Annotated in this window: 89 protein-coding genes (1 of these 89 running past the window's edge); 43 read left to right on the top strand and 46 right to left on the bottom strand. The window is 42.3% G+C overall.

Going from position 1 to position 115,343, the window contains the following annotated elements; all coding sequences use genetic code 11:
• The 5 genes from rsmE to AB4160_RS08355 all read right to left on the bottom strand — a co-directional run.
• Positions 1 to 486, bottom strand: the 5' portion of a protein-coding gene (rsmE, locus tag AB4160_RS08375) for a 16S rRNA (uracil(1498)-N(3))-methyltransferase (RefSeq protein ID WP_102475341.1). 261 nt of this gene lie to the left of the window's left edge; the window shows 486 of its 747 coding nt (coding positions 1-486); it begins with the start codon at positions 484 to 486; its stop codon lies off the left edge, out of view.
• A 12-nt stretch (positions 487 to 498) separates the two neighbouring features.
• Positions 499 to 1,215 carry an endonuclease gene (locus tag AB4160_RS08370; RefSeq protein ID WP_198589380.1) on the bottom strand — a complete coding sequence of 239 codons (717 nt, stop codon included), beginning with the start codon at positions 1,213 to 1,215 and terminating at the stop codon, positions 499 to 501.
• Positions 1,216 to 1,429: 214 nt separating this feature from the next.
• Positions 1,430 to 2,005 carry a SprT family zinc-dependent metalloprotease gene (locus AB4160_RS08365; RefSeq protein WP_102436731.1) on the bottom strand — a complete coding sequence of 192 codons (576 nt, stop codon included), beginning with the start codon at positions 2,003 to 2,005 and terminating at the stop codon, positions 1,430 to 1,432.
• 94 nt (positions 2,006 to 2,099) lie between these two features.
• Complete coding sequence (locus tag AB4160_RS08360; protein ID WP_372004196.1) at positions 2,100 to 3,293, bottom strand: hypothetical protein; 1,194 nt, start codon at positions 3,291 to 3,293, stop codon at positions 2,100 to 2,102.
• Between the two features lie 56 nt (positions 3,294 to 3,349).
• On the bottom strand, positions 3,350 to 4,261 hold the full coding sequence (locus tag AB4160_RS08355; protein WP_102436735.1) for a LysR family transcriptional regulator: 912 nt from the start codon (positions 4,259 to 4,261) through the stop codon (positions 3,350 to 3,352).
• 124 nt (positions 4,262 to 4,385) lie between these two features.
• On the opposite strand from AB4160_RS08355, the gene AB4160_RS08350 reads away from it, so the two are divergent.
• The 3 genes from AB4160_RS08350 to AB4160_RS08340 all read left to right on the top strand — a co-directional run bounded on the left by AB4160_RS08350 (position 4,386) and on the right by AB4160_RS08340 (position 13,618).
• Positions 4,386 to 8,942 carry a biotin carboxylase N-terminal domain-containing protein gene (locus AB4160_RS08350; RefSeq protein ID WP_372004194.1) on the top strand — a complete coding sequence of 1,519 codons (4,557 nt, stop codon included), beginning with the start codon at positions 4,386 to 4,388 and terminating at the stop codon, positions 8,940 to 8,942.
• Between the two features lie 422 nt (positions 8,943 to 9,364).
• The gene (fusA, locus tag AB4160_RS08345) at positions 9,365 to 11,455 is read left to right on the top strand and encodes an elongation factor G (RefSeq protein WP_102436739.1); all 2,091 of its coding nucleotides are present in this window, start codon (positions 9,365 to 9,367) and stop codon (positions 11,453 to 11,455) included.
• 198 nt (positions 11,456 to 11,653) lie between these two features.
• Positions 11,654 to 13,618 (top strand): alkyl/aryl-sulfatase, encoded by a 1,965-nt coding sequence (locus AB4160_RS08340; protein WP_102475339.1) that lies wholly within the window; start codon positions 11,654 to 11,656, stop codon positions 13,616 to 13,618.
• A gap of 113 nt (positions 13,619 to 13,731) precedes the next feature.
• On the opposite strand, the gene AB4160_RS08335 is transcribed toward AB4160_RS08340, so the two are convergent.
• The 7 genes from AB4160_RS08335 to serA all read right to left on the bottom strand — a co-directional run bounded on the left by AB4160_RS08335 (position 13,732) and on the right by serA (position 24,058).
• Positions 13,732 to 14,157: a nitrate reductase cytochrome c-type subunit gene (locus AB4160_RS08335; RefSeq protein WP_102436743.1), complete on the bottom strand. Its 426-nt coding sequence runs from the start codon at positions 14,155 to 14,157 to the stop codon at positions 13,732 to 13,734.
• Positions 14,158 to 14,258: 101 nt separating this feature from the next.
• Positions 14,259 to 16,742, bottom strand: coding sequence for a nitrate reductase catalytic subunit NapA (gene napA, locus AB4160_RS08330; RefSeq protein ID WP_102436745.1), 2,484 nt, complete (start codon positions 16,740 to 16,742; stop codon positions 14,259 to 14,261).
• 373 nt (positions 16,743 to 17,115) lie between these two features.
• Positions 17,116 to 18,297: a lipocalin-like domain-containing protein gene (locus AB4160_RS08325; RefSeq protein ID WP_372004192.1), complete on the bottom strand. Its 1,182-nt coding sequence runs from the start codon at positions 18,295 to 18,297 to the stop codon at positions 17,116 to 17,118.
• Positions 18,297 to 20,840, bottom strand: a complete 2,544-nt coding sequence (locus AB4160_RS08320; protein ID WP_102436747.1) for an ABC transporter permease — start codon at positions 20,838 to 20,840, stop codon at positions 18,297 to 18,299. The genes AB4160_RS08325 and AB4160_RS08320 overlap by 1 nt, the downstream gene beginning before the upstream one ends.
• The gene (locus tag AB4160_RS08315; protein ID WP_372004190.1) at positions 20,833 to 21,501 is read right to left on the bottom strand and encodes an ABC transporter ATP-binding protein; all 669 of its coding nucleotides are present in this window, start codon (positions 21,499 to 21,501) and stop codon (positions 20,833 to 20,835) included. The genes AB4160_RS08320 and AB4160_RS08315 overlap by 8 nt, the downstream gene beginning before the upstream one ends.
• Positions 21,502 to 21,706: 205 nt before the next feature.
• Entirely contained in the window at positions 21,707 to 22,666 is a 960-nt protein-coding gene (ygfZ, locus tag AB4160_RS08310) for a tRNA-modifying protein YgfZ (RefSeq protein ID WP_102475336.1), read from the bottom strand.
• A gap of 162 nt (positions 22,667 to 22,828) precedes the next feature.
• Positions 22,829 to 24,058, bottom strand: coding sequence for a phosphoglycerate dehydrogenase (gene serA / locus AB4160_RS08305; RefSeq protein WP_372004188.1), 1,230 nt, complete (start codon positions 24,056 to 24,058; stop codon positions 22,829 to 22,831).
• A gap of 151 nt (positions 24,059 to 24,209) precedes the next feature.
• Here serA and AB4160_RS08300 point away from each other — a divergent pair, with 151 nt between their 5' ends.
• Both AB4160_RS08300 and AB4160_RS08295 read left to right on the top strand, forming a co-directional pair.
• A complete protein-coding gene (locus AB4160_RS08300) occupies positions 24,210 to 24,806 on the top strand; it encodes a DUF2238 domain-containing protein (protein WP_102436755.1) in 597 nt (198 codons plus the stop codon).
• Positions 24,807 to 25,062: 256 nt separating this feature from the next.
• Positions 25,063 to 25,728, top strand: a complete 666-nt coding sequence (locus tag AB4160_RS08295; RefSeq protein ID WP_102436757.1) for a response regulator transcription factor — start codon at positions 25,063 to 25,065, stop codon at positions 25,726 to 25,728.
• A gap of 250 nt (positions 25,729 to 25,978) precedes the next feature.
• On the opposite strand, the gene AB4160_RS08290 is transcribed toward AB4160_RS08295, so the two are convergent.
• Positions 25,979 to 27,442 carry a curlin gene (locus AB4160_RS08290; protein WP_372004186.1) on the bottom strand — a complete coding sequence of 488 codons (1,464 nt, stop codon included), beginning with the start codon at positions 27,440 to 27,442 and terminating at the stop codon, positions 25,979 to 25,981.
• Between the two features lie 680 nt (positions 27,443 to 28,122).
• On the opposite strand from AB4160_RS08290, the gene AB4160_RS08285 reads away from it, so the two are divergent.
• The 6 genes from AB4160_RS08285 to AB4160_RS08260 all read left to right on the top strand — a co-directional run bounded on the left by AB4160_RS08285 (position 28,123) and on the right by AB4160_RS08260 (position 37,298).
• Positions 28,123 to 30,624 (top strand): S8 family serine peptidase, encoded by a 2,502-nt coding sequence (locus tag AB4160_RS08285; RefSeq protein ID WP_303446511.1) that lies wholly within the window; start codon positions 28,123 to 28,125, stop codon positions 30,622 to 30,624.
• A gap of 133 nt (positions 30,625 to 30,757) precedes the next feature.
• Complete coding sequence (locus AB4160_RS08280; protein ID WP_102436759.1) at positions 30,758 to 31,207, top strand: PaaI family thioesterase; 450 nt, start codon at positions 30,758 to 30,760, stop codon at positions 31,205 to 31,207.
• A 54-nt stretch (positions 31,208 to 31,261) separates the two neighbouring features.
• On the top strand, positions 31,262 to 31,504 hold the full coding sequence (locus tag AB4160_RS08275; protein ID WP_303410267.1) for a YgjV family protein: 243 nt from the start codon (positions 31,262 to 31,264) through the stop codon (positions 31,502 to 31,504).
• Between the two features lie 339 nt (positions 31,505 to 31,843).
• The gene (katB, locus tag AB4160_RS08270; RefSeq protein ID WP_372004183.1) at positions 31,844 to 33,307 is read left to right on the top strand and encodes a catalase KatB; all 1,464 of its coding nucleotides are present in this window, start codon (positions 31,844 to 31,846) and stop codon (positions 33,305 to 33,307) included.
• A gap of 421 nt (positions 33,308 to 33,728) precedes the next feature.
• Positions 33,729 to 34,934 carry an amino acid permease gene (locus tag AB4160_RS08265; protein WP_303410271.1) on the top strand — a complete coding sequence of 402 codons (1,206 nt, stop codon included), beginning with the start codon at positions 33,729 to 33,731 and terminating at the stop codon, positions 34,932 to 34,934.
• Between the two features lie 207 nt (positions 34,935 to 35,141).
• A complete protein-coding gene (locus AB4160_RS08260) occupies positions 35,142 to 37,298 on the top strand; it encodes a S46 family peptidase (protein ID WP_372004181.1) in 2,157 nt (718 codons plus the stop codon).
• Positions 37,299 to 37,309: 11 nt separating this feature from the next.
• Here AB4160_RS08260 and AB4160_RS08255 read toward each other — a convergent pair whose 3' ends face one another.
• The 3 genes from AB4160_RS08255 to AB4160_RS08245 all read right to left on the bottom strand — a co-directional run bounded on the left by AB4160_RS08255 (position 37,310) and on the right by AB4160_RS08245 (position 40,209).
• On the bottom strand, positions 37,310 to 38,023 hold the full coding sequence (locus AB4160_RS08255; RefSeq protein WP_347230779.1) for a pseudouridine synthase: 714 nt from the start codon (positions 38,021 to 38,023) through the stop codon (positions 37,310 to 37,312).
• A 2-nt stretch (positions 38,024 to 38,025) separates the two neighbouring features.
• Complete coding sequence (locus AB4160_RS08250; protein ID WP_133149374.1) at positions 38,026 to 38,670, bottom strand: hypothetical protein; 645 nt, start codon at positions 38,668 to 38,670, stop codon at positions 38,026 to 38,028.
• A 189-nt stretch (positions 38,671 to 38,859) separates the two neighbouring features.
• Entirely contained in the window at positions 38,860 to 40,209 is a 1,350-nt protein-coding gene (locus tag AB4160_RS08245; RefSeq protein WP_372004245.1) for a Na+/H+ antiporter NhaC family protein, read from the bottom strand.
• Between the two features lie 319 nt (positions 40,210 to 40,528).
• Here AB4160_RS08245 and AB4160_RS08240 point away from each other — a divergent pair, with 319 nt between their 5' ends.
• From AB4160_RS08240 to AB4160_RS08225, 4 genes are all read left to right on the top strand, one after another.
• Positions 40,529 to 40,810, top strand: coding sequence for a hypothetical protein (locus AB4160_RS08240; RefSeq protein WP_372004179.1), 282 nt, complete (start codon positions 40,529 to 40,531; stop codon positions 40,808 to 40,810).
• A 249-nt stretch (positions 40,811 to 41,059) separates the two neighbouring features.
• Entirely contained in the window at positions 41,060 to 41,944 is an 885-nt protein-coding gene (locus tag AB4160_RS08235) for a LysR family transcriptional regulator (protein ID WP_198589270.1), read from the top strand.
• Positions 41,945 to 42,252: 308 nt separating this feature from the next.
• Complete coding sequence (locus AB4160_RS08230; RefSeq protein ID WP_372004177.1) at positions 42,253 to 43,143, top strand: cation diffusion facilitator family transporter; 891 nt, start codon at positions 42,253 to 42,255, stop codon at positions 43,141 to 43,143.
• Positions 43,144 to 43,462: 319 nt separating this feature from the next.
• On the top strand, positions 43,463 to 44,299 hold the full coding sequence (locus AB4160_RS08225; protein WP_076540465.1) for a formate/nitrite transporter family protein: 837 nt from the start codon (positions 43,463 to 43,465) through the stop codon (positions 44,297 to 44,299).
• A gap of 197 nt (positions 44,300 to 44,496) precedes the next feature.
• Here AB4160_RS08225 and putA read toward each other — a convergent pair whose 3' ends face one another.
• From putA to AB4160_RS08205, 4 genes are all read right to left on the bottom strand, one after another.
• Complete coding sequence (gene putA, locus AB4160_RS08220) at positions 44,497 to 47,676, bottom strand: bifunctional proline dehydrogenase/L-glutamate gamma-semialdehyde dehydrogenase PutA (protein WP_102531064.1); 3,180 nt, start codon at positions 47,674 to 47,676, stop codon at positions 44,497 to 44,499.
• A 318-nt stretch (positions 47,677 to 47,994) separates the two neighbouring features.
• A complete protein-coding gene (locus tag AB4160_RS08215) occupies positions 47,995 to 48,564 on the bottom strand; it encodes a TIGR04211 family SH3 domain-containing protein (protein ID WP_241903522.1) in 570 nt (189 codons plus the stop codon).
• Positions 48,565 to 48,830: 266 nt separating this feature from the next.
• Positions 48,831 to 50,099 (bottom strand): inorganic phosphate transporter, encoded by a 1,269-nt coding sequence (locus tag AB4160_RS08210; protein WP_102438565.1) that lies wholly within the window; start codon positions 50,097 to 50,099, stop codon positions 48,831 to 48,833.
• Between the two features lie 25 nt (positions 50,100 to 50,124).
• Positions 50,125 to 50,808 (bottom strand): TIGR00153 family protein, encoded by a 684-nt coding sequence (locus AB4160_RS08205; protein ID WP_102438563.1) that lies wholly within the window; start codon positions 50,806 to 50,808, stop codon positions 50,125 to 50,127.
• Between the two features lie 224 nt (positions 50,809 to 51,032).
• Between AB4160_RS08205 and AB4160_RS08200 the strand changes: the two genes are divergently transcribed.
• Positions 51,033 to 52,514 (top strand): inorganic triphosphatase, encoded by a 1,482-nt coding sequence (locus tag AB4160_RS08200; RefSeq protein WP_102438561.1) that lies wholly within the window; start codon positions 51,033 to 51,035, stop codon positions 52,512 to 52,514.
• A gap of 82 nt (positions 52,515 to 52,596) precedes the next feature.
• Here the strand turns inward: AB4160_RS08200 and AB4160_RS08195 are convergent, their stop codons facing one another.
• From AB4160_RS08195 to AB4160_RS08160, 8 genes are all read right to left on the bottom strand, one after another.
• Positions 52,597 to 53,418 (bottom strand): ion transporter, encoded by an 822-nt coding sequence (locus AB4160_RS08195; RefSeq protein ID WP_102438590.1) that lies wholly within the window; start codon positions 53,416 to 53,418, stop codon positions 52,597 to 52,599.
• A gap of 127 nt (positions 53,419 to 53,545) precedes the next feature.
• Positions 53,546 to 53,869, bottom strand: a complete 324-nt coding sequence (locus AB4160_RS08190) for a hypothetical protein (protein ID WP_102438559.1) — start codon at positions 53,867 to 53,869, stop codon at positions 53,546 to 53,548.
• A 31-nt stretch (positions 53,870 to 53,900) separates the two neighbouring features.
• The gene (locus AB4160_RS08185) at positions 53,901 to 54,557 is read right to left on the bottom strand and encodes a hypothetical protein (protein WP_102438557.1); all 657 of its coding nucleotides are present in this window, start codon (positions 54,555 to 54,557) and stop codon (positions 53,901 to 53,903) included.
• 6 nt (positions 54,558 to 54,563) lie between these two features.
• Positions 54,564 to 55,253 (bottom strand): PspA/IM30 family protein, encoded by a 690-nt coding sequence (locus AB4160_RS08180; protein WP_076539734.1) that lies wholly within the window; start codon positions 55,251 to 55,253, stop codon positions 54,564 to 54,566.
• 11 nt (positions 55,254 to 55,264) lie between these two features.
• Positions 55,265 to 55,678 (bottom strand): YjfI family protein, encoded by a 414-nt coding sequence (locus tag AB4160_RS08175; RefSeq protein ID WP_076539733.1) that lies wholly within the window; start codon positions 55,676 to 55,678, stop codon positions 55,265 to 55,267.
• 81 nt (positions 55,679 to 55,759) lie between these two features.
• Positions 55,760 to 57,535 (bottom strand): polyamine aminopropyltransferase, encoded by a 1,776-nt coding sequence (locus AB4160_RS08170; protein WP_102438555.1) that lies wholly within the window; start codon positions 57,533 to 57,535, stop codon positions 55,760 to 55,762.
• Positions 57,536 to 57,539: 4 nt separating this feature from the next.
• A complete protein-coding gene (locus AB4160_RS08165; RefSeq protein WP_102438553.1) occupies positions 57,540 to 58,439 on the bottom strand; it encodes a DUF350 domain-containing protein in 900 nt (299 codons plus the stop codon).
• Positions 58,440 to 58,448: 9 nt separating this feature from the next.
• On the bottom strand, positions 58,449 to 59,420 hold the full coding sequence (locus tag AB4160_RS08160) for a hypothetical protein (RefSeq protein WP_102438551.1): 972 nt from the start codon (positions 59,418 to 59,420) through the stop codon (positions 58,449 to 58,451).
• 243 nt (positions 59,421 to 59,663) lie between these two features.
• Here AB4160_RS08160 and glnE point away from each other — a divergent pair, with 243 nt between their 5' ends.
• Complete coding sequence (gene glnE, locus AB4160_RS08155; RefSeq protein WP_372004243.1) at positions 59,664 to 62,525, top strand: bifunctional [glutamate--ammonia ligase]-adenylyl-L-tyrosine phosphorylase/[glutamate--ammonia-ligase] adenylyltransferase; 2,862 nt, start codon at positions 59,664 to 59,666, stop codon at positions 62,523 to 62,525.
• A gap of 289 nt (positions 62,526 to 62,814) precedes the next feature.
• Complete coding sequence (locus tag AB4160_RS08150) at positions 62,815 to 63,093, top strand: DUF3081 family protein (RefSeq protein ID WP_102438547.1); 279 nt, start codon at positions 62,815 to 62,817, stop codon at positions 63,091 to 63,093.
• Between the two features lie 176 nt (positions 63,094 to 63,269).
• Here the strand turns inward: AB4160_RS08150 and AB4160_RS08145 are convergent, their stop codons facing one another.
• Complete coding sequence (locus AB4160_RS08145; protein WP_372004174.1) at positions 63,270 to 63,890, bottom strand: response regulator transcription factor; 621 nt, start codon at positions 63,888 to 63,890, stop codon at positions 63,270 to 63,272.
• A gap of 232 nt (positions 63,891 to 64,122) precedes the next feature.
• Between AB4160_RS08145 and AB4160_RS08140 the strand changes: the two genes are divergently transcribed.
• From AB4160_RS08140 to aroG, 6 genes are all read left to right on the top strand, one after another.
• Positions 64,123 to 65,463, top strand: a complete 1,341-nt coding sequence (locus AB4160_RS08140; protein ID WP_102475322.1) for a polymer-forming cytoskeletal protein — start codon at positions 64,123 to 64,125, stop codon at positions 65,461 to 65,463.
• A 362-nt stretch (positions 65,464 to 65,825) separates the two neighbouring features.
• Entirely contained in the window at positions 65,826 to 66,164 is a 339-nt protein-coding gene (locus AB4160_RS08135; protein WP_076539720.1) for a P-II family nitrogen regulator, read from the top strand.
• Positions 66,165 to 66,174: 10 nt separating this feature from the next.
• The gene (locus AB4160_RS08130; protein WP_102438541.1) at positions 66,175 to 67,425 is read left to right on the top strand and encodes an ammonium transporter; all 1,251 of its coding nucleotides are present in this window, start codon (positions 66,175 to 66,177) and stop codon (positions 67,423 to 67,425) included.
• A gap of 119 nt (positions 67,426 to 67,544) precedes the next feature.
• The gene (locus AB4160_RS08125; protein ID WP_241900972.1) at positions 67,545 to 67,865 is read left to right on the top strand and encodes a hypothetical protein; all 321 of its coding nucleotides are present in this window, start codon (positions 67,545 to 67,547) and stop codon (positions 67,863 to 67,865) included.
• Between the two features lie 110 nt (positions 67,866 to 67,975).
• Entirely contained in the window at positions 67,976 to 69,214 is a 1,239-nt protein-coding gene (locus AB4160_RS08120) for a tetratricopeptide repeat protein (protein ID WP_372004172.1), read from the top strand.
• A 346-nt stretch (positions 69,215 to 69,560) separates the two neighbouring features.
• Entirely contained in the window at positions 69,561 to 70,613 is a 1,053-nt protein-coding gene (gene aroG, locus AB4160_RS08115) for a 3-deoxy-7-phosphoheptulonate synthase AroG (RefSeq protein WP_102438539.1), read from the top strand.
• A 42-nt stretch (positions 70,614 to 70,655) separates the two neighbouring features.
• Here the strand turns inward: aroG and AB4160_RS08110 are convergent, their stop codons facing one another.
• On the bottom strand, positions 70,656 to 70,829 hold the full coding sequence (locus AB4160_RS08110; RefSeq protein WP_102438537.1) for a hypothetical protein: 174 nt from the start codon (positions 70,827 to 70,829) through the stop codon (positions 70,656 to 70,658).
• Positions 70,830 to 71,198: 369 nt separating this feature from the next.
• Between AB4160_RS08110 and AB4160_RS08105 the strand changes: the two genes are divergently transcribed.
• The gene (locus tag AB4160_RS08105; protein WP_102475321.1) at positions 71,199 to 72,986 is read left to right on the top strand and encodes an ABC transporter ATP-binding protein/permease; all 1,788 of its coding nucleotides are present in this window, start codon (positions 71,199 to 71,201) and stop codon (positions 72,984 to 72,986) included.
• 138 nt (positions 72,987 to 73,124) lie between these two features.
• Entirely contained in the window at positions 73,125 to 73,373 is a 249-nt protein-coding gene (locus tag AB4160_RS08100; RefSeq protein ID WP_102438533.1) for a hypothetical protein, read from the top strand.
• Between the two features lie 219 nt (positions 73,374 to 73,592).
• Here the strand turns inward: AB4160_RS08100 and AB4160_RS08095 are convergent, their stop codons facing one another.
• Together AB4160_RS08095 and AB4160_RS08090 are read right to left on the bottom strand one after the other, a co-directional pair.
• Positions 73,593 to 73,793, bottom strand: coding sequence for a hypothetical protein (locus tag AB4160_RS08095; protein WP_241900970.1), 201 nt, complete (start codon positions 73,791 to 73,793; stop codon positions 73,593 to 73,595).
• A gap of 154 nt (positions 73,794 to 73,947) precedes the next feature.
• The gene (locus AB4160_RS08090; RefSeq protein WP_102438529.1) at positions 73,948 to 75,429 is read right to left on the bottom strand and encodes an FMN-binding glutamate synthase family protein; all 1,482 of its coding nucleotides are present in this window, start codon (positions 75,427 to 75,429) and stop codon (positions 73,948 to 73,950) included.
• Positions 75,430 to 75,746: 317 nt separating this feature from the next.
• On the opposite strand from AB4160_RS08090, the gene AB4160_RS08085 reads away from it, so the two are divergent.
• The 5 genes from AB4160_RS08085 (at position 75,747) to AB4160_RS08065 (ending at position 81,631) form a co-directional block, all read left to right on the top strand.
• On the top strand, positions 75,747 to 76,496 hold the full coding sequence (locus AB4160_RS08085; RefSeq protein WP_102438527.1) for a ferredoxin--NADP reductase: 750 nt from the start codon (positions 75,747 to 75,749) through the stop codon (positions 76,494 to 76,496).
• Positions 76,497 to 76,846: 350 nt separating this feature from the next.
• Positions 76,847 to 77,866 (top strand): Fe(3+) ABC transporter substrate-binding protein, encoded by a 1,020-nt coding sequence (locus tag AB4160_RS08080; protein WP_102438525.1) that lies wholly within the window; start codon positions 76,847 to 76,849, stop codon positions 77,864 to 77,866.
• Between the two features lie 55 nt (positions 77,867 to 77,921).
• A complete protein-coding gene (locus tag AB4160_RS08075; protein ID WP_102438523.1) occupies positions 77,922 to 79,553 on the top strand; it encodes an iron ABC transporter permease in 1,632 nt (543 codons plus the stop codon).
• Between the two features lies 1 nt (position 79,554).
• Positions 79,555 to 80,583 carry an ABC transporter ATP-binding protein gene (locus AB4160_RS08070; protein ID WP_372004170.1) on the top strand — a complete coding sequence of 343 codons (1,029 nt, stop codon included), beginning with the start codon at positions 79,555 to 79,557 and terminating at the stop codon, positions 80,581 to 80,583.
• A 109-nt stretch (positions 80,584 to 80,692) separates the two neighbouring features.
• Positions 80,693 to 81,631 (top strand): Dyp-type peroxidase, encoded by a 939-nt coding sequence (locus AB4160_RS08065; RefSeq protein WP_102438520.1) that lies wholly within the window; start codon positions 80,693 to 80,695, stop codon positions 81,629 to 81,631.
• Positions 81,632 to 81,720: 89 nt separating this feature from the next.
• Here AB4160_RS08065 and AB4160_RS08060 read toward each other — a convergent pair whose 3' ends face one another.
• A complete protein-coding gene (locus AB4160_RS08060; RefSeq protein WP_102438518.1) occupies positions 81,721 to 83,409 on the bottom strand; it encodes an NAD-dependent malic enzyme in 1,689 nt (562 codons plus the stop codon).
• A 364-nt stretch (positions 83,410 to 83,773) separates the two neighbouring features.
• On the opposite strand from AB4160_RS08060, the gene AB4160_RS08055 reads away from it, so the two are divergent.
• A complete protein-coding gene (locus AB4160_RS08055; RefSeq protein WP_102438516.1) occupies positions 83,774 to 84,367 on the top strand; it encodes a hypothetical protein in 594 nt (197 codons plus the stop codon).
• A 65-nt stretch (positions 84,368 to 84,432) separates the two neighbouring features.
• On the opposite strand, the gene AB4160_RS08050 is transcribed toward AB4160_RS08055, so the two are convergent.
• Complete coding sequence (locus tag AB4160_RS08050) at positions 84,433 to 84,897, bottom strand: DUF1456 family protein (protein WP_076539695.1); 465 nt, start codon at positions 84,895 to 84,897, stop codon at positions 84,433 to 84,435.
• Between the two features lie 257 nt (positions 84,898 to 85,154).
• Positions 85,155 to 86,414 carry an NRAMP family divalent metal transporter gene (locus tag AB4160_RS08045; RefSeq protein WP_102475318.1) on the bottom strand — a complete coding sequence of 420 codons (1,260 nt, stop codon included), beginning with the start codon at positions 86,412 to 86,414 and terminating at the stop codon, positions 85,155 to 85,157.
• 319 nt (positions 86,415 to 86,733) lie between these two features.
• Here AB4160_RS08045 and AB4160_RS08040 point away from each other — a divergent pair, with 319 nt between their 5' ends.
• Together AB4160_RS08040 and AB4160_RS08035 are read left to right on the top strand one after the other, a co-directional pair.
• Entirely contained in the window at positions 86,734 to 89,340 is a 2,607-nt protein-coding gene (locus AB4160_RS08040) for a TonB-dependent receptor plug domain-containing protein (protein ID WP_372004168.1), read from the top strand.
• Between the two features lie 95 nt (positions 89,341 to 89,435).
• Positions 89,436 to 90,074 (top strand): glutathione S-transferase family protein, encoded by a 639-nt coding sequence (locus AB4160_RS08035; protein ID WP_102438506.1) that lies wholly within the window; start codon positions 89,436 to 89,438, stop codon positions 90,072 to 90,074.
• A gap of 132 nt (positions 90,075 to 90,206) precedes the next feature.
• Here AB4160_RS08035 and AB4160_RS08030 read toward each other — a convergent pair whose 3' ends face one another.
• The 4 genes from AB4160_RS08030 to AB4160_RS08015 all read right to left on the bottom strand — a co-directional run bounded on the left by AB4160_RS08030 (position 90,207) and on the right by AB4160_RS08015 (position 94,497).
• The gene (locus tag AB4160_RS08030; RefSeq protein WP_102438504.1) at positions 90,207 to 90,707 is read right to left on the bottom strand and encodes a DUF4447 family protein; all 501 of its coding nucleotides are present in this window, start codon (positions 90,705 to 90,707) and stop codon (positions 90,207 to 90,209) included.
• Positions 90,708 to 90,785: 78 nt separating this feature from the next.
• Positions 90,786 to 91,190, bottom strand: a complete 405-nt coding sequence (locus AB4160_RS08025) for an SMI1/KNR4 family protein (RefSeq protein ID WP_076539686.1) — start codon at positions 91,188 to 91,190, stop codon at positions 90,786 to 90,788.
• A gap of 175 nt (positions 91,191 to 91,365) precedes the next feature.
• Positions 91,366 to 92,133: a RelA/SpoT domain-containing protein gene (locus AB4160_RS08020; protein ID WP_372004166.1), complete on the bottom strand. Its 768-nt coding sequence runs from the start codon at positions 92,131 to 92,133 to the stop codon at positions 91,366 to 91,368.
• A gap of 273 nt (positions 92,134 to 92,406) precedes the next feature.
• Positions 92,407 to 94,497, bottom strand: a complete 2,091-nt coding sequence (locus AB4160_RS08015; RefSeq protein ID WP_372004164.1) for a M13 family metallopeptidase — start codon at positions 94,495 to 94,497, stop codon at positions 92,407 to 92,409.
• Positions 94,498 to 94,781: 284 nt separating this feature from the next.
• Between AB4160_RS08015 and rsuA the strand changes: the two genes are divergently transcribed.
• A complete protein-coding gene (gene rsuA / locus AB4160_RS08010; protein ID WP_102438498.1) occupies positions 94,782 to 95,471 on the top strand; it encodes a 16S rRNA pseudouridine(516) synthase RsuA in 690 nt (229 codons plus the stop codon).
• 89 nt (positions 95,472 to 95,560) lie between these two features.
• Here the strand turns inward: rsuA and argR are convergent, their stop codons facing one another.
• Positions 95,561 to 96,031 carry a transcriptional regulator ArgR gene (argR, locus tag AB4160_RS08005; RefSeq protein WP_076539676.1) on the bottom strand — a complete coding sequence of 157 codons (471 nt, stop codon included), beginning with the start codon at positions 96,029 to 96,031 and terminating at the stop codon, positions 95,561 to 95,563.
• Positions 96,032 to 96,336: 305 nt separating this feature from the next.
• Between argR and mdh the strand changes: the two genes are divergently transcribed.
• Positions 96,337 to 97,272, top strand: a complete 936-nt coding sequence (gene mdh / locus AB4160_RS08000) for a malate dehydrogenase (protein ID WP_102438496.1) — start codon at positions 96,337 to 96,339, stop codon at positions 97,270 to 97,272.
• 117 nt (positions 97,273 to 97,389) lie between these two features.
• Here the strand turns inward: mdh and AB4160_RS07995 are convergent, their stop codons facing one another.
• Positions 97,390 to 98,289 (bottom strand): SDR family NAD(P)-dependent oxidoreductase, encoded by a 900-nt coding sequence (locus AB4160_RS07995; RefSeq protein ID WP_303502804.1) that lies wholly within the window; start codon positions 98,287 to 98,289, stop codon positions 97,390 to 97,392.
• A gap of 56 nt (positions 98,290 to 98,345) precedes the next feature.
• Positions 98,346 to 98,735 carry a thiol-disulfide oxidoreductase DCC family protein gene (locus AB4160_RS07990; RefSeq protein WP_102438492.1) on the bottom strand — a complete coding sequence of 130 codons (390 nt, stop codon included), beginning with the start codon at positions 98,733 to 98,735 and terminating at the stop codon, positions 98,346 to 98,348.
• 170 nt (positions 98,736 to 98,905) lie between these two features.
• Between AB4160_RS07990 and AB4160_RS07985 the strand changes: the two genes are divergently transcribed.
• From AB4160_RS07985 to AB4160_RS07955, 7 genes are all read left to right on the top strand, one after another.
• Complete coding sequence (locus AB4160_RS07985) at positions 98,906 to 99,991, top strand: efflux RND transporter periplasmic adaptor subunit (protein ID WP_102531729.1); 1,086 nt, start codon at positions 98,906 to 98,908, stop codon at positions 99,989 to 99,991.
• 2 nt (positions 99,992 to 99,993) lie between these two features.
• Positions 99,994 to 101,094, top strand: a complete 1,101-nt coding sequence (locus tag AB4160_RS07980; RefSeq protein WP_241903521.1) for an efflux RND transporter periplasmic adaptor subunit — start codon at positions 99,994 to 99,996, stop codon at positions 101,092 to 101,094.
• 69 nt (positions 101,095 to 101,163) lie between these two features.
• Positions 101,164 to 104,232: an efflux RND transporter permease subunit gene (locus AB4160_RS07975; RefSeq protein ID WP_372004162.1), complete on the top strand. Its 3,069-nt coding sequence runs from the start codon at positions 101,164 to 101,166 to the stop codon at positions 104,230 to 104,232.
• Positions 104,233 to 104,484: 252 nt separating this feature from the next.
• Entirely contained in the window at positions 104,485 to 104,841 is a 357-nt protein-coding gene (gene folX / locus AB4160_RS07970) for a dihydroneopterin triphosphate 2'-epimerase (RefSeq protein ID WP_076539769.1), read from the top strand.
• 41 nt (positions 104,842 to 104,882) lie between these two features.
• Positions 104,883 to 105,527: a GTP cyclohydrolase I FolE gene (gene folE / locus AB4160_RS07965; RefSeq protein WP_102438485.1), complete on the top strand. Its 645-nt coding sequence runs from the start codon at positions 104,883 to 104,885 to the stop codon at positions 105,525 to 105,527.
• A 156-nt stretch (positions 105,528 to 105,683) separates the two neighbouring features.
• Complete coding sequence (gene folM, locus AB4160_RS07960) at positions 105,684 to 106,409, top strand: dihydromonapterin reductase (protein ID WP_372004160.1); 726 nt, start codon at positions 105,684 to 105,686, stop codon at positions 106,407 to 106,409.
• Between the two features lie 226 nt (positions 106,410 to 106,635).
• Complete coding sequence (locus tag AB4160_RS07955; protein ID WP_102438582.1) at positions 106,636 to 107,928, top strand: O-acetylhomoserine aminocarboxypropyltransferase/cysteine synthase family protein; 1,293 nt, start codon at positions 106,636 to 106,638, stop codon at positions 107,926 to 107,928.
• A 98-nt stretch (positions 107,929 to 108,026) separates the two neighbouring features.
• Here AB4160_RS07955 and AB4160_RS07950 read toward each other — a convergent pair whose 3' ends face one another.
• From AB4160_RS07950 to AB4160_RS07935, 4 genes are all read right to left on the bottom strand, one after another.
• Complete coding sequence (locus tag AB4160_RS07950; protein ID WP_241900968.1) at positions 108,027 to 108,869, bottom strand: 5-formyltetrahydrofolate cyclo-ligase; 843 nt, start codon at positions 108,867 to 108,869, stop codon at positions 108,027 to 108,029.
• Between the two features lie 113 nt (positions 108,870 to 108,982).
• On the bottom strand, positions 108,983 to 110,875 hold the full coding sequence (locus tag AB4160_RS07945; protein ID WP_372004158.1) for a hypothetical protein: 1,893 nt from the start codon (positions 110,873 to 110,875) through the stop codon (positions 108,983 to 108,985).
• 69 nt (positions 110,876 to 110,944) lie between these two features.
• Positions 110,945 to 113,410, bottom strand: coding sequence for a hypothetical protein (locus tag AB4160_RS07940; protein WP_372004156.1), 2,466 nt, complete (start codon positions 113,408 to 113,410; stop codon positions 110,945 to 110,947).
• Positions 113,411 to 113,482: 72 nt separating this feature from the next.
• Positions 113,483 to 114,937, bottom strand: coding sequence for a glycerophosphodiester phosphodiesterase family protein (locus AB4160_RS07935; RefSeq protein ID WP_102438477.1), 1,455 nt, complete (start codon positions 114,935 to 114,937; stop codon positions 113,483 to 113,485).
• Positions 114,938 to 115,343: the final 406 nt, after the last annotated feature.

Raw genomic sequence — 115,343 nt, 5'->3', positions numbered from 1 at the left:
AGCGCACCACTGACTTAAGGTCATGGCTGGGCGCACAACAGGGACCACACTTCGCCCTGATTGCTCGCAAGCACTAATGACAATTTTTTGCCATTGAGCGATTTTTTTATCGAGCCGTTCGCCATTAAGTTTGACTCCACAGCGATCTGAAAATAGCGGGGTTATGGTGCTGACACCCAATTCAACAGACTTTTGAATAGTAAAGTCCATGCGGTCACCACGAGAAATAACCTGGCCTAAATGTAAATCTAACGGTGACTCTGAATCATTTGCCGTTTTTGTAATGATTTCCACAGTGACATTCTTTTTATTGGCGCTGATGATATTGGCTAAATAGTCATAACCATCACCGCTGAATAAACTGATTTGCTCACCTTGTGTCATACGCAGCACTCGGCCAATGTGGGCTGCACCGTCTTCATCAAGCTTTACTTGTTGGTTGAGCGCTAGCTCATTGACGGGCTGATAAATTCTTGGAACTCGCATAAATAACAATCCTTAATCAATGAGGCTGAGGGTTTGGCATTGTTTTAAGACAATTTTATTATGGTTACCCTGTTTTTCTGCAATTAAACGATCCCGCAGGCATTCTGTTTCGTTGACAGGGTAATAGCTGTTCCAAACTTCAAACAAGCGTTGTTGGCTAGATGAAATCGACAACCCATAAGTGTCTTGCATGTAAAAATAGGTTCTGGCAATAGCGCCGCGGCTTTGCTCAGGTGGTTGCACCTTTCGGCCCTTAAAGTCGACTACCATATCACATTGGCCATATAGGGTAGACTTTGCATTCCACTGACTAAAACGGTAATTGCTTCTGTCGCCGTTGACTTCACCCACGGTTGGAGTGAGGTTGTGTAAGTCGGCTTCCATTTTCTTAAATTCTGGGCTAACTCTGCCGCAATTTTTTCTGCCACCATCTTGCCAGCATTGTTCCTGATGGCCAAACTCCCAAGCAGAAACTACATGTTCCCATTCAATTCTGTTAGCTCTAGGGATTTGTTTCCTAACCTGATAACCACAGCTTTCTAAATCGGGTTTCCACTGCTTACCGACCACCTTAATGTCGCAGCCACAATAAAAACTGCTCATGGGGAGCGAGCTACTATAAATCTGCTGAGCAATTTTTTTAGCACTTCGAAAACTTTTCGGGTGTTCAGCTGCGTGTAAATTTGATGACGTTAAAATGATAGCGGTGAAAAGCACTAACAGCCACAGAGGCTGTAAAATATGTTTTAAATACTGTTGCACAAAAGACCCTGATTTTTATATACGGCACAGGCGTTATACGGGTGGTATAGCCTGATATTTGCGAAGGATGGTAAGGGATTGAAACTGGGGATGCAATCAATTGTGTTATTTCAATGCTAACAATGGCAAATATCACTATAAGTGAATGATAAATATTAGGATAAAGTAAAATTATTTACGGCTATGTTTTGGCTGTTAGTACCTGTGAACAGCGGATACAACGGTATTGAGTTTGATTGCGAGTGACTTTGTTGTGGCGGCGAATACTGAGCATGACCGGGCCGCACTGACAATGATACTGAAACTGTTTACCTGCAACGGATTTAGTGTCCAATTGATGGGTGGTGTCTGCAGGTATTTGATAAATGCCGTTCATTAACTGTTGCCACTCTTTACCGTGGGGCTTCACTTTGCCAAACAGTTGAAAGCACAATAAATGACTAACTTCATGGGGCACCACTTGGGTTACAAATGCATCGACATTCTCTTCTAGTAACACTGGGTTAAAGCGCAGTTTATTCAATTGTAGATGCGCAGTGCCAGCGCTTTTGCCTCTTAAGCTAAATAGAATGCTCGGACGGGGAAATTTTCGCTGCAGTTGCTGCTCGGCCAATTGATAGTCGGATTCTATTTTCAATAATACTTGCTGTTGGGCTTCGGTTTTCGGTAATGGAATACGAGCCTCTGAAGCAAGATGTTTAGTACAGGTATTTGCTATGGGGGTTGATGTTCGGCGTGCGAAAATAGATTTGAACATAATAAGCTAATCGTAAAGAGTTGTAAGTTGCTGTAGGCGAAATCGCCTGCTGATAAGGCTATAATAGCATTATCAGCAGGGCATAAAACTAATGCTAAAGCGAACCCGCAGCAAGTTTTACCATTTCGCGGATTTGCTGCACCATTTTCCATTCCATTTCTGCATCAAAACCTGCGACTCTGGGAGTATGAATATGGCCAACCGGTAAAGTACGGTTAAATTGTTGCTTTAATAAAATGCTGCGATATGAAATCTCATTAGATAAATAACCGCCGCCAGAGCCTTCTACCGATTGCTCGTTAGCCAGTTCGTAAATGGACTTAGCATCAAATTGACCTCTGCTAATGCTGGTCACTTGATGATTGTCATTGATGCTCCAGTCACCTTGGGCTTGCTTCATGGCAGAGACAGGCAGTGAAAACTCCACAAACTCGGGACCGTTTAAGTTACCGCCATTAAAAAGTGGAGCCATTGGGGTGGTTTTATTTGCACCAGTATAAACGTTCAAATTGTCAGGTGCTGCTGCGCTGCGACCTCTTGCGGGGAAGCGCTCTAAATCAAAATTATCACGCCCCATACTGACAGTAAAAATCATATCAACACTATTATCACGATACATAGGCGTTAATAGTGATTCGATCATGCCGTTATCAAAGTCGGCAAAACGCACCGGGATCATCACCGTTTCGATTTGAGCTTGTTTGCCATTAACATTAAAAGTGACGCCATCTAAAGCCAAGGCTGTTAATCCTGATGGGTTACTTTGATCAATATGCTTATCTAAAAAGAATGGGTCAAAACCTGTGACGAGAATTTTAATTTGGCTTTCGGGTAAAAACTGAATGTCGCTTAAGCCTCTTGAAGACTTCTCAAACGCTTTAATCAAGATGTCACGCTGCCAAGGGACAATATTATAACCCGCATGGGCGGTTTTTAAGGTCTCTCGCATAGCAAGGCGACTCCAATATAGGCCGCGATCATCGTGTTTGCCTGACTGAACATCGGCTACCGCTTGCTGCCATAGTTGGGTGCCTTGGGCTGCGACCATTTGGGTAATGACTAGCTCATCAGTTGAGTTAACCAGCTTGTTACCTAAGCTGCTATTAAAGTGTTCATATTGATTAACCACGGCAGGCATTGAGCTCAGCGCTATGGGTAAACGTAACTCTTCAACGTCTCGTTGTATGCTGAAGCCTTGGGCAACAGTAGGGGCTGAAGTTAGCAATAAGGCAGTAAAAGCTGCCAAAGCAGTACGGTTAAATAAGGGGGCAAACAAGGGCTTGAACATGACTATTCCTTTAGGATGTTTTATTTTTATGAGTTTAATTTAACACGGCTTTAGCACTAATTCATTATTGATTGTAATGACTCTTGGCTACCATATCGTTTCGCGAAAAAATCTAAAAAGGCGCTAATATTACTGGCTAATTGCCGTCTACTTGAATACACCCCGTACACTTTGAAGGGTTCCATAGGCCACTCTTGCAGTAATGGCACTAAACTGCCTGCTGCCAGTTCTTGCTTACAGCTATTATTGGATAGCATGGCGATACCAAAATCATCTTGAGCGAGGCGTTTGACCATACTGGCACTATTGACCCTGACCTTGCGTTTAAAGGTGGCCATGGTTTTGCGATTGCCTTTACCTACCGGCCAAATAGGCGCCGACATGCTGGTGCCTAATAATATGCCACTGTGCTGGGCCAGCTCTTGAGGGGTTGCTGGTGTGCCTGATTTTTTGAGATATCCAGGGCTTGCAACTAATATAGGTTGGCGTTCAAACAATAACCGCGCCACTAAGTCAGAAGATTCTAATGGGCCATATTTTATGGCAATATCATAACCTTCGCCGACTAAGCCAACATTACTGTCGGTGAATTGAACGTCGAGCTCGATGTTGGGATAAAGGCGCATGAAGCTACTGCAAAGGGTGGCAATGACGTCTTGAGAGAATGACACCGGAATGGCAATCCGCAATGAACCGGAGATATCGCTATGGGTATTTTCGATAATGGCTTTGGCGGCTTCAATTTCTTGGCGGATAGAATCACAATGTTGATAAAACAAAGCACCAATTTGAGTCAGACTTAAATTACGGGTATCACGTTGCAGCAAGCGTACACCAAGTTGCTCTTCTAGCTGAGCGACTTTACGACTTATGGTTGATTTTGGCTGGCCAATATCTCTGGCCGCCTGGGAGAAACCTTTTGCTCTAACTACTGCTGCAAACAGCATCATACCGTTTAAATCAGGCACCTTAGCCTCACTGTCTCAAAAATGGAACAAAGCGTCCCCAATAGTTTAATGGTAATTGTACAGGGAACAAAGTTATATTTACCGACTAAAAATTTTAGAGGCTATATAAGCAGAGGATCTAAGGATGACTAGCAAAAAGCAGCCCGTACACAAGACATCGGCACAATCGGCTGACCCGCTCTTTCTTAAAGCGGAGCATTTAGCTAAAGATTTTTCATTATTTCCAGCTCACAGTAAGCAAACTTTAGCTGAAGAAATCAAAGGATTGTTATCTGAAGATGCGATCCAAGCAAATTTAAAAGAACTGTCGACCTTAGATGTCGATAGTTATGTGGCTAAAGTTATTCAACCGACTTTAGATAAAAACCGCCCAAGTGCAAAACGTGTTATCGCTGATCTAAAAGGTAAGTTGATCACTGAGTTTCACTTAGGTTCTTTTTACAGTGCTGAAATTGAATTAAATTTCGGTTCACGTACTCGCCGCATTGGTTTTATCGCCCAAGAAAGAACCTCGGCAAACGGTGCGTGGATGCCTGAGCATCATTTAGCTGCATGTAAAGCGATCCGTCACTTTGCTGAGTTATCAATGCCAATCGTTTACTTAATTGATACTCCTGGCGCCGATGCGGGGGAAGTGGCTAACAGCCAAAACCAAGCCCATACCATTTCAAAAGCCATTGCAGAAAGTGCCAATGTTGACGTCCCAACTGTCGGTATCGTGATCGGCGCAGGTTACTCTGGTGGCGCGATTCCATTAGCGGCGGCAAACATCTTATTGTCATTACGTGACGGTATTTTTAACACTATTCAACCGCAAGGCTTACAAAGCATTGCCCGCAAGTACAACTTGTCATGGCAAGAATGTGCTAAGTCTGTGGGGGTATCACCAGAAGAGTTGCTTTCTGCTGGTTGTATTGACGGTATAGTTGATTTTTCTCCTTATGATAAAGACGAGCGTCAGCATAACCTGCGCCGCGCGATTATCAGTGGTATTGAAGCGGTAGAAAATGCAGCCATCACTTTTGTACGTGAATCTGACGATTTACGAGAGCATTATGATCGTAGTTTAGCGCGCTATTTAGACCCCTCTAAAAACCTTTCAGCCTTAGAAAATAACCAAGGCTTAGCTGTGGCGAACAGTCCAACCATGCACCACAATGTGTTTGGTAGTGCCTATCGTTATTTGCGTTATCTCACTGTGCGCAGTCGTATTCATTCAATTTCGGTTGAACAGTATGGCCGTTTGTCGAAAGTGAGTGTACCTGAAGGTGATTTACTGGCGCGTATTCAGCAAGAGCAAGACAGTGTATTTCAATCTTGGTTAGCGACGCCTGATAAATTAGTTTACGACGAAGAGTTGAATAAGCTTTGGGGCACTTTTGATGCCAAACGTAGCGAGATTTCAGCTGAACGTAACGTGATCACTCGTTTCATCTTAGGTGAGCCGAAAGAGAACTATAAGAAAGCCCGTAAGGCATTGCTCTTTAACATCGGCTGGTCTTTGTATCATCGCTGGAAAGGTAACTCAGCTAACAACTTCAAAGGCTTAATTAAGCACCTTGAATCATTGCCATCATCTACTACTCAAGCGCCTTGGCCTGAGCTGAATCAACTGACTGTACTTGATATTGTGGTCAATGATGAGTTGCGTGAAGACTTCATTTGGCAATGTCATAACGTATTAATCTTTAATGCACTATATGACAATGTGGTGGTTAACTTAGCGTCGATTTCCAAAGAAGCGATGATGTCTAAGAGCTTGTCACGTGAATCAGTTGATAAGTTATTGCATAACGCCATCGATACTGCGTTATCAAATAATGATGAAGCCAACGATAAGAGCAAGTTCTATAAATGGCTTAAATTCTTCATGGCGCAATCTAACCGTGCAGAACTGTTAACCCGTGTAGAACAATGGAAAAGTGTCGGTTTCCCACAATTAAACGACAGTTTATTTGTAATCTTAACCTACTTCTTTGAGCGTTTATTGCCAGAGTATTTTGACAGTGAAGAAGACCAGTCTAAGTACACAGGTGCCATCAACCCAGTGCGCATTGGACGTCGTAAAGATTTCTGGAACCGCCTCACCATGGGCTACCAAGATCTACTGATCCAAAAAGTCCTTCGTGATGAAAAACGCCAAGGGAAAATGGGTTGGGAAAATATTATTGGTAAGTTCTTCACTGAGTTTGAAGAGCTTAATGGCGATAAGATGTCTGCCAACTTGCTTAACTTCCCTGGGTTCCGTTTATCCATTGAAGATGCTTTAGACAAAGGTATTCGCCCTTGTGGTTTAATTACCGGTTTAGCTGACTTTGATAATGACGGCCAAAAACTGCGTGTCGGTGTTGCGGTATCAAACATTGCCTTCCAAGCAGGTGCTTTTGATATGGCAAGTGCTGAGAAATTCAGTGCACTACTGATTGAATGTGCCAAACGTAAGTTACCGGTTGTTTGTTTTATCAGTTCTGGCGGTATGCAAACGAAAGAAGGTGCAGCTGCACTATTCTCAATGGCTGTAGTGAATGACCGTATTACGCGCTTTGTTCGTGATAATGAATTACCAGTACTGATGTTTGGTTTTGGTGATTGTACTGGTGGCGCACAGGCAAGCTTTGTGACCCATCCGTTAGTGCAAACTTATTATCTATCAGGTACTAACATGCCATTTGCTGGTCAAATGGTGGTGCCTGCATACTTGCCATCAACAGCAACGCTATCTAACTACTTGTCTAAAGTACCGGGTGCGATGACAGGCTTAGTGCATAACCCATTCACTGATACTTTAGATAGCCAATTATCAAGTATTGATCCGTTAATGCCACTGCCAACATTGCATGCTCAAGAGATCATTGCTAAAGCTGTATCAACCTTAGTGCCTGAAGTTAAAGCCATTGAAGAGAAGATTGTTCAAGACGATCCTCGTGCGTTAATGAAGCCGATTGATAAAGTGCTTATCCATGCACGTGGTTGTACTGCGGTTAAGTTGATCCGTAAAGCCCATGACAACAAAATTAATGTTGTTTTGGTGGCATCAGATCCTGATATGACCTCAGTGCCTGCAGACATGCTTAAAGTGAACGATAAGCTGGTTTGTATTGGTGGTAACACCTCTGATGAGAGTTACTTAAATGCCTACTCTGTCCTGAAAGTGGCAGATTACGAAAACGTTGATGCGCTTCACCCTGGTATTGGCTTCTTGTCAGAAAGCCCGCAATTTGCTGCTTTATGTGTTAACAATGGCGTAAACTTTGTTGGCCCAAGCGTGCATTCGATGACGACTATGGGTAACAAATCAAACGCGATTAAAACCTCACAAGGCCAAAACGTGCCTGTTGTGCCGGGTAGCCACGGTATTTTGACCAACGCCGAGCAAGCGGTAAACGTAGCGCTTGAAATTGGTTACCCTGTATTGCTTAAAGCGGTACAAGGTGGTGGTGGTAAAGGCATCCAAGTGGTAACTAAAGCTGAGGACATGATTGGTTTGTTCCAAAAGACTTCAACTGAAGCGGCTGCAGCATTTGGTAACGGTGACCTTTACCTTGAGAAATACGTCACCTCATTGCGTCATATCGAAGTGCAGTTACTGCGTGATAAGTTTGGTAACACCAAAGTGTTGGGTATTCGTGACTGTTCAGTGCAACGTAATAACCAAAAAGTGATTGAAGAATCGGGTTCAACCATGTTGCCTGAAGAGCTTAAGCAACGGGTACTTGAATACACTCGTGCATTAGGTGACGCCACTGATTACATGGGTGCGGGTACGGTTGAGTTTATCTACAACCTTGATGCTAACGAAGTGTACTTCATGGAAATGAATACCCGTCTGCAAGTTGAGCATCCAGTGACTGAAGCAACCTCAGGAATCGATATTGTTAGTGCCCAGTTTGATATTGCTGCGGGTCGCTCAATTGAAGATCTAGAGCCAGTTGAACAAGGTTACGCCATGGAAGTGCGTATTACTGCTGAAAAAGCAGCCCTTGATAGTGATGGTGTGCTGCAGTTGTTGCCAAACCCTGGCAAGATCAGTGAGTGCTTCATGCCTGAAAGAGACGATGTTGAAATCATCTCAATTGCTGAAACGGGTAAAGAAGTATCGCCATATTACGACAGCTTAATCGCGCAAATTATTATTCGCGGTGAGTCTCGTGAAGATGTGATCACTAAGATGTCTGCTTACTTAGATGAAGCTTACATCAAAGGTATTGCCACTAACATTCCATTATTGAAGCTTATCCTTAAGGATGCGACCTTCAATCAAGGTGTTTACGATACTAACTATCTACCACGCTTGATGGCTGAGTTAGATGTACCTGCCTTGATTGCTGAAATGGAAGCGGCGGCCGAAACTGTTGGTTTAGATACCGAGTCTTTACGGGTTGCTGAAAGTAACGAGCTTAAAGTGTTAGCCCAAGGCGCTGGTATTTTCTATACCTCACCAGCACCGGGTGAGCCTGACTTTGTTAAAGAAGGTGACATAGTCACAGTAGAGCAAACATTAGCGCTAACTGAAGCGATGAAGATGTTCTCTCAAGTAAGCTTAGCCGGCTTTAACCGTCAAAATGCAGTGCTGTACCCTGAAGATAAAAAGTATCGCATTGAGCGCATTCTAAACGGTAATGGTCAGCAAGTTTCTCAAGGTGACTTACTGTTTGTGATTTTGCCCCTTGATGGCGAATAAGCTTAACGCTTGATTGCTTGATGACACAAAAATCCCTAAAGCTTTTTTAGGGATTTTTTTATGTCCGACAGCGAATTAAATACTTTTGCATCAGTCGACGAAGAACAACTTAAATTCACCTAAATGAAGGCTATTAAGTCAATATTAACCTTGTTGTAGTAACCTAAGGTCAATTTAAACAGCTTAGAAGTAAAAAAACACTATTGTTCGAAAAATAAACGATAAGTTTTATTTCTCTGTTTTATATAAGAAATGTGTATTTTTATCGAATTTATTTACGTAAAATGCGATAAAAATTGCAAGTCCTATTTGCGCTATTGCAGGTTCCAACTTACAATATGCGCCTTAAATAACCTGATGTGCGGTGTGTCTAAGTTTTTACACGCTCCGTCTACCTCTTAACTAATCATTAAAGTTGAATCATGACCGAATTATCCAAATACAGAAACATTGGTATCTTCGCTCACGTTGACGCGGGTAAAACCACGACCACCGAGCGTATCCTAAAGCTAACCGGTAAGATCCATAAGATCGGTGAAGTTCATGATGGTGAATCTACTACTGACTTCATGGAACAGGAAGCTGAGCGCGGTATTACTATTCAGTCAGCAGCAGTAAGCTGTTTCTGGAATGACCACCGTTTTAACGTTATTGACACTCCTGGTCACGTTGACTTCACTGTTGAAGTTTATCGTTCACTAAAAGTGCTTGATGGCGGTGTTGGTGTATTCTGTGGATCTGGTGGTGTTGAGCCTCAGTCAGAAACTAACTGGCGTTATGCTAACGAATCAGAAGTTGCTCGTATCATCTTCGTAAACAAATTAGACCGTATGGGTGCTGATTTCTTACGTGTTGTTAAGCAAACTAAAGATGTTCTAGCTGCTAACCCACTAGTTATGGTTCTTCCTATTGGTATCGAAGATGAGTTTAGTGGTGTTGTTGACCTACTAACTCGTAAAGCTTGGGTATGGGACGAAACTGGCGAAGCTGAGAACTACAAAATCGAAGACGTTCCAGCTGACATGGTAGACATGGTAGAAGAATACCGTGAAATGCTAATCGAAACTGCTGTAGAGCAAGACGATGACCTAATGGAAGCTTACATGGAAGGCGAAGAGCCATCTATGGAAGAAATCAAGCGTTGTATCCGTCAGGGTACCCGTGATATGTCATTCTTCCCTACATACTGTGGTTCTGCGTTCAAGAACAAAGGTATGCAGCTTCTTCTTGATGCTGTTGTTGACTACCTACCTAACCCAGTTGAAGTTGACCCACAACCTCTTACTGATGAAGAAGGTAACGAAACTGGCGAACACGCTTTAGTTTCAGTTGACGAGCCATTCAAAGCGTTAGCATTCAAAATCATGGATGACCGTTTTGGTGCACTAACCTTCGTACGTATCTACTCTGGTAAGATCAACAAAGGTGACACCATCCTTAACTCGTTTACAGGTAAAACTGAGCGTGTTGGTCGTATGGTTGAAATGCAAGCTGATGAGCGTAACGAATTAGATTCAGCGCAAGCTGGTGACATTATCGCTATCGTTGGTATGAAGAATGTTCAAACTGGTCACACTTTATGTGATGTTAAACATCCTTGTACTCTTGAAGCAATGGTATTCCCAGAGCCAGTTATCTCTATCGCTGTAGCGCCAAAAGATAAAGGCGGCAGTGAGAAAATGGGTATCGCTATCGGTAAAATGATTGCAGAAGATCCATCTTTCCGCGTAGAAACTGACGAAGACTCAGGCGAAACCATCCTTAAAGGTATGGGTGAGCTTCACTTAGACATTAAAGTAGACATCCTTAAGCGTACTTACGGTGTTGACTTAATCGTTGGTGAACCTCAAGTTGCTTACCGTGAAACTATCACTAAGGTTACAGAAGATAGCTACACGCATAAGAAACAGTCTGGTGGTTCTGGTCAGTTTGGTAAAATTGACTATGTTATCCGTCCTGGCGAGCAAAATACTGGCTTTACTTTCAAGTCTTCAGTTGTTGGTGGTAACGTTCCTAAGGAATTCTGGCCTGCAGTTGAGAAGGGCTTTGCTAGCATGATGAATACCGGTACTGTTGCTGGTTTCCCTGTGTTAGACGTTGAACTAGAACTTACAGATGGTGCTTTCCACGCAGTTGATTCGTCAGCTATCGCGTTCGAAATCGCTGCTAAAGGCGCATTCCGTCAATCTATGCCTAAAGCTGGCGCACAACTTCTTGAGCCTATCATGAACGTTGACGTATTCAGCCCAGATGACAACGTTGGTGATGTTATTGGTGACCTTAACCGTCGTCGTGGCATGATTAAAGACCAAATGGCTGGTGTTACTGGCGTTCGTATTAAAGCTGACGTACCGTTATCAGAAATGTTCGGTTACATCGGTTCACTACGTACTATGACATCAGGTCGTGGCCAATTCTCTATGGAATTCGCTCACTACAACCCATGTCCTAACAGTGTTGCTGAAAAAGTAATTGCTGACGTTAAAGAACGTGAAGCTGCTGCTAAGAAGTAATTCTAGCGTTTAAGCTTTAATAAAAACCGCTGCAAGCTAATGCTTACAGCGGTTTTTTTATGCTTTAAATTTGAGGATAAAAAATAAAAATTATTAATAAATATAAAACTAATAGCGCTAGCGCTTGGTTAAATAAGCAGCTAACTTTACTCCTAGGATAACGAATTAAGTATTTAATCGTGTTTAAAAGGAGCTTATATGAAACCGCTTTATCTGCTTGCCGCGGCTTTTTCTGTCGCGGTGTGTTTTAATAGTGTCGCCGCTACTCAATCTAAACCTGCTACTGAACATACTCAAAAAGCCAATGCCGCAGTGCTAAAGGCGCTTCCCTTTAACGACAAGCAAGATTTTGACAATGCTAAACGGGGTTTTATTGCTAAGCCTGATGTGGTGACCATTAAAGATGCCAATGGCAATGTGGTATGGGATTTAGAGCAATACAAAACTTATATTAGTGATGACAAAGCCTCCCCAGATACGGTCAACCCCAGTTTATGGCGTAATAGCCAATTGGTACTTCATCATGGTTTATTTGAAGTGACTGATAATATTTACCAAGTACGTGGATTTGACTTAAGTAACATCACTTTCATTAAAGGCGACAAGGGCTGGATTGTATTTGACCCATTAATCTCCCCTGAAACAGCTAAAGCCTCATTAGACTTAATTAATAAGCATATTGGAGAGCGTCCAGTGGTGGCGATTGTTTATAGTCATAGCCATATTGACCATTATGGCGGTGCAACCGGCTTAGCCACAGCTGAAGATGTCGCCAGCGGTAAAGTGCAGGTGATAGCGCCGGAGCATTTCACTGAGCATGCGGTGTCAGAAAATGTCATTGCCGGTAATGCCATGGGTCGCCGTGCGGTATTTATGTACGGCGCATTACTGCCTAGAAATGCCCAGGGCGGTGTAAATGGCGGTCTAGGTATGACAGTATCGACCGGGCTTGCGGGTTTATTAGTGCCTAATAAGGAAATCAAACAGACGGGGACTAAATTAACTATTGATGGTGTTGAAATGGAGTTTCAGTTAACCCCCGGCACTGAAGCACCAGCTGAGATGAACACTTGGTTTCCACAATATAAAGCCTTGTGGATGGCGGAAAACACGACTAATACCATGCATAACATCTTAACCCTTCGTGGGGCGCAAGTGCGAGATGCGCTGATTTGGGCCAGTTTCCTTGACGAGACTATTAGCCTGTGGGGCCAAGAAGCAAAAGTTAAGTTCCAAAGTCATCATTGGCCTTTATGGGGCAGTGACAACATTATTCCTTATTTCAAAAAGCAGCGTGATATCTACAAATTCACCCATGACCAATCAGTAAGACTGATGAACCAAGGTTACACAGGCGAAGAGATTTCTGAAATGATCACACTGCCACCTGAATTAGAGCAGAACTGGGCTACCAGAGGCTATTACGGTACGCTGAAACATAATAGCCGCGCAGTGTACCAACGTTATATGGGCTGGTATAACGGTAATCCATCTAACCTTGATAATCTGCCGCCAGAAGTGGTTGCTAAAAAGTATATGCAGTACATGGGTGGCGAAGCTGAAGTGGTTAAAAAAGCCAAAAACTCTTTCGCTGATGGTGAATATCGCTGGGTTGCTGAGGTGATGAAACATGCTGTTTTTGCTAACCCTCAATCTACTGAGGCTAAAGAGTTATTGGCCGATGCCTTTGAGCAATTAGGTTATCAAGCTGAGTCAGGGCCTTGGCGTTCAGTATATTTACAAGGTGCTTATGAGCTGCGAAATGGTATTCCGTCGGCAGGGGGAACTCAAACCGCAACACCTGATACTATTCGCGCGATGACACCTGAATTGCTGTTTGATTATTTAGCGGTAAGATTGGATTCTGCCAAAGCGGCGGGTAAACAGTTTGATATCAATATTGATTTCACTGATCTTAAAAAGGGTTACAGCTTAACAGTTGAGAATGCGGTATTACACCACAGCTCAAATCAAGTTGAAGACCCGGATGTCGGCTTAGTTATGAGCATGGAAACCATGAATAGCATCCAGCTAAAAGAGATAACCTTTGATGAGGCCATTAAAAAAGGCGATGTAAAAATTAGTGGCGATGAAAGCTTATTCACTGCGTTTTTAGGCATGCTTGATGAATATAACTTCTGGTTTAATATTGTGACGCCGTAAAGGCTTTAGACTTTGAGCCTTAGCTAATGTTGTCATGTTAGCGACAAACTAAAATGCCACTGAGATCCAGTGGCATTTTTATTTTACATCGATATCAAGCTGGATGTAGAAGCTTAGTTTGTGTGGTAATTCTCAACTAATGCTTCTTTATTATCTGCTTGTGCAACATGGCACTGAACACAAAAATAATATTTATCGTCAAATTTTCCATCGGCTTTTACGTGTGACTTGTCGATTGGCGTGGCTTTCATGCGCGCTGCCTTTTCAGTACTGTGACACGTTAAACAACCATTCTTTTTCATAGTGATAGGATAACTATCTCTATGGGGGATCATAGGTGGTTGATGCACAAATGTTCTTTCAATCGCAGTTCCGCGGCTTGGGTAAGTCGCTTTTGCATCTGCAGGAATGGTGTCAGTAATCTGTACATCACCAGCTAGTGATTTTACATTTACTGGTGCAGCAGTTTCTGCTGCTTGTTGACCTGAGCATGCGCTAAGACTGAGCACTATCGCAGCAAGGCTAAGTAATTTCTTCATGGTTTACACTCCTTCATATCCATTATTTTTTGATTAAATGGATAGAGATAAATAGTGATTCAGTGATGCTAAATTTGTTTTCAGCATCACTGTAAGTCAAATTAGGCTTTAACAATCTTCACTGGACACTTCTTGAAATCTGTTTCTTTCGATAACGGATCAGTAGCATCAAGTAATAATTTGTTGACCAGCTGTCTAGCATCAAAGAATGGCATAAACACCACGCCGACAGGTGGCTTGTTACGGCCTTTAGTTTCAACACGCGTTTTCACTTCACCACGTGGAGAAATCACTTTCACTTCATCACCATTTTTCAGGCCACGACTACTCGCGTCTTTAGGGTGCATGAATACCTGTGCATCAGGGTAAGACTTATGCAGCTCTGGTACACGAGCTGTCATACTAGCTGTATGCCAATGCTCAAGTACGCGACCTGTAGACATCCATAGGTCAAACTCTTCATTTGGCTCTTCAGCAGCGGGCTCAAATGGCAGTGCAAAAATAACCGCGCGTCCATCAGGCTTACCGTAGAAGTTATAACCTTCACCAGCTTTAACGTATGGATCGCTTCCTTCAACGAAACGACGAACCGTTTCGGTACCATTGACTACAGGCCAGCGTTTACCGCGGTTTTCATGATAGTTGTCAAATGCATCTAAATCATGACCGTGTCCACGACCAAATTGAGCATACTCTTCAAATAACCCTTTTTGCAGGTAGAAGCCGAATGCATCGTTTTCATCGTTGTAGTCACCTTTACACTCTGATGACGGGAATTTATCAACGACACCGTTAGCAAATAAGATGTCATATAAGGTTTTTTCTGCATACTCAGGCTTTTTAGCAATTAACTCTGCAGGCCAAACTTCAGAAACTTTGAAGCGCTTAGAGAACTCAACAAGCTGCCATAAGTCAGACTTAGCGCCTTCAGGGGCTTTAACTTGTTGATGCCACATATGAGTACGGCGCTCAGCGTTACCGTAAGCACCTTCTTTTTCTACCCACATCGCAGTAGGAAGAATCAAGTCAGCAGCTGTTGCTGTCACTGTTGGGTATGGGTCTGATACCACAATGAAGTTTTCTGGGTTGCGGAAACCTGGGTAAATTTCATCGTTAATGTTTGGACCTGCTTGCATGTTATTGGTGCACATAGTCCAGTAACAGTTTAGTTTGCCATCTTTCAGCATACGGCTTTGAAGTACAGCATGGTAGCCAGGTTTTGGCGGAATCGTGCCTTCAGGTAGCTGCCATAACTTTTCAGTGATTGCGCGATGTTTAGGGTTTGCTACAACCATGTCTGCAGGCAAACGATGCGAGAAAGTACCCACTTCACGTGCTGTACCACAAGCTGAAGGTTGACCTGTTAATGAGAACGGGCTGTTACCTGGCGTGGCAATTTTACCTGTTAACAAGTGAATGTTATAAAGCATGTTGTTTGCCCACACACCACGAGTATGTTGGTTAATACCCATAGTCCATAAGCTCATGATCTTGATGTTAGGATCAGCATACGCTTTTGCCATTTCGATAAGGTTTTCAACTGGTACGCCACTCATTTCAGATGCGTATTCAGCAGTATAAGTACTGACAAATTTTGCGTATTCTTCAAAAGAGATAGGCTTAGATTTGCCGTTACCTGGGTTTTTCGCTTTCTGCTCTAGAGGATGCTCAGGGCGAAGACCGTAACCGATATCAGTCACACCTTCTGCGAAGTTAGTATGCTTGCTGACGAAGTCTTTATTAACCGCATCGTTTTGGATGATATAATTGGCAATGAAGTTCAAGATAACTAAGTCAGATTGCGGCTTAAATACCATAGGGTTGTCGGCAAGTTCGAAGCTGCGGTTTTCAAATGTCGATAACACATGGACTTTACTGCCTTCATGGCTTAAACGACGGTCAGTTAAGCGTGACCATAGAATAGGGTGCATTTCTGCCATATTGGCGCCCCAAAGCACGAAGTGATCTGCAGCTTCGAAGTCATCATAGCTACCCATTGGCTCATCAATACCAAAGGTACGCATGAATCCACCTACCGCAGATGCCATACAGTGACGGGCATTAGGATCGATGTTGTTGGTAAGGAAGCCCGCTTTGTGTAATTTAGATGCCGCGTAGCCTTCCCAGATAGTCCATTGGCCCGAGCCAAACATACCTACCGATGTAGGGCCTTTTTTGGCAATACTGGCTTTCCACTTGTCAGCCATGGTATCAAGGGCAACATCCCAGCTTACTGGGGTAAATTCACCTTCTTTGTCATACTTGCCATCTTTCATTCTTAATAATGGCGACGTAAGGCGGTCTTTGCCGTACATAATTTTAGAGAGGAAGTAGCCCTTAACACAGTTAAGACCTTTGTTGACTGGGCTTTCTGGGTCGCCCTGAGTCGCAACAACTTTGCCACCTTTGGTACCCACTAAAACACTACAACCCACACCACAGAAACGACAAGGGGCTTTGTCCCATTTTATTTCTGCAGACTGCTCTTCTGCTTGAACCATTTTTATTGGTAAAGCAAGTCCAACTGCCGAAGCGGCTGCGGTAGCTGCATTGGCTTTTAGAAACTCGCGACGGCTTATGCTCATGGTGTTTCCTCACTCTTAAATGTATGTAGACAGTATTTTTAAAACTATCTTTGTTTTTATTTACCAAGGTTTTTATTAACAAAAAACTTAACTATCATTGAGTCTAAACCGCGCATTTTTCATGGGTATACCCCAGACTGAGTATACGGGCTGTTTATTGCTGTAGATCACACTAGTAAGTGTGATCTAAAGCACATTTTTCAATTTGCTCAATTACTTAATTAGCAAATGTAAATTTAATTCTTACGGATTATTGATAGTTAATGGTAAAAGTATAGGACAGATATAGATAAATCCGTCCTATAGAAGTAGAAGCTTCTATAGGCTTTAAAAAGCGAGGAAGAGGCAAAATTAACTTTGAACATCAATGGTGCTAATAGCCCGTTAGCTCCATATATCCATTACCAGAATGACTGCCTGATACGCTGATCGGGCCTTCCCAATAAGAGATTGTCAGTGGCATATCACTGTTGGGGTTAAGTGCTTTAACGGTGACATCAATATCTTCGCTAGTAATGCTAACCTGCCAACTAATTGGATAGCGACCACTGTCAGTTTGTTGCCAGCTAAGCGGGGTAACTTTTATGTCGTTTGGGTGTGACTTACTATTAATATTTCTGCCGTTACCGTCGAAAAACATTCTGCGGGCACTAAAAAAGGCCTCACTATTACTGTTTCTTAGTTGAAAAAGCATTAGCGCAGAGCCATCATCTAAGCGAATAGAAAACCAGTCCCAGCCTTGCTGGCTTTTAGTAAGGAATTGCGAGCTCCACTCCCTATCAAGCCAAGCCTTTCCTGTGACTATTTCAGTTTTACCATCACGGTTAATAGAACCTGTTAAATCAATAAAAGGCTGGCTGTAATAGTAAGAAGCAACTTCGCCGTTAGGGCTTTTAATACTGTAGCCGTTATCGCCTTGTAGGTTCATTGGCGCGTTACTGGTTAATGATAATTGGTAGCCAAATGTTTCAGTGTTAACCGTTAAATTTGCCGGAAATAACGCATTTGTTTCACTGCGCCACTGCCAGTCATCTAACACGATGGTGAGAGGGTTAGAGCTAACATGAGCCAGTTGTGGATGGGCGCGAGACCATTTCTCTTTGGCTTGATGCTTGGATGCTGAGGTTAATGCAGCGTGTGACATAAACATTTGATTAGTAGCCCAGTTGTTTGGCGCGGCAGTATCAGCAGCAGACAACGCAATTCTGAATTGAGTCCATTGAAGCCCTAGCTCTTCACCCGCCTCAGTGGTCATATTGGCCGTTAAATACCACCACTCTTGCCTAAATTTATCATGGCTTAAATGATCTTGCGGGAAATTGAGTTGATGATCTGGCAGTACTTTGGCGTATTGCTCAAGGCTGTCAGCGTCTTGCGTTAATAGGCTGCCCATACTGGCTTTGTTATCTGACTCTGCTGTTGAATTAGGCTGACAACCCATTTGGCTCAGACAAGCTAACAGTAACCATATTGCGATAAAAGCTGACTGTCGTAGCTTTAGCACTGGGTCAATCTGTCGCTTTTTGATGGCGCTGGTTATCGGGGCGTTATACATTATAAAGCCTCTTGCTGAAGGTTATGAATCAGTGATTTACGGGTTTGCCAGTAAAGTGGGATCGCGATGGCAACGGCGCTGGTAGACAGCGCAATTAACACCACTCGGGCATAAGCTTGCCAATCCCATAGCATGGCAATACTCCAACCAAAGGCTTGTAAAGTGACTTTGTTGATCAGTAAGTAACCCAGTACAGCACCTGTTGGCAGCGCCACTAAACAGGTGAGTAATACAATAAACTGCATTTGAATGAACATCATAAAGCGCAAGCGTGCTTTGCTCACCCCAAGGGCATATAGTTTGGCTAGTGGTGCTTGTCTGGCTTGGGTTAGCATTAAGCATGCACTGAATAATCCAATGGCAGCCACCATTAAGGTGAGGCTATTGAGCACCATGGTGATAGAAAAGGTTTGCTTAAACATGGCTATGGCTTGCTGCTTAATTTTGGCTTGGTTATACATTTGCGCTGTTGAAATTAGCTTGCTATTAACGAGTGATTGTTCAAGCTCGTTTATATCGCCATCATAGCTGGCAGCGATACTTTTAGCTTGCTTGGGCAATTGTAATTGTTGCCATAGTGTATTACCAATTACGACCTGACCCTTAGGGTTACCATAATCAAAGAAGATAGCGCCAATGGTCACGGGGTGTTGATTCGTTTTTGCTGACATGATTGGCAATGTAAAGCTATCGCCAATTTGTAACTTGTATTTAATCGCAATGGGCTCACTTATCATCAACTGATTACCCTGAGTAAATTCAGCCCAGAAGTCATCTGATTGCTGTTTTAGCGAACTGACAATCTTAGTTGAATACAAATCGCGACTCACAAGTTCAACGGGCATATTTTGATAACTGCTATTTACTGTCCACTGTGAATATATACCAGTGACCTTAGGCTGCTTCTCTAAGAAAGACGCAATATCAGTGATGTTTTCGCTTGACGGGCGCATGTATAAATCTGCATGAAGGCGGCTTTCAAGCCAGGTTTTTAAGGTGACTTCAAAACTGCCCACTAGGGTATTCATCGAAATGTTCGCGGTTAGCGCCAATAGCATCGCCATCATGGCTAACGATAACGGCCCGATTAACTCTTTGGTTTCTGCCATCATGTATTGCCATAATCCTGCCGGAAAATACTTAGCCAAACTACTACTGACATAATGCAGTGTTAATGGCAGCAATAGTGGGATAGCGACAATAACAATCCCCATCAGTGCGAGGCTAAATTGATATTGCTCAGTAAACGGAAACAGTGCAGCGCAAATGGTTAATGCCACTATCGCGATGGCAAACAACCAGCGTTGGGTGACCAGCAAACTGCTTGCTTGATTATGTTTGGTGCCAGCTCGGGCGAGGGGTTGTTGCGTTAATTGTCGATACAGTGGCAGGCAGGCGAGTAAACCGGCAAACAAGGTTAACACTATGGCTTGGGCAAACCACTGCCATTGCCAGTTGCCGGGCATTAGCCGAGCGCCATAAAGCTGCTCTAGTGTCATGGCGACCATAGGTTGTAGCCAGACGCTGAGTTGCAGCCCCAGAATAAAGCCTAAGCTTGCACCAATGATCACCAGCACAATGAGCTCAGCGACCAGTGCTAGCATCACATTATGCTTATTAATCCCTAATTGCAGTAATTGTACTAATAATTTTTGCCGCTTCATCAAACTGTAGCGCACGCCGTTATAAGCGATAAATAGCCCTACCACAAAAGCCAGCATACTCATGGCGTTAAGGTTTAAGTGAAAACTACGGGTAAGCTCTTGTAGCGCCTGGCCTTGATCTTGTTCTGTAATACTCGCCTGTTGCTGTAATAGATTTTGACTATTGATTTGCTCAATCAGTGGCTCAGCAGGATCAAACAAAGCAATATAAGACAGCTTATTGGGTTGGTCTAATAGGATTTGCGCTAAAGAGATATCAGCGACAATGGCATTACCTAAGCCATAATCATCATCGACACTGATCACTTCGAGCTTGATAGTGTTAGCGGCTTTATCTTGTGGGTTTTGTAAATAAAACCACCCGTCTTTTGCTATGTTATCCGCTAGGGATTGGCTCATTAACAACACATTGCTGCCTGCTAATAGCTTATCCAGTGGAATATTAATGGGCGTTTTGCTGTTGGTATTCGTTTGAGCTTCAGATGAATGGTTTTGTAAGTTAACTGCAGCAAATAAATCGCTGCCTTGAATTTGCCAGCGCCGCCCTTTATCGTCGACTGCAAGGCCATTAATCACAGCTAAAGCATTACTGATCCCGCTTTGACGCAATCGGAAATAGACCTGCTCATTAATGAGTTGTTGCCCTGCGGCTGGGGTGATCAACAAGCTTGCCCGTTGACTTAATAGTTCGGTGGCTTCGCTGTAACTTCTTACTGCATTTTCATTGGTAGACTTGACGCCTATTAGCAAGGTGACTGCGAGGAGGATACCGAGAAGAATGGCACCAGCTTGTAATGGCGAATGGCGGTAGTGGGCAAAGAAGATTTTTAGTGACAACAGCCATTGTTTGACAGTGATGTCTTGAGCCTGATTACTCATGAATATGGCCTTTTTCTAAATGCCATCTGCGTTTCATATAGCCCGCACAGGTTTCACTGTGGGTTACCATCAACACCGTGGTATTTGCAGCCATGGTAAGCTGGCACATTAGCTCCATTACTTGCTGACCTGCAGCTTCATCTAAATTACCGGTTGGCTCGTCTGCTAGTAATAATGCCGGTTTGTGGATTAACGCTCTGGCAATGGCAACGCGTTGCTGCTGACCACCCGATAAGGTTTCAACAGGTCTTGTTAAAATGTCACTAATCCCAAGCTGCGTAATAAGCTCATCGCCCCAATCACTCCACTTTTGATTATTAAGCTGTAATACAAAACGGATATTATCGATAACATTAAGCGGGGTGAGTAAGTTGAATTGTTGGAAGACAATACCAAGTTGGGCGCGCCTAAACTGGCTCCATTGACTATCTTGCCACTGCGCTGCTTGTTGGTTCATGAGTTGTAACAGACCAGAATCAATTTTCTCAAAACCGGCAATGATATTAAGTAGGGTGCTTTTGCCCGTGCCGCTGGGGCCGGTTAGCGCAATGGTATCACCACGATGCAGGGATAAATCGACACAGTTAAGCACCTGATGGAGTCTATCGCCATCGTTAAAGCCTTTGGATACTTGCGATAGTTGGGTGATCACTGCTGTCATTAGCGTCTCTGGTATTACTTGTAATTACATCATCATACGACAAATAAAATTACTTAGATCGACTTTTCATTGAAATAACCCGTTTATATGTTGATTTTGAAATAATAAAAAAGGCTGAAGAATGAGAAGTAACCTCATCCATCAGCCTTTATTTAATGTTACGGTTAGCAGCCTTTGTTGGCTTTAACCCATATAACCGTTTAAGTTAATCTTCTAACGAATAAGGTAGCGGCTTCACCACTAGCTCACTTTGGTTGTCATTTTTTACTCTTAGTTTTGCATCATTTGGCGTATCGTTAGCCAATACTGCGGTTAATAGCACTTGGCCATTAAATTCAACCGCTTCGATAACTTTACCCGCTCGAAGAAAGCCATCTTCTGAGGCAATTTCAATTTGAGTTTCACTGCTGACAGTTTCAGAGGCACTACCGGATAGAATATACAGGGCGCGTTTATTACCACCGCGGTACTTCATTCTGGCAATGGTTTCTTGGCCCATGTAGCAGCCTTTTTCAAAACTAATACCGTTTACCGCCTGTATATTACACATTTGTGGTACAAACTCACTGCTGTGGTTGTCGTCAATATTGGCGTAACCGGCTTGAATTTCTAATGCTTGCCAAGCTTGGTGGCTAGATAGTGGTTGATTTGAAGCTGTGACTAATTGCTGCGCTTTTTCAGCTGATGTAATCACTATGAAGCGCTCAGCATCTTTTAAAATAATAGCGCCTTCAGCGTGAGTAACTTCATGTTCAATCCGTCCAAATTGCTGCTCAATAAACTCTGCAGCCTTCGTACCAGCAAAGCCTAAAATAACTTGCTTAGCAGTGACATCAGTTAATTCCGCTTTACTGAACACCGCATATTTCTGCCATGAGGCCAAACTTAGCGGTAATACTGATGCTGGCATTAAAATAAAAAGGCTTTCAGCAATTGTGTAGGTTCTAAAGCTAGCAATCATCTTACCCTTAGGATCGCAATGGGCGCCCCAGCGCCACTGAGTTTCTGTCAGCGATACGATATCGGTAGTGACTTGGCCGTGAATAAAGGTTTTACCTTGCTCACCGGTCACTTCAATTAAACCTAAGTGGCTTAAGTTTGAAACCAGTAAGTCGGGCGTTGAAGTTAAGTAATCCCAGTTTGGCTGTGTGGTTGCGAGTGTCATAAAATGATCCCTAAGGTGAGCAACAAAGATAAGCTTTGAGTGTAACGGAATTCAGTGAGGCTCAAAAGAAAAAGCTATCTTCAATTAATTGAAGATAGCTTTAATTCACAATTTAACTGCGAGATAAGCCTAAGGTTAAATCGTTCACCGACTTAGCTTGAATTAAAACAATACGCGGGTACGAATAGTACCTTCAATTGCTTTTAACTCGCCCAGCGCTTGTTCGGCTTGGTTTGAATTGACTTCCATGACCACGTAACCAATATCTGCAGTCGTTTGTAGATATTGCGCAGCAATGTTAATGCCTTTTTCTGAAAACGCTTGGTTAATTTTAATCAACACACCTGGACGGTTGTGGTGAACATGCAATAAGCGCGAGGTGCCTTTATGTTGTGGCAATGACACTTCAGGGAAGTTAACCGCAGACACAGTTGAGCCATTATCAGAATATTTAGCCAGCTTACCCGCGACTTCAATACCGATATTTTCTTGAGCTTCAGCAGTACTACCACCAATATGCGGGGTAATAATGACGTTATCTTGTCCACGTAGTGGGCTAATAAATTCGTCATCATTTGACTTAGGCTCAACTGGGAATACATCAATTGCAGCGCCTGCAATATGGCCTGACTTTAGGGCATCAGAAAGCGCATCAATATCAACCACAGTGCCCCGTGATGCATTGATAAAAAAGCTTTTTGAACGCATTTGTTCAAACTCTGTCGCACCAATCATATTTTTAGTTTGCGTAGTTTCTGGTACATGCAAGCTGATAACGTCTGCTTCATTCAATAGTGTTTCCATTGAATGGATTTGGCTGGCATTACCCAGTGGCAACTTGTCTTCAATATCGAAAAATACCACCCGCATACCGAGGGTTTCAGCCAAAATACCCAGCTGAGTACCTATATGGCCGTAACCAATGACCCCTAAGGTTTTACCGCGCACTTCATAGCTACCATTGGCACTTTTTAACCAACCGCCACGGTGGGCAAGGGCGTTACGCTGAGGAATACCGCGCATCAGCATGATGATCTCACCTAACACTAGCTCAGCAACACTGCGAGTGTTTGAGAATGGCGCATTAAAAACGGGTACGCCTAACTTCTCAGCAGCGGCAATATCAACTTGGTTAGTACCAATACAGAAACAGCCAATCGCGACTAGTTTTTCAGCATGGTTCAACACTTCAGCGGTTAATTGGGTGCGCGAGCGCAGGCCGACAAAGTGAGCATCTTTAATTGAGCGCAGCAACTGGTCTTCAGGAAGGGAAGCTTTGTGATATTCAATATTGGTATAACCTGCACGCTTAAGTACATCGACTGCAGTTTGGTGGACGCCCTCCAACAGCAGGATTTTAATCTTATCCTTGTCAAGCGAGTGTTTTGCCATGGTGTGGGTACCCTCTTATCAATAGTTATGCTTATGTTATGCTGACATTAATGCGCAACCAAAATAGCATTATTTATTGCCATTGTAGAGGGCTAGATGGCTAAAGACTGTGATCTTGGTTTAGAACAATATCATCTAAAGGGAATGTATAGTGAATAAGAAAGTTATATGGGTGGTTATTTTTGCTGTCGTGCTCGTTTGGTCGGTGAGTTCACCTAAAGATATGTTTACTTGGTGGTTAGAAGCACTGCCAGCATTAATCGCCTTACCCATCTTATTTTTTACCCGTAATAAATTCCCCCTAACACCCTTAGCTTACTTATTGATTTTGTTACATTGCTGCGTGCTCATGGTCGGAGCTAAATATACCTATGCCGAAGTACCACTGTTTGATTGGTTGGCTGATGTGATGGGTAGCGAACGTAATAATTATGACAAAATCGGCCATCTTGCTCAGGGGTTTATTCCGGTCATACTGGCAAGAGAGGTGATGCTAAGAAATCACGTCTTACAACCGGGCTATTGGTGTCAGTTTCTATCAGTTTGTTTTGTATTGGCATTTTCTGCTTTTTACGAACTTATTGAGTGGTGGGTTGCAGCTGCAACAGGTGAGAATGCGGAGGCGTTTTTAGGCACTCAAGGCTATGTGTGGGATACACAGTCAGATATGTTTATGGCACTTATAGGTGGTATTAGTGCATTAGTCTTGCTCACAAAGGTACATAATAAGCAGTTAGCATCACTTTAATCAGCTACATTTATAGATCTTGTGACTGTTAAGTTTATTTTTACTTGTTTTATTTTTGGTAACGGCTTGGTTTGCGAGCACTTAATCTATTAATGAGTACTTAAGTATTGCAGAAATACTTTATAGACTAGTTAAAATGCCTTATGGGCTAGTTAAAATGTACTATTATTGCATTATGTTGTTATTATGTTATCAATGTTTCAGGAAGAAACTCGTATAGCCGAGAGATACAGAATACTTTTCAGGGAGAAAAGTGATGAATTCGAATATTGATGAATTAGTCTTCTTACACCAGGTTGCAGCGCCTTGCAACTTGGCTATTTTAGCTGAGTCGATAGGGTTAAAAACCAGGGTAGTGAAACACCCTAGTGAACTTGAAGTAGAACATAATACTAATTGTTTCTATTTGATCGCCCAAAAGGGGGCCGCGCTGGATAGCAAAGGCATTCCGCTGTTGGTATCACGGCTAGTTAATCATGTCCCTGTCGCTTTATATCAAGTTGAACGGGGCTCGTTAGATCAGGAGTCTGCACTATTGTTAGGTGTAAGAGGCTTACTTTATGCCGACCAACGTATGGATTTAATGTTGACCGGGTTACGTAAAATGGTAGCTGATGAGCTTTGGTATGATCGACCGCTAATTAGCAAAATTTTCCGCCGACTAGTACAAAAACTTGATGCTAATACAGAAATCCCCCCAGATACTATCGCAATGCTGCAAATGCTCACTAATCGTGAAAGAACCATCATTCAACTAGTTTCAAGCGGTGCAAGGAATAAAGAAATAGCCCACAGGCTTTGCATTAGTGAGCACACGGTAAAGGCACATATCTCTTCCATCTTTAGGAAAACCCAATCTCGCAATCGGGTCGAGTTACTGCGTTGGGCACAAACTTATCAAGCCCATTTTGAGTTCGCTTAACTTAGGTTATTTACCCGCTTTAAAATAATTTAGAGATGTTATTAAGCCAGTTGCTAGTTGTAACTGGTTTTTTTGTTTGTTTCGGCAATTATTTCATCGTGTAAAATTAATTTATGAGCTTATGTCATAAAATTGCACAGAATTAGCTTAACGTAATGAAAACAATAAGCTTTGCCAGTGGAGGAGATATTAAAGTAAATATATAGGGAGCAATGTGCTCCCTATATTCAGTAAGAAAATTTTCTATAAATTAATTCTGGTAAATTGCTGCAGAATTAAAGTTTCCGGTTTGGACTACAGTGGCAATATCATTAGTGCCAATTTGCATGCCTGTAACCGTATTATCATTACCAATTTGGGTTACATTTAATGTATTCATAGTACCATCAATTGCAAAGTAACCATCATCTCCACCAACCCAGTTACCGTCGCCTAGCTGAGAAACGGTAATTGAGTGGTCATCACCAAAGGCGACTATATCAGTTAAGTTAAAATCACCTTCTTGGCTGATATCAACAGTCTGATTTGAACCGACATTTGAAATAACGGCTTCGTTATCATTGCCTGTTTGGCTCATATCAACTGTATTGTTATCTCCAACGGTTTCTGCATATGCAAAGTTAAGTTCACCTGAGGAAGTGATAGTGACCTCATTATAGAAGCCATCAGCTACAAAAGCAGTGTAGTTATCTGCACCACTTTGATCTACAGATATAACATTCTCATCACCATAAACAATAAACTCAGTTAAATTGGCATCACCAGTTTGTACGACTTCAATATCGTTAAGCGAGCCATTTAAAATAGCAATATTAGCGCCGCCCACTTGGTTACCAAAACCATCTTGACTAATAGTAACGTCATTATCGTCTCCAAAAGAAAACTCTATTGTTGCGCCGTTATTAATGCCAGTTTGGTCGATAGTAATATCATTTAAAGAGCCTGATAAGCTTGCTACTACAGCAGTGTTATCATCGCCTGTTTGGCTAAAATCGAATGTATTATTATCACCAAATACACCTAAAGCAGCACCAAAGTTGTTATCACCAAGTTGGTTTACAAATAGTTCATTACCATCGCCAGCATTTAGGCTGCCTGAATCGGAAACGATACCTGCTTGGTTATTTACACCATCTTGCATTATGGTTGCACTATTACTATTACCTTCAACAGCGAATACCGCTAAGTTAATCGCACCGTACTGGGTTACTTCTGCAGCGTTTTCATTACCAATAACTTCGATGATACTTTCGTTTTGAGCTCCATCTTGAATAACATCAGCAGTGTTACTATTACCCGTTAGCGATACGTCACTAGTGTTATAAAAGTCAGCCTGCTGAATAGTAACTTGGTTTTGGTCACCTATGATGCCAACGTTTGAAATATGCCAATCATCAACCTGGTTAGTAATGACAGAGTTTCCATTACCTTCAGAGCTAATATAAGATTCTTGCCAGTCCCCTTGCTGGGTTACCTCGGCAAACTGTAAATCACCAATTTGTGTCACGGTTGAAATATGACGCGTGCCAGTTTGGCTTACTGTGGCATCCTGCTCCATGCCCGTTTGAGTTACTGTTGCGTTAGTATTCGAAGCGAATGCCGATTTCTCTGCAGCTGTCACCTCTGGTAATGAAAGTCCTGCTGCTGAAACGGGTAATGCTAAGCTTGCTGCAATAGCAAGTGATACTAACGATAATTTCTTTTGCGATTTCATTCTACGCTCCCTGTTTAAATATAGATTTATCTGATTATTAGAAAATAATCGTTTGATAAAGTATTTCGCTTCCTAGTTAACTCATTGTGTCGCCAAAGTGCATAATTTAGCTTTAGGTAACTGAGTACTAATATGCGATCAAGAAGTAACTTCAGCGTGAACTTTTAAAGATCTAACAGTATTTGAAGCACTATAAACCCTCAATAAACACCAATAACTTAAGAGCAGGGTTTGCTTTTAAGTTTATGATTATTAACCCTAAAACTGTTTGGTTTTAGGTTGGTAGAATTTCAAATGATTCTGCTGATGCAGCGCGTTACAAGATTAACTTACGGTGCCCATTGATTTTTCTCAATCGTATAAAAGGTTAGTTTTTTTAGGGGATTAAGATTAAACCTTTAGTGCTACAAAGGTTTAAGTTACTGAATATCATGCTTATATTTGGCTGTTTTCGCTTACCACTAATATTGACTAGTCGAATAAGCCTAGTAGTTACTTACTAATTAAAGTTTCAGTGCTTTTATTGTTATACAGCTTGTGGCAACAATTTGATGGCAACAACAAATTCCGGGTTTCACTTCGTGGAAAATCAACTCGCTTTTAAAAATAGCTAATGGAAAAGCTACAGGTGCTGCATTACCGGTTCCGGGAATTATTAATGGAAGATAGGAAGCCACATCATGATTAACAAAATGTCCCCAATTGCATTAGCAGTAACATCTCTATTTGCGTTAAACGCAAGCCCTGTTATTGCTCAAGAAAGTGTAAAGTATAAAAAAGATGAAATTCTCGTTGTTTATAAAGAAAATGTGTCAATCTTTGAACGGTTGTCAGCGCAAAATCTAGTCGCAGGAACAGTCACAGATAAAAATGCTGATGGTATAGATGATAAGTTTAAATACCTATTATCTGGACGATTGGCTAAGTTATCACTTAAAAGCGGTAGTAATGTTGAAAGTGCAATTAAGTTAATTAGTAAGCATCCAGCAGTAAAATATGCCGAACCTAATTATACTTATACGGCAATTGGTATGCCAGACGATCCAAATTTCGTGGAGTTATGGGGCTTAAATAATACCGGTCAAACTGGTGGTGTTTCTGGTGCTGATATCGATGCCGTTACCGCTTGGGACACTACTACAGGTAGTGAAAATGTGGTTATTGGCGTAATTGATACTGGTGTTGATTATAATCATCCAGATCTAGTTGCAAACCTTTGGGTTAACCCTAATGAAATACCCGGAAATGGTATTGATGATGATAACAATGGTGTCATTGATGATGTTAACGGCTTTAACGCTATTACCGGAACTGGTGATCCAATGGATGGCAATGGTCATGGTACCCATGTCTCAGGAACTATTGGCGCACAAGGTAATGATGGCGTAGGTGTTGTTGGGGTTAACTGGGATGTCACTATCATTGGTTGTAAATTTTTAAGTGATAGTGGAACAGGCTCTACAGAAGCTGCGATAGCTTGTATTGATTATTTCACTAATTTAAAAGTGAACCATGGTGTTGATGTTAAAGCGACCAATAATTCTTGGGGCGGCGGCGGATTTAGCCAAGCATTAAAAGATTCTATTGAATCGGCTGGTGATGAAGGAATTTTATTTGTTGCAGCAGCAGGTAATAGCGCTGTTGATAATGATGCAAATCCACACTATCCATCAAGTTATGACTCTGATGTTGTTTTGTCGATTGCCAGTACCGATCACAATGACGATATGTCTAGTTTTTCTCAATGGGGATTAACAAGTGTCGATATGGGCGCGCCTGGTTCTGCGATTTTATCAACCCTTCCTGGAAATAGTTATGGTACCTATTCAGGTACTTCAATGGCTACACCACATATCACCGGCGCTGCAGCACTTGTGTGGTCAATAGCACCTGATATTGACCCTGTCACTATGAAGCAGTTACTAATGGATTCTGGTGATGCTAATGCAGCATTGACTGGCCTAACAGTGGCTGGAACACGTTTAAATGTCGCAAACGCACTGGCAGATGCAGATCCAGATCCATCATTTGCGTTAAGTGTCACGCCATCTTCACAATCAGTTGAAGCTGGCAGTGCCGTTAGTTATGACTTTAGTCTGGGCAGTATTGCTGGTTGGGATGATCAAGTCACGCTGTCATTTGATGTATCACCAGCATTAGAAGGCATTAGTCTTTCTGCTAACACTGCAGTAGTCGGTGACAGTTTTACGCTTGATGTTGCGACGCTTGAGTCTGCTATTTGGGGAGATTATGTCATTACCGTTCATGCTGATGACGGCATCACTTCGAAAAGTAAAGCTGTTAGCCTAGAAGTCTATCCTGCGGGATTGAATGATTTTGGTTATAGCAATGATACTCCTGTGGATATTTCGGATAATACTACTATCACCAGCACCATTGAAATCGGGGATGAATTACAAATCTTTGGCCTTGATGTGAATGTTGATATTACCCATACATGGATAGGAGATTTAGTCGTAACACTAACATCACCAAATGGCACAGAAGCTATGTTGCACAATCAAACTGGTGGCAGTGCTGATGATATTGTACAGACATGGGCAACTGAGCAATTCAATGGTGAAATAGCATTGGGTACTTGGACATTAACGGTTAGTGATTTAGCGGGTGGAGATAGTGGCTCATTAAATCATTGGGGCTTACTTTTATCGGCTCTGGGGGATGCGAGTCCTACAGCACCGGTGGCAGGCTTTGAATATGCTATTGATGGCTTAACGGTTGATTTTACCGACTTAAGTTCAGACGTTAATGATGACATTGTTAGCTATGAATGGAGCTTTGGTGACGGTTCTACCTCTTCAGATATGAATCCTACATACGCTTATGCGGCAGGTGGAATTTACTCTGTGACATTGGTGGTAACAGACAGTGAAGGTTTAACTGATACAACTGCTATGGATATCGAAGTATTTGATTACAGCATAGACGCTGCAGTTACACGTACTATGGTTTCACGTCGTGGTAGTGCGGCGGTGGACTTATCATGGAGCGGTGCAAACGGTGAAAGTGTTAATATTTACCGTGATGATGTAATGGTATCAACAACGTCGAATGATGGCCGTTACCGAGATCGTTTCACTAATGCACCAGCAGAGGTGACTTATAAAATCTGTGAAACAGACACAACATTATGTTCAGACCCAATCGTAGCTATTTTTTAGTAGTGTTAACCTAAAAAATTAAAACGAAGTTTAAAAAGGGATGGCAGCTGCCATCCCTTTTTTATGGAAATCCTTTAAAGTTAAATAGCTTGGCAGTAGACTGAATTAATTACGAATTACTGGAAGTTGATAAATGAGTATTTGGTTTAGAGAAGTCACCCTTGAAGATTGCGCTAAAATGGATAGTGGGCTCCATGGAAAGGGCACATTAATGAAAACCCTTGGTATTAAAATTACTGAAATTGGCGCAGATTATATGGTGGCGACTATGCCAGCTAACCCTTCAGTACATAACCCTTTAGGCATAGTTCATGGCGGCGCTAATGTGGCACTGGCCGAAACCGTTGCCAGTTATGCGGCTAACTTTGTGGTCGACTTTAAGCATTTTTATTGTGTTGGCCAAGAAATTAATGCCAATCACTTAAAAGCGTCACGAAATGGTGAGTTAATTGCGACGGCAAGAGCAGTGCATATCGGTAAACGTAGCTCGGTATGGGAAGTGCTAATCAATAATTCTGCAGGTGAGTTATGTTGTATTTCTCGGATGACTGCGGCTGTAGTAGCTAGAAAAGTCAGCGCTTAATAGGCAATTATTAACTACACTGAATAAAGTCAAACCCCTTAAAAGGAATCATAAATGGAAGCTGCAACAGTATGGGAATGGGTGGGTTATTTAGCCTCTGCCGTGGTGGCTATTTCATTGATGATGGCTAATATAAAAAAATTACGCTGGTGGAACCTTATTGGTGCAGCGCTTTTTGTCGCTTATGGTTTGGCGATAGATGCCATCCCAGTGGCATTAGTGAATTTTTTTATTGTATTAATTGATATTTATTATTTAATAAAACTGTATAAAGAACCTGAAACTAGATCAGAATAAACCCTTTAAGTTTGTCGTTTTATCTACGTATATAGTTGCCTTCTAGTTGCACAGGTAATCAGCTTGTAAACTATTGATGCAATATTTACACTTAATTTGGTGTGAGATCAGTAATGACTCAATTGTATTTAAATATCATTAAATGGTGAGGCGAATGCTTCGCCATTTTTTTTGCTAATGAATCGTAAAAATAGATTGTAGCAATTCATCTTAATCGTTTTAACTTTATTTTCGCTGCGGTTATTATGATTTCAATGAAACGCAGCCAGGAGAAATATCGTGGCGACAGTATTTGATTTAATTGAGCAGTGGCTAGATGCCGCAAATCAGGAGTAACAAATGGATAATAGCAATTACTTAACTAGCCAAAATGGTGCCCCAATAGCTGATGACCAAAATTCATTATCAGCAGGTGAGCGTGGTCCATTATTATTACAAGATTGGCACTTAATTGAAAAATTAGCCCACTTTAACCGTGAGCGTATTCCTGAGCGAGTAGTACATGCAAAAGGTACCGGTGTTTATGGTACTTTTACCTTAACTAAAGACCTAAGTGATTTCACCTTGGCTGATCACTTTAATGGTGTGGGCAAGCAAACTGAGACCTTCATTCGCTTCTCAACTGTTGGCGGCGAGATGGGTAGCGCCGATGCAGAGCGTGATCCTCGTGGTTTTGGTTTACGTTTTTATACTGCCCGCGGTAATCATGACATTGTGGGGAATAACACTCCGACATTCTTCTTACGTGACGGCATTAAATTCCCTGACTTTATTCATACCCAAAAGCGTAACCCGCAGACTAATTTGAAAGATCCGCAAGCAATGTGGGATTTCTGGTCATTAAACCCAGAAGCCATGCATCAAGTGACTATTTTAATGTCAGATCGCGGTATCCCAGCTAATTACCGTCAAATGCACGGCTATGGTTCACATACTTTCTCATTATGGAATGCCAAAGGTGAGCGTTACTGGGTCAAGTTCCACTTTAAATCACAGCAAGGTGTAGTGAACTTAACTGCAGAGCAAGCTGATATTTTAAAAGGTATTGATCCTGACTCATCGCAACGTGACATGGTTGCAGCTATCGCCGATGGTAACTTCCCTAAGTGGGCTGTAAAAGTGCAGATAATGCCTGAAGCAGACGCCAATGATTATGCAATAAACCCATTCGATTTAACCAAAGTATGGCCACATGCAGATTATCCATTAATTGAAATTGGCGAACTTGAGTTAAATCGTATGCCAGACAACTACTTTGCTGAAGTTGAGCAAGTTGCATTAGCACCAAGTAACTTGGTTCCTGGTGTCGGCGCTTCACCTGATAAAATGTTGCAAGCGCGTTTGTTCTCTTATGCAGATGCACAGCGTTACCGTATTGGGACTAATTACAACCAATTACCGGTAAATTGTCCTCATGCCGCTAAAGCTAACCATCATCAACGTGCAGGGGCTATGGCAGGGACACAATGCCCATATAACGGCAGTCAAACAGGTGAAGATTCAAGTGCCAATTACGGCCCAAACACTGCTCCGGCAGCACTTCAAGAGCCGTCTCAATTTATTGAGCCGCCACTAAGACTTGATGGCGAGGCTGCAAGATATAGCCGTTATGACCAAGATGACTATACTCAGGCGGGTAATTTGTACCGCATCTTTAGTGAAGAAGAAAAGCAGCGTTTAGTTGAAACCATTGCAGGTACATTGAGCCAAGCAAGTGAAGATGTGCAATTGAGAATGGTTGAGCATTTCTTAAAAGCTGATAGCGATTATGGTCAACGCATCAAAACACTTTTGGAAGCATAATGCTTGGTAATTTGATTGTTAAGGTATTAGATAAGTAAATACCTGTTGTTAACTATGTAAAAGGAAGACTTAGGTCTTCCTTTTTTATTTATCTTGTTCTGGTTTACCTGCATAGTCAGTTTACTCATCATTTCATTTGTTGATGGGTAGTTTTATATGTGATTACTCAATTAATATCGCTCTTCAAATTGTTTGCTAGCCTCAAAACCCTCTTGTATGGCTGTAATGCTACGCCATTGCAAAATCCTTGCGTTAAAGTAATTATCAATATGTTGCGTAATTGTTTATTAACGCGCGTGTAGGCCTTTAAATGCCTAAGTCTCTTGCTAGTGATAATCTCCTTCTGCTACTGTCGAAATCGACCATATCAATAAGACTTGGTAAAACGACCAATAAATAAAAACCATACGGGACTCATGTTTTGAACTTAAAAATACTTGGCTCAATCGCCATTGTTGCAGGAACTGCTATTGGTGGGGGGATGTTAGCTTTACCACTTGCTACCGCAGCGCTAGGTATTATGCCTGCGATTTTATTGCTGGTAGTTATCTGGGGATTATCAGCTTATACCTCTTTATTAATGTTAGAAATTAACTTACGTACTGGTGTGGGTGATAACGTCCACGCCATTACAGGCAAAACCTTAGGCAAGGTTGGTCAACTTATTCAAGGCGGATCGTTTTTAAGTTTGTTATTTGCCCTGACCATGGTGTATCTAATGGGCGGATCATCGCTACTTGAATCTCGCTTAGAGCCATTATTAGGTGTCGATTTAAATAACCAAGTGTCAGTACTGCTATTTACGTTAGTATTTGGTGGCCTAATTGCCGTTGGCGTGAAGTGGATTGATAAAGTATCTCGGGTGTTATTTACCGCGATGATCGTGTTATTGGTTCTAGTGGTGGCATTTTTGCTACCTGAAGTAAACCTTGTGGCATCATTAAGTAATTTTTCAGCCAATGTCGCCGAAGGCGATAAGCTTGACCATTTATGGTTAGCGGCTATTCCTGTGGTATTTACCTCATTTGGTTTCCATGTGTGTATTGCGACGATTGTGCGCTACCTAGAAGGTGATGCCGTTTCGTTAAGAAAAGTGCTATTGATTGGCTCTACTATCCCGTTAGTTTGCTATATCTTATGGATTTTGGTCACTTTAGGTACCTTAGGCGGTGAAACGGTAAATGGTTTTGCAGGGTCATTACCTGCGCTAGTTAATGCATTACAAGCTGTAGCTAACTCAGCGGTTGTCAGTCAGTTTATTGATTTATTTGCCAATCTTGCACTCGTGACTTCTTTCTTAGGCGTTACCATGAGCTTGTTTGACTATGTTGCCGAGTTAACCCGAGCAAAAGATGATAAAGCAGGCCGTGCTAAAACTTGGTTAGTCACTTTCGTGCCGCCACTATTATGTGCTTTATATTACCCTGATGGCTTTTTCCAAGTGCTCGGCTTTGCGGCCATACCGTTAGTGGTTATGATTATCTTCTTGCCGATAGTCATGGCATTAAAACTGCGTAAGCAACAATTAGGTGGCTATGAAGTGTGTGGTGGCAAGCTTGCCTTAGCTATCGCAGGTCTATTAGGTTTGTTGATTGTGGTTGCTCAGTTGATGGTGGCTTTAAGCTAAAAAAGCCAATAAATGAAGCTGTGTTGTCGATAAGCTTTGTAACGGCATTTTTCAAAGACTATTTCTTTGTAGAAACAATATGATAAAGTCAGGCTATCCGCCTGACTTTTTTATGCCTTAAATCTGAACATTGTTGCTTCAATATGACATTGTGACCGCATTAAAATACAGGCAATTTGGGGCTCTTTTATTAAAAATGGAATAATAATGAAAACATGGTTATTAAGCGCTGCAATTTTGGCAACATTTGCCAGCCAAGCAGACGAAGGAATGTGGCAGCCTTATCAGCTACCTGCAATGGCTGATGAGCTTAAAGCAAAAGGATTGGAGATTGATGCCAAATCGATTTCAAAATTAACCGAATTTCCAATGAATGCCGTGATTAGCCTAGGTGGCTGCACAGCATCATTTGTGTCGCCTAAAGGCTTGGTTGTTACTAATCATCATTGTGCTTATGGCGCTATTCAGTACAACTCAACCCCAGAGAACAACCTGTTACAAGATGGTTTTTTAGCTAAAACTTATGCAGAAGAATTACCTGCTACACCGGGTTCACGTATTTATGTTACTGAAGCTGTTACTGATGTCACCGCTAAAATAAAAGACGGTGAAATGAGCAAAACTGGTAATGACTTTTACAAAGGCATTGAGCAAAAAGAGAAATCATTAGTCGCAGAGTGTGAAGCGCAAGATGGTTACCGCTGTAAGGTTTATAGTTTTCATGGTGGTCTTGAGTATTACTTAGTTAAACAGATGGAAATCCGCGATGTTCGCCTAACTTATAATCCTGCAGCCAGTGTGGGTAAATATGGCGGCGATATCGATAACTGGATGTGGCCACGTCACACTGGCGATTTTTCATTCTACCGTGCTTACGTCGGTAAAGATGGTAAGCCTGCCGATTTCAGTAAAGATAATGTCCCATACGAGCCTAAAAGCTTTCTTAAAGTGTCTGCAAAAGGCGTAAGCGAAGGGGACTTTGTTATGGTGGCAGGTTACCCCGGCCGTACTAACCGTTATCGCATCGCGAATGAAATCGAAAACCAATTTGAGTGGGCTTATCCGCAAGGTAAAGTGTTGCGTGAACGTTTAATTGAAATCATCAAAGACACAGCCCCAGAAGGCAGTGATGAGCGAATTAAATATGAAAGCTCAATTGCAGGATTAGCCAATTACGCTAAAAACTTTACTTCGATGATTGAGTTTTACGGTAAATCTACCATGTTAGATGAGCGTATAAGTTTAGAGCAAAAATTAGCTAAGTGGATTAGCAAAGATAGCAAGCGTCAGGCGAAATATGGTGAAACATTAGCTCAGTTAGATAAGTTAATTGCCTTAGACCAACAAGGCCAAGAACGTGACTTACTGCTGAGTTACATGGGTTATTCAACCATGAAGAACACCGCTGAGCGCCTATATCGTTTAGCTCATGAAAAAGCGTTACCGGATATGCAGCGTGAGCCTGGCTATCAAGAACGCGACATGACTCAGTTTACCTCAAGTATGGAGCGTATTGACCGTCGTTATGCTGCCAGCGTTGATAAAGCCATGTTAGCAGACTTACTCAAGCGTTATGCCGCTTTGCCAACCTCTGAGCGTTTAGCTGATTTTGATAAGGCTTTCTCGATTGGTAAAAACTTCGATGAAGCCAAGCTAATGAAAACCCTTGATAGCATGTATGCCAATACCACACTGTCAGATAAAGACGTCCGCTTAGCTTGGATGAATAAGTCGGTAGCTGAGTTTAATCAGTCGAAAGATCCGTTTATTCAATATGCGGTGATGACCTTTGATGAAAAAATGCAACGCGAACAAGCGCAAAAACAACTTGCTGGAGACTTAATGAAAGTGCGTCCACAGTATATGGATGCGGTCATTGCCTATAATCGTGAGCTAGGTAAACCGGTTTACGCTGATGCTAACTCAAGCTTACGAGTCACGATTGGTAACGTAAAAGGATACTCGCCCCAAGATGGTTTAGTGGCGGCGCCGTTTACTCGTCTTGAAGGTATTGTTGCGAAAGATACTGGTGCAGCTCCATTTGATGCACCGACTAAGCAACTTGAGCTTATTAAGCAAAAGCAGTACGGCGATTTCTACATGAAATCAATCGATTCTGTACCGGTTAACTTCTTATCGACTTTAGATACCACTGGTGGTAACTCAGGTTCTCCAACTTTGAATGGCCGCGCTGAATTAGTGGGTTTACTGTTTGATGGCGTTTACGAAAGCATCATTGGTGACTGGGGTTATGATCCTCAAACTAACCGCTCAATCCAAGTGGATAGCCGTTACATGCTGTGGGTGATGAAGTATTTAGATAATGCTGACAACTTACTTGAAGAAATGGACATCGTAAAATAATTGATAAGCAGCTACAACTTAAGTAGCTGCTGCAGTGTGACTAATTCTGCGGCCTCTAGGGGCCGCATTTTTGTTTCTGGCAACTGAGCAAGCTGACAATTCATCATGCTCACTCTTAGCAAATCAACAACGTGATAGCCCAGCGCTTGGGACATTCTGCGAATTTGTCGATTAAGCCCTTGGGTTAACGTTATCTCAAATTGGCACTCGTCAATGACAGAGACCTTACAAGGTTTAGTGGTCACATCTCGATAGCTGACTCCTGCACTCATTAACGCGGCAAAATCATTTTTAAGTGGTTTATTTACCGTGACTTGATAGACTTTTTCATGGCCAAAATCAGGATGCATCAGTCGATGAGTTAGCGCGCCATCATTTGTCAGTAGTAATAATCCGCGCGAGTCCTTATCTAATCTTCCTGCAGGGTACAGCCGGGGTGAAGCGGGTAAGTGATGGATTAAACTGGAGGCTAACTCAGGTAATAAGCGGCAATCAATGCCCACGGGTTTGTGATATAGCCAATATTGTTTGCTCTCTAGTGGCGCAATAGTTTCACCGTCTAGTAAAATATTGGGGTTTACCACATTGGGGCTGACGCGATCTAACGCTGAGGCGATTTGACCATTAAAGCACACTCTACCTGCGGCAATAAGCCTTTGGGCTTGGCGCCTTGAGCAGACTCCGCAGTGAGCTAAATACTGCTCTAAGCGCATATTATTGGCCAAAATTAGTTTCCTACAAGCGATAAGTTGGCAAGGTGATGTTGCTGCTTAATACGGTTTTTCATATCAATGGCTAACACCATACACCACAAAATATTGGTTTGAGTTAGTACCCACATCACCAAGGACATCCAACAAATGTCACTGGTAGCATGGCTACATGGATCAAAATCTAATGTCGACCAGTTAAGCAAAGACATCAATATTATTGAAAATATTAACCCAATAATATTTAGAGCGAATAATGGACTGGTTAAAGCGCTACGCTTGCGAAAGTATTCCATAAAGCAAAAACAATGCAGCAAAAAGGTGCAAATGAGATAACCGGTTGAAAACAGACGGTGTTGCTCTAAAAAGTTAATTGGAAAGATACCAATGAGTACAATTAATACGCCTAAGGTAGCGCCAGTGACGGTAATACCTCGGCTGTAGCCATCTTCAAAGACAAAGTAGCGCGCTGACATAGCCAGTATTAAACACATTCCAGCAATGACTAATGACATATTGTAAACAATGGCTAACGGTGAACTCATATAGTCACCTAAGGTATCAGCTCTAATGCTCAGTGGGTTAATACCCAAACGAGACACTTCAGCAATTAACGCCGCCCCAATGCCAAGGCCACTAATTACAGCAGTCGCTAAAGACATGAAAATAATCATTAAATATAAATCGTAATGTTTATTAAACTGAATTGATTGGCTCATGGGTTGTTTGATATGCAAATGTTAACTTTAGACTAACACTTTTAAACCGCTCTTTTATATAAAATAAAACCTGAGTTCAACCATCATTAAGTCGGTTGTTCTCAGGTTTTATGCCGTTGGTTTGACAGTGAATTAAGCGCGTTTACGCAATATCACAATTGAAATAGCAACCACAGCTAAAATCATACAATACCAAGCGTGTGAAATAGCAGCTAATGGGCTAATGGCAAAGGTTGATGCTATCAATAGTGCTTGAGCGCCATGGGGAATTAACCCTTGAATGATACAAGCAAAGATATCTAAAACACTCGCCGCGCGCTTAGGTGCAACGCCATGCTTGCTGGCTAAGTCTTTGGCAATGTCACCGACAACCACAATCGATACCGTATTGTTAGCGACACACACATTGGTTGCTGCAACCATACCTGCCATACCTAGTTCAGCAGCGCGGGGTGATGCGTCACCTTTGGCTTTAGAGAAGCGGGCAATCAAAGATTCAATCTTCTGGCTTACAAAGGTTAAACCGCCTTGTTGTGTCATCAGCGCAGCTAAACCGCCAACAAGCATAGATAGAATGAAGATTTCTTGCATGTTGGTGAAACCAGCATAGATATCTTGACCAAATTGGACCGCACTATAATCCATAGTGAACAGGCCTGTAGCGCCAGCTAGCAGTATGCCTACGGTTAGTACCACAAACACATTAACCCCTGATACCGCTAAAAATAATATCGTTAGGTAAGGAATAACGTTAATGAAGTCAATTTCTTGGGCGGCAATGTCAGCTTGTCCCTGACCCGCAATAGCAAATAACACTAAGGCAATTGCTGATGCTGGCAGCGAGAAAATTAAGTTCTCACGGAACTTGTCTTTCATTTCACAGCCCTGAGTACGGGTTGAGGCAATGGTGGTATCAGAAATAATAGATAAGTTATCACCAAATAATGCACCAGATAATACTGCGCCAGCCATTAATGCATAATCAATTTGCGCTTGATCAGCAACGCCTAATGCAATCGGCGCTACCGCTGCAATGGTACCCATTGAGGTGCCCATCGCGGTAGCAATGAAGGCAGCAATAACAAAAAAGCCGGGTAATAATAAGTTCGATGGGATCATTGATAAGCCCAGCGCAACTGTAGCATCAACACCACCAGTCGCTTTAGCGACAGAGGCAAAGGCGCCTGCCAATAGATAAATCAGACACATAGCAATAATATTGCTGTGACCAATACCGGCAATGAAAGTATCAATGGATTGATTTAATTTTTGCTTAGACAGTAATAACGCCAAGATAATCGCCGGTAAAATCGCGATAACACTAGGTAACTGATAAAAAGCAAAGTCTACACCTTGGCTTTGAAAGTAAACCCCAGCGCCAATAAATAAGGCTAAAAAAGCAAATAGTGGCAGTAAAGCAACAAAGGAGGCTGGGCTGGTGGCCGATTTTTGTGTTTCTGTGGTCAAGTGAGTCTCTCTTATTATCTTATTCAATTCATTGATGGTTATTGGTGCTGCACCAATAGGCTGCGAGTTACTTTAGCAATCCATGTTATTTCAGTTTCAATGATGATAGCTTGTGCAATGATAGTCAGCATAGGAGATCTACAAATTAGTGTCAATCTAGACGTCTAGACTTCTTTGCTTCTAGGGTTGGTTTTACTTTAATGGCACATGCTAACTGTATTTGCAGCACAATAAAGTATACATCTCATTAACCTTGAGGCGGTTTGGTGGCTGTATTTTGACCTTTAACTGCCGCTGCAATATTATCGGCGTTCATTGATGCAAGAGCCCCTTGATGATGAAACCAGATAGAATGACTGCAATGCAGCAACTTATAAACCAAGTTAAAGATACCTTTCCCTTAGATGATCCTGCTTTAGCCGTATGTGGTTTTAATAGTAGCTGTATTGGCTGTCCCAAAAAACTGCTTGAAATTGTTGATAGTGAAGTGAGTTATTGGCAATCATTGCTGGACAATAATGCCACCCCGAGCTTTGGCGATTTAGAAAAATTTGCCAAGTTATGTAAAAACGTTCATCGAGGTTTAAAGCGCAACGGTTTGTTTGATAGTCAATAGTGCGAATATTGCCTGTGAGGGCTTGATGGTTATTAGGATTGTTATCAAGCTGCCTTTTACTACCTCACTTTCCTGCCTCAAACTCCCATATCCGCTGTAATTTTAGATTTCATTTTTTCCCTTAAGATGGTTAGCATTGCCTAAGCTATGTTGATAACCGATAACTGACTAGCGAAATTGATAAAGCGTACTGTTGTGGCACAAAGCAATAGGCTATCTTAGCGAGGTAGCCTCACTATAGGAATAATAATGGCACTGACACTTTCGCAAATTGAAGCTTTTTGTTTGGTCGCAGAGCTGGGCTCTGTGTCAGAAGCGGCGAGACAAACAGAACAGAATCGCACCAAAATGACCATGGCGATTAAAGCGATGGAAAAAGATCTCGATACCGCATTATTTGATCGCACCGGTAACCAAGTCACATTGTCCGAAGCAGGTAAGGCTATTTATAAAGATTGCCAAAGTATGCTGACAGCGGCGCAGCGGATTCGCCAAACCTGTCGTCAAGTTAAAGGTGAGTTTGCTGCAGAAGTATGGATTGCCCGTGACGACTCTTTACCTGACGATATTTGGTTAGAGTTGACTCATCAGCTTAATAATCACTTTCCAGCAACCTCATTTAATATTGTGCTGGCCTCCACCGGCGATCTGGCCAATTTAGTTGAAACTGAGCAAGTTAATTTTGCTTTTGGAATTGACTATGAAAGCACTGATAGTGCCATGGTGACATCACATCCTTTAGGTAAAATTCGCATGATGTCAGTGTGCCGTCATGACCACCCCTTGGCAGCAAAACGCCGAGTGTCAGATGAAGACTTGCGCAGCGCCATGCAAGCATCAATGGTATATTTAAATGAAAAGTCCAATCCTGAATTACAGCCTTTTTCCCGTAACTATATTGGTTTTTCAAGTTTTGATTACATTCTTAGCTCCATTCAAACTGAAGATGCTTGGGGTGTAATGCCTGAGCCCTTGATTAAACATTTATTGAGGCAGCAATCCATTGCGGTGATTAAGCATACTTACGGTTTATTGCAGGAAGACTATTGCATGTTTGCAGCAAGTGGCCTTAATGAGCATCCCGCGACAAACTGGTTAGCCGATCAGTTAAATGACTATCTATTTGCTTTTTAATCTTGTGTTCATGATAAGCCCATCCTCGATGGGTCATTAAATCAAACTGTTCAACTGGTCCATTTCAATAACCAGCTATCACCTTTGTATTAGCTTATTCGTGTTATTTCGGATTCATGCCAAGCACTCACTGTCAATATAATTGACAGATGGTTGCTAAACTAAGTCATTGAATAGCCTTGCTATAATAATATTACTATCAAAATAACCTCACAGACGTTGAGTTTGTCATTGCTGATTTAATACAGAATGCCAAACTGTACTCAATTACCTATACGGGTAAATGATTAATTTTATGAGGAATTCATATGTGTGTGCCATCTCAAGCAATAGAGCAAAAAGTGTTGATACTGTCTTCAGTATTTGCGCTGATGTTTGCTGTAGGCGGCTTGGCGGTTGGGCTGATATTGGGTTCCTTAGTCATAGCCTTTGATGGTTTATACTCGTTAATTAGTTTGCTGTTAACTATTTTGTCACTGCTCGCCGCTAAGCTTATCCATTCCCCGAAAGATAAGCGTTTTCCCAATGGTAAGGCGATGTTTGAACCTATTGTTATTGCGATCAAAGGTTTAGTGATTATGAGTCTAGTGATTTATTCACTGTTTGGGGCAATCGATAGTTTAATACAAGGTGACAAGCCGTTAGACATTGGTGTAGCGAGTGTTTTTGGGCTGGTAAATACCCTTGGTTGTGGTTTTGCTTGGTGGAAAATAACCCAAATGAGCCGCGAGTCGCACTCAGGGTTAATTGAAGCAGAAACTAAGCAGTGGCAGATGGATACTTTGCTCAGCATGGCTATTACGCTGGGGTTTGTTATCGCATGGGGCTTAACGCAAACTTCGCTGGCTCAATATGCAGGTTATGCCGATCCACTCATGATGATATTAATTTCAGCTTACTTTTTGAAAGTTCCTTTTTCTATGGTGAGTCAAGCGGTCAAAGAGCTATTGCAAATGGCACCACAACAAGAACTGATTGCAGAAGTATCCAAAGGCATGAAAGAAGTTGATAGCCAAGAAACCCTGCATTTAGGCAGTGTCGTCAAAGTGGGAAATGAGCTTAGAATTGATATCAATGTCGTACCTAGTGAAGAGTCAATTATAAAGACCGGTGATATCAAAGTATTTCAGCAAAATCTCAAGCAAAAGTTATCAGCGCTGCCATACAAGTTAGAGCTTAAAATGAATATTGCCATTTAACCATTTAGTCATCAAGCTATTGCTAGTCACTACAATAACCATATTCGATTATTGGTACCATTTGAGTCTTAACGAAGACTCACTTATCCGCCGCAACAACCACTAACTTGCTCATTACGCTTCATTTAGCGAGACAAACTTGATGCTAAATACGGCCTTTCAATAATGGCTTTTTTGCGCTATCTAGGTGCAGCTTGCACTACTTACAACCATTTTCAAAAAATCTAATTAGATTAGGATATTGATTTATAAGCATTTATCAACCTTGGTATGAAGTTGGCTTATTAGCAGTCAACTACATAACTATAGGGAATGCACTATGTCATATATCGAGCCAAAGGAGTTTGCTACCAAGATGGTAGATGCTGGGGAGCAAAAAATCTTCATGTCGACACGAGATACATTAGTTAGGGCATTTATGGCTGGCGCGATACTGGGACTTGCCGCTTTTTTTGCCATTACCGTTATCGTGAAAACAGGTAGCTTGTTAGTCGGATCATTATTATTCCCGGTTGGGTTTATTATGTTGTATCTGATGAAGTTTGATTTGCTGACAGGTGTATTTACCTTAGTGCCTTTAGCTGTCCTTAACAAGCGACCGGGATGTACCTGGGAGCAACTTTTTAGGAATTGGGGGTTAGTGTTTGTGGGGAATTTTGCCGGCGCGTTAACCGTGGCATTTTTTGCATCCTATATCCTGACTTATGGTTACAACACTGACGGTGGAGTATTAGCGGCTAAAGTGAGCTCAATTGGTGAGTCACGTACGTTAGGGTATCAAGAGCATGGCGTGGCAGGCTGGTTTACTATTTTTATTCGCGGCATGTTGTGTAACTGGATGGTGTCTATGGGAGTGGTAGGCGCTATGATCTCAACCTCAGTGAGCGGCAAAATGGCTGCAATGTGGATGCCTGTGATGCTGTTCTTCTTTATGGGTTTTGAGCATTCAATCGTTAATATGTTCCTATTTCCATTTTCAATGATCATGGGCGGTGACTTTACTGTTAGCGACTACCTATTGTGGAATGAAATCCCAACGGCATTAGGTAATTTAGTCGGCGGCTTTTTACTCGTGGGCTTACCTTTGTACTTAACCCATGTTAAGACAAGCCCTGAGCGTAAAACTGCTGCTGAAAAAGAAAGCTTAGCTTTATAAGCAGTGCTAAGGCCTATCCTTGTCTCGATTGGGCTTTGTTATGGCGATTCAAGTGATACCTGCTTACTTAATGGTAAGCCGTTGATGGTTTTATCGGTAAATAGTATTAGCTTGAACACTATTAACCTAAATAAAATAGCTTGAACAAAAAATGCCCGCAGCTGCGGGCATTTTTATGGTTTCAAACCTGCTAATTATTAGTCTTCAGCATCACCAAGGGACAATAACGTCGCGTTACCGCCAATGGCAGTAATATTGTTGGTGCGGGTTTTTTCAGTAATAAAACGAGTAAGGTAGTGTGGTCCGCCTGCTTTGGGGCCAGTACCTGATAAACCTTGACCGCCAAAAGGCTGTACACCCACTACTGCGCCAATTTGGTTACGATTAATATAGACGTTACCCACATCAACCTTGTCTGCAAGATTTAACGCATGGCCTTCATTGCGGCTATGAATTCCTAAAGTAAGACCAAAGCCGGTGCTGTTTATCTCGTCAATAACCGCGGCTAAATTAGCGGCTTTATAACGAATAACGTGCAAAATTGGCCCGAAATGTTCTTTCTCAAGCACTTTAATTGAATCAATTTCTACCGCTGTTGGCGACACAAAGTGGCCATTTTCAGTGCCTGCGGGTAAGTTGATTTTCTTAATTAACTTACCAACTTGCGAGATATGATCAATATGGGCATTTAGGTTCGCTTTTGCAGTGGCATCAATCACAGGGCCAACGTCAGTTTGAACAAAGCTTGGGTTACCAATACTGAGTTCTTCCATTGCGCCTTGCATTACATCTAACACGCGATCGGCAATATCTTCTTGTAAGAACAGCACTCGCAATGCCGAGCAGCGCTGGCCTGCACTGGTAAACGACGATGAAACCACATCTGCAACCACTTGTTCTGCTTGTGAGGTCGAGTCAACTATCATCGCATTTTGACCGCCAGTTTCAGCGATGAGCGGAATGATAGCACCTTCACGATTAGCTAATGTGCGGTTAATCAATTTAGCTGTGCCGGTTGAACCAGTAAAGCACACACCGCCAATACGTTCATCAGCGGTGATCGCTGCGCCAACAGTAGCGCCAGTGCCTGGTAAGAACTGCAGTACATCGACAGGAATGCCTGCTTCATGAGCTAATTGCACTGCGCGGTAACCTACTAATGAAGTTTGCTCAGCGGGTTTGGCAATCACGGTATTACCAGCAGCTAGCGCCGCAGTAACTTGGCCCAAGAAAATCGCTAATGGGAAGTTCCAAGGGCTAATACAAACAAAGATGCCGCGGCCTTGAATGAATAGTTCATTTAATTCACCCGTCGGCCCAGGAAGCAAAGTTGGCGCCGCCATCATTTTCTTGGCTTGAATAGCATAGTAGCGACAAAAATCTACTGCTTCACGGACTTCATCAATGCCATCTTGTAAGCTTTTACCTGCTTCACGAGTACAAAGGGCAATCAGCTCTTCGCGGTTCTCTTCAAGTAAGTCAGCCAGTTTTTGCAGTGCAGATGCACGCTGCTCAACGGGGGTATGACTCCAACGATGAAAAGCGCCATGGGCAGAACTTAATGCAGCTTCAATTGCCTGATTATTGGCAAAAGCTACTTGTCCCACCGTTTTAGTGGTGTCAAATGGGCTGAGTACATTTTTGGTTTCGCCGCTTAAGGTCTCGCCATTGACTAATGGCCCAGCAGTCCATTGGGTATCGTTAAATTGGTCAACGCCGGCAAAAAATGGCGCAGACTCAGAAATGATGTTCATGTTTAATCCTTTAGAGTTTTTACGTTCTATACCAAAAATATCTTCCGGAAGAACAATTTTGTTATTAGCTAAAGTTTTATAAGCTTTTAAAGTGGTTAATGGATGCACCACTAAGCTTTCGATAGGGGTTTTCGGGTCCACTAATTTGTGAACAAACGAGGTGTTAGCGCCGTTTTCTAATAGGCGCCTTACCAGATAAGGCAGTAGATCTTTATGGGCACCAATAGGCGCGTAGATACGCACGGATTTTGCGCCACTTTCAGCCAGCATAGTGTCGTAGAGCTCTTCACCCATGCCATGTAGGCGCTGGAACTCATAGTGACGATTCGCGCCCATCGCACTGATACTGGCAACTGTTTGGGCATTATGGGTGGCAAATTGCGGGTATATGGCGCCTGTAGTGGCGTCAGAGAGTAAATAACGAGCACAGGCTAAATATGATACGTCCGTGCCGGCTTTGCGAGTGTAAAGTGGGTAGCCACCGTCGCCAGCTTGCTGAGCCCATTTTAACTCACTGTCCCAATAAGCGCCTTTTACTAGTCTCACTGGAATTTCATCGCCTTGCTCGCGGGATAACTTAGTTAACCAACATAATACCGGCAGGGCACGTTTTGAGTAGGCTTGAACCACAATCCCCAGTAAGCCCCAACCTTGAGTTTCGTTGGCGTTATATAGCTTCTGGAATAACTTGAGTGATAATTCAAGGCGATCCATTTCTTCGGCATCGATTGAAATACCGATGTTGAGCTCGCGCGCTTGCACGATGAGTTTAATGACAGTGTCATATAATTCACTGAGTACACGTGATTCATTGGCGACTTCATAGCGTGGATGCAGCGCCGATAATTTGATTGAGATTGTGGGGCGAGGAGCGCTTGATAGATCGTATTCTTGTGCGCCTAATTCAGCAATCGCATGGCTATATTCAGTGTAATACTTATGTGCATCTTTAGCGGTTAACGCGGCTTCACCGAGCATATCATAGCTGTGGGTGTAACCTTGCTGGCGCTTAGCAACACTGTTTTTAAGGGCCTCTTTAACCGTTTGTCCCAACACAAACTGTTTACCCATAATCTTCATCGCGGCATTCATTGCTTGACGAATAACAGGCTCACCAACACGATTAACTAAACGGTTTAGCAAGTTACTAGGTTTGCCGTCGATGTTTTTATCTAACTTAACGATTTTACCTGTGAGCATTAAGCCCCAAGTGGATGCGTTAACTAACACTGAATCACTTTTACTTAAGTGCGCATCCCACTTAGCGCCAGAGAGCTTATCTTCGATTAAGGCATCTGCAGTAGCGGCATCAGGGATACGCAATAATGCTTCAGCAAGACACATCAAGATAATGCCTTCTTGAGTTTCTAAGCTGTATTGCTGCAAGAAAGCATCAATGCCAATCATTAGGCCTTTCTTTTCAAATTGGCGCACTTTCAAGACCAGTTGATGGGCTTTATCAGTGATTTGCTTAATTTCAGTATCAGACGATGGCACTAATTTAATAAGCTCAGATAAATACAGTTCTTCATCAACGATGTAATTATTAGTTATGGCTGAGAATAGCTCATCTAAGCTAGCATTATTGTAATGACCGTTTAGGACTTCACTGGCATTGAACATAATTTTCATTCCGTCTTGAGCTGTTTACTAACTTTGTAAACAAGATGTTTATTATGATGTTTTTTATTTTGTATACAATGTACGAAATCGAGGCGAGTATACGATTAAAATGTGAGGTTGAGCAAGATTTAGTGTCAGTTGTGATGATGAAATATAGCCTAGGTGTTTTTTATACCTCTTGCAGGCAAAATAACGACTTTTTTGAGGGGGTAAATGTTGTGCTTTTGTTGCCAGCGTAAGCTCAAAAAGCAGAAACAAAAAAGCCAATGCAATGGCATTGGCTTTTCAGGTAAGATAAGTCGCGTAATTGAGCTAGGACTACATCCAGCGGCTGTTCTTCTTACGTTGTGGTCTTGGTAGATAGACTAGGAAAATACCGATTAAGGCGCCTAATCCAGCAATTAATGCGCCTTGTTGCCACATTCTTGATTGAGCATTATCTTGAATCGCATTCAATTCTTTAATCGCATGGTCGCGCTGTTGAGATGCGCTAGCAAGCTCTGATTCTAGAGATAAAATCTGTTGGTTAGCTGCTGTTAGCTGTTGGGTTACAGACTCAGAGCTTTGATCTAGCTGCGCTAAAGTTTGCTTGGCTTTAGCGAGTTCTGCTTCAACAATTGGCAAACGGTTTCTAAGGCCGGTGCCTTTTTTAACTAACTCAGAAATCACCCAACCTTCACGGTTTTTATGATCACGAATTTTACTGTAATCGTTTTGGCTTTCGTTTAATAAGGTAACTGATTGGCCTGCTTCGATGGTGCCTAAAATACGGTATTGAGTCCCTGGACCACTATGCATGTAAATATCGACATCATCGGTAATGAAATGCGTCGCTTGTTGCGCCATTAAGCCATTTGAGAGCAGTAGTAATACTACCATTGTGAACATTCTTAACACGTTATTTTTCCATACCATTAGAACTACCCGTCATGCTATTTATTTAGCGACTTGATTGCAAGGAAGAACGCAAAAGTCTTATTCAAATAAGCGATATTACTGATTAATCTAATGGGATTATGCGTAAAACGTTATGCTTTGGCTAAATGAAGCGAATAATTAGCCCGCTGATTAACGAAAGTTTGCTATTTGAAACAAAAAAGCCGGACATTAATATGACCGGCTTTTGCGTGGTTAGCTTAATAACTGACGAGTTATTAGCTAAATATCCCTTTGATGGTGAAGAAGAACAGGATAGATAATGCCGCACCCGCAGGTAAGGTAACAACCCAAGAAACAACGATGTTACGTACTACACCGATATTAATTGCGGCAATACCACGAGCCATACCCACACCTAATACCGCACCAACTAGTGTTTGAGTTGTCGAGATAGGTAAACCGGTACCTGATGCAATAACAACTGTTGATGCTGCAGCAAGTTCAGCAGCAAAACCACGGCTTGGGGTTAAGTGAGTGATGTTTTTACCAATGGTTTGCATTACACGCTTACCAAAGATAGCTAGACCCATCACAATACCAACCGCACCTAATGGTAAAATCCACCAAGCTAAAGCCGCTTTAGAGCCAATTTCACCGCCGCTGTTAACAACTGAAACTACAGCTGCTAATGGGCCAATGGCGTTAGCAACGTCATTTGAACCGTGAGCAAATGCCATACAACAAGCGGTAACTACCATTAAGATAGCAAATACTTTTTCTACATTTGCATATTCAGTTTGGCGATTAACGTCGGTGCTCATGTTTAAGCGGCCGATCATAATCTTACCAAAGATACCAATAACAACGGCAACAATAGCGGCTAAGCCATAGGCTTCAGCAGTTGAGAAGTGCAATCCAACATGCTTCAAACCTTTAGTAATAGTCACAAGTGACATCACAAAGCCTGCAAAAGCCATGTAGAAAGGTACATAACGCTTAGCGTTGGCTAACGGATCATCAGTGTTAAAAATGAGTTTTTGAACACTTTGGAAGATCATAAAGGCGATGAAACCGGATATCGCAGGAGTCACAACCCAAGAGCCGACAATGCCAACAACCTTGCCCCATTCAACAGAATCTACGCTAACACCTACTGCAGCAAAGCCAACAATAGCGCCAATAATAGAGTGAGTCGTAGATACAGGCCAACCTAGCGCTGAGGCTAGGATCAGCCAAATACCTGCAGCAAGTAGAGAACCTATCATGCCGTAAACCAGTAATTCAGGTGAATCGACGAAATAACTCGCGTCAATAATCCCTTTACGAATTGTGCTGGTCACTTCGCCACCCGCAAGGTATGCACCTGCGAATTCGAAGATCATTGCAATGATAATAGCTTGTTTAATAGTGATAGCATTAGAACCCACAGAGGTTCCCATAGCATTAGCGACATCGTTTGCGCCAATACCCCATGCCATCAAAAATCCAAATACAGCCGCAATACCAATAAGCATTGGGCCATTGGTGACTAATACATCAACCATGTTGTTTCCTTGATAACCTTTTTAGTTATGAACTGCGAGCTAACATTAGCTCTAGGCGAGAGCCTACACGCTCGGCTAAATCTGCCAAGCCTCCAACCCATTCGATAATCTTGTACATAAACATGACATCGATAGGATTCAAATCTGCTTCCAAGCTTAGTAGTAAGCGACGTACTTGGATTTGCAAATCATCTGAATCAGCTTCAATACGATCTAATTCATTGATCATTTTGGCGACTAATTCGACTTCACGTCCTCTAAAACCTGTTTCGAGAAGGTCATCGAGTTCGTTAATTGCTTGCTTAGCAAGAGAGACAGCATCTAAACAACGTTTGAGATAAGCTTTAAACGGTGCTTGCACTTGTTGAGGGAAAACTAATTGGCGACCAATAATACGGCCGGAGATGTCTTTTGCCTTGTTAGCGATTTTGTCTTGTTGAGTTAATAACTCAAGCAAGTCAGTACGCTCTACTGGCATAAACAACCCACTAGGAAGGGTAAGGCGGATCTCACGCTTTAGCGTATCTGCCTCATTTTCAAGTAAGCTTATTTGCTTACGGACTTTGACCGCTTCATCCCAGTCACCTGAGGTCGTTGCGTCAAAGAATGGTACAAGTAGTACTGCACATTCATGAACTTTGTCGATATGCTGTTCTAAGGGCTTAAGGGGTGATTTTGCAAACACTCCTAAAATAGAGTTTACTGGCATTGCGGTTAACCTATTTAATGATTCCAATTTTGGAAAAGCGGGCGCATGTTACCTTAAGCGTCCACATAATGAAACTGTGTTTTTAATTTAATCTACAGTTGATATTAGTCAGTATATAGAACTGAGTAACGCTATCCTAAGGGATTTTTATTACACTAATGTGACATTATGAACTAATTATGACGCATTAATGAAGATTTAATGACAAGGTGAAAAAGAAGTCAATGGACTCTGAGATAGAACTTAAGCTGTTTATACAGCCACAATACCATGATTTATTGGTAAAATTACTGAATGAATTGGACGGCGCTACCCCTCAAGAAACTTGTCAGTTATCAAACAAATACTTTGATACACCTCAATTACAATTAAGACAACATTTGATGGGGCTTAGGGTACGCCAAACTGAAAAGTATACCGAGCAAACCATTAAAACTGCGGGCAAAGTTATTGGCGGTATTCACTCTCGGCCCGAATATAATGTGGCTATTGAGCAAGATTTCCCCGAACTGGCATTATTTCCTGACACCATTTGGCCGCAAGAAATGCTGGTTAGTGAGCTGCAAGCTGAAATCAGCTGTATTTTTGAAACTAATTTTTGCCGCCAATCATGGCATGTTTATATTGGCGATAGTTTAGTTGAGATTGCATTTGATACCGGTAATGTCCTGGCTAACGGCAAAGCCGATCCCATATGTGAAGTGGAGTTTGAACTGTTAGCTGGTGACACGTCAGCGCTATTGCAGTTGGCTATTGACGTTGCTCGTCATGTTCCGGTGAGATTAGGTAAAGCGAGTAAAGCCCAGCGCGGCTATTTACTTTCAGGTCACTCACAAGCGCAATCATTAAAGAGCATCGATTATATTCGCTTACCCAGCGATAAAAGTTTATCAAAAACCTTGGAAGTATTATTAGAGTCGGGCATCGAACGCTGGCAGATCATTGAATCAATCTTGCTTGATAGTGATGAAATTTCTCAGCAAGCACAATTATGGATGCAACTGCGGGCTTGTATTCGATTGTTGCGACTGACTCTAAGCCAATTTGGATTATTGAATTCACAAGTGCTCAGTTACTTCGACACGTTAGAGCAACAACTACAATTTATTGAGCCGCTGCAAAGCCTCAGTTTAATTATTGATGAGCGTCAAAACTTATTCGGTAAATCCATTAATAAAGCGCCGCTAAAGGCATTAGCTAAAGCCAGTGCGGCTAAGCTTGTTGCTGATAATAATCTCGAGGCTTTTTGGCTTAAACCTGAATACGGTCAATTACAGCTTGAATTAGTGGATTTATTATTAAAAACTGCCAATGGTTCCCACCGCTTAGTGGATTATCCTGAATTGGGTGTGTTTGCTAATCGTTTACAGCAAGATTCATGGCAGCGGATTGTAGATGTAATGCCAATGAGCGCGGCAATGGATAGCCTTGATTATCAAAAAGTGGCCCATTGCTTAGATGAAAGTATCTTGGTGGGGTTTGCTTATGGTGAATTGTATCAAGCAGAAGACCGCGAAGCATTCAGAGCGCCTTGGCAAGATTTAGCCTTAGGTATTCAAACCTTAGGTTGTTATCAATTGTTGGCTAAACTGACTGCAGAGACCGACGTGGATATTGGCCGTTGGCTTGAAGATAAAGAGGCTAGTTTGCTGTTTGCCATGGAGCATTCTCGTAAAAGTGCCTTAAAAAACCAGCCATACTGGTAAGCTAAACATTTAAACATAAGGCCTATCAGTTGATAGGCCTTATTTTTTATAGATGAAATAATCCGAATGTGGTGAGTACTGGTTAATTCTTGTCTATAAGCTGCTGTTTTAAAATGGCTATTTCATCAAGCATTTGACGCTGGTTTTTTTCCATTTGTTGCTGGTTTTGCTCCATACGCTCCAATGCTTGCTCTAAAGCAGATTTGATATCCTGTTTATTAGTTTCTTCACGCTCTTCACGTTCATTGCTGTCTGGCGCGACAAAAACCGATGCCATGTAACCAGAAATTACCCCAAAAAAACTCACGCCACTAATAATTACAATCGCGCCAATGATATGGCCAATTGTGCTAACTGGATAAAAATCACCATAACCCACGGTTGATATGGTCACTAATGCCCACCAAATGGCTTGCTCGGCAGTTTGAATGTTGGCGCCTTCAACCCCAGTTTCAACTAATAAAATTAGCACGGAAGCTGCGCCCAAAATAAACACCATTGCCACTAATAACCCGGCTAAGGTGGTTTGTTTGCTTTGTCTTAATAGCGGAATGATTAGTGTGCGTGTGGCACGAATTAATCTGATCACCCGTAATATTTGGAAAACACGGGCGATACGCAGTGCTTCAATTGCAGGGATGCTGGCAACAAAATCAATCCAGTGATGTTTTAAATAAAACTTCTTACTTGGGGCTTTAAAAAGTTCATAAAAAAAGCGCGACATAAACAAGAGGCAGATACTGGTATCAATAAACAATAATACCCGTCTGGTTTCAGGATCTATTTTGCTGAAAGTCAGCATAATCACAATAAAGACTGAAAAAAGCGATAACACCATCATCGCCAGTTCGAAAGGGCTGGGACCATTTAAGGTTTTTAATGACCAGCGTTTTTTATCTATCATCGATACAAATCCGTTTTGCAAAAGCAGTGCAGTGATGCTACCAATCATGGGGTATGGCGTAAACCTTAATTGCAGCCATAAAAAACACGCCTTAAACAAGGCGTGTTTTTTAAAATCCAAACATCAGCTATTCGTCTACAAATTGCACTAAATCATCTAAAACGCGCTTTTTAATTTCAAGTTGTGCATCTGAATTTAACCCGTATCGCTGGGCTAGTAAGACGTAATCATCTTGGCTTAACGATACGGTTAATCTGGGCCTTTTTGGGCGCTTAGTGACGCTTAAACCAAGTATTGAGCGAATTTGATCTGAAGGGCTGACCCCTGCATCAAGGGCGGCTTTTCGGATCTGGTACTGAAACTTTTCATCTAAATCAAACGCGACTTGGGTTGCCTTGGCCGCTTGCTGATTTTTTATCCAGGTTTCTGGTAACGATTTACCTTTACTCATGGTTGGTTTAACTCCCTAAAACCGCTTTAACTTAGCTTGCCGGCCAAAACTCGCGAATATCCGTTAATGGGCGATATAGCGTCAACATGACTTCAGTATCGCCACCTTCATAAACTTCGACATCCACAGCGTGGCTTTCATCGCTATCAACTAATGAGTAGCTTTCAAAGCCATCGCCTCGTTGTTGATTGCTATCATCTTGAGGTGGCTTTTGACCACGGTAATCTTGACGATGGAAATAACCAAAAGTGGCAAATTCAACTTGATGATAAGCATCACTTAACCAGCGTGCGTATTCACTGTCTAATTCATTTGAAAGCGGTAGTGTTTTGAGCTCAGCATTACCGGGCTCTTCAAATAACTGTGAGAATTCATCGAGATCAAAAATTTGCTCAACGATAGAGCGATTTACTTTGACAGAGAAACTTAAGTAAGCTTCATCTTCTTCAATGTAAGACATGAAAATAGCGGTGCCACTGTGACCGCGAAGTAACCACTCACATTGTTGTGAACGTTCATATTCATAAGTATGAATCGCTTCAACTTTAAGTTGCTGCCCACGTAGTTGCTCAGGTAAGGCAAAACTATCATCAAGGGAGATCATATCTCCCTTGAGTAGCTTGTTCACATGGTCAAGCTGACGTTTAGGGGCTTCTTTCTTGCCAAATAGGCCACGCAGAAATCCCATAGTCAATTAACCTTTTTTCGCTTTAAGACGCTCTAAAACAGCATTAGCACTAGACTTTTGCTCACCAATTCCTGCTTCTGCTAGCTTAGCGTGTAAAGACTTGTCGCTATTCTCTTCAGCTAAGGTTTCTGATGCTTGTAGGCGATCATCAAACTGTTGCTGGCGAGCTTTAATACGCTCTAGTGAATCTTTTGCATTCATTAACTTTGAGTTACTTGATGCAAATGAATCAGTAATAGTCGCGGTGGCTTTTTGTACGCTTTCAGTGGTTTTAACCATGCTTAGCTGACGTTGATAATCAGTTAATTGACGCTCGGTTTTCTTCACTAATTCTTTTAAGCGTAAAGCATGTGCAGAATAGCTGCTGTTCGCTGTTTCGTGTTCTGCTAGCTCTTGATCTAACTGAGCGATTTTTTCAGCAACTTCAATAGCTAACGCTTCGTTATCTTTTTCAAGTGCTTGAGTTGCATAACCTTCGTGCTCAGTGATGCTGCGTTTCAGGCGATCGATTTCACGGCTTGCTTGCATTTCTTTCGCCATAACGTCAGTTAACTCACGTTTTGCTTTAGTTAAATGCTTTTCTGCGTCACGAATTTCTTGTTCAAAAATACGAGTAGAGTTTGCATCAACAATAGTTTGGCCGACTTCATTTGCGCCGCCACGAAATGCCGTTAAAATTTTATTTAAAATGCCCATGATATGGCTCCTTACTTCAAAAATTCGACAAGTTCGTCGATGACTTCTAAACAGTTATCAGACAATACTGATAATTCCTGCTCGATCTCTTCCATGCTTGAGGTGACTGATAACGCCCCGTAAACCACATATTTATCATCAATTTTTGCAAAAGATGACAAAGGCATTGGAATGTTTAGTTCAAGCATAGTTTCAAACATTTGGGTACGAGTTTCAGTTTTTACTTCGCTCTCATCCCATAAATAACTGATACATAAGATTTGATTGTCAGTTACCGATACAAATACCGGTAATTCTTCACGGCCAGCAACGTTGACTTGTAATACTTCAACATCACCATCAATTGGAAAACAATCAAACTTCAAACCGGTATGGCTAAGGTCGCCAAGTTCTGTCAAATGGTTAGCAATCTTATGGATATTCATATTCGTCCTTATTGACATATTATGTCTTAGGTTTCAAAGATAGCACTTAGACATATTATGTCAAGACTATTTTTGAGTTGGTTAAAAAAGATTCATCCCTTGGTTGTCAGACCAAGATGCTAAGTGGTAATGGTATAGCTGTAATGAGCCAATTCTATTCACTTTGATAGTGTCAGCATCATTATAAAATGTGCCAGGAAACTCAAATGCGCCATGTATAAGCCCGGGAGTCAGCCATTGCTCATTAATGGGCAACGTCTCGTTATGGGCTAGACGTTGCTTGGCATTTTGTCCTGATAAGGTGGCGATAGACCAGCCCCATTCACCAAAGCTTGGCACGTTATGATGGTATTGCTCGACCGAAAACCCTGCCGATTCAATGGTTTTTCCTACAGAAATAAAGGCATTTTGGGCATGATAAGGCGAAGTCGATTGTACCGTCATTGCCCCATCAGCGCTCAATAGCTCGACCAGTTTTCGATAAAATAAATCAGAATAAAGCTTATTTAAATCAGGGTGACTCGGATCTGGCAAATCCACAATAATGGCATCAAATTTTTGATTGTCAGCAATCAGTTTATCAATGCCATTAAAGGCGTCATCATAAATAAGCTTAACGCGAGGATCATTTAGTGCATCGCCATTAAGGGCTAACATGGCATTGCTAACACGCTCTGGCATGTTCTCATGGGGCTCTCTAAACAAGTCGACGAGCTGTTCATCTAAATCCATTAAGGTGACCGATTTTGGATCCCATTTGAAAACTTGCTTAAGCCCTAAGCCATCTCCGCCGCCAATAATTAGCACATTATCCTGCCTTGCACTGGCTGCAAGTGTCGGGTGAACTAAAAAGCTGTGGTAGATGTGCTCATCAATACTGGAGAACTGTAATCGACCATTAATGTATAGCGAATACACTGGCGCTTGACCTTTGCCTCGCAGCCGCTCGGTAAAGGTTAACTGCTGAAAACGGGTAGCTTCTGAATACACCACTTTGTCTTTATATAGCAGGTTATTGAAATTTTGCTCCCAACTGGGGCCGTGCAGTGCCAGTAGCACTAATACTCCTGTGGCGATAAAATGTCCTGCGAGGATCAGTTTAGCCCAGCGGATTTGCTGCCAAAAGCGCCAAATAAACACAAAGCCTGCTAACAAGTTAACACTGGCGGTGAGCGCTGCTGCGAGCTGAATATCTAACGACAGCATGAACAGTACCCAAATAGCCGCGCCAGCACCCGCACCGACATAATCAGCGCCATAAATGGTGCCGGCATTGTGCAGCAAGTGCTCTTCAGATAAGGATTGACGTACGCGGGCAATCAGCGGGATCTCCATGCCGATCATCAAACCTAGAATAACCCCCCAGATATAGGGTAAATATTCACTAAGATTTTGTAATACGCCAATAAAACCGCCGTCAGGTAAATGATCTGGTGGCAGGCCTAAGGTGTTGGCAATAATTAACGGTAATTGCTGGCCAAATCCAATCACGGCGGCGGTAATTAAAATCGCTAATGATCCACAAAATGCCACAATAAGTTCAAGCATCGCAAAGCCGGTGAAGGCACAGCGAATTTTACGAGCGGCAAAGGCGCCAATGCCCATAGACACAATCATAATGCCTATCATGGTGTAAATAGCAGCTTCTAAGGCGCCGAGAATGCGGCCTGCATAGTGGGAAAGTAGGTATTCGTAAATAAGACCACAGCCTGCCAGTAAGGCCATAATGCCCAACAATAGGGCATCATCAAACCAAGCAAGGCTGCGTTTATTCGCTGGAGGCAAGGTGCCTGTTTGAGAAGGGCTATTTTGCTTGTCGCAGCCCTCCTGGCTCTGTTCAAGCAAAGTATTATTCATCTATTTATGCCATTAACGCCGCTAAAATGAGTGCAACAGCAACACTAATTGCTAGTTCAACTGCAGCCACACCGACGTTGTGTTGTTTCTCAACTTCGTCAGTTAGGTTGATTTGAGCTAAAACTAGCTTTTTAACCACAGCAAGTAATAGCGACAACACTACCAGCATGATTATCGAGAAGGTTAACCAGCCGACGATATTCATTAAGTAAGCAGTTGGATCATAGATAATAAAGTGACTGGCCGCTTTAAAGGTAAATGCCATGGCAATCATGTAACCACTGTGACGAATCGCAACGGCTATTTGGCCTTGCTCTAGTGCTTTTTGCATCGAGGCATCTTGATTACGTTTAGCGTATTGGTGCTCACGAAAGCGAGTTAATAACACTAACATTAATTGCGAGATTAAGAAGGCGGTAAAGATAGCAATGAAAGTATCTAAGGTAATATCTTCTGCCCACATTAATACCGATCGAATGATAATTGCTGTGGCAACAGCAGCGGCGGCATCAACGATGGCAACCGACATATTACCATTGATAATTTGGCTGTTTTTATCGATTTCATTTAAGGCAATTTTGTCGTGTAGTACTCGACCAAACTTGATTAAAAGTAAGCCAAATAAGCCGTAAGCTGTCATGCCAATGGCTTCAACAATATACGAATCAGCAGCTTCACCTGTAATCGCCCCTGAAAGTACAATCCCTAATGCCAGAACGGCACCCGCAGTACTAACCCCAAAAGCAAAGTTATCACGCTCTGCGAGTTCAGCGCGGCTGTTTACTCTCACGCTCCAGCCTTGTAAGTAGCGCATTAGCGCCAGTAAGATCACCGCGATGGTCAGATCAATCGCTAAAATTATCGCTAAATCTAGGGTGAGTCCGAAGTCATTTAAAAATGTCATGGTTAGTCCTTATTTGCCTCGGCGTACACCGCGTGTGGTGCGGCTAGTTGAATTACGGAAACTGCTGTCTTTGGAATAATTTGAACGGAACTTACTTGTGCTACGTGCTGTTTTGGTTCCGGCAGTACTGGCTTTAGGTGTTGCAGTACTTTGTCTTGATAAGCTGGTTGAGCCTGTACGTGATTTCGCATACGGGCTATTAAATTGCTTACCTTGAGAATTAAAGGTTTTCTTGGTGTTCTCAAATGTACGATTTTGCGCGCTCGCCTGTTTAGGAGACGTATAACGGTAGCGACCGACATCATTGTAGTAGCTGTAACCACGATTGTTTGACCAGCGGTCATAGCGTACAGGATTCATGATGTTAGAGAACATCGAATACATGCCATACCAGGCCCAAAATGACATGCCGCTTGAATTAGTTTGCCAGCTACCATAAGCGGGGTTACCCACTAGCTGGCTTCCTGCACCAAAATCTTCGCTACCGTTGGCCATTGCTTCGGCTTCACGGCTGATGGCGTTAACCCTTGCCAGCTGTCCACCTGATAAATCAGCCACCACATTAACGGGATCGGAAAGCATGTCATTAAACAAACTTGAATCAGCTGCTTGATAAATATTTTGCGCTTCTTCGAGCTGCTGATCTAAATCAACGAAGTTGGCAGAATCGGCCAGTTCACTGGTTCTGCGTTTTAGTGATTGGTACATAGGGCCACTTGAGGTCGCATCACGCGCCAGTTCATCAAGTAGCGGCACCAGATCAGGCTTACTGTTTTTAAGTAAGCTGGTATATTGTGTCAGTAAGGTGGCATTACGAAGCTCACCTGCGTTTAGCATTGAATCGAGTTGAGTCAATCGCTGCTGTGACAGCTGCTGATATTGCGTAATTTTTTCAGGTCTGTCATCACCACAACCTGATAATGTTATGCACAAGATCAGCGCTGAAAATACTGCAAGGACACGAGGAAGCATGCCAGCCATGTGTTCTCCAAATAGTATAAAATACATATATAAATATAGTATCAAGTCGCATAATTATATGCTTAAAACTGACTAAATATTTACATGGTTCGGTATTACTGTTGTAAAGGATATAGTAGTCTTAATCGAAGGTACAATATCGACTAGCTATTTATGCGATCGTTGATTTTATTGTATAACACACCTTGACATAATATGTCGAATTGAAATGTGTAAGTCTTAGTAATTTGCCAAAGGGATCGGATAAACATGCACAACCAAAGTAACAACGTCTTGTCTGCAGAGCTTAATGAAATTGCAGCACGTTACTGGTTAAGGCTTTGTGAAACATGGCCTGAAATCACTGAAAAACTAACCCAGTCACAACAAGCTGAATTAAAGTTAGTGTTAGGTTTGAGTGATTATATTGCCGAGCAATTGTGCCGTAATCCCCAGTGGATTGAATTGCTATTCGATGGTCAGTTAACTCAGCTCGATAGACAGTCTTTTACTGGTGAATTACACACTAATTTAGCCTCATCAAGCTCAGAAGAGCAGGTTAAAAAACAGCTACGTCAATTTCGAAACTTCCAAATGGTACGTATCGCTTGGCGAGACTTTTTAAATTATTGCGATGTTGAAGAATCACTACTGGATTTATCTAGCTTAGCCGAAGTGCTGGTAATTGGTGCTCGCGATTGGCTCTACACCGATATGTGTCAGCAAATCGGCACCCCAACAGATGAAGAGGGCAATCCACAGCCGTTACTTATTCTCGGTATGGGTAAGCTTGGTGGTCGAGAACTGAACTTTTCCTCTGATATCGATTTGATTTTTACCTTTCCTGAACATGGTGAAACCATCGGTGGTCGCCGCGCTCAAGCTAACCAGCAATTTTTTATCAAAATGGGTCAACGACTGATCAGTCTATTAGATCAAATTACTGTTGATGGCTTTGTGTTTCGGGTCGACATGCGCCTGCGCCCATACGGTGAAAGTGGCCCGTTAGTGGTCAGTTTCAGTGGTCTTGAAGATTACTATCAAGAGCAAGGTCGTGATTGGGAACGTTACGCCATGGTTAAGGCGCGAGTACTCGGGCCTTGGACGCAATATAGTGATGACTTACATGACTTATTAAGGCCTTTTATTTATCGTCGCTATATCGATTTTTCAGCCATTGATTCACTACGGAAAATGAAACGACTTATTGCACAAGAAGTTAGACGCAGACAGCTCACAGACAACATAAAGCTGGGAGCTGGCGGGATCCGCGAAGTTGAATTCGTGGTGCAAAGTTTTCAGCTGATACGTGGCGGACGAGAACCTTCACTGCGACAGCAAAGTTTGTTTGGCGCAATTGATACCTTATATAACCTAGGTCAGTTAGAGTACTTGGCCGTTGATGAGCTAAAACACAGCTACATTTTACTGCGCCGAGTTGAAAATCTACTTCAAGCTCTTGATGATAAGCAAACCCAAACATTGCCCGATAATGCGACTGATTGGCAGCGACTATGCTATGCCATGGGCGAGAGCGATGAGCACAGCTTGCGGGAAAAAATTGCCAATGCCATGGGCAACATTCATCGCCACTTTAAAGATACTGTCGGTGGCGAAGATGAACAGGACTCAAGCGAGCATTGGACTTGCCAGTTATGGCAAATTCATGATCAGGAAAATGCCTTAGCGTTACTTGAAGAGCATGATGTTGAAGATGATAGTTTATGGCCAAGCTTAGATGACTGGCGCAGCAATGTATTAAAACGCTCAATAGGCCCCAGGGGACGTGAAACTCTTGAAAAATTAATGCCTAAATTGTTGGATGAATTATTAGAGCAACCAGTCCCGAGCGTGGCATTAAAAGCGGTATCAGGGGTGTTAGATAAAATTTTAACCCGTACCACTTATCTTGAATTATTGTGTGAGAACCCCGGCGCCCGTCAGCAGCTCATTAGCCTTTGTTGTGCTAGCCCCTGGATTGCCGAAGAGTTAGCGAATTTTCCGATGTTACTGGATGAACTCATCGATCCGGCTCAGCTTTACGATACCACCCCGCTGGATGACTACCCAAGTGAGTTAAGGCAGTACCTATTGCGCGTTCCAGAAGATGACATGGAACAACAGATGGAAGCGTTGCGCCAGTTTAAGCTGTCACAACAGTTAAAAATTGCCGCCGCTGATATTACTGGCGTGCTACCTGTGATGGAGGTGAGCGATCACTTAAGCTACCTTGCAGAAGCCATCATTGAGCAAGTGGTATTACAAGCCTGGCATCAAATTTCCTCAAGGCACGGCATACCTGCAGGTACAAGCTCTGAGAAAATGGGCTTTGCTATTATTGGTTATGGAAAATTAGGTGGCATTGAGCTGGGATATGGCTCTGACTTAGATCTGGTTTTTTTACATAACCATCAAGGCGCAGGCGCTACAGATGGTAAAAGACCGATTGATAATGGCCATTTTTATTTAAAACTTGCGCAGCGCATTGTGCATTTATTTGCTACCCGAACCACCTCAGGTGAGCTCTATGAAGTGGATATGCGCTTAAGACCTTCTGGCGCTTCAGGCTTATTGGTTAGCGAGATTGAACAGTATCGCGAATACCAGCGAGATGAGGCCTGGACATGGGAGCATCAAGCTTTGGTGCGCTCACGTTTTGTTTATGGCGATCATCGCTTAGCGGCACGTTTTAGTGAAATTCGCACAGAGGTGCTATCGCATCAGCGCCAGCTTCCTGAACTTGCGAAACAAGTTCGCGATATGCGCATTAAAATGCGCCAGCATTTATTGAAAGCATCAAACGGTAAGTTCGATTTAAAACAGAGTGCGGGTGGCATTGCCGATATTGAGTTTATGGCCCAGTATTTAGTGTTAGCCTACGCTAACAAAAATAAAGAGTTGTCCATATGGTCTGATAATGTGCGCATTTTTCAGCTATTAGCCGAGCTTGAGATTTTACCTGTGATGACTGCTCAATACCTGACTCAAACCTACTGTTGGCTACGGGATGAAAGTCATCGCCTGACTCTTCAGCGCGCTAAAGGCGAAATCGATGCAGATAAAGCCAATAACAAGGTCAGCGAAATTATTAATATTTATCAGCACATTTTAGGTGAAGAGCTATAACGTCTTGTCTAAAACCGTAGATTTTTGGTTTTGTTAGGATAACGGTGCGGGAAAATAGTGACCTGCACCGTTTTATATAAATTAAAAGCGGTGCAGCGCGGCATTCACACACTGATTCAATTTGATACACCATCTTCATATAAAATTTGTCTTTCTCAGGACTAACTCACAGTCTTGTTACTGCATTATTTTACACTGATTGTTTTGAGCCACCTTAAGCGCGCATTCGTATTGATTGCTTTGTCTATTAGGTGTTTAGTGAACAGGTTTTCTTTGTAAGGATGTAGTGATGAAAAATGCCATTGATATATATGAAGCGCTAAAAGTATTTAATAAGATAACCGACATGGGGCAAAAGCTGGCCGCTGCAGATGGCGACAACTCTAGCTATGAACTATGTGGCTTAAATGCGCAAACAGGCTTTGATGGCTACACAATTATTCTTAGTGACGGCCGAACCTCTTTAACGATTTATTTCCATAATAAATATCAATTTGATTACCCAGATAATGCTGCGTTTGATAATTTTATGGCGCGTTTTGCTGAGGTGATGAAGTACTCAGTATAAACAGCACTATGTCATCAAAAAAATTTTGCGCTTTAGTTGCGCTTTGCTGCACGCTAAAGCTTACCTAAGTGCAATTAATGTTATTTTCTGTAGTTAATTCTCAAAGCTGTTAACTCGCACCATTTAACAGCTAGCGTTACAAATTAGCAGTGAGCTAATTATATACATTTAAATTTTTAAGCTTGTGCAAAGGCGTAAGAGAGTTGACCTCGGCTCGATATCTTGGTTTTTTTGAACATATTCTGGATATGCATTTTCACTGTGTTAACAGAGATCTCTAAATTAGCTGCTATTTCATCATTAGTTAACCCTTGGCAAACTAAGGTTAACACTCGCTGTTCTTTTTTGGTGGTTAACGACAGTAACTCTATCTGACGTTGGGTATTAGGTTGGCGTTTCTTAGATTGGATATAACGTGACATGGCATCATTACTGAAATAAAGCTTATTATTATTGACACTTTTAAGGGCTTCAATAATTTCGACTTCAGAAGCATTCAATGTGAGTGCGCCATGAAAGCCGTTGGATATCAATAAGGTTTCGCATTCTATATTAAGATTAGGACAAAAAACTAAATGCTTACCTGTAGTAAGAATATCAGCTGAAATTAAATAAGCTTGTTGATGAGGGTCTTCTAAATAGTGAATAAGAAATTTTGGCCTTTTATCGGCAGCTTTACAGGCAAAGTTTAGTGAGTCATAGAAGGCGGTTTCAATATTGAGTAATCCTGAGATTTTAGATACTTGCAGGGCCTGTGGTTCTGGAAGTTGTTTAAAAATCACATCTGAAAAAATCATTTCGGCTACATCCCTGTTATTTGGGCTACTATTGAAAATCCGTTCAATAGCAAATTTATATATTAAAGACAGGCTCTTTTACTAATAGCCGATACATTAAACTATTAAGTTTTACTTTTAAAGCGAAAAGCTCGGAATTGACCTGCAACTTGTGTAAAAGAAATGTTATTTGTTGTTTTAATAAAGTTGGTTTAGTATATGTCAAAATTAATAATAAAGGAAACTGATTGGTATGAATAACAAAGGAAATGGGGTTACTTTTATTGGCCCTGATACTTCATTGGATGGAGATATGACTGTACAGGGACCTGCTTTGGTTGCCGGTAAAGTTAAAGGTGTTATTCGTTCAACAGACCAAGTTAAAATTGAAGTTGGTGGCGAAATTGACGGTGAGCTTTTTTGTCAAGAATTAAGAGTTTGTGGTGAATTTAAAGGTAAATTACATTGCAACAGTTTAGTGATTGTAAGCTCTGGTGTAGTTGAAGGTGATGTATCTAGCCATAAAATGGAAATTTATGATGGTGGTCAATTTTTAGGTGCCAGAACCAAGGGCCCTGAAGAAGGCGTATTACCCCAAGCAACTGTTGAAGATAAGCCAGAAGCACAAGTCACAGAAGCCTATGCTTTCCCAAAGACTGAAGCGCCTGTTGCAGAGGCGCCGATAGCTCAAGCTGCAAATAAGGGACATTTTAACAATCTTAAGCCAGAGCCTGTAGTAAAAACTACCGTAGCGGTTCAGGTGAAAACAGATGTTAATAAAGCCGAACCTAAGAAAGTCGATGTTAAGGCTGAACCTGCACCTGCCACAACTCAGATTAAACCACAGACTCTTGCAGAAATTAATTCACAGACCAGTGGTAGTAGCGCTGCAACTGCAAATTCTCGAGTAGAGCCTCAAGTAAATACAGATGCTCATAATAACCCGAAGCCAGTTGCAGAACCTAAGCCTAAGTCAAAACTTGAGATTAAGCCGCAACCGAATCCTCAAGCTCAACTTGCTGCAGCAGAAGCGGCGAGAAAGGCTCAAGAGAAATCATCAGGTTCAGGTGCTAAGCTATTTGTCGCGGCTATCGCTGTTGCTGCAATTGCTGGCGCGGTTTATAAAAAAGATGAATTGACTCAATTGATTGAATCAAAGCCTGTTACAGCTTCAGTGGTGAAACCGGCAACGACGGTTATTGATATTGAACCACAGCAAATACAGCCAGCAGAAAACCAAATTGAACTTGCTAAGGCAGATGAAGTACTTGAGCCTTCAGTTAGTGTTGCGCTTACCACTGATATTGACGAGTCTGAAATTGTGACTACTGCAAATGATGCGCCTGACTCGGCAATTGAAATGCAAGCAACAGCATCAGCTGAAACAGAAGCAGAACTTGAAGTGACAGAAACTGCTTTAGCTGATGAAACTGAAGACTTGCTTGCCAGTGTGAATGAGGCTGTTGTAGCAGTTGAAGATGAAGTGGTCAGTCAGCCTCAAGTTGATAGCTTAATGGCAGATCTACTCGCTGAAGAGACGACTGATGAGGTTGCAAGTTCAGCAGAAGCAACTGACACGGTTGGCAGCTTATAAATTTTTAAAAGCTAATCTGCAAATAAAAAGGCCTTCATTAGAAGGTCTTTTTATTTATGCTTTCTTTAATGTGTTTATTTTTATATCAGTAACATCCCCCCCTTCCGCACAGCTTTTCTTTGTTCATTTTGACACTTTTTTAACTGCGTAATTCTTATTATCAAGTATTCAAATAGTTATAAACGCTTCGCTCTAATGTTGTGCGCGCCAAATTAAAGTTGCACCTTATTAGTGCATGAAAAGACTTTTTTATTTAACTTATATTTTAAAATGCTATACGAATCATGGTTTTACATGATTGGCCTGATGATTGAATTGTATTTGTAAACAAATTTATAACAATCACACTTTTGGAGGTCGAGATGAAACTCGTCAGCGCTATCATCAAGCCATTTAAATTGGATGATGTCCGTGAAGCTATTGCAAGCATGGGCATTGAAGGAATGACTGTTACCGAAGTAAAAGGTTTCGGTCGTCAAAAAGGTCACACTGAGCTATATCGTGGCGCAGAATACCAAGTCGACTTTCTTCCTAAAGTGAAGTTGGAAATTGCTACTAAAGCAGAAAACTTAGATATGTTAATTGAAGCCATTACGACAGCGGCTCATACCGGCAAGATTGGCGATGGCAAAATTTTTGTTACTGATCTTGAGCAAGCTATCCGTATCCGTACGGGTGAGCTAGATAACGAAGCACTATAAGGGGAATGTAATGGAAGAGTTAGCAACGTTAGGCACAACCGTCACCGAATTACGTTTCGCATTAGATACGTTTTATTTTCTAATATCAGGTGCGTTTGTCATGTGGATGGCAGCAGGTTTTGCAATGCTTGAGGCGGGCTTAGTTCGTTCAAAAAATACCACAGAAATTTTAACTAAAAATGTATGTTTATATTCAATCGCCTGTGTGATGTTCCTGTTAGTGGGTTACAACATCATGTATGTCGATAACACTGAAGGTGGCTGGTTACCATCATTTGGTTCATTAATTGGCTCACAAGCCGCTGATGCAGATCATGCGCTGGAGTCTGACTTCTTCTTCCAAGTTGTATTTGTTGCAACGGCAATGTCAATTGTGTCTGGTGCAGTTGCAGAGCGAATGAAGCTTTGGTCTTTCTTAATCTTTGCAGTGGTATTAACCGCGGTTATCTACCCAATTGAAGGTTACTGGACTTGGGGCGGTGGCTTCCTTTCTGCTGCTGGTTTCGTTGACTTCGCTGGTAGTGGTATTGTACATATGGCCGGTGCAGCAGCAGCTATCTCAGGAGTACTATTACTGGGTGCTCGTAAAGGTAAGTATGGCCCAAATGGTGAAGTTCATCCTATCCCAGGTTCAAACTTACCAATGGCGACATTAGGTATGTTTATCTTATGGATGGGTTGGTTTGGCTTTAACGGTGGTTCACAATTATTAGTTTCAGACGCAGAAAATGCTTCAGCAGTGGCTAAGATTTTTGTAAACACTAACTCAGCAGCCGCTTTCGGTGCAGTTTCAGCATTATTAGTTTGTAAAGTTGTCTGGGGTAAGGCTGACCTAACCATGATTTTAAATGGTGCATTAGCGGGCTTAGTGGCTATTACAGCAGACCCATTATCACCTTCACTATTAATGTCAGGTGTCATTGGTATCGTCGCTGGTGGTGTGGTTATCTTCTCAATTGTTGCCTTTGACCGCATTAAAATTGATGACCCAGTAGGTGCAATCTCTGTACATGGTGTTGCCGGTTTCCTAGGTCTAATGCTAGTACCATTATCAAATGCTGATGCAAACTTTGGTGCTCAGTTATATGGCGCAGCAGTTATCTTTGCTTGGGTATTCTCAGCTTCATTCGTAGTATGGTTTATCCTTAAAGCGACAGTGGGTATCCGTGTTACTGAAGAAGAAGAGTACAACGGTATGGATGCATCTGACTGTGGTGTTGATGCTTACCCAGAGTTTGTTTCAATCAAATCAGCTGGATAATAGATTGCTTTAAACACTGAGCATGTTAAAACTAAAAGCAGAACCTTAGGGTTCTGCTTTTTTGTGACTCTTAAAAAGTGAACAAGTGTGACGAGTGAATAAGTGCAATGAGGTTTAACATGGTTAATTACTTTCAAGTATTGATGATTGCTTTACTTATCAGTATCAGCTTTTTCGCCACTGCGGGAAAAGTGGTTGTGAGAAAGACATCTGAACCATTTGACGCTTTTGCAATACGAAATCAAGTTCAGCAGGACTATCAATGGCAGCAAATGCTCAAAATGCAGCAGCAAATTAATATTTTACAAGCTCTGCCGAATGGCTGTTTGGTATTCGCTGCGCCATACCGTTATTTTAATTGCGCCGGTAATTCCTACCGACCATACACCTATCAAAACCAAGAGGTGTTTATTCAAATTGACCCGCCAGTTGCCAAGTAATAATGAAATTCAAATATTCGCCACTGGCTTAAGCTTTTTACATTCATCTTTTGTAACTTTTTCAAAATCGCAATTCTGCCACTAACTTCTATGCTTAATGATAGGCTTTTATGTGGGGTAGAATTATGTTGCATCATGATGACGTTTCTTCGAAAAATTCATTAATAATTCAATCTTTTGGTTTTTCACGCCTTAATCTCTGTTTTTATTTACTAATATTGATTTTTATTTCAGGCTGCTCTAGCACGTCGAGTATCAATAAAGCCAAGGTTAATGTCAGTGGCTTATTTAACGATAGTTATTTTAATGAGGTAGATATTCCCGCTACAGCAGAGATTTACAATTTACCTGATGAGATAGTTACTGAAATACAGCGTGATTTTGCTCGCTCAGGTGGCGTTAACGGCCTTAAAATACCGGTAAACCTTTGGCTGGCTGAATACATCAATGCTCAAGAGGGGGGCTTTGAATATCGAGATCACTACACCCGAATGGCCAGCGTGACAGCCCTTGAGCGGGCGGGTAACTGCATGTCGCTGGTGGTACTGACAACTGCTATCGCACAGGTACTTGATGTCCCTGTAAAGTTTCAAGATATTGATGTAGAACCCATATGGGATAGAAGGGGAGGTTTTTACCTCGTAAATGGTCACGTAAATATGAAACTACTGCACCGTGACACTCCCAATAGTATTAGTCTTCACGGTTCGGACATATTAGTGGATTTTTTGCCTGAGCGCTCAATACGCTCATACCGTGTTAAGCAAATTAATAAACAAACCTTATCTGGAATGTACTTTAATAATGTTGCAGCAGAAGCATTAGTACGCGGTGACTACGACTTAGCGTATGCATTGGTAAAACGGGCTATTGAGTTAGACCCGTATCACGTCAATAGTATTAACACTCTGGCGGTGATTTATCGTCATAAAGGATTAGATGAACGGGCAGAAAAAGCCTATCGCTATGTGCTTCAGTTAGAACCTAAAAATATCACTACCCTGTATAATCTTGCATTAATATTAGGTGAGCAAGAGCGACTAGAAGAGTGGAAACAGGTTCATAAAATTCTTGAATTAGCCCGCATTAATAACCCATTCTATTACTTTGATATGGCCCAAGAGGCGTATTTTGAAAAGCAATATCAAGAAGCCTTAGTGTGGTACAAACGTGCGGTTGAACGGGCGGATTACCGCCATGAGTTTTATTTTGGTTTGTCCCGTGCCTACTGGGCAACAGGCGATCAAAGACGTGCCAAGAAAACCATGCAAAAGGCGCTAGATCTTAGCCATGATGAGACCAATCAAGATCGTTATAAAGGTAAGCTGCAAGCTATGATGCGCCATTAATATAATAAGGCCTAGTTACTTTAGCCACTTACAGCGTGTTAGCTGCAAGTGGTTTTTTATTGCTTGATATATTTTGATAGCAATAATCGAAGGAACAGACTCAAGATTAAAGCGAATTGAATTGAAGATAATTTTAGAAATGAATGAATTTATTAGATATTTTATATTTAGAATATGAAAGCTATTTAATAACAGTAATTTAAATTGAATAATTTGATAAAACCGTAGATTGGATGTTTTATTGTATGCTAGTGTTTGAAATATAAAGCTGTCCGTAATGCTTTACTGCTCAACGTTTAACGTTTAACGTTGGCATAAATAACTGTTTGCTGGAGTTGTATAAACTATGTATTACAAAAATGATGACGTTAGAATTGATGAGATAAAAGAATTATTGCCCCCAATTGCTATTTTAGAGCGATTTCCGGCGTCAGAAGCAGCATCAGCAACAGTGTTTAATGCACGAGATAGCATTCATAGAATTTTAAACAAACAAGATGATCGCTTACTTGTTGTTATTGGCCCTTGTTCAATACATGATCCCGTCGCAGCTTTAGATTATGGCAAGCGTTTAATTGCTCTACGTGAGCAATTTAAAGATCAACTAGAAATTGTAATGCGTGTTTACTTCGAAAAGCCTCGTACTACGGTAGGTTGGAAAGGGCTGATCAATGATCCTTACATGGACAATAGCTTTAAGCTTAATGACGGCCTACGAACAGCGCGTAAATTATTGGTCGATTTGAATGAATCTGGCATACCAGCCGCCGGTGAGTTTCTTGATATGATCACGCCGCAATATGTGGCAGATATGATGTGTTGGGGAGCCATCGGTGCCCGTACTACAGAGTCACAAGTGCACCGTGAGCTTGCTTCAGGTTTATCGAGCCCTGTAGGCTTTAAAAATGGTACTGATGGCACCATTAAAGTGGCGATTGACGCGATTGGTGCAGCAAGTGCTCCGCACCACTTTTTGTCAGTCACCAAGTTTGGTCACTCAGCTATTGTATCCACGAAAGGTAATCCAGATTGCCATATTATTCTGCGCGGCGGTAAAGAGCCTAATTATAGCCAACCTCATGTTAGTGCTATTGAAACTCAATTAGAGAACGCCAAATTGCCTGCTAACATTATGATTGATTTTAGCCACGCTAACAGCAGTAAAGACTTTAATAAACAGATGCTAGTGGCTGAAGATGTTGCTGGGCAAATTAGCCAAGGCAATCACAATATTTTTGGGGTGATGGTTGAAAGCAACATTGAAGAAGGCCGCCAAGATCTCGTGGTCGGCAAGGAGTTGTGTTACGGCCAAAGCATAACTGATGCATGTATTGGCTGGAGTGATACTGAAAAGCTATTAGCCACGTTAAATCAAAGCGTATTAAATCGCCGCGGCTAACAGTGCTGCTTGTCTCCAATAATTAAGGCGCTTTTTAGCGCCTTAATTATTGCTATTAGCTAAATATTCATTGGCTTTTGCAAGGCTACCAAAAGCAGAAATAAGATTATTTCTTCCCTTATCCTGAAGCTCAGGGTTACCAGACTCAATCATCATCCACACCCAAGTTTGAATTAATTGCATTGGTGGAGCCTGCGTTTTTGCTGCGTCTAACATATTGCGTCCTTTGAACTGGGAATAAAGGTGAATGATTAATGGAAATCGCTAACAAGTAACGAGTAAAGAGTAGCAAATTCTTTTTCGTTGCAGAACTGTAAACCAAGCTGATTTTGCAATATTTTGTGTTTTTTTGCTAAAAAATAACCTTTGATACTAGCAAATGATAATATCTGTAAGTCTAAAGTGCTATTAGCGTCGATATTAAACGCTATGATGATTTAATTTTGGCTGCTTAAAACAAATTCTTTAGTCTTGCTCAAATCAAGTCACACTAAATTGGCGACTAAGTGTTAACTTAGTGTGGTGGCAAAAGTAAAAGCTAGTTTCGAAATAAACATTCTTAAATTTAATCATTGGTGGTAATGAATGAGACCGTCGGCGTATTTTGATGGACCAGTAGGCAAGCTTAATTGGAAAGTCGTTGGGTTATTAGTGCCCTACTTATTTGAGTTTAAAGGTCGCATCTTTTTGGCGATGTTGTGTTTGGTCATTGCCAAACTTGCTAGTGTTGGTTTGCCATTTATTTTAAAAGACTTAGTCGACAGTTTAGATGGCCAACGCACCGCAGCTATTGTTGCTGTGCCTATTGCATTAGTGCTTGCATATGGCGGGGTGCGCTTTTTAAATGTAGTCATTGGCGAAATTCGTGACACCTTGTTTGGTCGGGTGACTGAAAGAGCCATTCGCCGTTTAGGCTTGAGCGTATTTGAGCATTTGCACCGCCTAGATCTTGATTTTCATTTAGACAGACGAACCGGCGGGTTATCAAGAGATATTGAGCGCGGCACCAGTGGTGTGAGTTTTCTGATGCGCTTTATGGTGTTCAATATTGTGCCGACATTATTAGAAATTGCTTTAGTGGTTGGCATTTTCCTTTATAACTACGGTGTTGGCTTTGCGCTTATTACCTTGGTTGCCGTGGTTGCTTATATTGGTTATTCAATTGTGGCCACTGAGTGGCGCACCGGCTATGTTAGGGATGCTGCAAGGGCTGACTCTTTATCGAATACTCGCGCCATCGACAGCTTATTAAATTATGAAACAGTTAAATACTTTAATAATGAGCAATATGAGTCAAATCGCTATGATTCTGCACTAGAGCAGTGGGAGGTCGCAAAACGTAAAAACCGTCTATCATTATTTGCTTTAAATGCGGGCCAAGCGTTAATCATCGCTGTGGCGATGACGGCGATGATGTGGCTAGCCGCTTCAGAAGTTACCGCAGGTAATATGAGCTTAGGTGATTTTGTATTAATTAATGCTTTTATGATGCAGCTGTTTATCCCGTTAAATTTCTTGGGTTTTGTGTATCGTGAAATACGCGGGGCACTGGCTAATATTGAGCGGATGTTTGATTTATTGGATAAAGTGCCCAGCATTAATGATAAAGCGAATGCCACAGATATCTCGCCAACGATTGGCGCGTTGTCATTTCATGATGTGAACTTTAATTACGATAACAGACCCATTCTTAAAGGGGTGAGCTTCACTGTACCAGCGGGACAAAAAGTCGCAGTGGTGGGTGAAAGCGGCGCCGGAAAATCCACTTTAATAAAACTGTTGTTTCGCTTTTATGATGTAAACTCTGGCGCTATTAGTATCGATGGCACAGATGTTAGAGGCCTATCGCAACAAGCGCTGCGGCAATCTATTGCAATCGTCCCTCAAGATACTGTTTTGTTTAACGATAGCATTTTTCAAAATATCCAATATGGTCGCCCTGATGCGACTGAAGCTGAAGTTAAAAGTGCAGTAGCGCTGGCGAATTTAACTGAGTTTATTGAGTCATTACCACAGCGCTGGGATACTAAAGTCGGCGAGCGCGGTCTTAAACTTTCTGGCGGAGAAAAGCAGCGCGTTTCCATTGCCAGAGCAATATTAAAAGCTGCGCCGATACTAGTCTTTGATGAAGCGACATCATCTTTGGACAGTAAATCAGAGCAAGCAATATTAACGGCGATAAAAGATGCTGCTAAAGGTCATACGAGTTTGGTGGTGGCACATCGATTATCCACCATTATTGATGCCGATAAAATTGTGGTACTTAAAGATGGAATGGTGGCTGAACAAGGGACCCATAACACCTTGTTAGCGCTTAATGGGGTCTATGCCAAACTATGGAAAATTCAAAATGAGCAGGCGCTCTCCCTCTGATAAGTGGCTGTTAGCAGTTTTATCTCTTTGATAGTGGCGTTTTTGTGTATAATTAGTATTAATTGCCTTGAAAGGATTGAGTTCGTATAGGTAAGTAGGAAGTTAGTTGGTAATTAAATCTAGGTATGGAGGTCGTGGGTGCAAAACATTTCTTTAATAGCAGCCTTAGAAGGTACACAACATAAAGTGACTACTGATTGGTTTGCAATTATGGCAACGCTTGAAAATCGAGAAATGAATCAAGATGAACTACAAACTGTTTATGATGAGTTGTGCGCAGGATTGATTGTTACCACTCGCGGTTTAACCTTGGCTAAAATCAATGACAATAACAGTGAAGATAGTTTACTAAAAGCCGATGATAGTGCCGAAGATGTTTTTATTTAAATCACCGACTAGTCATGTTTAGCTGCGAATATAGTAGCTAAATAGCCATCAAGCTTAAATTACCACAAGTTTCCAAGCCAGAAAAAGCAATCTAATTGCTTTTTCTGCTAACTATAATCTGTTATTGACCTTTGGTGGATTTAGCCTATTAAGGGAATGCTTTTAGCGCTCACCACTGTTATAGCAAAGACTTAAATAGTGCGATTTATTAACGGCTTATTAAGCGTTTTTAGACCAACTATTACAAACCATTTTAATGATTGACTCTGCGTTAGCATCAAGGGTTAATCGTCTGATTTCGCCTTGGTTAAAACAGATTTTCTCACCTTCAATTTCTGACATCCTTTCGCAGTTATTACAGGTTAATGATATTGTCTTTGCAGACATCATTGGCGTCATTAATGAATGTGATACTTTCAAATGTAAACCCTTTTGATAAAAGCTTGCTCTAAGTCACGATTTTACACCTAAATGGGGCTTAGTTCAAAATTAGAACTGGCCAATTAATTAGCGATAAGTCTAATAGCTATAATACGGCTACTGGTATAAGTGCTGCGGATCATGTGCGTCCAAATCAGTATTGCCGATAAAACTTATCTAATGAAATAGATACGCCACTGTCAGTGACTATTCTCGCATGATGGCGGGTTAATTGTCTTGGCTCACTCACCCCACAAGAATGAGCAATAACCTTTAAATCATAATGCAGTGAGCGATTGTAGCTTGCCACTCTTGCCGACTTATTGCGCGGATCTAAGCCTTGCTGTAATTTTTTGTTATGGGTCGTGATACCCGTTGGGCAGGTGTCTTTGTTGCATTGCAATGCTTGAATGCAGCCTAAAGCAAACATATTACCTCTCGCTGAGGCAATAAAGTCTGCCCCCGTTGCCAGTGCCCACGCCACTTGCGAGGGCAGCACCATTTTACCGCTGGCAATAATTTTTATGCGTTGTTTGAGGCCTTTGTGTTTTAACAGGTTAACTAAAATTGGCAGGCTTTCTTTAAGCGGTAAACCCACATGGTCCATTAATGCCTGCGGCGCAGCGCCAGTACCGCCTTCTGAGCTGTCTAAAGTAAAAAAATCCGGCGCGTGTTCAATGCCTCGTAGCAGTATTTCTTCACATAAATTAATGAGCCATTGCTCGTCTCCAACGACGGCTTTGATACCTGTGGGTTTACCGGTGATATTACGGATATGCGCGACCATATCCAGAATATCGCCGACCTGATTAAATTCAGGATGGCCATTGGGGCTTATTGAGTCTTCCCCAACAGGAATGCCTCTAATGGCGGCGATCTCACTGGTGACCTTAAGGCCAGGTAGGATCCCGCCTTTACCGGGTTTTGCGCCTTGGCTTAACTTAATCTCAAACATTTTTACCTGATCATGGGCTGCGATTTGCTCAAGTTTTTGATCATCCAATAACCCTTGCTCATTACGTACACCATATTTGGCGGTACCAATTTGAAATACTAAGTCACAGTTACCTTTAAGGTGATGTTCACTTAATCCGCCTTCGCCAGTATTTAACCAGCAACCCGCTTGGGCCGCGCCATGGGATAGCGCAGTAATCGCTGGGCGCGAGAGCGCACCAAAACTCATCGCAGATATATGGCATACTTTCGCTGTCGCATAGGGATGAGTACAGTTTGTACCAATGGTGATGACAGCGTCATTATGTTCATCAGAATCGTATTTAGGAAAGGCCGCATTTAAAAACATAATGCTGCCAGTTTTATCGTGGCTTTGGGTTGAGCCAAAGGCAATGGTGCGGTTTATGCCTTTGGCAGCGCGATAAACCCAACTGCGTTCGGCGCGATTAAAGGGCAATTCTTCTCGATCTTGGGCAAAAAAATACTGCCTGAAAAATTCACCCTGTTTTTCAAATAAGTATCTAAATCTGCCAATAACTGGATAGTTATGCCTAATCGCTTGCTTGGTTTGTAATTTATCTGCGAGATACATATAAATTATCGCGATAAAGAACAGTGCGATAAACGCAAGAAATAATCCCGTAAAAACTTCTAATCCCCAAATAAACCAATTCTTCTGCATTTTTGTTCCTTAAAAATGATCTGTTTGATGCAAATTTGACGCTAGCCTGTGATTATCTGCGTTTATTTTAACCAGATATGCAGATTTATGACTATCCTCAGTATGGCTGATGGGGGATATTTATGACAAAAAATTTGACCTTGTTCTAGCTAAGTATAAGTAAGCGATAGAGTTTGATTGCTATTAAAACAGTTTTACCCAGCTATTGCCGAAGGCGTTGATCAAACCTATAGTTTAATACAGTAAGGTCTAGCCAAATGTTGTTTAAAGACCCTGCCAGTAGATAAATAGCAGATCTAAAATCAAGGAATTACCCTATGTGGACAACTGGTACTGTAATTGAACGTATAGATTGGAATGACAAGTTGTTTTCGCTGCGTATTCGCGCCGATGTTGAGCCATTTATTGCCGGTCAGTTTATTAAACTGAGTCAGATGCGTGACGATAAGCGCATTGCTAGAGCCTACTCTATCGTTAACCCACCCGGTAAAGATTATGTCGAAGTGCTGGCCGTCGCTGTTGAAGATGGTCAGTTATCTCCAGATTTACAGGCACTTAAAATTGGCGATAACATCGAAGTAACCACCAAGGCATCAGGCTTTATGACTTTAGATGAAATCCCCTCAGGGGCACTTCAAGGCCCTGATTTGTGGTTTTTGGCAACTGGCACTGCCGTGGGGCCTTTTATATCGATTATGGAAACAGCAGAGCCGTGGCAACGGTTTGAAAAAGTGGTGCTGGTGTACGGTGTGCGGATGATTGCAGACTTGGCTTATTTACCCCAATTACAAGCGCTGCAGCAACAATATCCCGAAAAATTTGAACTGATACCTATTGTCACTCGTGAAGAATATAAAGACGGCTTATCTTGTCGTATCCCTGATGGGTTAAGTAGCGGTCTCATTGAACAAGCGGCTGGAGTTACCTTGTCGCAAGATAACTCACAAGTACTTATTTGTGGTAATCCAGGAATGATTTCTGATGCGCAAACGGTACTAATAGAAAAGGGGTTAGTGAAGAATCTACGTCGAGCACCAGGGCAAATTACCGTCGAAAAATATTGGTAGCCTGCTTTTAAATAGACTTTCGTTAGCGAGTAACTAGCGAGCTGTAGCTTGTTAGTATTTCGGCAGTAACATTGCTGTAACTCGCATTATCAATGGCTAAACTGTTTATTCGCTTGCTGCGAAAAGCGCAGAAGCTGTAATTAATGCAGTACATTTAAAAAATATATTTTAATCTTAGTTAGCTTATATCCTTAAACAATACTTGCTCCTTAGATAGTGATCTATTACCCTTATTGCAATTGATAACTGTTATCATTTCTATAAGCAGTTACTCGTTAGTATTATGAAAGTCCCCCTGTACGGGGCCATTATGCTGATAAAAAGTAACGCAACGCCAAGGAGAATTTGGAATGAAGTCGTTTAAGCGTCTGGCACTGTTAGGATTAGCAGCAGTATCGTCACTAAGTTCAATTTCAGCAACCGCTGCTGAAGATCTTACTATCTATTCTTATCGTCAAGCTTTTCTAGTAGAACCCATTTTAGCGCAATTTACCGAACAGACTGGCATCAAGGTGAATGTGGTTTTTGCCAAAGATGGCATCGCTGAGCGTATTGCTCGTGAAGGGCGCTTATCTCCTGCAGATCTAGTGTTAACCTCTGACTTTTCTCGTTTAATGGAACTCGTTGATAAAAAATTAGTTGTTGATGTGAATAGCGAGACTTTAAATCACAATATCCCGGCCCAATACCGCTCACCGAGTAACGATTGGTACGCATTAACCATGCGGGTACGTAATGTTTATTCTTCAAAAGAGCGTTTAGGTAAGCTAGATATTAATTATGAAGATTTAGCCTCTGAGCAATATAAAGGCAAAATCTGTACTCGTAGTTTCAAGCACCCTTATAACATTGCCCTGGTTGCTTCAATGATTGCCCATCACGGTGAAGCTGAAACCAAAACGTGGTTAGAAGGGCTTAAAGCCAATTTAGCTCGTAAACCACAAGGCAATGATCGCGCGCAAGTTAAAGCGGTAAACGAAGGTTTATGTGATATCGCCTTAGGTAACAGTTATTACTTTGGTAAGATGATTAAGGACCCTAAGCAAAAAAGCTGGGCTGAATCAGTGGAAATCAACTTTCCTAACCAAGATAACCGCGGTGCCCATATAAATGTTTCAGGTATGGCACTAGCTAAGTTTGCCCCAAACAAAGATAATGCTATAAAATTGATGGAATTTTTATCATCTAATGTAGCTCAAAGTCTTTACGCAGAAGTCAACATGGAATATCCGGTAAAAGCCGATGTTGCCCCTTCTGACATGGTAGCCTCTTGGGGGGACTTCAATGCAGATAGTCTTCCAATCTTTAAGCTAGCAGAAAACCATCAAGCGGCAGTGAAGCTAATTGATGAAGTAAAATTTGATCTGTAAGGATGCTTTATTTCGCCGCGTTAACCGATAACGCGGCATAGACTGGAAAGTATTTATGATCTTAGGCTTAACCAGAGGCTGGTCGTTCGCTGGTTATGCAATTGCGGTAATATTAATTTTGCCGCTTTTTGCACTTTTAGTACAAGCTACACTCCCTGACGAAGCTGTTTTTAGTCACTTAATTGACACCGTTTTACCGACCTATATTAGTAACAGCCTATTGCTGATGCTGAAGGTCTGTGTCGGTTCCTTAGTGATTGCAGTGCCAGCCGCTTGGTTGGTAGCTCGTTGTCATTTCCCTGCTAGACGTTACTTTCAATGGGCGCTGCTATTGCCACTGGCAATGCCTGCTTATATTGTCGCGTATGTGTATACCGACATGCTTGATTACGCCGGTCCTGTACAAAAGTTGCTAAGGCAAGTGTTTGGCTGGACGTCCCCGCAAGATTATTATTTCCCTGATATTCGCAGCCTAACCGGCGCAGCAATTATGCTGTCATTGGTGTTATTTCCTTATATCTATTTATTAGCCAGAACGGCTTTTATGGAGCAATCTTCCAGCCTATTGCACGCCTCTAGAATTATGGGCTGTAGCCCGTGGAAAAGCTTTTGGCGTTTAGGCCTGCCAATGGCAAGGCCGGCACTTGCAGTAGGGATGGCATTAGTGGCAATGGAAACCGCTGCCGATTTTGCTACAGTGAGTTACTTTGCGGTGCCAACCTTAACCACTGCGGTATACGACACTTGGCTGGGTTATGGCAGCTTATCGGCAGCAGCAAAATTATCAGCCATTATGTTGCTGGTGATTTTTGCCATGGTGGGTTTTGAGCGATTTGCCAGACGCAAACAAGAGTTATATCAAAAGCAGTCTAGGTTAACTGAATCAGACAGATACCAGCTAAAAGGTGTTAAAGCTTGGCTCGCCTTTGGCTATTGTAGCCTGCTGATTGGTCTCGCGTTTTTATTACCTTTTATTGTATTAAGCGGCTACGCCATCGACTACTTTGACCAGAGCTGGAACAGCCAGTTTTGGCAATACAGTTTCAACAGTTTGTATATTGCCCTCGTCGTGAGTTTTATATGTGTGCTACTGGCATTAGTGTTGATGTTTGTTAGGCGCGTAAGCCCCCGTCGGGCAGACCTATTACCTTCACGATTAAGTAGCACAGGCTATGCCATACCAGGCACAGTGCTGGCTATTGGCGTGTTGGTGCCATTAACGTATTTAGATTTTGCTATAAATGATGTCTATGACTATTTTGGTGCGCGCGGCCCAGGATTGTTATTTACCGGTAGCGTTATCGCGCTAATTTTTGCTTTTTGCGTTCGCTTTGTGGCGATATCTATTGGCAGCATTGAAAACAGCTATAAACGTATTTCGCCTTCCTTGGATATGGCCAGTATTACCATGGGGCAAAAGCCGACTAAGTTATTATGGCGAGTGCATTTACCGCTGCTACGCAAAGGCATTTTTGCAGGGGCATTATTAGTGTTTATTGAAAGCATGAAAGAGCTACCCGCAGCGCTATTGTTAAGACCCATTGGTTTTGAAAACCTCGCCACCTATGTATTCCAGTTTGTCTCCGATGAACAACTCGAACATGGCGCTTTGGCTGCTATCGTGATTGTGTTAGTTGGGTTAGTGCCATTGATTTATCTAAACCGTTCATTGGAGCAAGAGAGCTAATATGTCCACATTGACCATTCAAAATGTAAAAAGTGACTACCAAGGACAGGTGATTCTTAAAGGGCTCGATCTCACTTTAGAACAAGGTGAAATCGTTGCACTGCTTGGCCCAAGTGGTTGCGGAAAAACCACCTTATTACGTGCTATTGCAGGTTTACAGGCCATCAGCCAGGGCTGTATTTCAATTAATGGTGAGTGTTTAAGTGGTGACAACACGTTTGTTGCCAGTGAACATCGCGGCATTGGAATGATTTTCCAAGACTATGCCTTATTTCCGCACTTAACTGTCAGTGAGAATGTGTTATTTGGGGTCAATGGGCTGGATAATAGTCAACGTAAAACCCGGCTTGAAGAGATGCTACAACTGGTCAAGCTTGAAGGGCTAGAGTCGCGTTACCCCCATGAGTTATCAGGTGGACAACAGCAACGGGTATCTATTGCTCGTGCATTAGCCTATGAGCCTGAATTATTATTACTTGATGAACCGTTTTCTAACATTGATGCCCAAGTACGAAATGAAATGATGTTAGAGATCAGGCAAATATTAAAACAGCGTAATGTCAGTGCGGTGTTTGTGACCCACAGTAAAGATGAGGCCTTTGTGTTTGCTGATAAGCTGGCATTGTTTAAAGATGGCGCCATTGTACAACACGGTTTAGCTGAAACCCTCTATGCTCACCCTAAAGAGCGTTATGTGGCTGATTTTCTTGGTGCGGGTAATTATTTATCTGTGATGGTGAAAAATCAGCAGCAAGTGTCATCTATTCTGGGATTAATTGAAAGTACCTCTGAGTTATCTCAAGCTGCTAACTATCAAGGCCAGTTGCTACTTAGACCGCAACAGATTGATCTACAACCTGCTTCTCAAGGCCATGGTGAAATTATTGAGCGTCGTTTTCTAGGTACAATTTGTCATTATTGGGTTAAGGTAGGACAACAAACGCTCGAAGTTAGAAGCCAATTAACTGAACTGACCTTAGGTCTGAAAGTCAATTTATCAATCTCGCCACATTCACTGGTTATTTTTTAGTGATGCGTATCAAAGTTGTTAAAAAATTGAGCTTGAGCACAAGGAATTAATTGCTCAATTACCTTACAATTATGCTCTCTTATATTTGATAAAGGTGATTGATTCCAACATGGAAAATCAGAATATGCCTCGCGAACAGTTAGGGGTTTGTGCCGAAGGTAATTTGCATAGCGTCTATTTGATGTTTAATGCAAATGACGCTGTTGAAGCTCAATTACGCCCTTGTTTAGCCAATGTTGCTCAATACATCTATGAGCTCACAGATCAATATGCAGATAGTGCCTTTAATGGCTTTGTAGCTATTGGCGCTAACTATTGGGATTCACTTTATAGTGAACAACGTCCTAAACATTTGCGTCCATTCCCAGCGATGCAAGCTGAAAATCGTGATGCGCCTGCCATTGAATATGATTTATTTGTGCATATTCGTTGCGATCGTTACGACATCCTTCATCTAGTGGCCAATGAAATCAACCAAATGTTTGAAGGCTTGGTTGAGCTGATTGAAGAAGAGCGTGGCTTCCGCTTTATGGATAGCCGTGACTTAACTGGTTTTGTTGATGGCACCGAAAACCCGAAAGGCCGTAATCGTCAGCAAGTGGCTTTAGTTGATGATGAGGATGCCAGCTTTAAAGGTGGCAGTTATATTCATGTGCAAAAGTATGCCCACAACTTAAGTAAATGGAATCGTTTACCGAATAAAAAACAAGAAGATATCATTGGTCGTACCAAGCAAGATGATATTGAATACGCCTCTGAAGATAAGCCGTTAACCAGCCATATTAAGCGAGTTAATTTAAAAGATGCCCAAGGTAACTCAATGGAGATATTGCGTCAGAGCATGCCATTTGGGTCGCTTAAAGAACAAGGGTTAATGTTTATTTCAACCTGTCGCACGCCGACCAACTTTGAAGAAATGCTTCGCAGTATGGTGCATGGTGACGGCCATGGTAATCATGATCATTTGATGCAGTTTACCAAGGCATTAACCGGCTCATCATTCTTCGCGCCTTCGCTAGATTTTTTAGCCCGTTTTGCCAATGATTAAACGCAAATAACAAATTAGCCGACTGTAGCAGGTTAATTATCGATAAAAAAAGCAATGCCTAAGCATTGCTTTTTTTGGTCTGTTATCTGTTAGAGCGCGGTGCGTTTGTAACGGCGATATTCAGGTTCCCAGAAATTACTTTCAATTTGTTGTTGCAGTAATTCATCTGGACAAGGTAGGGCTAATTCTTGCTCGATAGCTTTTTTAGCCACTGCAAAAGCAATATATTTGCTCACTTGCTGAATGTCTTCCAGTCTTGGCAGTAATGAGCCGGTACCATTTTGACCAAGGGGTGAACACTCTGCCAGCGCACGACTTGATGCCATCAGCATTTCATCTGATACCCGAGTTGCGCCACTTGCTAATACGCCTAAGCCAATACCGGGGAAGATAAAGCTATTGTTACATTGAGCAATTTCAAAGGTTTCTTCTTCAATTACAACTGGTTCGAACGGGCTACCGGTAGCCACAAGTGCTTGGCCATTGGTCCAATGCAGCACATCTTTAGGCGTTGCTTCAACGCGGCTGGTTGGATTAGATAGCGGGAATACAATCGGGCGCTTGCAATGGCTATGCATGGCTTTGATTATTTCTTCGGTAAATAAACCTGGCGCACCAGATACGCCAATAAGCACAGTTGGCTTGGCATTATTAACCACATTAAGTAATGAAATGTGATCGCTAAATCCGTCCCAGTTTTCAATATTAGCGGTTTTTTGTGCCAGTTTTTGCTGGAAGCCTAACAGGGTTGGCATGTTATCAAGTAACAGTCCCCAGCGGTCGACCATAAACACTTGTGAGCGTGCTTGCTCGTCGCTAATACCTTCAGCAACCATTTGCGCCACAATGGCTTCAGCAATACCACAGCCGGCACTACCAGCGCCTAAAAAGGCGACTCTTTGCTTACATAATTGCGTGTTTGCAGCTTTACAGGCTGCTAGTAATGAACCTACAGTCACTGCTGCAGTACCTTGAATATCATCATTAAAGGTACAGAATCTATCTTTGTAGCGCTCAAGTAATGGCATGGCATTTTTCTGAGCAAAATCTTCGAATTGGATTAATGCTTCAGGCCAGCGACGACTAACCGCTTGCATAAACTCTTCAACAAACTCAGCGTATTCTTCACCGCCAATACGCTGGTGGCGCCAGCCCATATACATAGGGTCTTCTAGTAAATGAGGGTTGTCAGTGCCGACATCTAAGGTGATCGCCAAGCAGTACGCCGGACTGATCCCGCCACAACTGGTGTATAAAGATAATTTACCAATGGGGATCCCCATGCCACCAATACCTTGATCGCCTAAGCCTAAAATGCGCTCGCCATCGGTTACCACAATGACTTTTACTTTATGACGGGTCGAGTTATTGAGGATGTCATCAATACGGTCTTTATTGGAATACGAGATAAACAGACCACGGTTACGGCGATAGTTTTTAGAAAAACGCTCACACGCTAAGCCTACCGTAGGGGTATAGATGATTGGCATCATTTCACTGATGTGATTACGCACTAAACGATAAAAAAGCGTTTCGTTGGTATCTTGAATATTACGCAGGTAAATATGCTTATCGAGATCGTTAGTAAAGTTTTTATATTGATCATAAGCACGCGATGCTTGCTCATCGATAGTTTCAACCACCCAAGGGATAAGCCCTTCAAGGTTAAAGTAAATGCGTTCTTCTTCGCTAAAAGCAGTGCCTTTATTGAGCATAGGAGATTCAAGAATCGCTGGACCTGCGAAAGGAAGATAGAGAGGGCGTTTATTCTCGTCCATTGGAAACCTTATTGTCAGTGACGTATTGCAGTTATTTTTATCTACAGTTAGTTAATTTTTATCTCAAAGATAGAATTTTGTTGTTAATCGTAGACGTATCTTGTTATCGGTGCAGGTTATCACATCTTGATTTTATTGTGGTCTGTTAAGTGAGCCTAATCACAGATTTTTATTGATGTTTTTTTAGGCATTGGCTATTTACCTTTATGGTAAAGGCTTAAAAGTCATGTGGATGTATTTACTGAGGTTTTAGATAATCCACACAATCAGCTGTGATTTTGACAAAGTTGGTTACATTTTTAGCGGCGTAATTTAGCGCGGTTCTGCCATGATGATTTTAAGGTGTTTTACATATTGGGGTGTTATGGCAGTTCCTTTTATCTTGTTAGGCAGCGCAGCAATCACAGCAATGCTGGTGGCTGACGAGCACAAAAAGCGTCAATTGCTCCATAGACAACGCTATTTAGGTCGTGCGCCAGCGGTGCCAGATGACAACAATTTCAGCCCATTACTGCCAAGTATATTGCATCATAATAAGGTCAAGGTAAGCCCAGAGCCTGGGGCCATCGTGTGCTGTTTTGTATTTGGGGTCATTGAACATACAGGCGTGTGGCTTGGGGATAATAGCTTGGTGGAGTTACATGGCAGTGGCTTAATTAGGCCTATTTCGTCGGCGCGCTTTTTAAAAAGCCGCAGTGGCAGCCGGATTTTTCAAGCTTGTAATCATCTTCATCAACCCCTTGTAGCTCCTGAGGCGCTAGAAAGGGCGCAGCAATCATTATTTCAATATCGTGAGTATGAGCTATTCAATAATAACTGTCATCGGTTTGTGTGGTCTTGCATTAGCGGTCAAGAGGTGGCGATTTCAAATTTTGACAAACTTAATCAACGCTTAGCCCAGCATTTTAAACAAGCCATTTATTGGGATGAGCTGGCATCGCCAGATAGGCCTTATTGATACAAATAAAAATGCACAGCCTAAGCTGTGCATTAAATAAGGAAGCTTAAACGCTAAGGAAAATATTACATTCCGCGATGTTTAAGTGATAAACCTTTAAGGAAGTTACGTAAAATCTGATCGCCACAGGTTTTGTAGTTTTTATGGCTAGGATTACGGAATAACGCGCCTAATTCAGACTTACCAATAGCCAAGTCAGCAGAACCAATCAGCTCAATAATGTCATCTTCACGAAGTTCTAATGCGATACGTAATTTCTTGAAAATTAAGTTGTTGGTTAGATCTTTTAGCGGTGCAGGTACTTCACTACCTTCACGTAAACCACGTTTTTCGATGATAAAGCCATCTAAAAACTGACACATTAATTTGTCATTACAAGCTTTATAACCTTCTTCCTCTTCTTTCTTTAATAAGCTAATGATTTCGTCATTGCTGACTTCAACATTTGCTTGAGCGAAGATTTTAGTCATTTTGGCATTTGAGTAATCAAATACAAAACGAAGGCGGCGAAGGATGTCATTGTTAATCATAAAGGTCTCTGGGCGCGGCTGCGCTGGTAAAGTAAGTGCTTATGTTTAAAGTTACCTGAACGATATTACTATCACATCGCTTTAGGCTTAAAACACATTGAACAGTGATTATACCTGAGTTGAGGGCATTAGGTCAGATTATCTACCCACAGATCCGCTCTCTCATAATTATGATGCGGATATGCCAGTTCATGCTATGGCTTATTGTGACTGACTTATTGACATTGTAACTGGTTAAATTTGCTTTTAAAAAGCGATTATAGAATTAATTTCCAGTAAATAAATACAGCTGAGAAACCGACTAAATAGGTTAAACCAAACCAAGATAATATTTTCATTTTCAAACCATATCGATGTTCTTCAGGTAATGAATTACTGGTCATCAAGCGATAATTAAGCCAAGCAAAAATAACCGTGGTCATAAATGCTAGGGTCATAACAAACTCAAGCAGTGGTAATAGGGCGCCTTTAAAGAACCAAATTAAAGCCATTGCGAAGGCGGAAACCAGCAACATAACTCGGGTTAATCGTGCCGAGCAGTCTGGTTTATGGGTTAAAAGCTGCCAGCCAATATCTAAGGTTCTACTGTAACCATCAATCACGGTTACTGTGGTACTGAAAATACATAAAAAAGCGACAAGGGCAATCAAATAACGACTTTCTTGGCCCATAACATCGCTGTATAAATCGATCAGCTGGCTGGCAAATTTAGCCCCAGAGCTGGCAAATTGCTCACCACTACCATGCATAACCAGTGCCCCTAGGGCGAGAAACACAATCGCTAAAATAGCGGTGACAATAAAGCCTAAGTTAAAGTCAAAGATGGCTTGCTTACTGGTGACGGTTTGTGTTTTTTGCTTTTCCAATAGCCATAAAGAGTTCCAGGCACTGACTTCAATTGGCGCTGGCATCCAGCCCATCATTGCCACTAAGAAACCCACATAAGCCCATTGCCAAGGTGATTCACTGGGCACAGTTGCAACCGTTCCTGCTGAGTGATTAAAAGCTAATGTCACAGCGATTAGCGTGGTTAATGTCAGGGCTAGCATGATGACTTTAGTCAGTTTATCGAGTAACTGATAATGACCGAGGATCAATAATGCCAGCGAGCTGACTAAGACCAAAAAAGCCAGTATATCAATGGGCAGCGGCACAAACTGGGTTAGCATGGCTGCGGTTAACATACACACACCGGCAGTGCTGGCAATGGCAGCAATGGTATTTAAACAGGTAAACATCAGCAGGTAGCCACGACCTTGCTTTAAATAGCCATGGAGTAAGCTTTCGTTGGTGGCAGCGGTATAGCGAGCACCCGCAGCAAAGAAAGGGTACTTAAGAATATTGACTGCGAGAACAACCCAAGCTAATTGCCAACCAAACTCGGCGCCAGCACGGGTTGATGCCACCAAATGAGAGGCGCCAATGGCCGCTGCAGCCATTAAAATCCCCGGCCCTAGGCTGGCAAAGAGGGTGGCAAATCGGCTAGAGCGGCTTGTTGCTGGCTGAGCTGTTGTCATTATTTGTCTCGTTATTCTTCACGTCATGGGGCTGACATAAAATAGCTGCTTATTACACTATCTTATTGTTTAAATTGATAATGACTATGTCACACTTTATCAATAGTTGAATATAGCAAATTAATGGCTTACTGGTACGATTTGTTACATTTGCCTAAAAATCAATCGTTGACATCCTGTGGAAATTACTTAGGTTAGAGTATTGCGAAGTACTAATATACTGCGCGGTATTAGAAACTCAATCGAAAGAGTTCAGCTAAACCAGACTTAAAAATGATGTTGAGTCTAAACAAGTTAATATTTTAAATTAGGGATAATTATGTCACGACCTCAATTCTGGCGGAGCGCTTGCGCTACTGCCGTATCACTTATGCTCACCCCAACGTTTTTAACGCAGACCGCTTTTGCTGCCGACCCCGAAGTCGAACGCATTGAAGTTACTGGTACTCATATTAAACGGACCGATCTCGAAGGGGCTTCACCAATGACGGTGTTAAGCGCTGAAGATATTGCCCGTTCTGGCGCTCAAGATATTTCACAACTGCTCAGTAAACTCCCGGTATCGGGTAGTGGTACTTTTTCTACCCAAGGTAACAACTCAGATGACACTGCTAATGGTGGCGCAGCTGTGTCACTTCGTGGTCTTGGCGCTGATGCCACCTTGGTGTTATTAAACGGTCGCCGTATTGCGGTATCGTCGTTTGCAAAATCAATTGATACTGCCTTTGTTGATATAAATTCAATTCCGATTTCTGCAGTTAAGCGAATTGATATCGTTAAAGACGGCGCTTCTGCAACCTATGGTTCAGATGCGATTGCTGGTGTGATAAACATCATCATGAAAAAAGATTTCGAAGGCTTTGAGGTTAACGGCAAGATTGCTGAAACCGTTGAAGATGGCGGTGGTCAGCAAGCTGGCTCTATTTTGTGGGGCACGGAAGCGGCGAATGGAAAGTCTCATACCACAGTAATTTTTGATTATTTTAAAGAGCGTGAAACCTTATTTGCCGATCGTGATTATTCACGTTCAGCAGATCAAACTGCAAATGGCGGTAGCGACTTTAGATCGTCTGCGGGTAACCCTGGTTCATACATTCCTGCAACCATTGGTATGGATGGCTCAATTACCCCTAAATCAGACTTGTTTGGCTGGAGCCCTGATGTAAATTGTCCCGCTGATAGTGTTAAAGGCAGTTACTGCCGCTATGATTACGCGCCAGAAATGACCTCAGTGCCAGAGTCGAGCCGCATGGGCTTATCAGTATTTCAAAACTATGAATTTAATGATGATTTAAGTCTATTTGCTGAGCTTATGTATCAGCATAATGAAAGTGTGATTAAAGGCGCTGCCAGCCCATCTTTTGGTGAGTTTTACATGCTCAACGATAATCCACTGTTTGCTAGTGGCGCAGCTATTAATCCGTTTCCTGGTGAAGACTTGACCATGCGTCGGCGTTTAACTGAAACTGGGCCGCGACAAAAATCATCAGAATCAGATAGCGCCCGTGTGGTGTTAGGCTTAAATGGTATGTTGTCTGACTGGGAATGGGAATTAGCTTACACCTATTCTTATAACCGTAACCTTGAATTTGGTGAGCAAGGCTTTGTGTGGACGCCACGTTTACAAGAGGCCATAAACTCAGGCGCGTTTAACCCGTTAGCGACGACCCAGCAAGGCACTGTGATTGACGATATCAGTGTTAATACCACCCGAAGTGGTAAATCAACCACCAATGCTTTCGACGGTAAAATCAGTGGCGACTTAATGGATATGCCTGCGGGCAGTTTAGCCATGGCGGTCGGTTTTGAGTACCGTGAAGAGTCATTGTCAGATAATCCTGATGAGCTGTTTAAGCGTGGTGAAATTTTTGGTACTGAAGCCACAGAAGCTGCAGGTGAACGCGATCAAACTTCATTATTTATTGAGTTAGCGGTACCGATTTTTGAGCGTTTAGAAGCGCAATTAGCGCTGCGTTATGAAGATTACAGCGACTTTGGTGATACCACTAACCCTAAAATAGCACTGCGTTATACCCCGCTTGATAACCTCACATTGCGCGCCAGTTGGGGCGAAGCGTTTAGAGCGCCATCACTGGTGCAATTAGGTTTAGGTCCATCTCAGGAGTCACCTGGTTTAGTGGATACCACACGTTGTCCATTAACGGGCTTAGAAGAAGATTGTACTGCCCAAGAGCGTACGGTGATATTTTCTGGTAACCCTAATTTACAACCTGAAGAGTCGACCTCATATAACGTGGGCGGTGTTTGGGAAATCACTGATGGTTTAAGTGTCGGGGTGGATTACTGGAATTACGATCAAGATGGTTTGATCACCTCTGATACCCAATACTTAGTCGATACCCAAGGTGATAATGCCAATGTGGTTAAGCGTGAACCTTCATCGACTAATGTTCCCGGGCGCATTATTGAAATTTATGACCAATTTGGCAACTTAGGTAGTCAATCTACAGACGGTGTCGATTTTGATGTCAAATATGTATTGAATACCGACTCTGCTGGTGAGTTTGGCTTTAGCTATAACCTGACTTGGGTCAATAGCTTTGATCAAGTACGTGAAGACGGTTCAACGCGTGAGTTAGCTGGCGAGTACCAACATCCCGAATATCGCTGGATTGGTGGTATGGATTGGGGTTATACCGACTGGCAAACCAGCGCACGCTTAAACTACATTGGTGAATACACTGATAATGTTGATGCAGGCGCCACAGGTCAAATTGATTCAATGCTTACTTTGGATTTAAATGTCACTTATATTGGCTTTGACCATTGGTCACTGACTGTGGGTGCTAATAACGTGTTTAATGAAGAACCACCATTTAGTGCTGCTGACTTCATGGGTTACGATCAAGCAACTCATTCAGCCATCGGCGCCTTATGGTACGGTAAAGTTAGCTACCAGTTTTAATTAAACTAGGCTAATGTTTACAGCATGAATACCAAGCGGCGCAAGCCGCTTTTTTATGGCAGTTATTAGCTTACTTTATCAAACAGGGACAGATTATGATTACTTTGTATGGCACGCCCCAAAGTCGCGCATTACGCGTGTCTTGGCTATTAGAAGAGCTGGGCATTGAGTGGCAGTTTTCCTTTGTGGATTTTTCAAAAGGAGATAACCGCGCTGAAGCCTATTTGGCCTTAAATCCCAGTGGTAAAATGCCCGTGATTACGGATGGTGAGCTGGTGTTAACTGAGTCAGCCGCTATTTTACAATATTTGGCTGAAAAGTACGGTAATGGCCGATTTTTACCTATGCCTGGCAGCGCAGCGTCAGCAAAACATCATCAATGGGTCAGTTTTATTATTTGTGAATTAGAGCAGCCTTTATGGAGTATGGGTAAGCACCGCTTTGCTTTACCAGATGAGCAGCGTTTAGATGCCATGTTGCCAGTGGCAAAGTTTGAGTTTAATCGTGCTGCGGCTATTGCTGAATTATGGGTACCAGAATCAGGCTATCTTTGTGGCAGCGAGTTAACCATTGCTGATATTTTATTGGCGCAAACGTTATTGTGGGCCACTATGTTTGAGCAAACCATTCCGCCTAAACTCACCGCTTATCGTGACCGTTTACAACAAAGCCCGAGCTTAGCGGCAGCACTTAAAAAGTCAGCAGCGGCCAAAGCGGCGGCCCAAAGTGAGTAACACTTGATCGAATTGATTGAGTGAGTGTGATGTCACTATCGCTACACCGATAAAACTGACACTAAAAGTCAGCAATAAAAAGGGAAGCCAGAGGCTTCCCATTTTAATGTCATAAAGTGCTCGCTTAAGGGCTTACAGCTGAGCTGCAGCCCATTTTGCGCGGCTCTCACGGCTTTCACTCATGCCCTTGTCAGCACGGAATGATTTGTAGCTTTCCACTTCTAAGGCCACTAAGCTGACTTCAACATCAAGTACGATTTGGCACTCTTTTTTGATGCGCCACGCCGCAGTATTATAAAGCTCAGTGTAAGGCAGTGAGCTTAAAAACTCAGGATTGTACTGAGTGTAAATAGCTTGAGTTGGGTAAACCACAAAGGCTAAACGGCGCTTAGGTTCAGTTTTAAATAACGCTTCGATACCGTCAGTGGTGTTAAGCACTTGCATCTCAATGGTGTCTTCAATTTCAAGCAATTTCTTTTGTGCAACCACAGGCGCTTCAGTTTCACCTGCTTCCCAAGCAATCACCGCTTCAGGAGTGGTTTTAGTTAACTCAGCAATTTGCTCAACCGTTAACCCTAAAGATAACCGTAAACACTGCATTTCAATTGCGTTTAAGTTGTTTGATTTAGCCATGATGTTTCCTAATTTTCTAATACTGTAACGGTATGGGTTTACTGTGTACGTTGATGATGTTAGCTGGTCAAACTTAGGCTATTTTCGTTTCAGCCAAATGTCTTGGATCCAGTCCCACAATGATTCCCACATAATGTCGACCATGCGACCTTTATAGAAGTGACGCACATTGCCTTCTTGGTCGATACAATAAAAGTTATCGCCTTGCTGGCAGATAGCAATATATTCTCTTGGCATGCCGATAGACCAGGCATAGCTGGTCACTTCAGGTAAATAAGTGTGTGAATACGGATCTGATGCCGTGACCATTTCAATGGAGCCATAAATGACATCACTGGCAAATAATAAGTATTCTTTTAAATCATTTGGCAGTGAAATTAAAATTTGTTCTTCCACTTCTACCAGTTGCTCGAATGTCGGTAATTCGAGTGGTACTGGTACCGTTTCACTCAAGTCTTGTAGCATTTCAATGATGTCATTCATCAGTGTATCCAGTCATCGGGCAATAATGGCGGGAGTATAGCCTGAATGGCGCTTTTAACCAATTCAGATTTTATTTTAGGCAAAAAAAAGCACCTTTTAAAAAGGTGCCAAGGGGAGGTAAATAACAAGGGGTACAGGGGCGAACGTTAAACGAGTTAGTGCTTTATTTGAGAGTTTATGCCGCTTGCAGTTCTGCCAAACTCTGACGTTTATAGCTTAACCACGCTTTGTGATACAGCTTGTGTGAAGTTTGACGCAGTTTCACCATTTGCATTAATTCAAGCTCACTGACGGGTCTATGTTGGCGTTGAGCTTGTAATTCGATGTGTTGAATTTGCTCGTAGACATGGTGCTCTGGGCCGCTTTTAATTTCAGCAATCTTATTAAGGTGTAATTGCACTTCAGCAACCATTTGGCTTTGAGGCAGTTTAACCAGCAGGTTTAAATCACGGTAACCAGATGCTTTAGGAGTGGCAAAGCGGTTCTTAACTTGTACGACTTCAGCGTGTGCGACAATGGCTTTATAAGCGCTCATCAAGCTGGCAACATCATTAGTAACAATGGTTGCTCTGGCAATATCGGTGAGGTAGCTGGCATCACCGTCAAATTTAAGGGCGATTTTTTGCTGGGCTCTTTGGTAGCTTTTTATTTTAGGAATAATCGTGTAAGCCTGATTTTGCTGGCTAATTTTAGTCACTAAATTGCTTAGCTCCGATTGTGCCTCAGGGGCACGCTCAAACAAGGCATCTAAATCATGGTTAAATTGCTGCGGCGCCGCCCCGAGAGTATTTTGTAACGCTAATAGGCTGTCGAGATCGTTACTCACAATTTGCCTAAAGTCGTAAGTGGGCTTTACGGGTTTGGTGTCCACCGTTATGGCAATGGCATTGCGGCTTGTCAGCAACAATAAAAAGATAATAAAGGTTCTAAAAATTCGACTCATTGAGTATTCACCTTAGTTCAATATCTGCGTGAAATTGATGGGGCTAGATTAGCTTTAATTAGCTGAATAACACCTGAATACCATGTCGGTTTATGGTGTGGTTAAAAGCAATGTCTTAACGCTGCGCTCAAGAGGCAATGGATTAGGAATAGGTAGATTTTGCGGGCTAATGCTTTTAAGGCGCACAGTTGTACTTTATGTCGCCAAATAATAAGGGCATCAAATGATGCCCTTATTGATTTTTTACTCAAGCTAATGACTTTAAGTTAATGATTACCAGATTTTTACTCGCTCATCAGCGGCGATAAACATCTTGTCACCTTCTTTTACGCCATAAGTCTGGTAAAACTCAGGCATATTAGACAGTGCGCCTAATGCACGGAAGTGACCTGGTGAATGCGGATCAGTAGCAACGCGGTTACGCAATGCTTCTTCTTTCATTTTTACTCGCCAAATTTGGCTAAAGCCCATAAAGAAGCGCTCATCACCCGTTAAGCCGTCAATGACCGGTGCTTCTTCACCGTTCAATGACATTTTGTAGGCTTTATAAGCGATGGTTACACCAGATAAGTCACCGATGTTCTCACCTAAAGTTAGCTCACCATTAACGTGTAAATCATCAAATACTTGATAACCATTGTACTGAGTTATTAATGCTTTACCCTTAGCGGTAAAGGCTTTTAAATCAGCTTCAGTCCACCAATCACGCATGTTACCTTCGCCATCAAATTTAGCGCCTTGATCATCAAACCCGTGGCCCATTTCGTGGCCAATGACTGCACCAATGCCGCCGTAGTTTACCGCGTCATCAGCTTCAAGGTTGAAAAATGGTGGCTGTAAAATAGCTGCAGGGAAGACAATCTCGTTCATGGTTGGATTGTAATAAGCATTAACGGTTTGCGGCGTCATGTGCCACTCGCCTTTATCAATTGGCTGACCAAGTTTTGCGATATCTTTGTTATGAGAAACAACCGCAGAACGTTTAATGTTGCCGTGTAAATCATTGGCTGCAATAGTGAGTTTGCTGTAGTCTTCCCACTTATCAGGGTAACCAATTTTAGGATTGAATTTAGCCAGCTTATCTTTAGCTGCAACTTTAGTGTCTTCGCTCATCCAATCCAATGATTCGATGCTAGTGCCGTAAGCGCCACGTAAATTTTCAACCAATTGGCTCATACGGGTTTTTGCTTCTGGTACAAAGTGACGTTTTACATACACTTTACCGACAACTTCACCCAAGGTGCCACTGACTGTGCTTACGCCGCGCTTCCAGCGAGGTTGTTGCTCTTCTTGGCCGTTAAGTGTTTTTGAGAAAAACTCGAAGTTTTCATTATCAAGCGCTTCAGATAAGTGACTCGCATTATGAGTGAGTGCCATCCAGGTCATGTAGGTTTTCCAAGTATTAAGATCATTGTCTTTAATTACTTGGTTCATGCCTTCAATAAAGCTTGGTTGGTTAATGATGATGTCAGACTGCTTATCACCACCAAGGGCTGCTAAATAGCCATCCCAGTTAATGTCTGGTGCTAAGGTCGCTAAATCTTTAACTTGATAAAGATTATAAGTTTTAGTGCTGTCGCGGGTTTCAACTACATCCCAATGTTGCTCAGCGATAGCGGTTTCTAATGCTAAAACCGTTTGCGCTGCTTGCTTGCCATTTTCAAGGCCGGCAAGGTCAAACATCTTCTCGATATGCTCAAGGTATTTGCTACGAATATTAACGAAGCGCTCTTCTTCATTGAAGTAGTAATCTTTTTCAGGAAGGCTAAGACCATATTGCCAAATATGGGTGGCGTAACGGCTTGAATCTTTAGCATCAACATTGACATAAAACGCTAATGGTGTGCCGCCACCATTAACTTGGCTTTCGCCAAAATAGGCGGTTAATTCATTTTTATCTTTTAGCGCGGCAATTTGGGCAAATTCAGCTTGGATTGGGCTAATACCTAATTTATTTAAGGTTTCAACATCCATAAATGAACGGTAAAGATCGGCCACTTTTTGCTCATCAGTACCCATTTTAAGATCTGGGTTTGCACTGACATCTTCGATGATGGCTTTAACGTCGTCACGGGCATTTTCGCGCAAGTCGTAAAAGGCGCCGATATTGGTGCGGTCACCAGGGATTTCCGCGGTGTTTAACCAGCCGCCATTTACGTAGAGGTAAAAATCATCTTGTGGGCGAACTGACTTGTCCATATTGTCAAAGCTAATACCTGAGGTAAGGGCTTTTTCAACGGCAACTGCGGTTTCTGTTTTAGCGACTTCTGGTGCTGCGGATTCAGTGACTGCTTTATCTGAATTGCAGGCACTAAGGCCTGCGATAAGTGAGGCGCAAAGCCCACCGATAACTAGCTTTTTCATGTTGTTTCCCTATGCATTGAAGAGTGAAGCCTTTTTATCGGCCTTAATTTTGAGCTGTTTTTATTGTTCACTGCCTTAAGACAGTTTTATGTGACCAACATGTTAAGTCTTAACAGGGGCACTTAACAAGGGCTAAGGCTAGGCTTTTAGTGATAAATTGAGCATTTATTGACTGTGTTGTGTAACTAAAAATTACCAGAATGTTACAGTGGCCATTTATCGTTTTCTATTTGCTAGCCAACAGCTCATAATAGCGACCAATTAGTTTTCACTTGGTTTTATATATGCGTTTAGACAAATTTATCTGCGAGAGCACCGAGCTGACTCGTTCATTAGCAAAAAGAGTTATCAAGTCAGGTGAAGTGACCTGTAATGGTGACGTGGTTAAAGACGCGAGCTTTAAAGTGAAAGATGATACTGAAGTGTGTATCGAAGGTCGTCAAATTAAGATCGTGGGCGAGCGCTACATCATGATGCACAAGCCTGTTGATACCATTTGCTCAACCATTGATGAAGAATATCAATCGGTGTTGGGATTAATGGATATTGAAAAAGTCGATACCCTGCATATTGCTGGGCGTTTAGATGTGGACACCACAGGTTTGGTGCTGATCACCAGCGATGGCCAGTGGTCACATAAAATCACCTCACCTAAAAAAGATTGCGGTAAACGTTACCTTATCGAAGCTGCTGCATCACTTGATCCTGCATTGGTGGAAACCTTTGCCGAAGGGATCCAATTAAAAAGTGAAGACGGCTTAACTAAACCGGCGCTGCTAGAGATCATTGATGAATACCATGCCAGATTAACTATCAGCGAAGGTAAGTACCATCAAGTGAAGCGTATGTTTGCTGCTGTGGGGAATCGGGTGGTCAATTTACATCGTGAAGCTGTGGGTGAAATTGAACTTGATGCTGATTTAGAAGAAGGCGAATGGCGTTTTCTCACCGATGCTGAAATCGCCTCAATTTAACACTTACGCACTGTTAAAACCAAAAAAGCAGCCTAAGGCTGCTTTTTTAATGGCTCAATAAATCGTGAAGGTGTTATTTGCTAAGAGGGCTATTCACTATAGCCAAACAGTGATTTTACCGTTTCTAAGGTATCATCAATGGTTTTGATACTTGAAGGACAAATAAAGATAGTGTCATCACCAGCAATAGTCCCCAAAATCCCTTCAGGCTTACCTATCGAGTCTAATAATCGGGCAATAAGCTGCGCTGCGCCGGGGCTGGTTCTGACTACGATCATCGCTTGGTTATGATCCACATCCAATACCAAGTTTTTAACAGGGCTGCCTGCTGTTGGCACACCTAACTCAGCGGGTAAACAATATACCATTTCTTGCTTAGCATTACGGGTACGTACTGCACCAAACTTACTTAGCATACGGGAAACTTTTGACTGGTTAATATTGCCAAAACCTTCTGCTTGCAGTGCGATTACGATTTCACTTTGGCTACCAAAGCGCTCTTCCTTTAATATCGACTTAAACGTCTTTACGAGTTCATCCTGATTCTTAGTCGCTGGCATATTTTTTTCGTCTTATAGTAATTTTTAAAAAGAATAGATTTTATTCAAAAAAGTAGCTCATTCTGAATAGATAAACGCATCAAGTCAAGAAATAAGCTAAATTGGTGAATAAAAATTCATTTTAGCTATTACTGGCTAAATTAGTCATTATTTATATACATATCATAGAATAAGGAAATTAGTGTGATCTACTAAGGGATAATTGAAATCCTCGCTGTGATCCAGTAATGTGACGCCACAATAAAACATGATCTGTGTCACAGACCAGACTGAAGTCAATCACTAGAACGTAATTGGAGATCATCATGAAAGTAGCTGTACTTGGTGCTGCTGGCGGTATCGGCCAGGCCTTAGCTTTACTATTAAAAACTCAACTTCCTGCAGGTTCAGAGTTGTCTTTATATGACATCGCTCCTGTTACTCCAGGTGTTGCAGTTGACTTAAGCCACATCCCTACAGATGTAAAAGTGGCTGGTTTTGCTGGTGAAGACCCAACTCCTGCGCTAGTTGGCGCTGATGTTGTTCTTATCTCTGCAGGTGTTGCGCGTAAGCCTGGTATGGATCGCTCAGATCTATTTAATATCAATGCGGGTATCGTAAGAAACCTTATTGAAAAAGTGGCGGCAACTTGCCCTAAAGCATTAATTGGCGTTATCACTAACCCAGTAAATACTACTGTTGCTATTGCGGCTGAAGTACTTAAAAAAGCAGGTGTTTACGATAAGAACCGTTTATTCGGTGTGACGACACTTGATGTTATCCGCTCTGAAACCTTCATCGCTGACCTTAAAGGGCTAAACGTTGCTGATGTAAACATCAACGTTATTGGTGGCCACAGTGGTGTGACTATTCTGCCACTTCTTTCACAAGTTGAAGGCGTAAGCTTTACTGATGAAGAAGTTGCAGCGCTAACAACACGTATCCAGAATGCGGGTACTGAAGTTGTTGAAGCTAAAGCGGGTGGCGGTAGTGCGACTCTGTCTATGGGTCAAGCGGCATGTCGCTTTGGCCTATCATTGGTTCGCGGCCTACAAGGCGAAGCTAACGTGGTTGAATGTGCTTATGTTGATGGCGGCAGTGAACATGCTGACTTCTTCGCACAACCTGTATTACTTGGTAAAAACGGCGTAGAAAAAGTATTACCATACGGCGATGTTAGCGCATTTGAAGCTAATGCCCGTGATGCAATGCTTGATACATTAAACGGCGACATCAAACTTGGTGTTGAGTTCGTTAAGTAAATTTAAGCTTATCAATTATTGATAACTTTATTTACCGATAAAAATGCGAAGCCTTTGGCTTCGCATTTTTGTTGCTGACAGGCTAAAGTTGCTGCAAGGGAAAAAGACCTAAGCCCTTTACCAACTAATCAGTTTTCCTTGCCAATCAATAAAGCTGGCTTGTCCATCGTAGTAAATTCGGTCAATTTCAGCGTTGTCATCTTCACTACTTTCGCTTCCAGCTTCCTTAATTGCGTTATTGATATTCAGTAATTGCGACGCGACAAATTCAGCAGTAAATAATTTTTCAGCGGGAACTTTGGCCTGAAAAGGTTTGGATAATGGGGTGTCTGTGGTGCCGGGATGAAAAGCAATGAGCTTTACGTTTTTGGCACGCCGAGCATATTCAATCGCCGCGGTTTTAATTAGCATGTTTAGCGCAGCTTTTGAAGCGCGATAGCTATACCATCCTCCCAAGCGATTATCACTAATACTGCCTACTCGGGCGCTGAGCACATTAATAATACAGCCCTGTTTACCTGCAACCAGTTTGACTAAATGCTGTAGCCACAGCATAGGGGTAATGGTGTTTGACTCAAACAAAGCCTGCATTGCCTCAGGGTTAACATCTTCTAAGCGCTTTTCAGGGGCTATTGTTTTAAAGGGGAGAGTTTTAGAAACTGTGTTTTCTGAGGCGCTCCCTGTTGCTGCGCCAGTCATTTGATACTGATTGTGCAATCTGCCATTACAAATAAATACCCGAGTAATTTTACCTTTAAACGGCTGCAATTGCTGGCACAGTGTGGCAATGGCGTCTGCTGAATAATCGCAGCTAATATGTTGCTGAGTTATGGGGTTAGTACTTTCATTAGCCAATTTCGTCTCAGCAGTTGCAGATTGGCTGATACTGATGAGGTGCTTTATGTCAGTTGCCGCATCTTGCTTAATCAGTGCTGCAATAATGGCCTTTGCAATCCCAGAAGATGCACCAATGATTAACGCAACTGAGCCTGAATTTGCAGTGAATGATTGGCTCAAGTAAATCTCCTTGGGTTGATGGCTGATTGTAGCTATGGCTTTAAGCAGTTAACTCACTATTTGATGCTACAGCTACCATCTTCACAGCGCTGCTTACCGGTTAACAGGTAGGATAATTTGTAGCGGTGTTTTGCAAAACCAAGATAAGCCACATCGGCTAATGGTTTGATGCAAGGTAAGCGCAATAACTGTACCCATTGATGTTTTCCTGTAAGTGCCCAAGCTTTTGCCGTCACATCCAGTCCCAGTAATATTTCGCCATGGTTGGTTTCTGCATGCAAAATTTTGTTGGCTTTTTCTAAGTCGATATGGGGATACTTTTCGGCAAAACCGTCTTGGTTTAAATCAGCCAGCTCAATTTTGTGCAAGCGGTCATGTTGCTTTAATTGTTGCATTTCATTGCTGCATAAGGGGCAGGCACTGTCGTAAAAAATCCGTAATTCCATCTCGATACCTCTATGGTTAATTACTAAGTTCTAAATTAACTCAATAAGTTACTACAATGAACAATACGTCAAATGTGCTTGTTTAGATCTTTGTTGCTGGCTTATAGTCGCTATTATTGTAAGTTTTTGAATGTTATTATCTAGTTAACTAAAATGTTTCGGAGCAAAAAATGAAGAAGCCCTGTAAATTTTCTTCTTTACTCGTGTTCTCCTTGGTGGCTTTAACCAGTCCCTTTCTCGCGTATTCTACTGCTGCTGAGCAGACTACAACAGCTGCATCATTTGACCCCAGGCCCGTTAAAGTCCTGCAAATTGATGTGGGCAGTGATTTTCGAGAACGATTTTTACCTGGTGAAGTAAAAGCCTCAGAAAAAGCCGCTTTATCTTTTAGGGTTGCTGGTGAAATTGCTGACATTTTTGTGCGCCCCGGCGATGCCGTGGAGCCCGGCCAAGTGCTTGCGCAACTTGATGGCGCTATTTATATACAGCAATTGGCTGTCGCTCAGGCGCAATTTGAATTAGCTAAAGTTCTGTTCGAGCGTAATGCATCTTTGGTTGAGCAAGGGGTGGTTTCGCGTAATGATTACGATCAAACCAAAAGCGATTACACCATTGCCCAAGCCGCATTAGACAAAGCCAAAGCAGATGTGACTTACACCAAATTATTGGCTCCTTACAAAGGCATCATTTCTAAACGCAGCAAGCGTGCTTTTGAATATGTTCAAGCCCAAGAAGAAGTGATGGGAATTCGGATCGAATCAGCCATTGATATTAGTTTTCAGTTACCTGAGCAGTTTATTGGTGCGATTCAAAAAGCCGGTTCAAGCTTTGATAAGATGCAAAACCTTGAGGTGAAGTTTGACAGTCGCGATCGTTGGTATGCTGCCAGTTTAAAAGAGCTCAATACCATTGCCGACTCAACCACAGGTAGTTACACCATCATTTTAACCCTGCCAATGCCTGAGCAACTTAATGTGCTACCGGGGATGTCGGCCCAAGTAAAAGTCAAACTGCCTGCCAGAACCGCTGATGCTCATCCTAAAATTCCTGCTGGTGCTGTGATTACTGAAAATGAAACTGACTTTGTTTTTATCTGGTCTCCAAAGGCGTTAACCCTTGAAAAAGTACCAGTGAAATTAAAAGGCAATCGCTTAATATCTGGCCTTGAAGATGGTGACTGGTTAGTCGTTGCTGGAGCATCTGAGCTTAAAGATGGCCAAGCTGCGGTGCAATGGATTAAAGAGCGAGGCTTATAAATATGAACAGTAATTTTATCTATAGCATGCTTAAAAGTGTTGGCCTGCTGCTGGCGGTTATGACTCTGAGTGGCTGTGACAAAAGCCCCGATATTGAGCCCAATGTTACTAGAGTTACGACTTACGCTTTACCGGTTGTAGATAACTCGGTGATCCGTGAGTTTAATGGTGTTGCTAGAGCGCAAGACTTAACTAACCTTTCTTTTCGTGTTGGCGGCCGTATCGCGCAAATTCCTGCGAGCAAAGGCAAAAAAGTCGAAAAGGGAGATTTACTGGCGATATTAGAAAAAACTGACTTTGAGATTGCTTTAAGCGATCGAAGGGCACGTATGGAGGTTAATTTTAAACAATCTGAACGTGGTAAACAGTTGGTGGCTAAGCAGTTAATGGCGCAATCTGATTATGATCAAATGAATGCCCAGTACTTAGTAGCAAAAGCCGAGGCAAGGCAAGCAGAGCTTAATCTGCAATACACTGAGCTAAGAGCGCCCTTCTCAGGGGTGATCAGTGATGTATTTTTAGAGTCTTTTGAAAACGTGCAGCCGGGCGTGCCAGTGGTAAGTATTCAAAAGATTGAGCGCATCGAAGTGGATGTACAAATTCCTGATATGTTGATTGCGGTGTCAAAGAAGGCTAAGGACAGAAGCGTAGGCGCATTGCTAGAGGTCAGTTTTGAAGCCTTTCCTAATGCCACATTTGATGGCCATTTACTGGAAGTTAACACCGAAAAAGATCCCGCAACTTCAACCTATATAGCCACAATTGCCGTTGACTTAGACCCTAAATATAAAGTGCTTGAAGGTATGCCTGCCAAGGTGAAAGTTGACTTAAGCCACCTTACTTACACCTACAACCGACAGTTCTTGGTGCCTATCGAAGCGGTGATTATGCAAGATGGCAGTGACATTGTAATACAAGACAGTGGTGTTTGGCTGTTTGATAAATCTGATCAATCTATCCAGTATCAGCACGTGACTTTAGGTGTGATCGTCGGCGACAGAATTGAAGTTATCGATGGGCTAAAAGATGGCCAAGTGATTATTCAAACGGGCGCTTCACGTTTAGTGGCTGGTCAAAAAGTACAAGTAGTAGGGGGAGTGTAGGCTGATGATTGTATTGTTAATAAACCCATTACTCACAATCGTTCCAGCTAACACAAAGGAAAGTGTCATATGAATATTGCAGGCTACTTTGTCAAAAACACCGTCATTAGCTGGATGTTTACCCTGATCTTATTGATCGGCGGCTTAATGTCATTTACCGGCCTTGGCCAATTAGAAGACCCACCATTTACCATTAAAGATGCGGTAGTTGTCACCCTGTACCCAGGGGCGACCTCAACGGAAGTGGAGGAAGAAGTGACCTACCCAATCGAAAAGGCCATTCAAGAATTGCCTTATATCGATACTCTCAAGTCATTAAGCACATCGGGAATGTCACAAATTACTGTGACCATGAAAAATAACTACGGCCCTGATGAGCTTCCACAAATTTGGGATGAGCTGCGCCGAAAAGTGAATGATATGTCGTCCAGCTTACCGCCAGGGGTTCAGGCCCCGATGGTCAATGATGATTTTGGTGATGTTTACGGGGTGATGCTAATGGTCAGCGGTAGCGATTACAGTTACCGCGATATTTTAGATTACGTCGATTACGTTAAACGTGAATTAGAGCTCGTGCCAGGTGTGGGTAAAGTGTCATTGGCAGGCAATCAACAAGAACAAGTTTTCGTTGAAATGTCGCTTAACAAAGCTGCCAGTTCTAATATCGACCCATCTTTAGTGAGTAACCTGCTTAACTCACAAAATATGGTGTCTGATGCCGGTAACATTCAGGTTGCCGGTGACAACTTAAAAATCCGTACCAGTGGTGGCTTTAAGTCTGTTAGCGAGTTAGAAGGGCTGATTATTCCAGGCACCCAAGGCGATAAGCTTATTTACTTAAAAGATGTCGCCACAGTATCGCGGGGCTTTCAAAATATTCCCACCAATCTACTGACCTTTAATCAGCACAATGCGATCAACATTGGCATCGCATTTTCAACCGGGGTGAATGTGGTTGAAGTGGGTAAAGCCATTGACGCCAAGCTTGCCAGTATTGAAAGTGTCCGCCCAGCGGGCATGATGATTGAAACCATGTATAACCAGCCTAATGAAGTAGATGCTTCAGTGGGCAGCTTTGTATGGAACTTAATTGCCGCAGTAGTGATCGTAATCGGCGTGCTACTGGTCTTTATGGGCATTAAGTCAGGTATTTTAATTGGGTTAATTTTGTTCTTAACCTGTTTAGGCACCTTCATGTTGATGCTGCAAGCAGAGATTGAGCTGCAGCGAATATCCTTAGGGGCGTTAATTATTGCCTTAGGGATGCTGGTGGATAATGCCATTGTTATCGTTGAAGGCATATTAATCGGCAGGCAGCGGGGCCAAACGACTTTAGAAGCTGCTCAAAGCATTGTAAAACAAACCATGTGGCCATTACTTGGTGCGACAGTGATTGCTATTACTGCCTTTGCGCCAATCGGTTTATCACCTGATGCTACCGGTGAATTTGCGGGCTCTTTATTCTGGGTATTACTGTTTTCACTGTTTTTATCTTGGATTACTGCCATTACCATCACACCATTTTTTGCGCAGTTATTTTTTGGAAAAGATGCTGAAAAAGTGGAAGGTGAGCTTAAAGATCCCTACGGTGGTGCCTTTTTTGTGTTTTACAAAGTATTACTCGATTGGTGTATGAAGCATCGCTGGGTGAGTGTTATCGCCGTGGTGATGGCATTTTGTATTTCGATTTATGGCTTTGCTTACGTTAAGCAATCGTTTTTCCCGCCTTCTACCACGCCGATTTTCTTAGTGGATGCCTGGATGCCAGAAGGCACAGATATTCGTGAAACTCAGGGCATTGTCGAGGGCATGGAGTCCATCGCCATGGGGCTTGATAATGTTGAGTTTGTTGGCTCGAGCATAGGTAAAGGCTTTCCGCGTTTTCTACTGACTTACTCGCCAGAGAAAAACTACGCATCTTATGCGCAAATGGCTATTCGCACCGAAGATTTTGAGTCTCTTAGTGAGGTAATGACTGAATTTAGAAGGGCAGTCGAAGCTAAATACCCGCAGACGCAGTTTAAGTTTAAGCGCTTAGAAATCGGCCCTTCAACAGACGCTAAAATTGAAGCGCGTATTAGCGGTGCAGACCCTGATGTATTGAGAAGCATTGCAGCGCAAGTGATGGAGATATTCCAGGCCACACCGGCAACCGTTAACGTGCGTCATGACTGGCGTGAACGGGTGAAATACATTGCGCCTCGCTTTAATGAAACCCAAGCAAGACGTTTAGGTATCGTAAAAAGTGAAGTAGATGAAGCGATTAAGTTTTCGTTTACAGGGTTACAAATAGGGGTATACCGCGAAGGGACGACCTTATTGCCAATCATTGGCCGTTTACCAGAAGATGAGCGTATTGATATCGACTCACTTGAAAGTGTTCGTATTTGGAGCCCTGCGCTGTCTGCCTTTGTACCGCTGCAGCAAGTGGTTGATGGGTTTGAGGTTAGGTTTGAAGATCCCATTATTCAACGCCGGGATCGCAAACGTACCTTAACGGTATTTGCCGATACGGATTTTGAGTATGATATTTTACCGGCGCAATTGTTTGCCCAAATTAAGCCACAAATTGAAGCGCTAGAATTACCTGTGGGTTATGAGCTGCAGTGGGGCGGTGAGTTTGAATCATCCAATGATGCACAAGAGTCATTATTTGCCACCTTGCCACTGGGCTTTTTATTCATGTTCTTAATCACGGTATTCTTGTTTAACTCAGTGAGAAAACCATTAGTGATTTGGGCGTGTGTGCCGCTGGCCATTATTGGTATTACCTCAGGCTTATTGATTTTAGATAAACCCTTTAGCTTTATGGCGCTGCTGGGAATGTTAAGTTTATCGGGTATGCTACTTAAAAACGGTATTGTCTTGCTGGATCAAATTAACACTGAGATTAATGACGGCGTCGAAACCTTTGAAGCGGTATTTAACTCAACCGTTAGCCGTGTTAGACCCGTTTGTATGGCTGCTATCACCACCATTTTAGGGGTGCTACCGCTATTGACCGATGCCTTCTTTGAGTCATTAGCGGCGGTAGTGATGTTTGGTCTTGGGGTTGCAACCATATTGACATTAATCATAGTGCCGGTGTTTTACCTTATTTTCTTCAAGGTAAGTTATAGAAATTATAAAGAGTTTTAGTAAGCCAACTAGCTTGAAGTTAATCCTGTGGTAGTTGATTTTCTTTAAGCTGACTAATTAAGGTAAGTTAACTAAGCTATCAAGCACGTAAACTCGCATAATGGTTTGTTTATCGCTATAAATAGGAGAGTCAGCAGAGTTTACGTTGGCTCTTTTTTTATTTGATCTTTACTAGATGTATTCACGTATTGCGCATTGGTATACAAAAACAGTATCCAAAAACGCGTATTCAAAATGAGGCTTTCTATGTCAATTAGCCAAGCAATTATTAAAGTTACTAATTTACGTTTACGTACTTTCATCGGCTTTAACCCTGATGAACGAGAAAAGCAGCAAGATGTTGTTATTAATATTGAAATTCAGTACCCAGCCGATAAGTCTTTTCAAACTGATGATGTCGCTGATGCGCTGAACTACAAGATAATCACCAAGAAAGTGATCCAACATGTTGAAGAAGGTCGATTTTTATTACTGGAAAAATTAGTTGCTGATGTGCTGGCAATTTGCAGTGAGCATCCTTCCATTACCATGTCGCGGGTGACAATCGACAAACCACACGCATTACGTTTTGCCGACTCTGTTTCATTATCATTAGAGCAGCGAAAATAAAGTGAGTTTTAATTTGGCACGAGTTGCCATAAGGAAAACACATGATTTCTGAAGAAGCACGTAAAGTACAGCAAGTACTGATTGAGCGAGGTCTTGAAACCCCAGTCGTTGAAAATGACATGACTAACGAGCAAAAAGTGGCTCGCATTCAAGGATTGATGACAGAAGTTATCTCTACCCTTGGACTTGATTTAACCGATGACAGCTTATGTGAAACCCCTCATCGAATCGCCAAAATGTATGTTAATGAAATCTTCTCTGGGCTTGATTACAACCACTTCCCTAAAGTCACCCAAATTGACAATAAAATGGGCGTAGATGAAATGGTTAAAGTCAGTGATATTAGCGTGGTTAGTACCTGTGAACATCACTTTATTACCATCGATGGTGTTGCCAATGTTGCTTATGTGCCGGGGCGCAAAATTATTGGTTTATCTAAAATTAACCGCATAGTGAAATTTTTTGCCCAGCGACCTCAAGTACAAGAGCGACTCACCCAGCAAGTGCTGGTGGCACTGCAAACCTTGCTTGAAACCGACGATGTTGCCATTAGTATCAATGCCACCCATTACTGCGTTAAATCCCGAGGCATTATGGATACTCAATCCTATACCAAAACCTCCGCACTAGGCGGCTGCTTTAAAGCTAACCCTGCCTCAAGAGCTGAATTCTTTGCTAACAGCTAATCGGCTTTAGCTTGAATCATACTTTAAAGGTCATTAATTTCGAGTCAATGAGGCTATTATTAATTGCTTATGATTAATTGCAATGATAAACGACTGCATTAATGACCTTTTCTAACACTTCTTATTTTCAATAAAAATCATCATAAGAGAACTGCAATGAAGCAAACTATTTTCATTACTGGCGTCGGCAAACGTATTGGTTACGCCTTAGCAAAGGACTTTCTCGCTAAAGGCATGAAGGTCATCGGCACCTTTAGAACCCATTACCCCTCTATTGATGAATTAGCTGAATTAGGTGCCGACCTTTATCAATGTGATTTGTGCATTCCTGCTGAAATAGACGATATGTTAGCGCGCATTAATGACACCCATGACGAGCTTCATTGCATCATTCATAATGCATCTGACTGGCATAACGATAAAACCAAGCCGGGCATGAGCGCTGCCGATATTATGAACCGAATGATGAATATTCACGTCAGTGCGCCTTATCAAATAAACTTGGCTCTGGCCGACAAATTAATCGCTTCAGCAAGTGGCAATATTGGCAGTGCTAATATTATTCATATTACCGATTACGTGGCAGAAAAAGGCAGTAAAAAGCATATTGCCTATGCGGCCAGTAAAGCGGCAATGCACAATTTAACCCTGTCATTTGCGAGTAAACTTGCGCCTATGGTGAAAGTCAATTCCATTGCCCCTGCGATGATTTTGTTTAATGAAGGCGACGATGAGGCCTACAAAGCAAAAGCGCTAGCCAAAGCCATACTGCCTAAAGAGGCGGGTAACCCTGAGATCATTGAATTAGTTGATTACCTGACAAGCAGTCAATACGTCACTGGTCGCAGTTTTGCGGTGGATGGTGGCCGTCACTTAGCCTAACTGTGTTTGCTATTGAGTTTATATAGGGGAGCTACGGCTCCCTTTTTAATGGCTGAATATTTTAAATAGACATCTAGACGTCTTATTGTTAGTGTGGAGTACCACTGGTTTTTGGTTGTTTTTTATCCGGATATTAATTCGAAAGTTTATCCGGCAAACAACTTTTTGGTAGATGGCCCAATTTGAATATCTTAAGGTAAAGGAAGGCATTATGACGGCAGAAAACATGAAACTGGAATCACTGGCATTACATTATGGCTACGAGTCGGAAGCGACCACCAAGGCCGCAGCAGTGCCGATTTACCAAACCACGTCTTACACCTTTGATGATACCCAGCATGGTGCCGATTTATTCGATTTAAAAGTGGCTGGTAACATCTATACCCGCATCATGAACCCAACCACTAACGTGCTTGAGCAGCGCTTAGCCGCCATCGAAGGCGGCATTGGTGCCTTAGCGGTGGCATCAGGTATGGCGGCCATCACCTATGCGATACAGGCGCTCACCCAAGTAGGCGATAATATTGTTAGCACTAGCCAGTTATATGGCGGTACTTATAACTTATTCGCCCATACATTGCCCCGCCAAGGGGTTGATGTACGCATGGCGGCCTATGATGACTTTGACGGCTTAGATGCGCTAATTGATGATAAAACCAAAGCGTTGTTTTGTGAGTCCATCGGCAATCCAGCGGGTAACGTGGTCGATTTACAACGCTTGGCCGACATTGCCCATAAGCATGGGGTGCCGTTAATTGTCGATAATACTGTGGCAACGCCAGTGTTATGCCGAGCTTTTGATCATGGCGCAGATATTGTGATCCACTCACTGACCAAATACATTGGCGGCCATGGCACCACTATTGGCGGGGTGATCATTGATTCAGGTAAATTTGATTGGGTCGCCAATAAAGACCGCTTTGCGATTTTAAATCAACCCGATCCGTCTTATCACGGCGTGGTGTACACCGAAGCCTTTGGCCCCGCTGCCTATATTGGCCGCTGCCGGGTCGTGCCCCTAAGAAACACCGGCGCAGCTTTATCACCCCAAAGTGCGTTCTTATTACTCCAAGGGCTTGAAACTTTAAGTCTGCGCATGGAACGCCATTGCAGTAATGCCCTAGCGTTAGCCGAGTATTTACAGCAACACCCTAATGTAAGCTGGGTAAACTACGCTGCGTTAGCTGATAGCCCATTTAACGCGACATGTAAAAAAATCACCGGCGGTAAAGCCTCAGGCATTATCAGTTTTGGTATAAAAGCAGCCGATGCACAGGCGGGTAAAGTGGCTGGTGGTAAATTTATTGATGCGCTGCAAATGGTGCTGCGATTAGTGAATATTGGCGATGCAAAGTCACTGGCTTGTCACCCTGCCAGTACTACACATCGTCAGTTAGACAGCGCAGAATTAGCTAAAGCTGGGGTATCAGAAGATTTAGTACGTATTTCGGTGGGCATTGAGCATATCGATGACATTATTGCCGATATCAGCCAAGCGTTAGATAAAGCGGTGAGTTAACGCCAGTGTTTTAATGAGTTCTCAGCCTAATATTAAGCCCATCATGATATTGTCGTGATGGGCTTTTTTTGCATGTTAATTGCTGACATATTAATGGTTTATATACAGGATATGCGCCTTGTAGGGGTGATAATTATTGGTAGCGGCACATCCCAATATTCTACTGGGAGTTGGCTCACTTGCTGGCAGTCGTGGGCAAAGCCCACTGCTAATGGTTTCCCATCAATCACTTGGCACAAAGTGCGATCGTAATAGCCACCGCCCATGCCCATGCGATTGCCCTTGTCATCAAACGCAACCAGTGGAGTGACAATCATATCCAGTTTGTTTACTGGGATAATATCTTGCACCGACAACGCAGGCTCAGCGATACCATATTGATTGAATACCATTTTTGATTCGGCATGGTAATGCAAAAACAACAAGTTACCTTTGCTAAATGGGTGAATGCGAGGTAAGTAGGTTTTTACCCCGATGTGCCAAAGGGCTTCTATTAATTTTTGTGTTGCCAGTTCTCCGTCATGGCTGATGTACAGAGCCACTGTTTGGGCATTTTTTTGCTGTATTTCTGCCAGCATATGGCGGCAGGCAATTAACGAAAGCTGGTGCTGTTCTGCTTGGGTATAACTTTTACGTTCTTGACGAATATGCCGGCGAATAAAGTCACGGTTCATACCTTGGCTATCAAATAAGGCGTAACGTTCTTGATCGCTCAATTCAAAACCTTGGTCTTGATGGCTCAGGTTATCAATATCAAGATGTTGATTATCATCTGCCACAATACTCAGGGTTTGATGCGCACCAATATGGTGTTTATTGCTTTGCGTTATGGTATTTGCAGACTTATTGATAGAAGAGAAATAAGTAATATTGATAGTTGGAGTGCGAGCTGGTGAAGGTTCGACCGAAATGGCATTGGTCATTAAGCGGGTCATACTCATTATTGGCGGTACTCCATACTTGCCATGTCTATTAAGGTTAGAGTACTGCGTTCGAGGGTATTTTAAAAGGGCGACTGGCTAAAATATCCCCCAGCCAGTCGCTTTATGGATAGTTATTTGTCCAGCTTTAAAGATTTAAGCAATACGGCGCAGTCGTATTCAGATACTGCGGTTTTGGCCTTTATCCAGAATCGTCTGCGGGTGGTGATAATCCCTGTTGCAACCGCTAATACTGCTATCTCAATATAAATAAACGGCATATATTGAATAGCCGGATCCAGTGCAGCGCCTAAGTATCGCGAGTATTTCGAATAGTGCTCTGGTATAAATTGCACTTGAGAGCTTACGGTTTCTAAGCCGAATTGGAGCGCTGCGACGCCAGCTACAGCAGCCAAACCTGCCAGTATTTTGAAGTACCACTTTTTAGGCCCAAAAAAGCCCGCAAAAACCAAATATAAACTCAGCAGTAACCCGCCACCCACTAACATGTTGGTGGGGAGCAAAGGGTAATGGCTAAGGGTGAACAGGATAGCAACAAGGTTCAGTAAAAAGTACGATACTACATAGCCAGAAAGTACAGTTAACCCTAGCCGTTTGGGCTGACTAATTTGCTTCCAATACAGTTTAGGAATAGCGACATATAATCCCCAAAACCATGCAAGGACGATAGGGTAGTTTGACCAAGTGGGGAGTCCATAAAGGCCGAACCTCGCTAACAGTAAATCAATAAAAAATTGATAATGACTTAGCAGCCCCGAGCGATACTCAGCATCATAAATCATTTCAGGTGCTAGCATGGCAAAACACATAGCTACCATAGCTAAAATTAGTCCCCAATTGACAACGCCTTTGACCAACTGCCATGCAAAACCCTGATTGTTATCTTTTTTAAGTTGAGATACCAAGCTTTGGTAGTTGCTGATGACCGCCTCTTTGATATCTTTTGATACCCAGTTTTCAGTCAGTAAGGCAATTTTTGTTTTGGTTTCATGGGCTTCAATAATATTTTTAATGGCCGGAATCGCTAAGGCTTTCTTATCATCGTCTTTGTCTCCGGCGGCTAACTTTTTGGCATTTTTCCACACTGCTGGGTCATATACGCCACCGGCATTGTGAGTCACATTGTTGGTACCTGCAAAGCACAGGGTGGTATCGGTGTTATCTATGGTCGCGGTATATTGTAGGGTCGGTAGGTTGGCAGTAAAACCATAGATGAACGTACAGCCATTTAGGGCTTCAGTAACGTCAATTTCATTCACGTCACTGATGTTGTTAATAATATTAAAGCCCGCATTGGTAACGTAATCTGTTATCCACTGGTGATAATCGGGGCTGTTGATAAACCATTTAGTTGATCGTTTTGCATCGCCATCAATGGTGTAGCTGTAATATAAATATCCGCCGCCATCACAAGTTTTACAGGTGACTTGACCTGAGCCATTACAGGTGTAACAGGTTTTTGTCCCGCTGCCATAACATGATGAACACGACTCTGTGGTGTAAACGGTGCGGTTATTGTGATCTTGCCTAGTCACATGATGACGGCCGCTGCCGCTACAAGATGTACATGATGTTGAGCCATTGCCATTACACGATGAGCATGAACATTTGCCGCGGCCATTACAGATATGGCAAATATCTTCACCCACATAACTATCAGGTGCTGAACCTAGATTGGTATCTTTAATGATAAAGTTTTTGGCGACATCAGCGGTTAAGATTTTTTTAAAGGTCTCATTAAAAAATCCATTTTGACCACTGACATACTCTTTGGCTTTATTGTGGGCACAATCACACGCTTGCGATGAGCTTCCTGACTGTATGCCTGATGGACAATAGCCACCATGTTCGTGTTTGGTTACCCCAATTTCAATTGTCCAACCAAAATGAAATTTAACATTGGTGGTTTTGGCGCTTTCATCACTTAATACCACAGGGACATTTACCCCCGTTAGCTCTTTACCGTTTGAGCGGATAAAATCTTGAAATTGTTCTAATTTACTCACGTAATATGTCCTGTTAATCAATGCGTGAAAGACTAAAAATTATGTTATCAGTTAACGTTAACTATGCTGTTAAAGCTTAATGTTGAAAGTGGTCTCATCATTTTTGAGGTAGACCCACTGCCGCACCGAGTTATGGCCTGGAGCGCTGACTTTAATGTCGTAACCACCGGCAGGCAGTTTCATTCCCGCTTGGTATTTGGGCTTTATATTCATCACTGCCACCTTGGCATTGTTAACATTGGTTTTAATGGTTAAAGGTAAAAGCGGCGCATGTGCTTGCGCTGACTGCGATGGTTTTTTTGTGACAGTTAATGGCGACATAATCGCTTGATCAAAGCGGTGAATTGGCTCACTGATGGCATTAAATCCCTGGGTGATAAACAGGCTTTGATCAATGGCTGTGCCAATTGGTTGCACCATAGGCTGAGTGACCAATAGCCACTTAAGCGCATAAGAAATGCTGGCAGAGTCATTTTTTTTCATTTGCTCAAAAAAGTAGTGCAGCGCTGAGCCATTAGCGGTGTAATGATTACCGCCTAGCGACAGTGGCACCACAAAAATAGCCACTAATATCCCCGCTGAAATAGCCGGTTTTATATAGGGCTTTGTAGGGCGGGCCTCGGCGTTTGAGGCGCGCTTTGCTTGTACTAACTCAAATGCTTTCATGGGTAGCTTTAACACGGTTAGCAACACCAACGCCAAGCTAATTGACATGGAAATAGGCGGAATAATCGTTGCTCTTAGGGCTGACTTACCGCTTGATTCAAATGCACCGCCGTCAGCAAACTCAGCTTGCTGAGCTTCAAGTACATTAAGATACTCGGTGGTTTTGCGCTGAATATTAGGCTGAATGATGCGCTGCTTAAACTCACGATTATTCCAATCAGCAAGGGTTGGGTTCACATACAGTTCTGCCATTTTAGCTGCTATGCGGCGCTGAATATCGCCCTGTTGCTGAAACTGCTGCCAGCTTAAATTAGGCGGCATATCATTGCCTTGCTTCTTCATGGCTGCACGCCATTTGGCATCCGCTTGTTGGCGCACTTTTTTACTGACAGCATTATCAAAACTCACTCTGTCAGCCATAACCCAAGTGCTTGGTAACATTAGGCCTTTTTGTTTTAATCTGGCGTTGACTTTAGCACTGGTTATTTCATGGTGCCTGAACTCATGTATGCTTGATATCCCTAATGGATAACCGCCAGATTCTTTGACAAAATCTGGCTCCATTTTTACCATCAGCACGCTTTTGTAATGATTTACATCGTTAGTGAATATCATTCTATGATCTTTAAAACCGGCATCGCCGCCCATAGCAGCATCAACGGCTTGCATTGCGGTAAATAGGCCTAAGGTCATTACCCCGCTAATAATTGAATTACCGACATTTTCCGAGGTCGAAATCTCTTCTCGCTTTAGCCAATCATCAGGGGGAATATAGCCAATACCGTATTTGGCGATTTCTTGGTCATAACCGGTTTGTAAACGCTCGAAACAGCGATCGCGACTGCTGCCTTTTTTCATGTCGGCGCATTTATTACGACGCTCAAAATAGTCATACACCTTTGGGGCGATTTGTTGGGCACGGGACTCCACGCGGGCTTCGTAAGCATCAGTCCCTTTTTGGTATTTTTCCCAGCCTTGTTTAACTTGGTTTTGGGTGTCTAGCCAATATTCATTGGAACGCTCTGGCGAGCTGGCCAGTGCTTGGTTGTAATCATTAGAACCTTGAGCGTACTCTTTATAGCTATCTTGTAGGCGCAGGCGAAAACTATCGTAGTCACTATAGTGCAGATCGAAATTCGACATGGCGCGGTCACGGACAAATTTTTCCATGATGGCCCGTTTTTGCTGTTCTAAATCATCGACCAGCTTATCATCGGCATACACAAGGCCGCCAAATACAGACAGAAAGGTTTTTTCGGTGGCGTTATGTTCACTATCGGGATCGTAATGGATCCCTTCAAATTGAATAGACTTTTCAATAAGCGCGCTGCGTAGAACCTGTGATAAGTAAGCTTGTTGGCGCTCCTGTGGGCTTGATGTATCAATAATAAAATGATCCACTAACCACTTTTGACCAAAGAAAACTGTTGGCCACACTATCAGTGCAATCAGTGCAAAATACCCCAATGCCCGCGACACTTTGGCAACGCGGCGGCCCTTTAGTAATAAGTCTGCTAGCAGCAGCGTCACCCCTATACCACTGATGGTGCGACCAAATAACTCAATGGCGTGCAATTCATCTTCGCTGGCATTACGGCCACCGGCGACATCGGTTAAGGCGGCATTAAAAACGGCTTCAGGAAATAAATACACCACTGAGCAAATGAACATCAGTAGCATCCACCAAAAAGGTTTGCCCATTTGGGTTATTTGCGCTTCACGTTGCTGCTGATGCTTGGCTTTAGCCTGCGCTGAATGCTGCTTTGATTTAACCTTATTTAACGCTTGCTCAGCCGCTTGCATTTTTTGTTGTGTCGGGGCGCTATTGAGTAGATCGGTAGCAAAGGGGCTATGATTGTTATTGGTCATTGTTATTAATCATTGTTGTTATCGGTCTAGTTCTAGTTCTAGTTCTAGTTCTAGTTCTCGTTTCAGTTTTAGTTATTTAGCATTGCTGCTTGGCAAGGTTAAGATGATGCTGTCACCTGTATGGGTATCAATTTTTTCATCGGTGATAGTGGGAAAACCATGCTCCAATAACGGCGTAGGCGTGCTGGCTGGCACCACTTTAGCTTTCGCGCTATAGATGGATTTAAGGCCGGAGGTTAATGATAAATAGTAACCTTCATGCTGGTAGCCGAGCATTTCTTTAAAGCGATCAAAGTCAGCATCTACTGGCAGTGAGACAATGTATTGACCTAAATCTGTCACTGCTTGATAGCGCTGCGCTGGCACGGCGGCATTAAACAACTGCTGACAGATCTTGTAAGGCGTGGCATCGACAATGACACCATCAGGCAGATTATTTTTACTCAGTTTGAGCAACTGTGACTGATGATAATCCGTGCCATTAAGTGAATAGCTATACACTTTCATTCCTAGTCGCTGAGCGCGTTGTTTTACCCCAGAGTTTTGCATGTAGCTGCGAATATCAAGGTGGATCCCTGAGTTGTAACCCAGTTTTGCTCTTAGCTTTTTGAGTGCATCAGTGCTGGTGTGATCTTGATAACGGGAGCGATATCGTTTGGTACCATAATTGCTAGCGCGCTCAATATTAGTGTGATTTTCTAGATAGTAAGCATCGTTACTTGCGCCTTTGCGTAAGTCGCTGCGCAAGATATCAATGCTGGTAGGGTGACCACCTTGGACAAAGCCCAAGTAAACAATAGGGTTTATGCCTCGCAATTTCACTAAGGTATCTTGCTCAGACGATGAGAAGTAATAGCCTTCGTGGCCGACGTACTTTCTGAGCATATTATCTAGCTCAAGCAATTTTTGGCCATTGGCTTTTGACTTTATTTCTACATTTAATTTTTGATTTGGCAGTCGCTGGGCGGCGAATATTTTAAAGGACTCTTTAGCTGTGATCGGCCGCTCATTGAGTAGATTGTTATTATGCTTGTCCCGCAGTTTTAGCCGTTTAAACTCTTTAAGGTTCATGCGTTCCAGTTTGAAACGCTCACCGGTGTAATGCACAGTGGCGCGGCCAGTTTGGCTGTCATGGTGATTTACCCAAGTGCCATCGCCCAGCAACATGACATCAATTTCAACACTGTTGAAGTTATCGTTAAGTGCGGCAGAAATTGCATTGTAACTGCTTTCAGGCTGGCGAAAATCACCACGATGGGCTGAAATATCAATTTGGCATTGCGCTTTTGATAGCATCTTAATATTGCCGTTACTGGCAAGATATAAATTACGATCGCCTAAGGCCAATTGAGTATCGACAATATCTTTGCCGTGAGTTGCAGCATCATAGGGCAAGTGGCTCAGTTTTTTAGGGGTGACATGCACAGTTTTCACTGGCTCTGGAGTCGATTTACAAGCTGAAAGAATGAAAAATGAGCTAAAAAGAATAGAATAAAGTAGTAGGGTACTTAACTGGCGGCTTGGCATAACTCATTATATAAATTGGCTAATTTTGCTATTTTATACCGTAATCTAAAGGTTAAGACAATAATAACCATAACTTTAACAAGTGTGTCAGCCCCAAAGAAGTTTTTGATTCACTTTACTGAGGCTTTAGTTGGTTTTGATACATTTTTTGTAGGAGCGTTAGGGCCTGTTTGGCGAATGATTGACAACCCATTATAAGTTTTAGCCATAAAAACACCGTGAAGATGTTGTTTAAAAATGAGTGACTTTGCCAAAATATCGAGCTTGTGATTGAGAAGGGCTTGGATGGTTAAGGTCTTGGACGATTAAGGGCTTGGATGGTTAAGGGCTTGGACGATTAAGGGCTTGGATGGTTAAGGTCTTGGACGATTAAGGGCTTGGATGGTTAAGGTCTTGGATGGTTAAG

Origin of the sequence: Shewanella sp. 10N.286.51.B8 (assembly GCF_041469325.1) — a bacterium.
Lineage (GTDB): Bacteria > Pseudomonadota > Gammaproteobacteria > Enterobacterales > Shewanellaceae > Shewanella.
Note: the sequence above shows the minus strand (reverse complement) of the source record. Positions and strands in the feature narration are given on the sequence as shown.

What these genes read in the sequence shown, in the direction of transcription:
- AB4160_RS08365 (WP_102436731.1), bottom strand. Translation starts at nt 2,005, where the DNA reads ATGTTCAAATCTATTTTCGCACGCCGAACATCAACCCCCATAGCAAAT.
- AB4160_RS08360 (WP_372004196.1), bottom strand. Translation starts at nt 3,293, where the DNA reads ATGTTCAAGCCCTTGTTTGCCCCCTTATTTAACCGTACTGCTTTGGCA.
- AB4160_RS08350 (WP_372004194.1), top strand. Translation starts at nt 4,386, where the DNA reads ATGACTAGCAAAAAGCAGCCCGTACACAAGACATCGGCACAATCGGCT.
- fusA (WP_102436739.1), top strand. Translation starts at nt 9,365, where the DNA reads ATGACCGAATTATCCAAATACAGAAACATTGGTATCTTCGCTCACGTT.
- AB4160_RS08340 (WP_102475339.1), top strand. Translation starts at nt 11,654, where the DNA reads ATGAAACCGCTTTATCTGCTTGCCGCGGCTTTTTCTGTCGCGGTGTGT.
- AB4160_RS08335 (WP_102436743.1), bottom strand. Translation starts at nt 14,157, where the DNA reads ATGAAGAAATTACTTAGCCTTGCTGCGATAGTGCTCAGTCTTAGCGCA.
- napA (WP_102436745.1), bottom strand. Translation starts at nt 16,742, where the DNA reads ATGAGCATAAGCCGTCGCGAGTTTCTAAAAGCCAATGCAGCTACCGCA.
- AB4160_RS08325 (WP_372004192.1), bottom strand. Translation starts at nt 18,297, where the DNA reads ATGTATAACGCCCCGATAACCAGCGCCATCAAAAAGCGACAGATTGAC.
- AB4160_RS08320 (WP_102436747.1), bottom strand. Translation starts at nt 20,840, where the DNA reads ATGAGTAATCAGGCTCAAGACATCACTGTCAAACAATGGCTGTTGTCA.
- AB4160_RS08315 (WP_372004190.1), bottom strand. Translation starts at nt 21,501, where the DNA reads ATGACAGCAGTGATCACCCAACTATCGCAAGTATCCAAAGGCTTTAAC.
- ygfZ (WP_102475336.1), bottom strand. Translation starts at nt 22,666, where the DNA reads ATGACACTCGCAACCACACAGCCAAACTGGGATTACTTAACTTCAACG.
- serA (WP_372004188.1), bottom strand. Translation starts at nt 24,058, where the DNA reads ATGGCAAAACACTCGCTTGACAAGGATAAGATTAAAATCCTGCTGTTG.
- AB4160_RS08295 (WP_102436757.1), top strand. Translation starts at nt 25,063, where the DNA reads ATGAATTCGAATATTGATGAATTAGTCTTCTTACACCAGGTTGCAGCG.
- AB4160_RS08290 (WP_372004186.1), bottom strand. Translation starts at nt 27,442, where the DNA reads ATGAAATCGCAAAAGAAATTATCGTTAGTATCACTTGCTATTGCAGCA.
- AB4160_RS08285 (WP_303446511.1), top strand. Translation starts at nt 28,123, where the DNA reads ATGATTAACAAAATGTCCCCAATTGCATTAGCAGTAACATCTCTATTT.
- AB4160_RS08280 (WP_102436759.1), top strand. Translation starts at nt 30,758, where the DNA reads ATGAGTATTTGGTTTAGAGAAGTCACCCTTGAAGATTGCGCTAAAATG.
- AB4160_RS08275 (WP_303410267.1), top strand. Translation starts at nt 31,262, where the DNA reads ATGGAAGCTGCAACAGTATGGGAATGGGTGGGTTATTTAGCCTCTGCC.
- katB (WP_372004183.1), top strand. Translation starts at nt 31,844, where the DNA reads ATGGATAATAGCAATTACTTAACTAGCCAAAATGGTGCCCCAATAGCT.
- AB4160_RS08260 (WP_372004181.1), top strand. Translation starts at nt 35,142, where the DNA reads ATGAAAACATGGTTATTAAGCGCTGCAATTTTGGCAACATTTGCCAGC.
- AB4160_RS08250 (WP_133149374.1), bottom strand. Translation starts at nt 38,670, where the DNA reads ATGTCTTTAGCGACTGCTGTAATTAGTGGCCTTGGCATTGGGGCGGCG.
- AB4160_RS08240 (WP_372004179.1), top strand. Translation starts at nt 40,529, where the DNA reads ATGATGAAACCAGATAGAATGACTGCAATGCAGCAACTTATAAACCAA.
- AB4160_RS08235 (WP_198589270.1), top strand. Translation starts at nt 41,060, where the DNA reads ATGGCACTGACACTTTCGCAAATTGAAGCTTTTTGTTTGGTCGCAGAG.
- AB4160_RS08230 (WP_372004177.1), top strand. Translation starts at nt 42,253, where the DNA reads ATGTGTGTGCCATCTCAAGCAATAGAGCAAAAAGTGTTGATACTGTCT.
- AB4160_RS08225 (WP_076540465.1), top strand. Translation starts at nt 43,463, where the DNA reads ATGTCATATATCGAGCCAAAGGAGTTTGCTACCAAGATGGTAGATGCT.
- putA (WP_102531064.1), bottom strand. Translation starts at nt 47,676, where the DNA reads ATGTTCAATGCCAGTGAAGTCCTAAACGGTCATTACAATAATGCTAGC.
- AB4160_RS08215 (WP_241903522.1), bottom strand. Translation starts at nt 48,564, where the DNA reads ATGTTCACAATGGTAGTATTACTACTGCTCTCAAATGGCTTAATGGCG.
- AB4160_RS08210 (WP_102438565.1), bottom strand. Translation starts at nt 50,099, where the DNA reads ATGGTTGATGTATTAGTCACCAATGGCCCAATGCTTATTGGTATTGCG.
- AB4160_RS08205 (WP_102438563.1), bottom strand. Translation starts at nt 50,808, where the DNA reads ATGCCAGTAAACTCTATTTTAGGAGTGTTTGCAAAATCACCCCTTAAG.
- AB4160_RS08200 (WP_102438561.1), top strand. Translation starts at nt 51,033, where the DNA reads ATGGACTCTGAGATAGAACTTAAGCTGTTTATACAGCCACAATACCAT.
- AB4160_RS08195 (WP_102438590.1), bottom strand. Translation starts at nt 53,418, where the DNA reads ATGATAGATAAAAAACGCTGGTCATTAAAAACCTTAAATGGTCCCAGC.
- AB4160_RS08190 (WP_102438559.1), bottom strand. Translation starts at nt 53,869, where the DNA reads ATGAGTAAAGGTAAATCGTTACCAGAAACCTGGATAAAAAATCAGCAA.
- AB4160_RS08185 (WP_102438557.1), bottom strand. Translation starts at nt 54,557, where the DNA reads ATGGGATTTCTGCGTGGCCTATTTGGCAAGAAAGAAGCCCCTAAACGT.
- AB4160_RS08180 (WP_076539734.1), bottom strand. Translation starts at nt 55,253, where the DNA reads ATGGGCATTTTAAATAAAATTTTAACGGCATTTCGTGGCGGCGCAAAT.
- AB4160_RS08175 (WP_076539733.1), bottom strand. Translation starts at nt 55,678, where the DNA reads ATGAATATCCATAAGATTGCTAACCATTTGACAGAACTTGGCGACCTT.
- AB4160_RS08170 (WP_102438555.1), bottom strand. Translation starts at nt 57,535, where the DNA reads ATGAATAATACTTTGCTTGAACAGAGCCAGGAGGGCTGCGACAAGCAA.
- AB4160_RS08165 (WP_102438553.1), bottom strand. Translation starts at nt 58,439, where the DNA reads ATGACATTTTTAAATGACTTCGGACTCACCCTAGATTTAGCGATAATT.
- AB4160_RS08160 (WP_102438551.1), bottom strand. Translation starts at nt 59,420, where the DNA reads ATGGCTGGCATGCTTCCTCGTGTCCTTGCAGTATTTTCAGCGCTGATC.
- AB4160_RS08150 (WP_102438547.1), top strand. Translation starts at nt 62,815, where the DNA reads ATGAAAAATGCCATTGATATATATGAAGCGCTAAAAGTATTTAATAAG.
- AB4160_RS08145 (WP_372004174.1), bottom strand. Translation starts at nt 63,890, where the DNA reads ATGATTTTTTCAGATGTGATTTTTAAACAACTTCCAGAACCACAGGCC.
- AB4160_RS08140 (WP_102475322.1), top strand. Translation starts at nt 64,123, where the DNA reads ATGAATAACAAAGGAAATGGGGTTACTTTTATTGGCCCTGATACTTCA.
- AB4160_RS08135 (WP_076539720.1), top strand. Translation starts at nt 65,826, where the DNA reads ATGAAACTCGTCAGCGCTATCATCAAGCCATTTAAATTGGATGATGTC.
- AB4160_RS08130 (WP_102438541.1), top strand. Translation starts at nt 66,175, where the DNA reads ATGGAAGAGTTAGCAACGTTAGGCACAACCGTCACCGAATTACGTTTC.
- AB4160_RS08125 (WP_241900972.1), top strand. Translation starts at nt 67,545, where the DNA reads ATGGTTAATTACTTTCAAGTATTGATGATTGCTTTACTTATCAGTATC.
- AB4160_RS08120 (WP_372004172.1), top strand. Translation starts at nt 67,976, where the DNA reads ATGTGGGGTAGAATTATGTTGCATCATGATGACGTTTCTTCGAAAAAT.
- aroG (WP_102438539.1), top strand. Translation starts at nt 69,561, where the DNA reads ATGTATTACAAAAATGATGACGTTAGAATTGATGAGATAAAAGAATTA.
- AB4160_RS08110 (WP_102438537.1), bottom strand. Translation starts at nt 70,829, where the DNA reads ATGTTAGACGCAGCAAAAACGCAGGCTCCACCAATGCAATTAATTCAA.
- AB4160_RS08105 (WP_102475321.1), top strand. Translation starts at nt 71,199, where the DNA reads ATGAGACCGTCGGCGTATTTTGATGGACCAGTAGGCAAGCTTAATTGG.
- AB4160_RS08090 (WP_102438529.1), bottom strand. Translation starts at nt 75,429, where the DNA reads ATGCAGAAGAATTGGTTTATTTGGGGATTAGAAGTTTTTACGGGATTA.
- AB4160_RS08085 (WP_102438527.1), top strand. Translation starts at nt 75,747, where the DNA reads ATGTGGACAACTGGTACTGTAATTGAACGTATAGATTGGAATGACAAG.
- AB4160_RS08080 (WP_102438525.1), top strand. Translation starts at nt 76,847, where the DNA reads ATGAAGTCGTTTAAGCGTCTGGCACTGTTAGGATTAGCAGCAGTATCG.
- AB4160_RS08075 (WP_102438523.1), top strand. Translation starts at nt 77,922, where the DNA reads ATGATCTTAGGCTTAACCAGAGGCTGGTCGTTCGCTGGTTATGCAATT.
- AB4160_RS08070 (WP_372004170.1), top strand. Translation starts at nt 79,555, where the DNA reads ATGTCCACATTGACCATTCAAAATGTAAAAAGTGACTACCAAGGACAG.
- AB4160_RS08065 (WP_102438520.1), top strand. Translation starts at nt 80,693, where the DNA reads ATGGAAAATCAGAATATGCCTCGCGAACAGTTAGGGGTTTGTGCCGAA.
- AB4160_RS08060 (WP_102438518.1), bottom strand. Translation starts at nt 83,409, where the DNA reads ATGGACGAGAATAAACGCCCTCTCTATCTTCCTTTCGCAGGTCCAGCG.
- AB4160_RS08055 (WP_102438516.1), top strand. Translation starts at nt 83,774, where the DNA reads ATGGCAGTTCCTTTTATCTTGTTAGGCAGCGCAGCAATCACAGCAATG.
- AB4160_RS08050 (WP_076539695.1), bottom strand. Translation starts at nt 84,897, where the DNA reads ATGATTAACAATGACATCCTTCGCCGCCTTCGTTTTGTATTTGATTAC.
- AB4160_RS08045 (WP_102475318.1), bottom strand. Translation starts at nt 86,414, where the DNA reads ATGACAACAGCTCAGCCAGCAACAAGCCGCTCTAGCCGATTTGCCACC.
- AB4160_RS08040 (WP_372004168.1), top strand. Translation starts at nt 86,734, where the DNA reads ATGTCACGACCTCAATTCTGGCGGAGCGCTTGCGCTACTGCCGTATCA.
- AB4160_RS08035 (WP_102438506.1), top strand. Translation starts at nt 89,436, where the DNA reads ATGATTACTTTGTATGGCACGCCCCAAAGTCGCGCATTACGCGTGTCT.
- AB4160_RS08030 (WP_102438504.1), bottom strand. Translation starts at nt 90,707, where the DNA reads ATGGCTAAATCAAACAACTTAAACGCAATTGAAATGCAGTGTTTACGG.
- AB4160_RS08025 (WP_076539686.1), bottom strand. Translation starts at nt 91,190, where the DNA reads ATGAATGACATCATTGAAATGCTACAAGACTTGAGTGAAACGGTACCA.
- AB4160_RS08020 (WP_372004166.1), bottom strand. Translation starts at nt 92,133, where the DNA reads ATGAGTCGAATTTTTAGAACCTTTATTATCTTTTTATTGTTGCTGACA.
- AB4160_RS08015 (WP_372004164.1), bottom strand. Translation starts at nt 94,497, where the DNA reads ATGAAAAAGCTAGTTATCGGTGGGCTTTGCGCCTCACTTATCGCAGGC.
- rsuA (WP_102438498.1), top strand. Translation starts at nt 94,782, where the DNA reads ATGCGTTTAGACAAATTTATCTGCGAGAGCACCGAGCTGACTCGTTCA.
- argR (WP_076539676.1), bottom strand. Translation starts at nt 96,031, where the DNA reads ATGCCAGCGACTAAGAATCAGGATGAACTCGTAAAGACGTTTAAGTCG.
- mdh (WP_102438496.1), top strand. Translation starts at nt 96,337, where the DNA reads ATGAAAGTAGCTGTACTTGGTGCTGCTGGCGGTATCGGCCAGGCCTTA.
- AB4160_RS07990 (WP_102438492.1), bottom strand. Translation starts at nt 98,735, where the DNA reads ATGGAATTACGGATTTTTTACGACAGTGCCTGCCCCTTATGCAGCAAT.
- AB4160_RS07985 (WP_102531729.1), top strand. Translation starts at nt 98,906, where the DNA reads ATGAAGAAGCCCTGTAAATTTTCTTCTTTACTCGTGTTCTCCTTGGTG.
- AB4160_RS07980 (WP_241903521.1), top strand. Translation starts at nt 99,994, where the DNA reads ATGAACAGTAATTTTATCTATAGCATGCTTAAAAGTGTTGGCCTGCTG.
- AB4160_RS07975 (WP_372004162.1), top strand. Translation starts at nt 101,164, where the DNA reads ATGAATATTGCAGGCTACTTTGTCAAAAACACCGTCATTAGCTGGATG.
- folE (WP_102438485.1), top strand. Translation starts at nt 104,883, where the DNA reads ATGATTTCTGAAGAAGCACGTAAAGTACAGCAAGTACTGATTGAGCGA.
- folM (WP_372004160.1), top strand. Translation starts at nt 105,684, where the DNA reads ATGAAGCAAACTATTTTCATTACTGGCGTCGGCAAACGTATTGGTTAC.
- AB4160_RS07955 (WP_102438582.1), top strand. Translation starts at nt 106,636, where the DNA reads ATGAAACTGGAATCACTGGCATTACATTATGGCTACGAGTCGGAAGCG.
- AB4160_RS07950 (WP_241900968.1), bottom strand. Translation starts at nt 108,869, where the DNA reads ATGAGTATGACCCGCTTAATGACCAATGCCATTTCGGTCGAACCTTCA.
- AB4160_RS07940 (WP_372004156.1), bottom strand. Translation starts at nt 113,410, where the DNA reads ATGACCAATAACAATCATAGCCCCTTTGCTACCGATCTACTCAATAGC.
- AB4160_RS07935 (WP_102438477.1), bottom strand. Translation starts at nt 114,937, where the DNA reads ATGCCAAGCCGCCAGTTAAGTACCCTACTACTTTATTCTATTCTTTTT.